The following is a 115,343-nucleotide window of genomic DNA, read 5'->3' as shown; positions in this document are numbered from 1 at the left end:
TGCACCAGCAAGCCCTCCCACTAAAAGTACAATACTAAGATAGTTATAAAATGCAGCTGTACGCACACGATTTTTTAACGTAGCAAAATACAATGGGAAAATTGAGTATATTCCTACATTGAGAATATAGGCTTCTAACGTCATTACTGTTCCTTCTAGGCTCAACACATACAGCACCTAGATGTTTTATAGATGTGCAAAATAACTGATGATATTAACATAATAACGCTTAATTGATAAAACACTCGGAATGCTTGTTTTTCTAGTCAGGAATATTAATAACACTAGATATGTATTGCCCACATCGAGCCTGTACAGCATCTCGGAGCAACCCTACCAACCACAAGTGACCATTAGCACTTAAAGATAAGGCTTTATTCTCATTTCACTTAGCTATCGGAAGCACGACTTTGTCGCAGCGCCGCCTTAATTGCACCAATTTTTTGCAACCTACCCAAGTTCGTCAATACTTAAACCAGTTCACACGCTGGAGTGTTAGATGAGACGAAGACGTTATCCGCTGAGTATCCACATCACTAGCCTTTTCCTAATTTTGACAACGTTTGTCGGTGCAGTTTTGATATCAATAAGTTATCGGCATTCTCAAGAGCTGCTATTGGGCACAGTTCGTGAGGTCAGTAATGAGCATCGTGATAAACTGGAATCAGTGTTCAAGCAAGCAGTAGCGCCTGTCATCACCACTTTGAACGTGATGGCGGTCAGTCCGTTTGTTAATCAACAAAGCTCCTCTACCGATAAGGAGTCTTGGCTAGCATCAGTCGATATCATCTTCAAACAGAATACTAATTTAGTTGCGCTCTTCTATGGCTCGGAGGATGGCAACTTTAGAATATTCCGGCCCTTGAGCACCAATAAACAAAGGGCCGAAAATAATGCCCCTGCCAAAGCGACCATGATGGTCAGTAGCACTAATTTGGATGGTGAGAACTTTATTACCTACCACGATGGTGCGCATCAGGTCATCAGCACGGTACAAAGCGAGAGTATATTTAACCCAACGACTCGTACTTGGTATCGCAATGCAAAGCCCGATGGTTCAATCCACCTATCCGAGCCCTATCTTTTTTATTTTCTTAAAACCAATGGCATTACACTGTCTAGGCGTTCAGCCGATGGCAAGCATGTGGTAGGCGCCGACTTCACGCTGAGTTCACTCTCTTCTCAGATCAGTGAGCTGGCCTACTCTCCGCAGACCAGACTGGCTCTATTTGACCAGCACTTTAATCTTCTGGGTCAGCATCAACTGGATTTAACGACCTCTAACCTCACCTTCCAAGCTAACCATGACGATACTAATAATGTAAATGGCGCTGGAAAACTCTCTGGTAGTGAGCAGGAGCAGAGCTTTTTCAACATCCCCAAACGAGAGCAAATGGAAGCGTTAAAATCTTCAGTATTGGGGCCGCTAATCTCAGATGAGGAAAAGTTTAACCTCAATCTCAAAAACGTCGAGTACAACCTGAATACATGGGCACTGACCTTAACTCCGGTTGAGCTCACCCAAAACGTGACCCTCTATTTGGCAGAGGCGACACCACACAATGAACTGCTTTCTGACCTCATTTCAATGCGTGACAAACAGGTCGCGGTCGCGATTGGGATGTTGTTTATCTGCTTTGGTATCGTGTGGCTAGTAGCTAATCGGCTGTCCCAGCCGCTTAATACTCTGATGCAGCTTACCGATAACATTGCACGATTCGATTTCCGTCGTACCCATTATCCGAAGAGCATGATCAAAGAGGTAGCTAACCTCGCCCATTCCATCGAATTAATGGAACACACGCTTCATGACCTCATCAACTTACTTCGGGACACGGCAGGGAATCAGGAGTTCTCGATACTTGCCAAGAACATCGCTCACCAAAGCTATCTGATAACCAAGGCCGAAACCATTGTGCTGTTTACTCAATCAGAGAAGAAAGATGTATTTGATACCGCCGCCAACCTAGCGATCATTCCCTTCAAAGCAGACATCAATGACTTCATCAAACACACACCTTGGTTACTGTGCAAACTCAAGTCAGGAGAGACCATCCACCTAAATCGAGAAGACAATGTACTCAACTATTATCAAGACTCTATCTTCAACTCAGACCTGTACTTGTTCCCATTATTGAACCGCGAAAAACTGTTGGTTGGTATTGTGGCGATTGGCTATGAAAGGCCGATTACCAAAGCTCAAGCAGACAAACACGCCTTTTTAAGAGAGTTATTGAGCTTTGCGGAAATAGCCAAAGACAACATTGACCAAATGCAGCAACAGAAAGACATGCTTAATGCTTTTATTGAGCTGATCGCCTCTGCGATTGATACCAAATCCCCATACACTGGAGGTCACTGCCAACGAGTACCCGAGCTGACCAAATGGTTAACCCAAGCGACTATCGATGACGACCGTTATTACCCTCAGTTCTCTCTGGACAACAAGCAGTGGGAAGAGTTGATGTTAGCCGCGTGGTTACATGACTGTGGGAAAGTCACCACCCCAGAGTATGTGGTAGACAAAGCAACCAAACTTGAGACCATTTACGACCGAATCCACGAAGTTCGTATGCGATTTGAACTACTCAAACAACAAGCCGAAACTGACTACTGGAAAGCGATGGCGAATGGTGGACTTCAAGAAGAGCAGCTACAGATCCTAGAACAAACCCTTTCCGACCTCGATGAAGAGTTTGCCTTTGTTGCTCAGTGCAACCTTGGCGGAGAATCAATGACACAAGAACAGTTGGAACGATTGGACCAAATAGCCAAGCGTCAATGGAAACGAACGTTAAATGATCAACTTGGAATATCTTGGGCTGAAAAAGAGAGGTACAACTCGTGGCAGAAATCGTCACAATCTGCCGACGCTAAACCAGATAACAGTGAACAGACATTACCAGTGATGGAACCACTCCTTGCGGACAAGCCAGAGCACAAGATCCCATGGGATAATGGCTTTAACCCAGCAGAATTGTGGCAAGAAGAGTTCGTCCTTAAGCCTGGAGAGGTCAAATACAACCAAGGCGAGCTGCACAATTTGAAAGTCAATCGTGGCACTCTCAACGAAGAAGAACGCTTCATGATCAATGACCATATCATTCAGACCTTCACCATGTTAAACAAGCTCCCTTACCCACCTTACCTGCAAAATATTCCCGAAATTGCCAGTGGGCATCATGAACGTATTGATGGTAAGGGCTACCCTCGTGGGTTGAGTGAAGATCAATTACCTTTGCCGTCCCGAGCCATGGCGATTGCTGACGTGTTTGAAGCCCTGACTTCCAGCGACCGTCCGTATAAAAAAGGAAAGCTGCTCAGTGAATCGCTCAATATCATGACCAACATGGCGACGAGCGGTCATATTGATCCCAAACTCTATTTACTGTTTTTAGAAAATAAAATCTATGACAAATACGCAGAGCGATTCCTTGAGTTAAGCCAACGATGCGATATCGATGAAACGAAACACATCGAAAAAGTAAAAGAGTATATTCGCTCACTTTTTTAAACCGTTACTGACAAGGTTTAGCGCTTAACTATTGGCTGTAAACCCAACACCGAGCTCTCTTTGGAGTTGCTCGTTGGCTTGGATGCTTGCCCGTCTTTACTACGCTTTTTAGCTAACAAGGTATTAGTGATGCTCGCAGCAACAATCAGGTTAATACCAACCAACTGCTGAGTAGAAAATACATCATCAAAGAACACACCTTGCCACAATGCGCTAAACAACATGTTAGTGAAAATTAGTGGCGCCAGTTGAGAGCCACTCTCTGCAAGCTTATACGCTTTGGAACGGAAGATTTGGGTATTGATGGTAAACAGTGCAAGGCCGAAAGCTACGAGAGCAATCCAGCGTAAATCATCAAAAGACAGTAACGCCGACAAGGTTCCTTTCTCTGCACTTTCAAGCACATCAGGCACCGCAGAAACTGAAGTAAACACCACCATTGGAATCACAATGATTGCCGCGACTAAGAAGGTCCACGCATTGAGCTCAGCTGGCGAAAGGCTGGTTTTAGACGCCCGGTACAAGCTCACTTGCGAGCCTGAATTAAACATGCCCGCCATTAAACCAAGCAGCAGTGCTGGTCTAAAGAACTCTGAGCCAAATTCAAACTGCGACCAATCCCCTGCCATCATCACTACACCAACAAAGGTGACAACTAAACACACTATCGTCGTTGTACGAATCTTGGTTCTAAATGTTAACTTTTCTAACAATGGAATAAACAGAGGACCAGTGCTGAACAACACTACCCCTTCAACAAGCGTTAAGGTTTGCAGTGAAGTAAGGAAACACCACTGACACGCCACCATAAAGATCGCCCGCATCACCAAAGGTTTCCACATTTCTCGTGTCGGCTTGCTGATTTTGTAAAAGGTCAGAAAAAGAAATAAGAACAGACTGGGTAAAAAAAACCGCACAAAACTGAGTAACGAAGTGGGCATCACTTCAGATAGATATTTGGCCATTAAGCCACTTAAAGACAAACTGAACGTCGACAACAACATGAAAGTCGTTGCCTTGGTAATATCAGACATAATTATCACCTCCTATTACACCCATTTTAGTGGCGTGACGTGATGAAAAATAGCGAGTAATATTAACCATAACTGTAAGGAAAACTTACCAATGAAAAAACTCGTTCCGCTTAAATCCGTTTACGCTTTCATTGCCGTTGCTGAAACTGGCAGCATGACTGACGCCGCGCGGGTGTTGTATGTCAGTCACTCAGCGGTAAGCCAATCCATAAAGTCGTTAGAACAACTGGTCAACAAGCCTTTGTTTCAACGAGTCGGCCGTCGTGTTGTTCTTAATGCCGCAGGTAAGCGTTATTACCGCAAAGTCGCGCCCGCACTTGAGCAAGTGATAGAGGCGACCGAAGAGCTTGCCAGAACACCTAACGACCACCGCATTACCCTCAACATGGTCAATTCACTCGCGATGCACTGGTGGATTCCCCGCGTCCCCGATTTCCAAGCTTTTTCTCCCTCACTTGATATCCGTATTTCCACCTTAACTGGCCCTTTTGATCTAGAGCAGGAAGGTGTCGATATTGCCCTTGTGCACGGCAAACCGAATGAATGGGATCAGTATTACAGCGAAAAGCTTGGCGATGATGATCTGGTCTTGGTATGCAGTCCAACTCTGCTAAAAAACCAGAGTGAGTTAAGCGTTCAACAACTCGTCAAACAAAACCCGACCATTGGTGTTTTTAACCTAAGGCGACAACACGACTGGCAGGTATGGTGCGACAATTACCAAATCCCACTGCCTACATTCCATAGCAATCTAACATTCGATGTCTCCATTCAAGCCGTGCAAGCTGCAATTCGCTCATTAGGCGTATTAGTAACGCATCGCTTGTTTGTGAAAGATGATATTAGCCACGGCATGCTGGTAGAGCTTGGCGATCCAGTAGCTAACCCGCACCAAGATTTCTACTTTGTTTGCCCGAAAAACAAATTAAAACAAGAAAGTGTGCTAAAACTGAGAACATGGTTGAGACATGAATTCACACGCTCAGAGACAATAATCAGCGGTGATATTCAGGAATAAAACTGCTCTAGCCCAACTACAGCTAGCCGTTATTCAGCTAGTTACAACGCATCTAACTTACAGAGGCCATTATGATTATTACCACTACACAATCTGTCGAAGGCAAACGCATTGTCGATTACAAAGGGGTTATTGCCGGAGAAGCTATCCTAGGGGTGAACGTGTTCAAAGATATGTTTTCGGGTATTCGTGACTTTGTGGGTGGACGTTCTGGTACCTACGAGAAAGAACTGGAAAAAGCACGTAACTACGCATTCAAAGAGTTAGAGCAGAAAGCGATTGAAGCGGGTGCCAACGCAGTGGTAGGCGTAGATATTGATTACGAAGTACTTGGCACAGGCAATGGTATGCTGATGGTTTCAGCAAGCGGCACAGCAGTGGTTGTGGCTTAGTTGAATCACTCGCTAAATCGTGTGATTACCTAGAAAAAACGCCCCTTAGCTAAATCGTTAGCTAAGGGGCGTTATTGTATTCGTTGGACAACTTAGGCTTGAATAGCTCTAACTTGCACGACCTGCTGGCTCAGAGATCATGGCATCAAAAGAGGCCATTCGAGCCAAAAATTCTTTCCTATCTTTAGGCATAATTGAGCTTGCCATCGGTAAGTTAGCCTTCATCGCATCGACTGCTCGACCACGAACCAATACCTCAAAGTGCAAATGAGGACCTGTGATACGGCCAGTTGCACCTGATAACGCGATTTTCTGACCTCGCTTAATTTGCTGACCTTTCTTTACGAGGAAGCGGCTCAAGTGAAGATAACGTGTCGTGTATACGCTGTTATGTTCAATCACCAAGTATTTCCCGGCATAAGGGTGGTCACGAAGCGCCACAACACGGCCATCACCCGTTGAGTATACGGGTGCGCCCACAGGCGTCGCAAAGTCAGTACCATTGTGTGGCGAAATACGCCCTGTCACTGGGTGTCTTCGTTTAGGGTTGAACGATGAGGTAATTCTTCGGAATTTTCTATCTACAGGGTATCTATCGAAAGCTTGCTCTAGGCTATTACCCTCTCTGTCGTAGAAAAGACCATCAGGCGCAAGAAACGCCGCCACTTCTCGGTTTCTTAATTGAATTGAGATACCTTGAACTTCTGTTTTGCCCGTTAAATGATCATTCGTGTACTGCTCTTTGACCAGTACATTAAAGCTGTCACCTGCTCTTAGTTCACGAGTGAAGTTAACTTTATCTTTCAACGTGCGAGTAATATTGGCTATCTGAGCTGTCGTAAGCCCCGCTTTGTATGCAGATGTTGAAAAGCTACCATGAACACTGCCCGCGTAGAGTTTTTCCTTCCATTCACCAGGCATTTCATGAAATTGGTAGTTAAAGCTTCCATCATCATTTTTCGTAAAGACAGCTTGTTCTACGAGACTTTCATGGAAAATGAGCTCTACGAGTTGTTTGGAGTCACTATCCAACAGCAACTCTAGATGGTCACCAGGCTTTATTGTGTCGAGTTTCAAAGATTCAAGATCCGCTTCCATGACCTTGTGAACCGTTTCATAAGGCAGATTCCACGATTCGAATATATTACTGAGGGTATCCCCAACCTTCACAAAGTAGTGAATTTTGATCATTGAGTTCGAATTGGTTTGTGGCGGCGCCTGCTCCTTACCGTCCGTGTGCAGTTCTTGATAAGGCGTGACTTTTATTGAGATTTCTTTTTCTGGTTCAGGATGAAAAGAGAGCAAAGCAGCAAGGGAAAATGCGCTGATAGCAATAACGATCAGGCCAATACGGAGGAACTTCATAAAATACTTAGCGGTTATAACGAGGAACTTAGAAAGTGTTATAACATAACAATTCATTCAAAGAAATAAATGAAATGTAAGAAACCGCAGCGCGATTGGCGTGAAAATATGGTGGGCATGCAAGGCCCACCATCTTAGTTAACACTACTCTTTATCTAGTATTATTCTTCAAGAAGTGCTTCGAAGCGTTCTAAGCCACGCAGCATCTCAAAGTCAGGTTCATCAGCCAATAACTCCCGCATTGAACCACTGGCTTCGATAGAGCGCTCTAAGTCATCGATCGCTTGGCCTTCAGCACCTAACCTTGCGTAAGCACAAGCACGTTGATACAAGGCGTGAGCATTTTGATCGTCCACTTCCAACACGCGATTACATAAGCTCATCGCCCAGTGGTATTCCTGCATGTCCATTGCGGCATCGGCTTTGTAAGTTAGTGCTTCCAAATCACCCGGGCGAACTTTTAAGATCTCATCGTAGATTTCAATTTTCTGCTCGGCGGTTTGAGCATTCTGAGCCCTCAACCATAAATTATGAATTTCATTGATGATTTCGATTTCTCGGTTGTTCTCTGAGATGATTCGAGTCTTACGCTTAAGATCCCTTTCAAGAACGTTAAACTTCTTCTCATAATCTTGGGCTATGTCGTTGAGTCGTCGGTCAGCCATCTCTTTGGTGGTGTGTTTCAACTCTTTGAGTGATTGCCAACCCACCAATGCAATTAGGGAGGCAACACCGGCAATAATGTAGAAGAAGTAGGTTACGGTTACATTGGCGTAATTCAGAGACTTGTCTGCCACAGTCAGTTCCCGGTCAGTCATCTGAATGGTCAAGCGTCTTTCAAGATCTTGCTGTTCCATTCGTAGTTGCTTCAGCTCATCCAAGATATAGCGCTCCATCAGCGGTCTATCCAAATACTCTTGTTCAGAGTACTTAACCTCTTCGCTTGCAAAACTCATCGCGCTGAACACCGAGATAACTGCAATCAATAAGATTCGAAGCATTATACATTCCTTATATATTTATCTTTAGACTAACTGTATCTCGTAATAAGCATACAAGCTAGGAAGTCGACAATTTTGCCATGTCCATATTGGAATTAACACTCTAAAACATCATTGATAATTATAAAACACCTGAAGCAACATCATTAATTTCTAAATTATAAAAATACCGCGTAATACTGTTCTATATAATTAATTCGCGATGCGAATATACCAAAAATTGATTTATTGCATCGAGATGAATCTTATATTAATAACGATCAGAGCGAGGTTAATTTGAATAATCCACGATACGATTTATTAAGCCGTGTACTGCACTGGGTAATGGCTTCTGTAATCATCTACGCAACAATAGCAGGGTATGTGATGCACTATGTCACCAGCCATCCAGAGCTGTTTTCTTTTTTGTCAGTGCTCAACATGTCATTGGCGACCGTTGCGACACCGCTGCTCGTGGTGCGTTATATCTGGAGCCACTTTCGCTCATCGCCAAACATGCCAACCTCTGTGCCTGAAGGGCAAAAATGTGTAGCTAAGCTTGCACATTCTTTGATGTACCTTGTGATGTTTATGGTTTTCAGCACCGGTTACTTAATGCTAAAGGAGCCGTACTCTTTATTTTGGCTAGTGGGCGTAAATAACCTAATTACCAACTCTGCAATCAACGGCTTCTTTTTCTATCTACATCGTGCCAGTTGTATTGTCCTCGCCTGTTTAATTGTGCTGCATATCAGTGCCGCCCTTAAACACCACTTTGTCTCTAAGAACTATGTATTGAAGATGATGCTCTAGAATCAGAGAACTCAGGACGGTTTACACAAACAAAAAAGCCATAGCATGTTCGCTATGGCTTTCTTATTTCAATTCGCTTACTTGGTTTGGGTATCAAGCATCACTTGCCAGTATTCACATTTTGCCAAGAACTCTTTTAAATAAAGTTCTGGGTTAGCAAGCTTCTCGCCGCCTTTAACATCGGCGCCAGTCACTCGCCAAAAGCCTCGAGTTACCAAGTTTCGATGATAAATAAAATCGTTAAGTTCATTTGTCTTCAAAGGAAGCTGCTCACCAAACGTCTGTTCGTATAGGCTCAACGTAGAGGCTTGTTCACTTGAGGTCTCCCTTAAAAAGGTATCCAGATCCAAACCTAATGACTGTTGCTGCTCTTTTGATAATGCTTTAGTTAATTTAGAGATCACAGTAAACAGCGCCAGTTCTACTTTTTGTGATGCTAATAACGACGCACCCAAAAGTGCATGTTCATTGGATACGTGTTGCTCTGTTGATGAAACGGTAGCTGTTGTCACTGTGTTAACCTCAAATAGTCATAATGGATGTTAGGGAGCGATTCCAATTACGCGCTTTTGCTAAACTGGATTTGTTCAGCATCAACAATCATAAAGCCAGTTGCGTCTTCGCTCTTCTCTACTTTTACTAAACCTTTAAAGCCTATTTGCGACAACTTTTTCGCAAGGTGCTCTGGCGCTGTTTCAAAAACCACCGACATGAAAGGTAAATGCTCTGCGGAAACAAAGCCATGCTCGTTAAACAGGTCCATTGCGTGAGATAAATGGTCTGAGTCGGTTAATTCAATAATTTCTACAACTTCTTCCAACAACATTTTCGATTCCATATTCGCCAGAAAGTGACTGACACAAGCACTTACGTTTTGCTCGCATACATCCCGATGCCCGAAGACACCCCTTTAGTAGTAGGGGGATCATAACATATTAATAATCGAAAAATATGTTTAATTTCCCTAACCCATTGGGAATATTAGAAAACAATAGAAACTGGTGAAGCATAGACAAGACCAATTCGTCTTATTGAAAGCAACAGCCTGATTTTGGGCAATTAGGCTAACGTAGCTTGAGAATCGCCCGTTTCTACAATCGATTCTTGTAACAAGCCAGCATAAATACCATTGTGCGCCACCAGTTGTTGATGATTACCTTGCTCAACAATTTCACCCTTTTCCAACACCAAAATGGTGTCTGAGTGACGAACAGTACTCAAACGGTGGGCAATCGCAATCACGGTTTTCTCTTTGAACAGACGCTGCATCGCTTTTTGAATGAGATCCTCGGTAATCGAATCTACCGAGCTGGTTGCCTCATCTAGCATCATCAGTTGTCCACCTTGGGCGACAGCTCTAGCGAACGAAATCAGCTGCGTCTGCCCTACCGATAAGTTTGCCCCGTTCTTATCTAGTTGGAAGCCATAGCCTTGAGGCAGTTGTTCAATAAACTTATCGGCATAAACATAACGCGCCGCCTGCTCAATCTCGGTACTTGATAAATGTTCTTTACCTAGTGCGATATTGAACGCAATCGTCTCTTCGAATAAATGCACATCTTGCATCATCATCGAGAACAAATGTGTCGAGTCTTCACTAGAGATCTGCGACAGCTCAATGCCATTCAGCAGTATGCTGCCTTCATAGTCTTGGTAGGTTTTCGAGATCAAACGCAGAATCGTTGACTTACCTGAGCCTGTAGAGCCCACCAGTGCGATTTGATGCCCTTTCTCCAATACAAACGAGACATTCTTTAGAACGTACGGAGCATCATCTTTGTAGCGGAAGCTTACGTTCTTAAACTCAAGGCTTTCAAACTGCTCTAACGGTTTAGCAACCTTCTCTGATGGCAGCAGGTTGCGCCCCTCTTCTTCGGTCGGTTCAACAAACAGCTCTTCGATATGGTCGAACGCGGCAAATGAGCTCTGAATCGAAGTAATCTGTGAGGTGAAGTCTCGAATCGGTACGAACACTTTTTCTAAGGTGTTGATGAACGCAATCAGCACACCCAAGGTGAGCACCCCTTCTATCACTTGCTCAGAACCGTACCAAATCATTACCGCGATGGTGATGGATGTAATACCAGAAATGAATGAGAACAGTATAGCGTCGTATTTATTGATCTTTTTCTGCGCTCTCAAAAACTCGTCGGTATAGCCTTGGTAACGTTGTTCGACTTGCTCTTCTGCTCGGTACATCTGTACGGTTTTCATACCAAACAGCACTTCTTGCAAGAAGCCAATACCTTGAGCCAGTGACGAACGAGTCACCTTATACAGAGCACGAAGTCGATTTCGAACATGTACAGTCAGATACATGACCGGAGGCATGATGATCAATACGATCAGCGTCAGCTTCCAATCAATTAAGAACATCATGACCAGCAGCGCAATGGTGTTAATGCTGTCTTTTACCAAACCGACAACCGACTGAACAAACGTCTCACCGATGGTTTCTAAATCACTGGTTAGACGCGAGAGCGTGACACCGATTGGTGTATTGTCAAAGTAACTGCGTGGCAATTTCAAAACACGAGCAAACAGAACTGAGCGCATGTCAGTAATCGTGTATTGACCTGTTTTACGTAGGTTATATGCGTAAGTGGTATCCACTACATAACTGACGATTAGTACAGCAACGAGGTAGAAAACGTATTCTAACAGCCCGTCCATATCACCATGACTCAACTGAACGTCGATCACTTGAATAATCAACCATGGGAACAACAAGCTTGTGATGACAGAAAGCGGAAGCATCGCAATGCCCAAAATCGCCGAGCCTTTGTATTTCTTAGCAAACTTAAAGAAATGCTTGAGGTACTTGAGGTCAACACCTTTTAACATGCTGCTGCCTCCGTTTCATTTTGCTGTAGTAGCCATGTCTCGTAGTAGTAATCGCAAGTTTTCAGTAGGGTTTTATGGTCGCCCTTAGCAATCACTTTTCCTTCATTCAACACGATAACTTCATCCATGTATTCAAGTGCATTAACACGATGTGAGACAACAAGAACCGACTGATTTTCCAATCGCTTAAATAGGCCTTCTAAGATTTTTCTCTCAGTCTCGTAGTCAACGGCAGACAGAACGTTATCCATAATGATGAGATCGGTTGGTTGTAATAGAGCACGAGCAATGCTCAAGCGCTGTTTTTGCCCCCCTGACAACATAATGCCCTTCTCACCGACTAAGGTTTGGTCACCTTGCTCAAAGCGCGTCACATCACCGGCTAATTGGCTAAGCTCTAACACTTCATCAACCTGGCTTTTTGCTAGCTCGGTATCGCCGCTACCAAAACGAATATTCGCTTCAACAGTTGCTGAAAACAAATACGGGTCTTGGGTGACGGTTTTAACGTAACGACGTAAATCGCTACGCGAGAAGCTAGTGATATCTCTATCACCAAGCAGTACTGAACCTTGTGGAGTGTCTAAGTGATGGTTCAAACAGTTCACCAACGTCGTTTTGCCCGCACCGATTCCGCCTAACACTCCGACTTTCTTCCCTGCTGGAATATCAAAACTGATGTCATCGAGAATCAGACGCTCTTCACCCGGGTAGCTAAAGCTTAGGTTACGCACGGAGAACGTTTTTCCTTTAAGCGATTTCACATCGAGCTCAGAAAGCTTCTGCTCATCCAACTCTGGGATTTGGGCATTAAGAATAGTTTGTGCGCTTTGAATACCGACCATACCGCGCTGATAAATCGTCGCGATTCGTCCTAATTGCATAAGCGGCATGGCGAGCAAAACTGAGTAAGTTAGGAATGCTGTGATTTCACCTAGGGTCAGTTCCTGTCTCATCAACATAAAACCACCTAGACCTATAATAATGATTTTCATTAGGTCATTGGCGTAATCGAGAACCGGCATAAAGAAGACTTGGATACGCGTGATTTTAAGGCGACATTCAAGTAACAGCTGATTCAGCTTCTCAGTCTCCGCTTTTACCCAAGGTGACATCTGCTGGCTTTTAATCAGATCAATCCCAGACAGATAACTCATCAGTTGTGCAGACAAGTTTTGCAGTCGCTTCATATGCTCTAGATGGAGCGTTTTCATGCGCTTAAAGCCCACTCGGAAAATCACGAAAGCGATTGAAATCGGAATGATCGAATACAGGGTTAGTTCTGGCGATATACGCCACATGTATAGCGGCGTTAGCGATAGAGCGAGCAACGCATTAAAGAATTGCAGAAAGCCAACACCAAACATCAAACGAATACCACTTAGGTCATTGTTAATGATTGAGATTAAACGGCCAGAAGCAAAGCGCTCGTGAAAGCTGTTTGGCAAGCGATTCAGTTTTTGTAGAAGAGTGGTCTTAAGTGAAGCTTCTGTAATTCGCCCGGGGTTAAGCGCGTAAATGCGAGACAGAATCCTAACAACGACCATAGCAACCGACATACCAACAACGATCCACACATAGGACTGCAACTGTTGATGTCCACTTGAAGAGGCGTCATCAATCAGATCTATTGCCAATTGAATATAACGAGGGATTTCTACTTGTAACCAGTTAACGAGAAAAATGAACACAACCGCAAGTAAGTACGAGGTGCGATTCATGCGCAAGTAATGGGCAATAAACTGTCTTTTATTCATAACGTTCTTTGTTGAGGGCAGGCATAAAGCGACATAGTGATACTCTTTAATTAGGGTTGTATCACGATGGTAAAGATACACCAAAAACACTTAGTTGACAATATCAACCACATTCCATTATTCGTCAGTCCTATTCATTTTTTGTATTGCAGAAACAACTTTGCCGCCAATATGGCGGCAAAGATATTAATGGTTCGAATATGAAGCGCTAACTAACACTCATACCATGTTAGAGAATCACATCGACTTGGTCATTTTCTATGCTATATGAGTTTCTCACCTCGCTACCCAATGCTGATGGGTACCACACTTCGACCCAAACTTTATCAACATGGTTGGGCAACAATAGCGTTGTTGAAAAGTCAGTGTCTTCATTAATAGGCATTCTTAACACTTGTGAGGTGTAGTCGACAACGTCCCCATCAAACTCAGTGTACAAGCTCATAAAGCCCCGCGAACTTTGTGAACTTGCGACATCGACCGTCACAGCGACTTCCCTCTCAGTTGAGAAATCAAAGTCTTCCGGTATGGTCAGCTCGACCGATCTCAACACTTGTGCCGCAGGCGCGACGCTAGACGTCACTGTGTTATTGCCAGCAGATGACGTGTTGCCTGATGAGGAATCATCCGCTGGTGGGACAGAGCTTGGAGCTGATGTGGTAGAGCCACCACCACCGCCGCCTCCGCCACACGCTGCAAGGAAGACAAGAGTCACACTACTTAGCATTAGTTTTGATAGTTTCATAAATCCTCCTTGATTAATCTTCAGTAGACCAAGTTTTGTCTGAGTTAGGGTTTAGATACCAAGTCGGTTTAGAAGAACCGCCAGACGTCGCCCATTCTGCAAAGTCTGGGAACGCTTCACTGATATCAATGTACTCGGATGGGTGATTCCAAGGAGATGAAATTAAGATACCCCAAGGCATGTTCTGCGTAGTTCTGTAGTATTTTCCACTATCTGGATCTGAATCATCTTGTGCCACACCGTAAAAGTCGCTTACTAACGTACCACGTGACGTTGGTGGAAGATCCGCTGTGTGAATTTCAAGATCTTTACCCGGAGAGCCAGTAAAGCTAGAGCCATGGTAATACCCTTCACCCGGACCGAAGATGAATGGGTCGAAACCACTTAATGGCAGAAGTGAACTCACCGTTGGTTGATCGTCGTCGTTAAACGGTAGTGAGATGCTAAACGTCATTTGATCTGACTCAAGAGACGGATTACAAGATGGGTTGGTACGGTGGAACATACACTCATCGTTAATAGGGATATCATTTTTTAAGTTCAACGAAGCTACAACAACAAGGTCACCTCCTGGTGATGCAACCGATTTGTCTTCGCCCGTAAACGGTGAGATATTCACACGAGTTGCGCCGTTTTTCTGCACTCTGGCGGTCTGCAAGTCGACATCCGACTCATCAAAGCCACTCAATTTCCAACCTAAGCCGTTACCGTAAGAGGCGCCGTAGGCCATGATGCTACCGCTAATATCCATACGTAACACAGCATCATCTTTACTTAGAATGGTGGTTCGGTAATAAACAACAACATCATTTAAATCGAAGTCACCAACTTCAGGCCAGTTATCTTCGAACGCTGCAGTGTAGTAGTTAGAGTGTTGAATTGTGGTTCCCGGATCAGTCACGTTGAACACGTAATCCTCGACTTCCCCGTCACCAACGTAACCATCACTTGGGATGTTAGGGCTGCTCGCTAGACGGAAACGTGTTTGTACAGTCCCCACACTCGCATCATCAGCCACTCGAATTGGAACCACTTGGCCCCCTTCAACAACCGAATGGTTTTTCAAGATTTGTTCATCATCATCGAAAGTACCACTCAAGTCCCAGTCAGCCCAAGCTTGTAGGTAACCATTACCCACAACGTTAACGTTGATGAGACTATCCAACCCAATTTCTAAGTTAGTAAGTAGCGTAATACCGTCGTCATCATTCCCGTCAACATCCAAGTCATCACCGTTTGATAAGGCGCCCGGTTGTCCGTCAGAGTCTGTATCGATACTGGCCCCTAGATAAAGCGTTGAAGAGACAGCATGTTCAGCACCATTGCTTGCTTGTAACGTTGCATAAGTGTCCGGCGCATCACCAAAATCAGACTCGTCGGAACTCTCTATCGGATTCGTAAAACCACTTAAATCCCAGTTACCATCAAACGCTGAAAAGATTGGGTTAGGGAAGCCACTGCCACTCGTTGTAACAGTTTCAAACTGAAGGGTAACAATAGAGGTATTTTTGTAGGTAAACTTAACCGCACCTGACGTATCAGTTTCAGAATAATTGGTGCCTGGTCCGGTGAAGAGAACTGAATTGCCATCAGCACTCTCTTCAGCAGTCAAACTGGCACTCGCACTACCTAGCTGGTAACTGTAAAAACCTTCACTTTTAAATACTCGAACTTGCTCTGACTGAACGGGCTCACCATCAATGTCATAGCCAATCATTTCAAATTCAGGAATGGTGTAAGGAACAGAGAACGTACCTGAAAGACCGTCAGTACCATCAAAAAATTCGAACGTATAAATCAGCCCCGCAGAACCAGCAGAATTAGTTTGGTAGAGAAAACCAATATCACCTGACGGTTGTGTTGCGCCTACTTTGTAATTGGGTGCATGAAACAAAAATGTCGCATCACCAAATACGCTACTGGATACCTTAGCATCTATGGTTTTTCCATCGTGTGTACCGACATTTAGAAAATGCATAGAGGCGCCATCGTAGGTTGGCCCCGCCCAACTGCTACTCCCGTTTGTTGACTCTATGTGATTTGAGAAGTCCAAGTCCACCACGCTTGCCTGGACTGGGACACTGACTATTGCGCCAATGAGATAGATAATTTGCTTGTATTTCATAGTTAACCTCGACTTCTTCTTCGCTTAGGCGATTTCCTTGAAAAGTACGTAAACTCTGAACGGCAAAGCTAAATAAACGTCTCCCTAAAATCTGATGCTGCGAGACAAAGGATGTACACTTTTTCTTTTAATGCCGACAAAACGAGTTGCATAAGTAGGTTAAGCAAGAGTGAAGCCAAGTTTTTTTAAACTTAGAAAACAAATCTAACACCATGAAAGTATTAGTTTATTTACCTACATTCTCCTTAGGTTCTAGACCCAATAAACACTATCTTCAAAATAGGAATCAATTTGATGAATGAAGTAACTCAATTTGACAGCTTGTCATAGATAGGAGTGAGAGAAGTAGATTCCAAGCGAATAAAGATGTCGTTCAAACAGCAGGAAGCTGCATGAAACTGGAGAAATAATGACTATTGGCTGTAAGCAAAGTTGGGGGGGGGGGCTGCAAGCGCTAACGATGAACTGCTTAAATGCGGGGTGAAATTAAACAGTTCAAAGATCAATGTCGGCTGCAGTGCAGTTACAGCTGAACAATTACTGCTGTGCTATTACTGCAATATAAGCTTGGGTGAGATTAAAGCATTTCTTTTGCGATCAAATGCAACAAAAACGTCTCGCGCTCAATGCTCATACCCTTTTTAGGACTTTCGGCCATCGTCTTTTCATTATGAGCAATCGCTTCATGGATGTTCATCCACACAGGCTTCATTCCGTTTTTAACTTCGTAATCTTCGTAAGCCGTCTCACCAAGTTCACGATCGATCTTGCAGGAATAGCAGTAGGAAATCATATGCATGATATCTGCATCATCTTTGTACCAAGGGCGAAACTCTTCAAAAATGCCAAACGGCTTAATACCATGAATGTTCTTTGCACCCGTCTCTTCTTCAAGCTCTCGGACCATGCCCGCAATCACATCTTCGCCTTCATCTAAACCACCACCAGGGATGGTGTAGTCGTGGTAACGCTCGGTATACAGCATCAGAATATCTTCACCATCTAAGACAATCGCTCTGGCGGCATTACGCTTATAAACTGTTTTGTTATCTAGGTGATCGATATCTGGGTGAATGGTGGTTTTTAGGTGTCTCATGGCTCTAACTGCTCAACTGAATTTGGCGGCATCATATCATAATCATTCATAGATTCGAGGTTCATAGCGGTTCACATCAACACGCCTTCTAACTTTGTACCTCATAGCCGATAAAGCAAGAAAACATCACATAACCTCTGAAAAGCCTTCACTCAACAATTCATGCCCTTCTCTCGCCCGGCTAGCTTAGCTTGATCTAGCCCTCAAAAAGCAGCTAAACATGGCGAAATATCAACCTATTTCAATATCTTGACCAAATTAGGACAACCTTTTCTGAAATCTAAAATATACTCATTTCATAGAGCTTCTCATTGGGTTCTGTAGAACTTAACGCATTCAATTATAGAGTTATGACGTAGGAGATAAGCATGAAGAAAATTGGTTTGATGGCTGTATGTGCCGTTGTATTAGGCGGTTGTGCAAACGACTATGCAGAATATAGCGAAGGCCAACGTGTTTCAGTCGCTAACCCAGCAGCTGTTTATTGTGTTCAACAGGACGGTGAATTAGATACGGTTACTGAAAACAATCAGCGTACAACTTACTGTGTATTCGATGACGGCGAGCGCATTGAACAGTGGGAGTACTACCGCAATAACCATGAGCAAGAAACTGAAAAGTAATCACTTCTATTACAAGTTTCCAATCTCAAAGCTGTAAAACCCTCCCCCTAAAAACTCAATTATGTTACGTAGACTGTCTGCCATAAGGCAGCGGTTTACCGTACACACACACCAATTGAACACTGTTTTATTTCTGACACAGCTCTGACATTAGCCTAACCTACACCGATAGAATGCCCGCCTGTTACAAAATTTTACACATAGAATTATTATGAAAAGCCAATCAAAAACGAAAGAACAAACTCAAATGTCATTTGAACTGCCAGAGTTCACCCTTTCTCAGTCGACATCTCAAGTGATCTACAAACGCTGCCAAACCGCTCTCATTGTTTTAGCGATTGGTATTGTCGCAAACCTTGCGCTTCGAATTGATTTCGTATTGTTGAATGGCAATGTTGGTGAGATCTCGGTGACCGAGATGCTGCAGCAGTTACTGCTTATTATCTCGTCTGGGTCCTTTGCTTATCTAGCAAGAGAGAAGCGCGAAGTTAAGCATGCAGCTATGCTCATCAGTGCATTTTTCGGTGTGATGTTTATTCGTGAAATGGACTTTTGGTTCGACAAGATTGTACATGGCGCTTGGGTTGTTCCTGCCCTATTGGTTGCTGGTAGCGCAATCTTCTATGCGATTAAAAATGGTAAACGAACCATTGATCAACTTGCGCTTATTCTTGCTTCCCCACACATGAATTTGCTAGTGACTGGCGTGATGCTTTTGTTGGTGTTCTCGCGCCTATTTGGCATGGGCAGCTTCTGGCACAATGTTATGGGCGATGATTACGTTCGAGCGGTTAAAAATATCGCTGAAGAAGGCACTGAGCTTCTAGCTTACTGTCTGATTGCCTTTGCTAGTTTAAAGACCGTTATTGGCATCACGAGAAAGAAATGATCACCTATCGCCACCAGCGATGTGTGTGATCGGATTCTGGATCTAAATAACGATTCAATAAAGTCAGGTTAGTATCTAGTAGAGCTAGGTATTCCCTGACTTTTTTTATGTCGGCATCCACTGAAGTCTGCTGGATACAGCGCCCCAATACGGGGAGTAAACCGGCCACAATGTCAAAGTGAGATGAACACCCAACGAGTTCCTTTACGGCTATCAGTGCTTCCAAAGACAGTCTTTCTGGCTCCCGCCTCACCAACTCCAAATCTCGCTTAAATACGCCCGCACAAACACCTTCAAGATAAACTCGATAGGTCGTCAGTACATCCATTAACAGAAACAATTGCCCTTGAGCACTTTGATGTGGGTATGGCACTGCAACATGAGCCTCCAACTTGCGATCTATCTGCAGTTCTACGCCAAGCGCCGAACACTTTTCAACGAGAACTTTGAGCAAACCTTGCTCGTCCATTAGCGTTTGAATCTCAAAGATTCGTTGCAAGTGATAGTCATTCGACACAAACGTTATCTTTACACCTTGCCCACGAGTAAACAGACCACTCTCTATCATCTCAGCAGCTAAATTTTGGATGTTTTCTACAGTATTGGTTGAATGCTGCTCTAATAAAATCGCTCCCAGAGTAAACGGGACTTCGCGGAGGCTTTCCAACTCTCGAAAGTATCGGTGCATCGCATCGGCTTCCGAAACACTCTGCCCTTTGGTTACCCCACCACAAAAAGCGACCGCTGTAGACGAGCGACGCTCTGCGTTCAAGGACTCCGCCAGATACTTCACCAAAGCATCAACTCGACTGATTCCTTCCTCAGTCAATTCATTCTCATTAAGCCGTTTACCCAGCACAATAAGGAGGTTATTAATGCTCATTTTATGTTCAAGTCTCGTTTTGGGGATTAGATGGAGTGAATTATGTATACAATACTTGTGAACAAAAGTATTTTGAAATTCTTATAAGTTGCTCGCAATAATGCTCACGATTGATAGCGACATCTTAGGTAATACAAGAATAGACGTGTCGCTTTACAGCAAACATAGCACGCTCTTGTATTTCATCGCTCTATGCTTATTAGCACTGGTCGATAAAAGAGCCCTTTCAATCAATGAATACGCTCAATCACATAACTGTTTCACCCAAAGAACAGGTTCACTCAAAGAAGTGAAACTAACTAAATACAAATTTTACACAGAGTTCGTTCATCGAACCGTCTTCACAGGAAGTTACTATGCTGTCTATTTTTGATATCTACAAAATTGGGGTTGGGCCGTCCAGCTCCCACACAAATGGACCAATGATCGCTGGGTTTAACTTTACCCAAAAAATTGATGCTCAGCTTAAGCAAGTGAAGCGTATTCAAATCGACTTATACGGCTCGTTATCATTAACGGGTATTGGTCACCATACAGACAGAGCGACCTTGTTAGGTTTGCTAGGTAACCGCCCCGACACCATTAAAATTACCAGTGCTAACCAAGCAATGCGTAAGGCGATTGAAGACAAATCTCTACTGGTGAGCGGTAACCATGAAATTCATTTCGATGTAGAAAGCGACCTGCTCTTCCACAAAACCAACCTTCCGCTGCATGAAAATGGCATGACTATCTCTGCGTTTGACGCAAGCGGTAACCTTCTGGATATGGAAACCTACTACTCGATTGGTGGTGGCTTTATCGCAACCGCTGATGAGCTACAAAACGGCAAACAGGAAGCAGAAACACAAGTTGAGTTTCCTTTCTCTTCTGCTGACCAGTTGCTTGAACTCTCAGAACAACAAGGACTTAGCCTTGGTGGCTTAATCCTGCGCAATGAAGTTTCATTCCAAGATATGGATGTGATTGACCAGAAAGCCGACCAAATTTGGAAGGTGATGTCATTGTGCATGCAGCGTGGTTTTGACACCGAAGGCATTCTTGATGGCGGTCTAGAAGTCACGCGTCGAGCACCTGCTCTTTTGAAAAAGCTTGAAGCAAATGCCTCAATTGAAAACGATCCAATGGAAATCATGGATTGGATTAACCTGTTTGCCTTTGCCGTGAGTGAAGAAAACGCAGCGGGCGGTCAGGTTGTCACATCACCGACCAACGGTGCTGCTGGCGTTATTCCTGCAGTTTTGATGTACTACCATCGTTTCATCAAAGAGCTAGACACTAAGCAGCTTAAGGACTTCTTGGCAGTCTCTGGTGCTATCGGCATCTTATACAAAACCAACGCTTCGATTTCTGGTGCAGAAGTAGGTTGTCAGGGTGAAGTTGGCGTATCTTCATCAATGGCTGCTGCTGGCCTAACTGCCCTGCGTGGTGGTAGCAACGAGCAAATCTGTATTGCCGCTGAGATCGCGATGGAACACTCACTGGGCATGACATGCGATCCGATCGGCGGGCTTGTTCAGGTGCCATGTATCGAACGTAACGCAATGGGTGCAATGAAAGCAATTAATGCATCGCGCATGGCATTGAAACGTACCAGCAAGTGTCTTATCTCGTTAGACAAGGTTATCGAGACCATGTACCAAACAGGTAAAGACATGAACAAGAAGTACCGTGAAACTTCTCTAGGCGGCCTGGCCGTGATTCACATGGCACCCCCGTGTGAGTAACAGACAGGAACACGAGTGGAGAAAGCCTCTATAGAGACGGCATTCGTGTAAACTTAGTTTTCAATATCTCAATAAAAAAGCCACCAAGCTGGCTTTTTTATTGGCTAAATCCCAGCAGCCAATTGAAAGTGATACTCACTCAAAAATTTTACAGAATGACCACCTCTAATTTTCCCTTTATTAGTTCATTACTTAGCCGCAAGTGATGATGGCTGCATTTCACACCGCTATGCATCCACTAGCAAAATCTAACATTGCAAATTTCATTCATAAGAAATATGAATGCACTCATAAGAAAAGATATATCGAGCAAAGTCCTGTTTGAGACAGATGTTTCAGTTTATGTATTACTAGTAATGGTATTATAATCGGGTAATTACACTACATATTAATACAAATGTGAGAATAAAATAATGTGGAATAGATTAAACAAATCAATGATGTTCTGCCAGATGATGTTTGGACTTTCGTTCTATGGCGTCATGGTGATCTTGACTCGTTTCTTCCTTGAAGATCTGAACTACAATGAAGCCGACACCATGATGGTTGTTGGTGCTTTCTCTGCAATCGGACCGCTATTTGCTATCGCAGGTGGCTTTATCGCCGACAAGTTTTTAGGCGCTTACCGATCTTTAACCATTGCCTTCCTAGGGTTCGCAAGTGGTTACGTTCTACTGGTACTTGGTGCAGCAGCAACCAATGTTCCGATGGCATTATGTGGTATTGCGTTAGCAAGTTATGCACGTGGTTTGATGTCTCCTTCTTACCCAAGTCTTTACAAACGCACGTTCAAAACTCAAGAAGATTTTGAGAACTGCTACCCAATCAACTACTCAGTAAACAACATTGGCGCTCTACTAGGTCAATACCTGTTCCCAATGCTAGTGCTTGTTGTTGGTTTCCACGGTGGTTTCCTTCTTTCTGCTGTTCTAGCAGGCGCTGCGCTTCTAATGATGATCTTTGTTCGCAAGGGCCTTGTTGAAGCAAGTGCTGAAATCGATCAACAACCAGTAAGCACTAAAAACTGGGCAGCCTTCCTTGGCCTTTCTGCAGCTATGATTGGCTTGGTATTTTTCATGTTCTCTAACATGGATATTGGCCAAAACATCGTATATGCAATTGGCGGTGCAGCGATCATCTACTTTGTCTCTTTGATGATGAAATCGAAGAAGTCAGACATGCTGAAAATGGGCACAATCTTAATAATCACATTCCTGACGACCTGTTTCTTCGTGTACTACGGCCAGATGATGACGTCGATGACTATGGTAGCAATCAACACCATGCGTGGTGACCTATTTGGCTTCATTCCTGTTGCACCAGAAGCGTCAATGGCGATGAACCCACTATGGTGTATGGTTGCGGGCCCTATCATCGCGGGTATCTTCTCTAACCTAGAAAAGAAAAACATTAACTTCTCTACGGCAACGAAAGTCGGTTTCTCATTCATTCTAACGGCTATCGCTTTCGGTATCCTAACAATGGCAGTGACCACAGTTGGTGATGACGTTCTGATTCGCCCTGAAGTATTCCTAGCGATTCACTTCTTCCTAGCATTTGGTGAAGTAATTGTTGGCTCTATGGTTGTAGCCTTCATCCTGTCAGTTGCACCTAAACACATCGAGAACTTCTCAGTAAGCTTGTTCTCTGTTGCTATCGCACTATCGGGCATTGTTGGTGCCGTATTCTCAACGTCTATTGCACTAGAGAAAGGCCAAGAGATCACACAAGAGATCGTGCAAACGGTTTACGGTGATTACTTCCAAATGCTGACTGTTCTTGCAGTCGTGATGGTAGGTATCGCAATGGCAGCATCGTTCATTATTCGTAAGATGCTAGAAGCTGCGAAAGCCGCTGATGAAACAATTGAACTAGAGCAAGCTAACAGCTGATTACTCTCACGTTCAACCGCTCTAACACATCAAGCCCTTTAGTTTTCTAAAGGGCTTTTTTTGTCAATGAGTTTGACCCACACAGATCGAGGAGTTCTGGTTAGATTGCATTTATGTAAATTATAGTAAATGATAATTATTAGTATTGAGAGTTTTCTGGTTCAGGATTATGATGTCGAAATCAAAATCCAAGAGAGCCTTATATGAGCAAGCCTAGCCCTATCACATTAACCGTTACTCAAACCTTAACCATTACTCCAAACATGCAGCGTATAACGCTTAGCGGTGAGGGATTAAGTAAATACCCGACAGAATGTGCCGGCGGCTACATCAAGCTTTTATTTTCGCCACTCGGCACCACAGATTTGAGCCAATTGAATGAAGGTGAGCGTCCTACCATGCGCACTTACACTATTCGTCAGTACAACCCAGTAGAGCAATTTATCGAAGTCGATTTCGTTCGCCACATCACTACAGATTTGCAATGTGGTTTTGCTGCAAGATGGGCAATGAACGCACAAGTGGGTGATACTATTTCCGTGGCTGGTCCGGGTTTAATCCAAGGGCTAAATCTTGAGTCGGATTGGTTCTTCTTAGTCGCAGACATGACTTCACTCCCTGCGCTTTCCGCAAAAGTAAAATCACTTCCAGAGCACGCGAAAGGTCACGCTGTGGTTCAAATCAACTCAGCAGCAGACAAGCAAACTCTTGAAGCGCCTAAAGGCATCAAAATCACTTGGTTGATTGAAGATGAAACTGAAGAAACACTATCACAAACCGTTCGCAGCATAGAATGGTTAGACGGTCAGGTTTCAGTATGGACAGCATGTGAATTTGAAAGCATGCGCGAGCTAAGACAATACTTCCGCAACGAAAAAGAAGTCGCAAAAGAGAACATCTACATCAGCAGTTACTGGAAACGTGGCGTAACTGAAGATGGCCATAAAGTGCTGAAACAACAAGATGCTCAAGCTTTAGCGAACTAAAGATCATTGCTACAAAAGCACTTAAGCTAAAAGCACAAAAACAAATTGAAAACGCCCTTAACACATCATATCGTTAAGGGCGTTTTAGTTTGAATCCGATAAAGAGCAAAACCGGACTAAAAATTAAATACTCTCGCCTACTTCAATCTCATAGCCAAGATCCAACTTCGCAATCCACTCTTTATTACCTTTTAAACGCGCCACAACTTGTTCTGCCGCAACTTTACCGATCTGCTCCCTCGGTGTTACTACAGTCGCTAAACGAGGTGTCATCGCCACTGTGATGTCGTGTCCGTGGAAACCGGCAATCGCCATCTGCTCTGGTACTTGAATACCGCGTCTCACACATTCGTAGAAAGCACCAATCGCTAAGTCATCGTTAGTACAGAAAATGCCATTCACTTGTGGGTGCTTCTCTAGTAACTCGCCAATCAGTTTTGCACCAAGAGTAAACGAGGAAGCGTCTTCCGTTTGCAGTGTCACAGGCGATTTGTCGGCTTCTTGCATCGCATGTTCGTAGCCCGCCATTTTTAAGCGAGTTCGCTCGTCCATACGTGCTGCTAAATAAGCAATATTGGTACGCCCTCGTTCGAGCATGGTTTTAGTCATAGCCCCAGCCGCTTCGAAGTTATCAAAGCCAACAGCTTGTTCAATTCTTGGCGATACCGAGTCCATAATCTCAATCACAGGAATCGATGCGGTCTGTAGCATCTTACGCGCTCTATCGGTGTGCACATTTTCAGACAGAATAATCGCATCCACATTGTATGAGAGCAGCGAAGCAATACTCTGTTCTTCCAGTTCTGCGCTATAGCCATAGTGGGCAATCATGGTTTGATAGCCTGCTGGTGCGGTGACTTGCTCGATACCACGAATAACTTCAGCAAAAACTTGGTTAGTTAGCGAGGGAACCAACACACCTATTGCATTACTCTTTGCATTGGAAAGAATGTCTGGTGCACGGTTAGGGATATAGCCCAGTTCATCGACTGCGGCATTGATCTTGTCTCGTAGCACTTCTGAGACTTGAGAAGAATCTCTCAGACAGCGACTCACGGTCATCTTGGTGACACCAACTAAGTTGGCAACATCTTGTAATGTTGGACGTTTTTTCTTATTCGACATCATTAATAATTGTTATTTTTGAGTTATGTTACTGGTAACAGTGTATCCAACTGACTTGGAATTTGAAGCCTAATTTACTAAAAGGTTGATATAGCATCACAATTACAAACGCCCTCATAGCGAGGGCGTTATACATTGTTTAAGCGTTAACTTCCGTTCTTGGAGACTGACTCCAAGTCACGTGAAACTTTTCAGCCTCATCTCTATCGACTCGCGAATAAGTGTGGGAACCAAAGTAATCCCGTTGCGCTTGCAGTAAGTTCGCTGGCAATACTTCACAGCGCAACGAATCAAAGTAACTTAATGCTGAACTGATCCCCGGCATCGGCACACCATATAAGGCCGAATTAGCCACAGCAATACGCCAAGCCAACTCACGCTCTTCCACTTGTTTGATGAAAATCTCGTCAAACAACAAGTTCGTCAACTCACTATTTTGTTGGTAAGCCGACGTGATACTTTGCAAGAAAGCAGCACGGATAATACAACCCGCTCGCCAGATCTTAGCTATTTGAGTGAAGTCTAGGTTCCAGCCTTCTTTGTCTGACGCTGTTTTCAACAAGTCAAAGCCTTGAGCATAAACAGATAGCTTGGCGCAGTAGAGAGCGTCATGAAGCTCAGAGACTACCTCCGCTTTGTCCAACTGGCTGGCATCCGCAATATTGCCTTTTAGAAGCTGACTCCCTTGAATACGTTGTGATTTTTGACCGCTCATTGCACGAGCATAGACCGCCTGTGCAATGGTTGGCGTTGGACAACCCTCTTGTAGACTATTCACCGCAGTCCACAATCCAGTGCCTTTCTGCCCAGCCTTATCCAGCACAACATCAACAAAAGGCTTCCCAGTAACAATATCGTCTTGCTGAAGAATATCGGCGCTGATTTCCATCAGGTAACTGTTTAGAACACCGTTATTCCACTGTTCGAAAACTTGGCCAATCTCTTGAGCTGGCATGTCCAGAACATCACGCATGAAATGATACACTTCGCAGATGAGCTGCATATCGGCGTATTCAATGCCGTTGTGCACCATCTTAACGTAATGACCGGTGCCAGAAGGGCCAACATACGCCGCGCACGCCTCACCCGCTTCAAATTGAGCAACAGGTAAACCGTTTACATCCACTTTAGCAGCAATCGCTTCCCACATTGGTTTTACATATTGCCAAGCAGACTGGTCACCACTCGCCATTAGCGCAGGGCCAACACGAGCCCCCTCTTCACCACCAGAAACCGCGGTACTGAAGAAACGTAGCTTGCCCTTATAGTTCAACTCACGAGTCTCGGTATCTGTCCATAAACTGTTACCTGTGTCGATAACAATGTCGTCACTCTCCAAACCTGCATCAAGCAGATTATTTACGACGATATCGACAGGTTTTCCTGCAGGAACTGATAACGCAATAACACGCGGTTTTGCTAAGCCCTGGAGCATATGTTCAAGGCTAGTGCCTTTAGTGAATTGACCTTTACCTTCAAAGGATTCATTAAGCTGTTTCGCTTCTGAATTTGCGCGATCGACGTTGTCAGCGTTTAAATCAAAACCCGCGACGTTGAATCCATTGTCGAGTAGGTTGAGCGCCAAGCTTTTGCCCATCACACCCAAACCAATCATCGCGATGTCATTTTTTATCTGAGTCATGGTTTAGCCTATCTGCTTAATTTGTTTAAGTGCACTTTCTACGACTTGCTCAACATCTTGCGAGATATCGACAAATAACGCTTCATCTAGCTCCGGTTCAACCAAGGTTTCAAACTGGCTTTTCAACATCTCTTGACCATTAAAATAATGATTTTCACGAGCTTTATGACGATTCCAAATCGTATCGAAACTGCCCTGTAGATACACAATCACCAAATCTTCATTGTTGTTGCGCAGAATATCGCGGTATTGCGGCTTTAATGCCGAGCAAGCGATCACAGCGCTTGGTTGTTCGATATATTGCTTATTCAGTGTTTCCAGCCATCCTTGACGATCTTCGTCTGTCAGTGGAATACCTTGGCGCATCTTTTCTACATTGCTTTGCGGATGGAAGTCATCTCCATCAAAAAACTGGAGCGTTAATGCTTCTGCGATACGGCTACCAATCAGGCTTTTTCCGCATCCAGATACGCCCATCACGAGTATTTTTTTGCTTTTCATAAGGCAAGCCTTCCCTAAGCCCCAACCAAAACTGGGGCTGACAATCGAATCTAATAGTTAAACTTGTGTTGTTGCGGTTCGGTTCCTGACGCTAAGTCTGGTCAGGAACCTTTGTTGTTATTGCCACCAAAGCGCGAGTTGTGGGAAGACGATAACCAAGCCTAAAACCAACACTTGAAGTGCAATGAACGGCAGTAGTGACGTGAATATCTCACCCAAGCTGATGTCTTTTGGCGCTACCGATTTCAGATAGAACGCCGCAGGGCCAAATGGCGGTGACAAGAAAGACACCTGCATGTTTAGACAGAACACAACACCAAACCAAACTGGGTCGAAGCCGAGACCAGTAATGATTGGAACGAAGATTGGCATTGTCAAAAGTGCTACACCGACCCAGTCAAGGAACATGCCGAGTACCAGCAAGATAGCCATCATGATTAACAACGTTACTGTCGCGTTGCCGCCACTTAGCGCAAGGATGGTTTCTTCAACAAAATCAATACCGCCCATCAGGTTGTAGATACCAACCAGAGCACTTGCACCGATACCAATCCACATGATCATGCCGCAAGTACGCATTGTTGCCATGGCACTCTCTTTCAGCATGTTGTAGTTCAGCTCACCACGGATTAGTGCACTGATCATAATACCAACCACACCCAAAGCAGAAGCTTCGGTTACTGAAGCGATACCTGTGTAGATACTGCCTAGAACGGTTGCTACTGAAAGCAGCGGGAAGAACAGAGCCTTGAAGTAGCTAGGTTGATTAGCGATGTCTTCTTCTGTCTCATCATCACTCGGAATCGGCGCAAGAGAAGGGTTTAGCTTACAACGAATCAATACGTAGCCGATGTAACAACCCGCGAGGATAAAGGCCGGTAAGAAAGACGCTTTAAACAAATCGCCAATTGATACACTGGCTGTCATGCCATAGATGATCAGTACGATACTTGGCGGAAGCATGGTGCCTAGCGCGCCACCCGCACAGGTTGTACCAATAGCAAGCTTACGGTCATAACCCAAGCGAAGCATTTGAGGCAGAGCAAGAATACCAAGTAGTACGGTTTCACCACCGATAACACCTGACATTGACGCCAATAACACGGCTACCAATAAAGTTTGTACCGCAACACCGCCGCGAACCTTACGGCCAACCGATTTCATGGCATCAAACAGGTCTCGTGCGATACCTGAACGGTCTAAGAGCGCTGCCATCAATACGAACATTGGGACGGCGAGGAATACATAACCAGAAGCAAAGCTGTAAGTTCGGCTCGCAATCAAAGGCAAGGCATCAGGGCCGAACCAACACAAGGTGAAGAAGATCGCCACGAAGCCTGTTACGAAGGCCAGCTGCATACCAGTGAGTAACAAGCCAATCATCATAACCAGCATGAGCAAACTGCCCCATGCGATACCAATAGAAGATAAATCAAACATCGTCATTCTTCCTTAGACCCATCAACTCTTGGATTAGGTGCAATACAAACTGGACAACAAGAACACACAAAACGACAAAGATTAGACCTTTAAGCAGCGCTGGATAAGGCGCGTTTAACACTGAGCCTGATGTCTCAAGACGAAATTCACCCCAAGGTGCAAACCACGCTTCTTCTGCAGTGAAGTAAGCCGCGTAAGCAAGCATGCCCGCAAAGGCTAAACCAACAATGTGGTGAACAAGATTAAGATACTTACGTGTTTGGTTAGACACTGAATCGTAGATAAGAACAACACGTACATGTTTATCAGCCGCGAAAGCGTAGATGCCGCCGATAATGAATAATGAACCACCGATAAATGAAGCCGTCTCGTGAACCCAAGTGGTTGGGGCGTCAAATGCATAGCGCATCACAACTTCGTAAAATGAAATCAATACAGTGAAGATAAACAACCAGCTAACTAAGTTGCTGAATTTTATGATAAGACGATCAAGCCCGTTTCTTGGCTTTTCATCGTTTTCAGCTGGTGCGTGAGGGATTTTGTCTGTCATGGCCAAATTTCCTGGGAGAAAACGGGAGAGCAATGCCCTCCCCCATCAGTAAGCTAAGTTTGAATTACAGTAAGCCGTTTTCTTCTAGGAACACGGTAACTGAGGTGTAAACTTTCTGTGCGTTATCAGAGCGCTCTGCAAATACTTTCCATTGACCTTTTGCGATCTCACGGAACTTCTTACGCTCTTCTTGAGACCAGTCATGAATAGTGATTTCTGGGTTCGCTTGCGCTTCTTTAACTGCTGCTTGGTCAGCCATTTTTAGCTGAGTCGTCATGTCGTAAGAAAAGTCACGCACAGATGTTTGTAAGATTGTTTGTAGGTCAGCAGGCATCTTGTCCCATTTCTTCTGAGAAACAGAGATATCGATAAGTGGCAACGAGTGGAAACCCGGTTGAACTGGGTGTGTCGCAATGTCGTTCATGCCCGCTTTTTGGTTTGTCGAGAATACTGTGTAGTCCGCAGCATCAATTACGCCCTTGCTTAGACCGGTAAATACTTCAGAGCCCGGAAGGTTTACTGGAGTCGCACCCGCTGCTGCGAACACTTGTTGTACTAGACCTTCAGGTGCACGTAATTTAAGACCTTTAAGATCCGCGACACCGTCAATTGGCTTTTTAGAAATGAAAGACTCAACACCTGTTGTTGAAGCACCAACGAACTGAACACCGTAAGGCTTGTAAAGCTCAGTCATTAGCTCGTTACCGCCACCGTAGTTCATGTACTGAAGCAGTTGTGTTGTGTCTGACCATGCACCAACCATGTTACCGATAAGACCAAATGCTGGATCTTTACCAGAGAAGTAACCTGTTGCTGTGATATGACCATCAAGGATGCCCATCTTGATCGCGCCTAGCGTTTCAGTGTGTTTAACCACAGCACCTACAGGCAGAAGGTCGATGTCGATACGTCCGTTAGACATCGTCTCTACACGCTCAGCCCACTTCTGCTGAACCTTGAAGTTCAAATCACCAGATGGATCTGAAGATTGAATCTTAAGTTTAAAGTCTGCAGCCATTGCTGAAGTAGCAAATAGGCCAGTGAGGGAAGCAGCAATCAGCGTTTTAGTCAGAGCTTTCATTTGGGTATCCTTATGAGTTTCACAGAGTCCGGTTTGTTGTTATATGTTACCGGTAACGTTGGGGTGGGTGTTACCGGTAACTTTACTGCCTTGTCTATGAGAAGGATCACATCTTTAACATTAGTAAAACGTTTGCTATCAATAAGGATAATGTGCCTAAAAAGTCACATTATAGGTTGGAGGTGTAAATTAATTTCTCTTTAAGTCAGTGAGATAACTAAACCAGCAATAATAAAAACGACGCCTACACCGCGAGTCATGTGCCACTTTTCCTTTAAAAAGTAGATCCCCATCACTACGCCGAAGATGATACTGACTTGCCTAAGTGCCACAACCAGGCTGACGTTCTCTGTCATGGTCATCGCAAATAACACTAAACCATAAGTCGATGCCATCATAATGCCTGCAACCGTGGCTTTCTTACGTAGTATCCATGCGTTGGTAAATTCGATTCTTTGATTGGACACCAACAACCAAATACTCAGCGGAATCACGATCGCCCAAAATTGAATGCCTAGGTAGAAAATCGCCGTGTGTTTATTAGTAATGGTAGGCGTGCTTAACGGCTCCAATAACAGGAGCGCTTCTTTATCTATAATGGAGTAGCCAGTGGTACCAATGGCGGCGATTAATGCCCACAGCACACCGAGGTTCAGGTAGGCCTTGAACCTCAGCTCAGAGAATTGTTTCAGTGGAACGAACAAACAGCCTAATGTGATCAGTGCAAAACCCATCCACTGATTCGCCGACAATTCATAGCCGATCAACACCGTGCCTAACCCCACCATCAACACCGGAAGTGCTCGTGCCATCGGATAGATCACACCAATATCAGCTTGTTTATAGGCAGCGCCTAACCCAATCAAATAGACGATTTGACAGATCCCACTCAAGAAAACCAACTGCCAGAATGGAAGTGATATATTTGACAGGCCAACACTGTAGGCATACCAAACCAGATAGGGAGTCAATATCGCTGCGGCGGCAAAGCCAGAGGCTAGGAAGAAAGACGAACCCGATCCTTGATTAGATTTACCTAGAACGTTCCAACCCGCATGCAGCAGAGCCGAGATAATCACGATGATGATGGCAGAGAATTCCATTTAATTCCTAACTTATTGACTGATAAGAGCAACCGCTTAAAAAAGGGGATAAAAAAGGCCTCCAGATAAGAGACCTTTGATCGTTTCAATTGAGCAAGCTCAGAGAATTTAAGGTGTGCCAGCGTTCTAACGTATGACTAGCGTTCTAACTGTGCGATCGACTCTATACTGATCGCGTCATGACGCCAATACTCAATATCACAGTCAATCAAATCGCCATTTTGATTGTAGTTAACACGCTCTACCACCATTGCAGGAGAGCCAGAAGTCGCACGCAATGCTTGCGCGGTTTCACCCAGCAAAGACGTTGTACTCACACGGTAACGAATCTTCTGATACACCACGCCAAAGTGCTCACGGTAGATGTCGGTCAGTGATTTAGACAGGTCATAATCGAGTAAGTTAGGAAACAACTCTGGTCGAATGTAGTTCGTCACATACACAACCGGTCTGTCTTCAAGGTAGCGAACTCTATCGACTCGATAAACATCGGAGAACGGTTGTAACTCAAGAAGCTTAGTCGCCTCCTTGGTTGCCAACATCCCTTTTGCTGCCACTAACTCAGTTTTCGGTTGACGATTTTGCGCCAGAGCCATATTAGTGAAGTTCAGTGTTTGGGTTGGATCGTAACGAAGCGGCGCTGGTGAGATAAACCAACCGCGGCGATCTTCTCGGTAAATACGCCCTTCAGCTTCAAGCGAAGACAAAGCTTCACGTAAGGTAACTCGTGTTGTATCAAACGATTCAGCCAGCTTACGTTCTGCAGGCAACTTCTGTCGTGGCGTTAACATCCCCGACTCTATCTGCTCTACAATGACATCTTTGATTTTTACGTACTGCACTTAATTTCCTTTCATTCTTGTTCTTGTCGTCAGCCACTCCTTGGCCAACTGCAATATAAAATGGTTCGCTAGCGTTTGCGCCAAGCTTGGGTGCGCTTCTCGAAAAACTTGTTGATTAGCATATGAATCAACTTCGCACTCGCTGCAGATATCATGATCATTACCGCCATGGCTGCTGCTGCACCGGTTTGCCCCGCATCGTCCATATTCAACACTGAAACTGACGCAGGTATCGTATCGGTAGAATACAAGAATACTACCGCAGATGTCGTGGTAAGTGCATTAATAAACAGGTATGTCGCAATATCTAAAATCGCAGGCAAACAAACGGGCACCGTCACCTTAAAAAACAGCTTGTATTGCGGTAGGTTAACCGAGGCCGCCGTGGCTTCAATTTCCGAAGGTAGCTGTTTCAATGCCGTTAACGCCGTCATGTGCCCTACTGTGTAGTAGTGAACCACCGTATTAATCACCAAGAACGCCATCGTGCCATACAGGAAGTTAAGTGGGTTACTCAAGTCATTGAAGTAGAAGATATACCCCAAACCCAGAACCATACCCGGAACGGCCATCGGCACAACACTGAGCATCTGCATCGCCTGACGAACGGGACCAAATGCTCTGCCCTTCTCAATACAATACGCACCTAAGAAAATCAATACGGTACCGATAATGGCAGTCCATGCACCAAGCGTCAGAGAGTTGAAGAACGGTGTCCAACCATAGGTACTCATCTCAGCAAAGTTGTAGTTATTCAGGGTGAGCGCTTTGTTCCAAGGCCAGAAGGTGACCATAGAACCGTATATCGCCATGCCCAACACGATAACGACAGCAGCCGAAATGACCGTGCAGTAAAGGAAACACAATCCATCACGCATGGTATTTGGCTCTGGTTGGTACGCGACAGAACGGGTATCAAACAAGCTCTTCTGTTTCTTTTGTACCCAGCGATCCACTGTAAACGCAAGTAGCGCAGGCAATAGCAACAAGATACTGGTTACAGCACCCATCGAAAAGTTCTGCTGACCAACCACCTGCTTAAAGATATCTGTAGATAAAACGTTGTAGCTACCGCCAATGACCTTTGGTACACCAAAGTCACACACCACCAACGTAAACACAACGATCAGAGTACTGATCAAGCCATATTTGGCTGCAGGTAAGGTCACCATGAAGAAGGTTTTAAGCGAGGAAGTATTTAGAGCACGGGCAGCCTCATAAAGACGAGCATCAGAAGTTCTGAGTGAAGTGGTTAGAATCATCAAGGCATGTGGGAAAGTCCAGAATATCAAGCCGAGTGAGATACCAATCAAGCCGTATACCGAGTTGCCGCCCAAGACTTCTTTGGCGATACCTTGATTACCAAATAGGAAGATCAAGCTGATTGCAGGAAGTAATGAAGGAGCAAGGATCGGCGCAGAACCTAATACCTGAAATAGTCCCTTAAAAGGCATGCATGAACGAGTCAAAGCATAGGCATAACCAAACGCTAAAACGCCAACCACTGTCGTTACCAACAAGCCCAACGTGAAGGTGTTACCTACCGACTGCCATAGGCTTTGAGACGCAAAATACGTTGCGAAATTCTGTAAACCTACAAATTCGCCGTCTGCGTTCTGAACACTCTTTTTCAACATTGCCCACAGTGGCATCAGGATGAATAGCGTCATGACCACTGACAAAAAAGCCAGAAGCCCGAATAGGATTACGTTGTCTTTACTTAGCCGAGCAAGAAAAGGCGTTACTCGTCGTTGAATTAGCAGCTTAGATTGCATCATTTGAGTCGATTCCATGATTGTTTACGCCGCCTCGTCTTTCATCACTTGCAAGCTTTTCGATGGGTAAGCTCTCAGGCCTTCTTGATCGAATGCAACGTAACGAATATCACTGCGACGCAGCTTCAATCGGTTGAACTCTTTGACGGGTACATCCACGATGATCTCTTTCGCCGTTGAGTCATGTTGCAACTCGCACTCCACGCGATAAAACGCCCCTAAGAATTCGCTTGATACGATTCTCACTGGCAAGGATTCACTAAAACGATCAACAAACTGGATTTGCTCAGGACGAACCGCGATATCAAACATATCACCCTGCTTTGGTGTCAGGTTGTCTAACCCAGGCAATGGCAACATAGACTCAGCAATACGCATCTTGCCTTGAGCTGCTACAGAAGCTTGAATAAAGTTCATACTGCCGACAAACTCAGCCACGAAACGACTGACGGGTTTTTGGTAGATCTCTTGTGGAGCGCCCACTTGCTCGATAATACCGTGATTCATTACCACAATGCGGTCAGCCATGGTCAAAGCTTCATCTTGATCGTGCGTCACCATAATCGTGGTGATGCCCAATTTACGCTGCAATTGACAGATCTCGTCGCGCAGGTGTGTTCTTACTTTTGCATCCAATGCAGAAAGCGGCTCATCAAGGAGTAGCAAACCTGGAGACAAAGCCAAAGCACGAGCCAAAGCCACACGCTGCTGCTGCCCACCAGACAATTGATTTGGGAATTTCTGACCAGACGTCGGTAAGCCGATGGTCTCTAACCAAGACTCAACCGTCTCAAGAGCTTCTTTGGTCGACATGCCTTGGTTTTTAAGGCCAATCGCAATGTTTTCTTCCACAGTAAGGTTCGGGAACAAAGCGTAAGACTGGAACACAATGCCAAAGTCGCGCTTTTCTGGTGGTAAGAAGGTCGTATCCTTACCGTTCTGCTCAATAGAACCTGAAGTAGGTAAATCTAAACCTGCAATCGCACGTAATAAGGTGGTTTTTCCACAGCCAGATGGGCCAAGGAAGCAGACGAACTCGCCTTTATCTATCGATAGGGAAATGTCTTTTAACGCTGTGAATTGGCCAAATTGCTTTACAACGTTTTCAATATTCAAATAAGTTTGGTTGCTCATACTACAGCACTCTCTATATGGTATATACCAAATTTAAACTGAGAACATTGCAGTTAAGTGACAAATTTATAGAAGCTAAATGACAGTTATATTGCAGATATAATAAGCATTAAAGATTGCTATTTGTTCAGCATTAACAGTTGGTTCAATGTTGAAAGCCCTCAATGACTTGCCCATAAATCACTGAGAGCCTAAATGTAAACTTCTAATTTAAACGCTAGATTAATCTATGATTCAACCTTGTCGGCTTTGCCCGCCGCACCTGCAAGTTTGGATAACTGTTTATCTAGCCACAATGGCGTGCTACCCGAATCTTCCGCGTTCTCTTTTCTTCGTACCGCATCACGAACCATCATCGCACCTACCCAACGGAATGGCTCTGGCGGGAAGTGTCCTAATGGGCCTTTAGTTAAACCGCTTCGTGTCCAAGCATTGTCGATATCGAGTACCATTGAAGACAAAATTTTGCCTCCCATGCGAGTTTGAGCAACACCATTACCTGAGTAACCAAGCCCATAATAAATATTACTTTGGCCTTTTAGATTACCGAAAAATGGCAAACCTGTGACCGAACGATCTGAGCCGCCAGACCAGTTGTAATCGAATTCACTTTGCTCCAATTTAGGGAACAGTTTTCGAAAGGATTGATTGAGAATCGGCAAGTAGTTAGTGGTTTGGTTGAACATGCTTTCGACTTGATTGGCAAACGAGAATTTGTTGCCACCTTTGCCTAACATGAGTCGTCCATCTTCAGTGTCTCGGTAGTAGTGAACAAAGATTCGAGAATCCACCACCGCTGCCCCTTTCTCTGGACCAAACTGCTTGAGCTTTTCAGGAATAGGCTTGGTCACCACCATATCTGAAGAAACAACCACTATGCTGCGTTTGAACTCTTTAAAGTGATCGAGCATCCATGCATTGACCGCTAAGATCACTTTATCGGAAGTTAACGTCCCACCCTTAGTTTGGACGCGAACTGGTGAGCCGTAATCAAGAGAAGTCATCTCTGTATTTTCGTAAATTTCGACACCCAGTTCGAGAGCGACGCGGCGTAAACCTCTCGCCAATAACGCTGGCTGCACACTACCCGCAGCTTCTGAGTAGTAACCCTCAATGTGGCGATCAGACCCCGCTTTCTCAGCCAAAGAGTTATCGCACTTCTTCCAGCTATTGATGCCCTGCTTAACCAGCTCATTAACAACAGGCTCCATTCCACCCTTTTGCGCTTCATTGGTCGCCGTGTAGTAAGTACCGCTTCGATATAGATGCGCGTCAATCTTGTGTTCGTTACAGAAGGCTTCGATCTCGTATATAACCTTTTCCGATTCCTTAACCAACCATTTCGCTTGTTCTTTTCCGTAGAGCTTTTTCAGCGTCGGATACTTAGTCGACCACGTCAGCATGCAACCGCCGTTCGCACCAGAAGCACCGCTACCACATAAACCTTTTTCAATCACGACAACATGTTTTTCGGTTTGCTGTTGTTTGATTAAAATCGCCGTCCATAAACCCGTATAGCCACCGCCAACAATGGCGATATCACAGTTGACGTCTTTTTGGAGCCGCTTAGCCGATATTAGCCCTGCGTCGATGCTGCCAAATTCTTGTTCCAATGCTTGTTTGAACCAATATGAATAGTGTTTTGTCATTTGTTGTACCTTACTTAAAACCTAAAGGCGTAAACTAAAAAAGGAAGACCGAAGCCTTCCTTTACTGATTGCTAACTTCTAATGAACTGAATAGTTCGTCAGATTAGGATTTTGGCTCTGATTTAGCGTCAAACTTCTCAGACCATGTTTTCAGAACATCTGCACGTTCGCTGCCCATACTAGCGAAGTCCATTTTTGCCATGTTCTTCTCTACGTTCGGGAAGTTTTCTGCTTTACCTGTGACATCTTGGTGGCCAACAACTGGATACATTTCGATGTAAAGTTCATTCGCTGCTTTAGAGATAGACCAATCGATAACACGTTGTGCTGCACCTGAAGGCTTAACAAGACCTACCGCTTCAGATTCCCAACCGATACCTTCCGGTGTAATCACAGAAAGTGGCGCGCCTTGAGTCTTCAGCTTCGCGCCGCGGCTCGCCATAGAAATACCGATAGCCACTTCACCCATGCCCGCTTGAACACATGGCTTAGAACCAGAGTGCGTGTAATGAGCAATGTTTTGATCTAGCTTCTGCATGTAGTTCCAACCTTGGTCTTCACCCATGTTTTGTAACCAAGCCGAAACCTGCATGTAGCCCGTACCAGAAGACGCTGGGTTTGGCATTGCAATGTGGCCTTTGTAGATAGGCTTCGTTAGGTCATCCCAAGATTTAGGTGCAGGTAGGTTCAATTGCTTAGCAACTACTTCGTTGAAACAAACCGCATTGAAGAAGGCGTCATTGCCATACCAAGCTTGAGTAGATTGCGGATCGTTGAGGTTTGAACGCAGCGCTTCTACACCTTGAGGAGTGTAAGGCTTAAGAATACCCTCCTCTTTAAGTAGAGCCATTGAAGAACCCGCAAGGCCCCATACCACTTCTGCACGAGGATTGTTTTTCTCAGCTAATAATTTTGCCGTCATGATTCCAGTTGAATCACGTACCCATTTGATGTTGATGTCTGGGTTTTCACTTTCAAATGCGTTTTTGTATTTCGCTAAAATGTCAGTTTCAAAAGCGGTGTAAACCGTCACTTCCTGTGCTGCATAAGCATTACCAGCTAATAGAGTAACTAATGCTGCAAGTGATCCTTTCATAAAACGGTTTTTCATCATTTTCTCCAGTCAGGCCAACTCTAAAGTGAGAAGTTGCCAAAATTAAAAATTGCCAAAGTTAAAGTTGTTAAAACTAGAAGCTCCATCTAGAGGCTTCTATATCCATAAATTCATTTAGGTTGTTAGAACACACCTTTGTATTGGTATGTACCAGATTTCGAATATTAACCTAATCAACTTTTGTGACGGTTAAATGAACAAAAAATGGCAGTTTAAAGATCGGGAAATTTCTCAACACAAGTGACCAATCTTAATATGAAGCTTTTGTGAAAATGATGTTTGGGCTATTTACGATCCTTCAAATTGGTTGTTAAAGTAACTGCAAATACTGGTATAGTCCAAAATGAACATCACGAGAATTGAACATGAGAAACGAATACTTACTACTGACACCGGGTCCTCTATCTACGTCTGAAACCGTTCGCCAAGCGATGCTAAAAGATTGGTGTACTTGGGATGATGAATACAACAAAGACGTTGTTGAAGTGATTCGTAGCAAGCTAGTGACTTTGGCGACTAAGCAAGCGGGATACACAAGTGTATTAATGCAAGGTAGCGGCACCGCTTCAGTTGAAGCTACGATTGGTAGTGCTATCTCTGACAGCGGTAAGCTTCTTGTTGTTGATAACGGTGCGTATGGTGCTCGTATCGCTCAAATCGCAGAATATTTGAACATTCCATGCCATGTCGTTTCCCCAGGTGAAACATCACAGCCTGACTTGAACGAAATGGAAACGGCATTGGCCATGGATTCAGATATTACTCATGTGGCAATTGTGCACTGTGAAACCACAACGGGCATGCTGAACCCGATTGAAGACATTGCCAAATTGGCAAAGCAGCACAACAAAACCGTCATTCTTGATGCTATGTCGAGTTTTGGCGGTATTCCTATGGATATTGCTGACTTAGGTATCGATTACATGATCAGCTCGGCAAACAAGTGTATTCAAGGTGTACCGGGGTTCGGCTTTGTTATTGCCAAGCAATCGGAATTGGAAAAGTGTAAAGGCCAAGCTCGCTCATTAAGCCTTGATCTGTTTGACCAATGGCACTGCATGGAAAGCAACCACGGTAAATGGCGCTTCACTTCCCCAACTCACACAGTGCGTGCTTTCTACCAAGCCCTGCTTGAACTGGAACAGGAAGGTGGCATTGAAGCTCGCCATAATCGTTACCAAACCAATCAAACCACATTGGTTGCTGGCATGCGCTCTCTAGGTTTTGAACCTCTGTTAAATGATGACCTTCATTCACCGATCATCACCTCTTTCTATTCTCCAACTCATAGCGATTACCAATTCAAGGAGTTCTATGACCGTTTGAAAGAACAAGGGTTTGTGATTTACCCGGGCAAGGTTTCAAACGCCGACTGCTTCCGAATCGGTAACATCGGTGAAGTGTATCCGTCAGACATTGAAGCTCTCATTGGCGCTATAGAAAACGCTATATACTGGGACATCAAATAATGACGACGACCAATCAAGAGCCGATTCTAAAGGCCACACACTTTCGAAGCGAAGGCGATGTGAACACTACGCCAGCACGCGAAAAATGGAACGAATCGCTAAACGATGATGCGACTCAAGCAATGTTAAAGCGTGACTCTGACGTGTTTCTTCATCAAGCCATGTCAACACCTTGCCTAGACACGCTTGAAACCGCTGAAGGAATCTACATTCAAGATGCGACGGGCAAGAAGTACATGGACTTTCACGGTAATAATGTTCACCAATTAGGTTATGGCCACCCACATATTATTAATAAAGTGACTCAGCAAATGGCGTCATTGCCGTTTTCACCACGTCGATTCACCAATGAGACTGCCGTTCAGTGCGCTGAAAAACTCACACAGATCTGCGGTGGTGATTTGAATCGCGTGTTGTTTGCGCCAGGTGGTACATCGGTTATCGGTATGGCACTGAAACTGGCTCGACATGTCACCAACAACTTCAAAGTCGTTTCATTGTGGGATTCCTTCCATGGTGCGTCGCTGGATGCAATTTCAGTGGGTGGTGAAGCCTGTTTCCGCGAAGGTATGGGGCCGTTAATGGCTGGCGTAGAACGTATCCCACCAGCAGTCTCTTATCGTGGTGCTTTCCCCCTTAATGGCTCTTTATCGCTTCACGGGCAAAGCGCAGGCGATAACAATGAGACTGCATGTGATGTGCACTATGCCGATTACCTTGAGTACGTGATTGAAAAAGAAGGTGGCATTGGTGCCTTCATTGCTGAAGCAGTGCGTAACACAGACGTTCAAGTGCCAAGCAAGGCTTATTGGAAACGAATCCGTGAGATCTGCGACAAGCACAATGTCATGTTGATCATTGATGATATCCCAAATGGCATGGGTCGTAGCGGTGAATGGTTCACACACCAAGCGTTTGATATCGAGCCTGACATCCTATGTATCGGTAAAGGCTTTGGCGGCGGCTTGGTTCCAATTGCAGCCATGGTCACTAAAGACAAATACAACACAGCAGCGCAAGTCTCACTTGGTCATTACACACATGAGAAAAGCCCTATCGGTTGCGCGGCGGCACTGGCTACGATGGAAGTGATTGAGCAAGAAAATCTACTTGAAAAAGTGCAAGCAGACAGCGTATTCGTGCGTGAACAGCTGCTTCAAATGAAAGAGAAATACCCAGTCATTGGTGACGTGCGCGGCATCGGGCTGCTATGGGGCGTTGAGTTGGTCACCGACCATATCACCAAAACCAGAGCGTTCGATGAAGCAGAAGCCGTACTTTACCAATGCCTGAACGATGGCCTGAGCTTTAAGGTGTCACAAGGTAACGTGATTCAGTTGAGCCCACCATTGATCATCAGCCGCAGCGAACTAGAAGTCGCTCTGTCTGTATTCGAAAAAGCGATAGCCAAAGTCTGCGAAGATTTTGAATACCTTTAATTCATTATTTAAATCAACACTTAAACCAATAAGCTAAAACAATCATTCGTCCTGCCAGGAGTTTGAACTGGGAGTGACACAAAAATAGGACACTATTATGAACACGACATCACCTATCCAAGCGGTTATCTTTGACTGGGCTGGCACTATCGTTGATTTTGGATCATTTGCTCCAACCAGCATTTTCGTGGAAGCATTCAGACAAGGTTTCGACTTTGACATCGACTTAGCAGAAGCTCGTGAACCTATGGGTATCGGTAAATGGGATCACATTCAAGCGGTGGGTCGAATCCCTGCTGTTGATGCTCGTTGGAATGCTCAGTTCGGGCGCTCGATGACCAGTGAAGACGTTGATGCAATCTATGCGGCGTTTATGCCTCTTCAAAAAGCGAAAGTAGCTGACCACGCAGCGCCAATTTTAAACGCGATTGAAGTGGTGAATAACCTAAAAGAGAAGAACGTAAAAATCGGTTCATGTTCTGGTTACCCGCGTGAAGTGATGGATGTTTTAATTCCTGCTGCTGCAGATTACGGTTACCGACCAGATAACGTGGTAGCGACCGATGACTTACCTCAAGGTGGTCGCCCTGCTCCATTTATGGCACTGAAAAACGTAATCGACCTAGGTGTAACTAGCGTTGCTGCGTGTGTAAAAGTAGACGATGCAGCACCGGGGATCGATGAAGGTCACAACGCAGGCATGTGGACGGTTGGACTTGTATTATCGGGGAACGAAGCAGGCTTAACGTATCAAGAATATTTAAATGCAGACGAGACAACACTTGCGGCTGCACGTGAAAAAGCGAGCGTTAAGCTAAACAAATCGAACCCACACTACCTAATCGATACCATTGCAGACCTACCAGGTGTCATTGCAGACATTGAAAAACGTTTGTTAGCCGGAGAGCGCCCATAACTCCTGTAACTTCCGCAAATCAGGGCCTATAGCCCAATAATCCGCACACATAAAAAGAAACCTCGTATCACCTAAAAATGATACGAGGTTTCTTTGTTTCCAATATTTGAGACAACAATTAATTGACAAAAACCTCTGTAAATAGCACCTTAAATATATAATTTTTAACAATTTCATTGACTGCGATACGCAATCAGATTAACAATATAATTACTGATACAAGATAGATTGAGCTGAACCAACACTTTGAATTACTTGTTATAAGCAGTGTCGTTACCCAATAAGTGATCGTTTTACTGGTAAGTTCAGATAACAATAAGAGTTAATCCAAGGATAAGATTATGAAAAAACTGTCGAAAATCATGTGTGCTGTTGTTGCCGCTTCAGGCCTAGCAGCAGCGCCTTCTATCGCTGCTACAACTTATGTTGGTGCAAAAGTGGGCGTGGGCTGGCTAGATAGCGCATGTGTAAGCGGTGAAAAATGTGATGATGATGCAATCGGTGCTGGCATCTACTCTGGCTACAATTTTAATGACAAGTTTGGTATTGAGCTAAGCTCTGACTTCCTTGGTGATTACAAGACAAGCTTTTCAAAGAACGGCACAACAGCTGCGTTCAGCGATCCGCTAATCGCAATCTCACTAACGCCGATGTACCGCCTACCAGTACAACAAGAATTTGACGTATTCTTCAAAGCAGGTCCTGCTTACATCTCTCATGGTGGCGAAGATGACGTTGTACTTTCTGCTGGTATCGGTGTAGAGAAGCAGCTTTCTTCTGATTGGGCACTACGTGTTGAATACCAATACTTTGATGACTTCGACGATAACTACGTTCAAGACCTAAACTCGAACCTACTGTCTGTTGGTGTTAGCTACAACTTCGGTACTGGTAACACAACTGCATCAGCGGCGGCAGCAGCAGCTTCTGCGGTAGCTGTGACTCAAGCTCCATCTGAGCCAATCACAGAGCCTGCAGTTGTTGTTGAAGAGAAAAGTACTGTTGTTGTGACTAAAGCGCAAACAGAGAGCTACTCTCAAGAAATGTTCGCGACAAACAGTACTGAGCTGTCTACAGACGGCAAGATTGCACTACAACCTCTAGTTGAAGTTCTTAAAGCTCACCCTCAATCGACTGTTGTTGTTGTTGGTCACACTGACTCAACAGGCGCTGCTGAATACAACATGATGATCTCTAAGAAACGTGCTGCTGCAGTTGCTGCACACATCGAAGATCAAGGTATCGAAGCTGAGCGTATCACTGCTACAGGTGAAGGTGAAGAGAACCCAGTTGCATCAAATGATACAGCTGAAGGTCGTGCTCAAAACCGTCGTGTCGACGCAACGATCCCTGGTTTCGAATACCAAGAAGAAGTACAAGTTGAAGAAGTTATCGTAGAAACGGCTGAATAACAGCACTCTACCTTAGCCGAAATAATAAGGGCGGAGCACTCAAAGTGCTCCGCCCTTTTCTTTATCTGTCTTTCTAATAAGCCTTAAGCCGTAAAGTAACGGCCCAAAGTCAAGCTGTACAATCCGAAAACTAAACGATTTCCCAGCTGTGCGTCATTTCTACGCCAGCACCTAGCATTAGACATACTGAACAGTATTTTTCTAGCGAGTCAGCACATACTTTTGCAACTAACTCAGGATCAAGGTTGTCACCCGATACTTCAAAGTGAATGTTAATCACAGTAAAGATTTTTGGTGCTGTTTCACGACGTGTCGTTTCAAGTTTGGCATTACAGCCTGTGATGTTCTGGCCTTCAGATTTCAAACCATCTACGACATCAACAGAGCTACAACCACCAGCGGCCATAAGGACCATTTCCATTGGGCTTGGCGCGGTAGCACCGCCACTGCCATCCATTACTACAGAGTGGCCAGATTGAGATTGACCTAGGAATTTAAAGCCTTCGACCCATTTAACTTCTGCTTGCATACAGTTCCTTAGATGACCGATAACCGCCATCACTGTCTATTATTTATTGTTAGTACCGACACCCTACTACTGGCGGCATTTATGAGCAAGATTTTCTCGATGACATATTTTTTTCATGAATGATGCAATTTTTTCCATCTAAAACCTGTCTCTATTCGTACATTCAAAATCGAATGAGAAGAACGTCAAGATGAGGTATCTATGAATAAATTATCTAAAATATTGGTATCACTCGTGGTTGCGCTACCACTGATTTCGCTGTTTGTAAGCCAGACTGGCACTGCCAATACAATGGATAAAACAGCTAATTCAGGTAAAAGTGAAATCGCGACACTGGCTGGTGGTTGTTTTTGGTGTACAGAATCCGACCTAGAAAAGCTGACAGGCGTCACTGACGTTATCTCTGGGTACTCTGGTGGTAAACTAGAAAACCCAACCTACAAACAAGTATCCTCAGGCAAGTCTGGTCACATCGAAGTGATCAACGTGACTTACAACCCTGATGTTGTTAGCTATGAACAGGTTCTTGACCAATTCTTCAGACACATCGACCCAACCGATGACAAAGGTTCATTTGTAGACCGAGGTCCTCAATATCGACCAGCTATTTTCTATCATAACCAAGCACAAAAAGATGTTGCTCAGAACTTCATGATGGAGATCGACAAAGCTAATATTTTTGGTGAACCACTAAAAACAGAACTGATTGAATTTGAAAAATTCTGGCCAGCGGAAGACTATCACCAAGACTATTACAAGAAGAGTAAAGTTCGTTATAACTACTACCGCTACGCATCAGGTCGTGACCAGTACTTAGATAAAATCTTCGGGGACGATAGAAAGGACAACCCACAAACACTCCGTCAGATCATCGATGGTAAGAATGCGACAGCCAATGCTAAAACCTACGTTAAGCCGTCTGACGCGGAGATCAAAGCCAAGCTAACGGCACTTCAGTACGATGTAACGCAAGATGACGCGACAGAACGCCCGTTTGATAACAAATACTGGGATAACAAACAGGAAGGTATCTACGTCGACATCGTTACTGGTGAGCCGTTGTTCTCTTCAAAAGACAAATACAAATCAGGTACAGGTTGGCCGAGCTTCACGCAACCAATCAGTGAGGCTTATGTCGTAACCACTACCGACTACAAGTTGCTTTACCCAAGAACCGAGGTCCGCAGTAAATTTGGTGATTCTCATCTAGGTCATGTATTTAAAGATGGCCCTAAACCTACAGGTTTACGTTACTGCATGAACTCAGCCGCAATGCGCTTTATCCCTGCGGATAAATTAGCGGAAGAAGGCTACGAAGAATACGTTGAGATGTTTGAGGGCTAAGCATTCATCAATTAACGGTCAGCCTACGACAACAAAGCCAGCATATCGCTGGCTTTACTTTTTCTAGTTCACAAACAAGAGCACTACTCCCTAGCCAGTTAGAACTGTATCTTCTGGATACTTGAGTAATGAAGGTTCAGGGCGAGCCAACATGTACGCCAAAGTCAAAGGACCGATACGTCCAATAACCATCACAACAATCATGATGTATTTGCCAGGCTCAGTTAGGTTCGCAGTTAACCCTGCCGTCAACCCTACCGTTGCAAAGGCTGAAATCACCTCAAACATGACTCGATCAAACGCTGCCTTTTCAGTAAGCATTAACAGAAACATCGCAGTGGTTAATAACGCCCCACTTACCACAATAATGGCCAATGACTTTGTTACTGCTTGCCAAGTTACAGTGCGCTTAAACATCACTACATGTTTTTTCTGACGTAAGAACGTCCAAGTCGCTACAAATGCAACCGCAAATGTTGATACCTTAATACCGCCACCTGTTGAGGTAGAGCCAGCACCAATCAACATCAACACGATCATCACCAATAAAGCAGGCTGTGTGTATTGAGATAAATCCACACTGTTAAAGCCAGCAGTACGAGCACTTGCCGATTGGAAAAATGCCGCTAGCCACTGACCTTGTGTCGATAGCCCTTCCATGGTCGCGGAGTTGTTTCGCTCCAACAGCCAGAACAATACCGTACCCACTAATAATAGAGTCGGTGTTGCGGTCAGCATTATCTTGGTGTGTAAATGTAGATGTCTGAAACCTTTACGCCAATTGCTTGATAGGTCACCTACTACCGTGAAGCCTAAACCACCAAAAATGAACAGAGCCGCGAGCGTAAAGATCACTAATGGGTCGTCAACAAAGCTCATCATACTGTCTGAAAACAGAGCAAAGCCTGCGTTATTGAAGGCTGATATCGCATGAAAAAGTGCGTAAAAACTTCCGGTTGACCATCCCATCTCAGGAACCCATCGGAAACAGAGTAATACAAAACCAATAAATTCAGCCACTAGCGCAAAGATAATGATCTTCTTGACCAGTTTTCGAAGATTGATCTTACGATCTTGACCCAATGCTTCCTTGGCTAATGCTTGTTGCTTCAGGCTTAAGCGAACACCAAACATGTAGAGCAGTACCGCAGATAGGGTCATCTGCCCTAACCCGCCCACTTGCATCAAGAACATCAGCAAGATTTTTCCAGCCAAAGTGAAGTGCTCACCCGTATCGACTACACCCAAACCTGTCACACTGATCGCGGAAGTCGCGGTAAACAACGCATCTGTAAAGCTAAGTCCTGTAACAGAAAAAACAGGCATCGTCAGAAGTATGGCCGAAGGGATAAGAACACCTAAGAAACTAGTCAGAATAATCTTAGGTTCAGAGCCTTTACGTGGCTTTTCATCTCTCTTAAGCGTGTAGAAAGTACCTTTTCGTTCTAACGAATTCATACTATTACCTTATAACCCATTGCCGGTTACCAATTACGTAATTTTCTAGACAAGGTCTCTTTCGGCCCTGCAATGATCACTACATCACCGATTTCTAAACTCACATCCAGTTCCGGTGCTTTGGTTAAGTTTGGGCCACGCTTGAAGCCAAGAACTTCAACGCCAATCTCTTTGCACAGCTTGAGTTCGCTAAGTTGTTTACCCAACAACTTGGCACCGATAACAATTTCGGTCATCGCTAAACCACTGCCTAGGTCGATAAACTCAAGAACGCGTCTATCTAACATCTTGCGCGCAACACGAATACCCATATCGCGCTCTGGCATGATGATATGGTCAGCACCAATCTTAGAGAGGATCTTACCGTGGAACTTATCGTTCGCCTTCACCCAGACGGCTTTTGCGCCTGACTCTTTCACCACCAAAGTGGTTAGAATGCTCGAGTTAACATCAGAGCCAATCGACACCATCACCATGTCATAATCGTCTAGCCTTAACTCTTTTACCGTTTCTTCGCTCGTACAGTTAGCAACAATCGCTTGTGAAACAAAAGCCGCGGCTTCTTTCACTCGCTCTTCATCAATATCGACGGCTAGTACCTGCGCCCCTGAACTTTGCAGCTCTTTGCATACAGATAACCCAAAACGCCCTAAACCGATAACTGCATATTGTTTGTCGCTCATTTGAAATCCTGTTGAGAAATTTTAATTACACGGGATAGCCAAACCTACATTAGTTTCTATCTCAAAAAAAGTTAGTTTTTCAATAATAAGGTTATACTAGTGTCATAATCGCTTGATTTATAAAGGTAGAGAACAACTCCAGTTTCTGCTAATTTCCAATTCATAATTTCTGCGGCAGCACACACAATGAATGAATTCTTAACCCAAGTACAAACCTACATTAACCAGAGCCATAGTGATTGGGCGAACAGTGTCTTATTCATCACTATTGCGAGTTTTCTTGCTTGGGTAGCTTGGCGAATTGTCCACAATCGCTTAGAAATTCTGGTTCAGAAAACCCCTTTCCACTGGGATGATCTGCTACTAGAAGCACTGAAAACCCCAGTCAGTACGTTACTTTGGTGTTGGCCAGCCACGGTCTCTATCGGGCTGATCCTCCAAGACCAGTTTGGTAACGAAATCAACTGGTTAAAAACGTTAAAACACATTTTGATCATATGTACCTTCGTTTGGTTTACCTTACGAATGATCACCAACACTGAAGCATATGTCTTAGAGCAAAAAACCAGAGACGAAACCACAGTACAAGCTATCGCGAAAGTCGCTCGCCTGTTCTTTATGGTCATGGGCGGCCTGACAGTCATGCAAGCGTTTGGACTCAGCCTGTCTGGCCTTCTGACCTTTGGTGGTGTGGGTGGTTTGATTGTCGGTTTGGCAGCAAAAGATCTACTCTCGAACTTCTTTGGTGGCATGATGATCTACTTCGACCGACCTTTTAAAGTCGGTGATTGGATTCGCTCTCCCGATCGTCAAATCGAAGGTACTGTCGAACGTATTGGTTGGCGCATGACCATCATCCGCACCTTCGATAAACGCCCTTTGTACGTGCCAAACTCGGTTTTCAGTAACATTGTGGTAGAGAACCCATCAAGAATGCTGAACCGCCGAATCAATGAAACCTTTGGGCTTCGTTACCAAGACGCGAGCAAGTTAGCTGCTATTGTGGATGACGTAAAAGCCATGCTTGAAACGCACCCTGATATCGATGCCAAACAGACGTTGATGGTTAACTTTGACAAGTTTGGGCCATCAACACTTAATTTCTTTATCTACACCTTCACTAAGACCGTCAACTGGGTGAGATACCATGAAGTTAAGCAGGATGTGCTACTGCAGGTGCTAGCAATTATTCACAAACATAATGCGGATATCGCCTTCCCAACGCAAACACTTAAAATCGACCCGCAAGGTTTTAGCGAAGCTCAAGACATAGTCATTTCCAATCCAGGGGGTCATCGATAAGTAAATTTTTTATCGATAAATAATAACGGTGAAGCGTGGTAACATGACGCCAGTATTTTAAGGCACCCAATTACCACGATATGATTTTACCTGTCATTCTAGCCGGCGGCTCTGGTAGCCGCCTCTGGCCACTGTCTCGCGAGCTTTACCCTAAGCAGTTCCTCAACATCGCAGATGAGCAATCTATGCTTCAGCAAACCCTTTTGCGTTTGCAAGGCCTTGAAGCGCACTTAAGTGATACCGAGTGTGCCGCTCCCTTCATCATCTGTAACGAAGAACACCGCTTTATCGCTGCAGAGCAAGCTCGATCGGCTAATAACCAACACGGTGGTATTCTGTTAGAGCCTGTAGGTCGAAACACAGCGCCCGCCATCGCACTTGCAGCCTTACAGGCCTTAAGTCACTCGAACAGCAACCAACAGAACAAGTCAGACCCAATATTATTGGTACTGGCAGCCGATCATCACATCGCCAAAACGACCGAATTTCAGCAAACGGTAGCGAGGGGTGTCGAATACGCGAAACAAGGCAAACTGGTCACATTTGGTATTACTCCCAACGCTCCAGAAACTGGCTATGGTTATATCAAACAAGGAAAGCCACTCTCCCACCATGCTTTTGCCATTGAATGTTTCGTTGAAAAACCTGACCTAGCCACCGCAGAGAAATACATTAGTTCAGGACAGCACCTCTGGAACAGCGGCATGTTCATGTTTAGAGCATCACGCTACCTTGAAGAACTTGCTGAACATCGTCCAGAGATCTTAGCGGCCTGTAAACTCGCTCTCGCGACACAAAACACCGACCTCGACTTTATCCGTATTGACGCCGAAGCATTCAAAAGCAGTCCGAGTGACTCTATCGACTATGCCGTGATGGAAAAAACGTCACACGCTGCAGTAATTCCTATGGATGTTGGTTGGAATGATATTGGTTCATGGTCTGCCATCTGGGATGTCAGTGATAAGGACGAGCACAACAACGTGATTGAAGGCGATGTGTTAACTGTCGATTCTCAGCACAACTATATTCATGCCGAAAATAAATTGGTTGCGACTGTGGGTGTCGAAAACCTGATTATTGTCGAAACCAAAGACGCTATATTGGTTGCGAATAAAGACAAAGTTCAAGGCATAAAATCGATTGTTAGTCAGCTGAACCAAGCTGGTCGCACAGAACATGTTCATCACCGTGAGGTGTTTAGACCTTGGGGTAAATACGATGTAATCGACCTAGGTAAACGCGACAAAGTAAAACGTATCACCGTAAAACCCGGTCATAAGTTATCGCTACAAATGCATCACCATAGAGCGGAACACTGGGTTGTCGTAGCGGGCATCGCGAAGGTGACTAATGATGAGAAAACTTACCTAGTCGAAGAAGACCAATCCACCTACATTCCATTGGGACATGTTCATAGCTTAGAAAACCCAGGCGAACTGCCACTCGAAATGATCGAGGTACAAACCGGCAGCCATTTGAGCGAAGGCGACATCATTCGATATCAAGACAGTTATGGGCGAGACGTGAAATGCGAACAACCTGACTCATCTCAAATCATCAAATCGAACTAAAGCAGCGACAAATCGATGAAATCGATGAAATCACCATTAGACTTGAGCTGCTTTAAGAATAACGATATCCGCGGCATCATTGGTCAACAAATCAATGAACATTTCGCCTTTCTGTTTGGAAAAGCATTTGGCGAACACGTACTTTGTGCTTCAACTGAAACGTCACTCTACGACTCAGCTCAGGTAGTGATTGGCCGTGATAACCGCGAAACGTCCCTTTCATTACAAAAAGCTATCACCAAAGGCTTAAACGAGTCTGGCATAAGCGTGATCGATCTCGGTATGACAGGCACTGAAGAGATTTACTTTGCGACTCGCCACCTACAAGCAATAGGCGGAATTCAAATTACAGCAAGCCACAATCCAATCAATTACAACGGAATGAAATTAGTCGGTGCAGATGCGAGTCCGATTAGTAAAAACAGTGGTTTAGATACAATCAAACAGCGTATTGAAGTTCTGGGTCAAGAGCTGAAAAACGGTATAACTATCAGTAGAGTGCTACCTTCTGATTCTTGCAGAAAGGCCAATATTCTTGCTCCGTACGTCGAGCACCTACTCTCGTATATAACCCCATCAAAGCTGTCACCGATGAAGATTGTGGTTAATGCTGGGAACGGTGTTGCAGGGCATGTCATTGACGCGTTAGAGGAGAGGTTTAACGAACTGAATGTTCCTATCTCTTTCATCAAGGTTCATCACACTCCTGATGGGAAATTCCCTAATGGTATTCCAAACCCCTTAATCAAAGAAAACCAGATTGCGACACGAGATGCTGTGCTAGCTCATTCCGCCGACCTTGGTATCGCATGGGATGGAGATTTTGATCGTTGTTTTTTCTTCGATGAAAAAGGCAATTACATTGAGGGTTACTACATCGTCGGCCTGCTAACCGAAGCCTTCTTGCTGAAAGACTCCAATGCGACTGTACTACACGACATGCGCATGACATGGAATACAATAGAGGTTGCAGAAAGACTAGGTGGAAACGCTGTTGGCGTAAAAGCTGGGCATGCTTTGATCAAAGAGAAAATGCGAAAGCTCAACGCAGTGTACGGTGGTGAAATGAGCGCACACCATTATTTCCGTGATTTTGGATATTGTGATTCAGGCATGATTCCTTGGCTACTGGTTATCGAACTAATTTCGAAGACTCAACAATCTCTTCACCAATTGACGTGTACCAGTATGCTTAAATTCCCCTCTTCCGGAGAGATAAATCGCAGAGTTTCAGATCCCAACCGAGTTATAGCTTCTGTTTTAGAACACTATAAAAAGGGCGCCGTTGCGGTAGACTTCATCGATGGTATCAGTGTGAATATGGGAACATGGCGCTTCAATCTGAGAAAATCGAATACAGAACCATTGATACGCCTCAATGTTGAAACCCAAAAAGATAAAGCTTTGTTGTCACATAAAGTCGAAGAGCTACTGTCTTTTCTCATTTAAGAGTACAAAGTGCTTCCAATTTGCTCCTAAGAGCAACAAAAAAGCCCTTACTAGCGATTGCTAATAAGGGCTTTGAATTTTCAGTAGCTTAGTTGCTGACTGTAATTAGTCTATTTGTTGCGACGAGCTTCAACAGCATCTGCCAGTTGACGAAGTACTGTCTCTGTGTCTTCCCAACCAATACATGCATCAGTAACAGATTGACCGTAAGTTGCAGCTTTGCCATCAACCAAGTCTTGACGACCTTCAACAAGGTGAGATTCGATCATCACACCAAAGATAGCTTTATCACCACCAGAGATCTGTGTGCTTACGTCATCAGATACGTTCATTTGACGTTTGAACTGCTTAGAGCTGTTTGCGTGGCTGAAATCGATCATCACTTTTTGTGGAAGACCTGAAGCTGCTAGCTCTTCTTTAATCTTACCAACGTGTTCTGCACTGTAGTTTGGCTCTTTACCACCGCGTAGGATGATATGACAATCAGGGTTACCTGCTGTCTCTACGATAGCTGAGTGGCCGTATTTAGTTACAGACAAGAAGTGGTGAGAAGCGCTAGCAGAACGGATTGCGTCCGTTGCGATCTTAATGTTGCCATCTGTGCCATTCTTAAAGCCAACAGGGCAAGACAGACCAGAAGCCAATTCACGGTGAACTTGAGATTCAGTAGTACGCGCGCCGATTGCACCCCAGCTGATTAGGTCAGCAACGTATTGAGGTGTGATCATATCTAAGAATTCACTTGCTGTCGGCATGCCCATGTCAGTTAGGTCAAGCAGTAGCTTGCGTCCTAGACGAAGGCCATCATTTAGTTTGAACGTATCGTTCATGTACGGGTCGTTGATTAGACCTTTCCAACCTACCGTTGTGCGTGGCTTTTCAAAGTAAACGCGCATTACGATTTCAAGCTTGTCACCGAGTTCGTCGCGTAACACTTTCAAACGCTTGCCGTACTCAAGAGCAGCTTCAGTATCATGAATAGAACATGGACCTACAATAACGAGTAAGCGATCATCGGTTTCTTCTAAAATATTATGAATCGCTTTACGGCTTTCAAAGGTTGTAGAAGAAGCAACTTCTGTCGCTGGAAACTTTTCTAAAACAGCAACAGGTGGTAATAACTCTTTTACTTTGTTAATTCTTACATCATCAGTCTGGAACATTGCTTACTTCTTCCTTTTTTCTATCCTTGAGCTGAATGTACGTTGTCTCACGTCACTTTCTTTCAGCACTAATCTTCTTGTTCCTTGTAACTTAACTAGTAAAAACTACAGTTTCAATCACTAATTGAAAATAAACGCAATTTTTTTTGTGTTTTATATTTAAAACACCCTGTAAACCATTGTTTACACACTATCGATTGCGCAATTTAAGGCCGAATAGGATTCTATGTTATTCGAATTGTCCTACGCCCCTAATCCACGACTGAAGCTGAAAACAAAAAAAGCTCACGAGATCAGCGTGAGCTTTTATTTAATTACATTTTTTTCAATGGCTTGACGACACTATCAAGTCCTTCAATTTTCAGAGCAAGGCACAGCTTTAATAGGTCACCCAGTTCACCAGACGGAAAGCCTTTTTTATCGAACCACAGTAAATATTCTTCAGGTAAGTCAATCAATGTACGACCAGCGTATTTGCCAAAAGGCATCTGCATTCTGGCAAGTTTGATCAGGTTCTCTTTCTCTAGCATTACAGGCTCTTTCTATGCGTCATCGGTTCTCTGTAGAGTATCACCTAAACGTTCAACCCAATAGTTGATCGCATCTTTGGCATCGTCTAGAGAATCGATCATGGTCGAAAAGTCTTTGTTCCCGGCTTCGCGATCGATTGCAGCGAACAATGGCGTCCCCTCTTGAGCATCACTCACTAATAGCTCAACACTGGCGCTCCCAACGTTGGTGTGTTCGCCTGTTGCCACCTTAGAAATGGTGGACATCGCCAGACCAAATGGCAGAACGCTACTCGTCACGGCTAAGATAGGGTTTGGAGTTTCAACGTTGCTCAACGCGATACTCAGGCGCAACGTCTTACCCGTGGGTGCATCGACAATTGTTTTATGAGGCGATATTTTCTCTTCCAAGCGTGAAACCATATGATCAGTAAGCTCTTGAACCTCTTCTTGATCGAGCGAGCCTTCTTCGGCAAGCACAAAGATTTGGTCAATGACGACAGAATCATAATCATCCAACTTGCTCTGCAAGCGATTGGCGTCACGGAGCCCTAATCTTGCCCAAACGAGGTCAACTCCCCCGTCAGGACCAGGCTGAAAATCTTCATAAGTGGTGAATTTGGTGGCAGTCTTGATTGGGCCGCCTGCACAACCAAACAAAAAGATGCTGGTTGCGACAAGCAAAAGTAGTTTTAGAGGATTCATAGCGCACTTAGATTGGCAGAAAAACACCCAAGTATGTTATACCCTATGTGAAAAGTTTGTAGAAAAAGGGGCTATTACTCAGAGCTAACTCTAAAATTAGTTGTGTTGAACAGTGTGAGCATACTCTACGATAACTTGATTTCCTTCGATGTAAGCATTTTGGATCTCTCCATCAACACTCATTCGACTTTTTAAGTAGACCACTTTAGGACCAGAGTCATTTCCTTCTTTAAGCGACGGGAATACGTTTCTTGGTTCCAAATGAAGTAGACGACAGAAATGGCTCACAAATGACATAGTTAGCGGTGACTCCCCTCGCAACACATTTGAGAAATCAAGCTGACTCATACCAAGCTTCTTTGAAAACTCCATCTGCGTGATTCGCATTCGCGATTTTTGTGACATCCACGTTTGGTACAACGCTTCTCTATCTTGTTCAGTGAATTCCATACTGACTCCTTTATATAATTCATACCAATTAATTGTCCGGTTTTTCATACATAACGTGTCAGGGTTTGGTTAGTGGAAACCAAAGGTTTGGTTTTGATATGCGCTCAATCGTTATCAACAACTAAAGTTAAGCCCCCAAACCATTCACAAAAGCAATTAGAGCAAATACTTTCTTAATTTATTTCAATTACTTATGAGTTAATAAACGAATCATATAGCAAGTTAATTTGTATTAAGAATTAAAAGTTCGAGATTAGCATTCCACATTTAAATCGATTGATTCGCATTTATAAAACTGGTTGGCTACATTCCGCTTGCTTAAACGCACTTCTGGCAAACTATTTGAAAGAATAGGACGCAAAGCCACCGGTCTGTCGACAAATGTTCTGTCTATGATAGCGGAGCTGCCACTTAATAGAATTTAAGTGTAAATGCATGCCGGAGTGTTCTCTTTTTGTCGGCCAAATACAGTAAGGACAAATAATGAAACAACTCCCAAAACAATCACTCATCGCACTGTCGCTGCTAAGCGTTAGCGGTGCAAGCTTCGGTCATGGTTATGTTTCGGCATACGATAATGGCGTTGCTGAGAGCCGTGTTGCCCTATGTAAGTTCCCTGCGAGTGACACAAAACAGAAAAACACCGACTGTGGTGGTATCCAATACGAACCACAAAGTGTGGAAGGCCCTGAAGGTTTCCCTGAAGTCGGCCCGGTCGATGGGAAAATCGCCAGTGCAGAATCTTCTTTAGCGGCAGCGCTAGACGAGCAAACAGCCGATCGCTGGGTTAAACGTCCTATCAAGTCAGGTTCTCAATATTTTGAGTGGACGTTTACAGCCAACCACAAAACCCGCGATTGGAAATACTACATTACGCAACCTGACTGGAATCCAAACCAACCTTTGGCACGCAGCTCTTTTGATTTAACACCATTCTGTGTTGTTGAAGGCAATATGGAACAACCACCGATGCAAGTAAGCCACTTGTGTAATGTTCCAGAACGCGAAGGTTATCAAGTGATCCTTGCAGTATGGGACGTGGGTGACACTGCTGCAGCTTTCTACAATGTTATCGATGTGAAATTTGATGGCGACGGCCCTATTATTCCGGATTGGGATCAAGGCGGTCAGATCAACCCAACTCAAGATCTGAACGTTGGTGACGCTGTCTACACTCGTGTCTTCGATCAATCTGGTGAGAACGCTTCCTACAGCACAGAGCTAGTGATTGAAAGCAACGAGCAAGGCAAAGCAAACAACTGGTCTTACGCTCTTGCCTCTAAGATCAACCAAGAGCAGGCGCAAATCAAGGCAGGTCAATTAAACGGCCAAGGCGATTTCGCTCCTGTATACGGTTCGAACCCTATTTACTTAAAGGCAGGTTCAGGCTTTAACAGCGTCGAGATCGGTTACAAGATTGATACTCCAGAACCAGACCATGAGCTAGAAATGACTGGCTTAGAGTCTGAGTACATTATCGATGAAAACCAGCCAACACAGCTTGACCTTACTCTAGCGGCAACAGGCGATATTCAAGCTGAATTGACTGTGTACAATCATCATCGTGAAGCGCTTGCCTCTCAAAAATCTGAATTAGCAGACGGACAAGTGGAAGATGTTCAACTGACTTTGTCTAAATCAGAAGCTGGCCACCACATGCTTGTGGTTGTGACGAAAGATGACCAAGGTAACTTAGTGGATCAGAACACGCTTGATTTCCATCTGATGGATGAGCAAACACCTCCACCAGCAGGCGACTACGACTTCGTGTTCCCAGAAAGCATTGAGTCTTACACTGCCGGTACTAAAGTACTAAGTAGCGATGGTGGCGTTTATCAGTGTAAAGAGTTCCCATACTCTGGCTACTGTGTTCAATGGGCTCCAACAGCAACTCAGTACGAACCAGGTGTAGGTTCACACTGGCAAGATGCTTGGAACAAAGTGGACTAATTGATCACTAGAGACTCACTATTAATAGATGAGTGTTGGTAATCAACCAAACAAAAACGGATGCCTAGCGCATCCGTTTTCTTGTTCTAAAACACCTGAAAGGTCAGTTATCAAAGTAGATAGTGGTCGGCCAACAGAGCTACGAACAAGATCATGAGGTGATAGATGGAGAACTTAAATGTCTTCATCGCCATATTAGGTTCATCACGATATTTCAGTACCCAAGCGTGATAAACAAACCCGCCGTTGAGCACCAATGAAGCACTCAGATATATCCAGCTGCTCATGCCAACCAATACAGGCAATATACACACAATGCTAAGCAACAAGGTATACAGCAAAATAGAAGTCTTAGTGTATTCGATTCCGTGGGTTACAGGCAGCATGGGGATGTTCACTTTGGCATACTCGTCACGACGATGAATTGCCAACGCCCAGAAGTGCGGAGGGGTCCAAATAAATATGATCATCACCAATAGCCAAGCGTTTGAATGCAGTTCATTGGTAACCGCCGTCCAGCCCAATAGCGGAGGCATTGCACCTGCGATCCCTGCAATTACAATATTTTGTGGCGTCGCTCGCTTCAGATACATGGTATAAATCACTGCGTAACCCAACAAGCTCGCAAAGGTTAACCAAGCGGTGAGTTGATTGACCCACACCACAAGCGTGACGAATCCAAGTAAGCCAATGCCCGTGGCAAAGCTGAATACACGCACACTACTCAGCTCACCCGATGGTAAAGGACGTCGATTAGTTCGAGTCATCTGGCCGTCGATCTTTTTGTCGATCAAATGATTAAACGCAGCGGCCGATCCCGCCATTAGCCCTATCCCAATCATCCCGAACAGAGTTTGCTGTAAAGGCAATCCATTAGGCACAGCCAAACACATCCCGACTAGTGCGGTCAGCAACATTAACGCCACCACTTTAGGCTTGGTCAGTGTTAAATAGACCTTCCAAACAGATTTGTTTTTTCCAGCCATTTCACTGTTTGAAGCTTCGTCTTGAACCACCACTTGATGCTGTGTTGACGTTCTACTGACCATGATTACCTCCTTGTAATGCACTATTTTTCACCAAGCTCTCACTTGGTTTGCGTTGCCACACGACAAAATTGGTTACAACCATGCTGAGAAGCAACATCGCTGCGACTAGGTTATGCAAAACCGCGACTGAGATTGGCAGGTGAAACCATACATTGCTGATTCCAAGGCTGATTTGAGTAAGCAAGACTATTACGACAATCACGCTCAGCTGTTGGTGAGGCGCTTGGCCAGACCTCCATAGCTGATACACAACCATCAGCACCGTTAATGTCGCCACAATAGCCCCCAATCGATGCATGACATGTATGGTAAGCCTTGCGGGATATTCCAACACACCAAACTCATAGTTATCATGGCCGTGTTGAGCAAAGTCGAAAGCGTTCTTAAAGTCTAGATAGCTTGTCCAGTTCCCCTCACAAATGGGTAGCTGTGTACACACCAATGCGGCGTAATTTGATGATGTCCACCCACCAAGCAGTATCTGCCCGACCACAATGACTAATCCAAAGAGCGACCAAACTCTAAGTTGTGGAGAATAGGAAGCCTCACCAAAACAGCTTTGGAATTGAGACAAACGACAGTAGAGCAGGCACAGCAGTGACAGCAGCGTGAAGCCCCCCATCAAATGCGCCATCACCACAACAGGCATCAATTTGAGAGTCACAGTCCACATACCCAACAAAGCCTGAAAAATGACAGTGGCGGAAATAAGCAAAGGAAGCCCAATCGAAGTAACATTCTTTTTAATACACCAAGCGACTACAACAAAGATAAGCAGCCCTAATGTCCCTGCAAAGTAGCGATGTATCATCTCAATCCAAGCTTTATCTGCTTCAAGAGCTCGCTCAGGGAATTGCAGATTGGCTTGATTCACCGCTTGGGCATCTGAGGGCACGGTGATCTTTCCGTAACAACCCGGCCAATCAGGACAGCCAAGGCCAGCATCCGACAAACGTGTATAAGCTCCGAGAACAATCACGGTAAGGGTCAATAAGATAGTTAATCTCATCATGTGGATGAGTAAATCAGGGGCTTTATTCTGCATCGTCTATCTCCCTATACTTATTCCCTTTTCGTTAACAACACTCAGCATTAACGCCATCTGCTAAAACTTATCAAGTTAAGCTTATTAACTACCCAACTCGTGACAGCTTGAGTAGCTTTCTTAAATCATGAATCATGCCTTTGGATTGCCCCACTAACTGCGACGGGTCAGAAACGCTTTTATACTCCATAACTAGCTGCCCTAGTGGGTCAATAATGACAATGGAAGCCGGCGCAAACTCGGTACTTAACTGATCGCCACCAGTTAACAAAGACAAACCGGGCTTATCGAGCGAACCCGATAACGAGTTACCTTCTGAAACAAAAACAACGGCAGTCACACGCTCTTTGTTTTTCCCTAACGCCAAGTAGCTTTGATTCAAATAATGGAGTTGTTGTTCGCACAAGCTTTCGCACTCCACCGGCGCGATATAACCCACTAACCACCCCTCTCCAGCCATGGGTACCGTTACACCGAAATCCGCTAGTGTGGTTCTTGGTTCTACCAATTCCCCCGAGTTAGTGACACCTGAGGTGTACCAATTCTGGTCCAACACGGTTTTAGCGATAATGGCAGGTAAGGCGAAGATCAGAATCAGTCCGATTAATACAAGACGACCACGAGATCGACGCTGTTTAAACGCAGCGAGATTGGCCTCGGTACTTTCCTTGTTCATTTGTACTTGAGATTTATTCATCTTTCTTCCTTGTGGCAGACACTGCCTTTAAAGTCACTATTTCAATTTCAAGTGCCTACTTCTGATTCATATGGCTATTTTTCTTCAAATATCGGAACCCAATCAACAACATCAAAAACAAAAGTACCGCAGCCATTACAAACCATTGAAACGAGTAACCAAAGTGCTTCTCAGACTTCATCGCCGTAGGTCGCCACAACATCTCATAAGGCCATGAATCTAAGCTCTGAGGTTGAAAGATAAACGGCAGCACGTCTTGCCCGGTGTACTCTGATAACGCTGCTATGTTTAAGTTTTGGATTCTATTCGGTGTCGTATTTTCCAAACCCAACTCATGACTTAAAGGATTAACTGAACGTGTATACAAGCGCCCTGACATGTTGGTTGGTAAAGTGACATGTCCAACTTGTGGAAGCTCTCTTCTGTCATTACTTGCTGCAACGAACCCAAGATCGATCAACAGTTGTTTGCTTCCATCTTGTGTTGGAACCTCGCCCAACATGTAAATTACATACCCTACCGTTCCTTGGTTTATCTGGTTGTCTAACAAAACGACCAAACCACTTGGCGTTTCCAGTTCGACATCAACCTTTAAACCATTTAAAAACGGCTGTTCAGATGAATCCTGCGCTTGTGTGCGCGAGTCCTTCCATTCAGAGATAACAATGTCTAAAGATTGCGGCGATTGCTTCGCTCTCTCTATTAATTGTTGCTCATAACGTAATTTCTCGTTACCTCGCTCTAGTTGCCATAAACCCAACTTGATTAAAGCGCCGACTGAAACCACAGTTAAAACAACCGCTATCCAAAAACCTTTACTGCGGAACTTGTGTTCATCATCAATCAATCGGTTTGGAGTTATCACTATGGCGTCATCTACCTTTGTGTTGTTATTTAAAATTGTATTGGTCGCTTTGCTGTTTTTTATCGCTTTCAATTTGATGAAAGGTCTAATCCAAATCGCCTCAGGCAAACAAAATGGCAAAAGACTGAGTCACTTCTTAGGTCGTCGTGTGGTGCTGTCTGCCATCGTTGTGCTATTGCTGTTACTTGCCCTAGCCTCAGGCACCATTACTCCAAATCCAAGGCCTTACTAAGGCTTTCAAGTTGATTAACGTTTTCAAACATATTTATTCTTCCAAGCATGGCTTAAAGCAGCTCAATATGTCGTTAAAGAACATAGACGAACACAAACAACCCTAACCAAACCACATCAACAAAGTGCCAATACCAACTGCCGGCTTGGAAAGCAAAGTGGTCTTTTGGCGTAAAGTGGTCTTTCGCAACCCTTGCCAGTAATACAATCAAAAAGATCGTCCCTAAGCAGACATGCAAACCATGGAAACCAGTCAATAAGAAGAAAGTGTTGCCGTAGATGCCTGATTGAAGGGTCAGCCCCATCTCTTGATAGGCATGGACGTACTCTTCGACTTGGAAAAACAGGAAGAAACCGGCCAGAACAATGGTTATCTCCAACCAGACGATCAAAGCCATACGCTTATTTTGTTCAAGACTGATATGTGCCATATGCAGCGTCACAGAGGAAAGCAGCAGAATTATGGTGTTTTTTAGAGGGATGCCTTGCCAAGGCATAGCTTGTGTCGTTACGCCATCAGGTGTCGTGGTCAGTGGCCACATAGATTGGAACATCGGCCACAAGACTTCATGGGTCATTTCATTGTTGCCCGAACCACCAATCCAAGGAACAGAAATCATACGAGCATAGAAAAGCGCACCAAAGAAAGCGCCGAAGAACATGATTTCAGAAAAGATGAACCAGCTCATGCCTTGCCTAAAGGAGCGAGATATCTGCTCGGAATAAACACCACTCAATGATTCCGTAATTACGTTGCTAAACCAACCCGCAAGCATATACAGAAGAACAGCAAATCCGACTAACAACACCGCTTTGCCGAACACGCCACCAGCAGCATCAGTCCCCATGTTTTGCACGGTTAACCCTGCTCCAACAGCAACAAGAAACAGCGCAACGGCACCGACTAATGGCCAGTGGCTTTGATGTGGAACGAAATAAACTTCCTTTTTAGAACTCATCGCTCAACTCCTTTTGTTGATTCTGGTTCCTAGTTACTCGCGATTACATTAGGCTCGGGACTGCTTGATTCCCCGACCACCTCACTCGTGATATTAAACAGCGTATAAGAGAGCGTCAGCGTGTGTATCGAGTCTGGAATGTCTGGCTCTATGTAAAATATCAAACCCATTTCAGCGCTCTTGAACCCGTCAAGTGGCTGCTGATTAAAGCAAAAGCATTCCATCTTGTTGAAGTAGGTCGCTCCCATTCCTGGAGAAACCGATGGTACGGCTTGGCCAACCAATGAGGCTCCAGATAGGTTTTTGGCAATGTAGTTAGTTTGAACCACCTCACCAGGGTGAACCTCTAGCACACGCTCTTCAGGAACAAACTGCCAGGGCATATCAGGTTTGATGTGCGACATAAACTCCACACGAACAGTACGAGAGTAGTCCGGTTGCATCCCCTGAGGTTGAACAGCAGAAACAGTATTAGTTTTACCGTTGATTCCCAACGCCTCACACATCACATCGTAAAGCGGAACCAAAGCGAAACCGAAGCCAAACATCGCCACGACACTCAATACCAAGTAGCCCGTCAGCTTCTTGGTAGATCGCTTAGGTTGTTTTTTATCTATCTCGCTTTGCTTATCATTCATTGTGCATCCCTCTAATCGATTTTAGGTGGATGAGTAAAGGTGTGATGAGGTGCTGGGCTTGGTACTGTCCACTCAAGTCCTTCAGCTCTATCCCAAGGCTTGCTTGATGCAGGCTCACCGCCTTTTACGCACTTGATGACTAACCATAAGAAAATCAATTGAGACAAACCAAAAGCAAAGCCACCAATCGACACTACTTGGTTAACGTCAGCGAACTGAATAGCGTAGTCTGGAATACGACGTGGCATCCCCGCCAAGCCTAAGAAATGCATCGGGAAGAAAAGGACATTCACTGAGACTACTGACGTCCAGAAATGCCACAGGCTGAGTTTGTGATCGTACATATGCCCGGTCCACTTAGGTAACCAATAATAGGCTGCGGCCATTATCGAGAACACCGCACCGGTAACCAGAACATAGTGGAAGTGAGCCACTACAAAATAGGTGTCATGGTATTGGAAATCAGCAGGAACAATAGCGAGCATCAATCCTGACAAGCCGCCTATCGTGAATAGAACAATAAAGGCGATGGTGAACAGCATTGGTGTTTCGAAGGTCAACGCGCCTCGCCACATGGTTGCTACCCAGTTAAAGACTTTCACTCCCGTCGGAACCGCAATCAACATGGTGCAATACATGAAGAACAGTTCAGCAAAAACCGGCATCCCCGTAGTGAACATATGATGTGCCCACACTAAGAAAGACAAGATCGCGATACTACAGGTCGCATACACCATTGAATGATAACCAAACAAACGCTTACCACTAAAGGCTGGGATGATGGCAGAGACAATACCAAACGACGGTAAGATCATGATGTATACTTCGGGGTGCCCAAAGAACCAGAATATATGTTGGAACATGACGGGGTCACCACCACCAGCCGCATCGAAGAAGCTCGTCCCAAAGTATTTATCGGTCAACACCATGGTCACCGCCCCAGCGAGAACGGGCATTACGGCTATCAGCAAGAAAGCGGTGATTAACCAAGTCCAAACGAACATTGGCAATTTAAACCAAGTCATACCCGGGGCTCTCATGTTCACGATGGTCACAATGACGTTGATCGCCCCCATGATCGAACTGATCCCCATAATATGAACAGAGAAGACAAACAGCGCCGTGCTATCAGGGCCGTAAGTCGTTGACAGCGGCGCGTAGAATGTCCAACCAAAACTCGGGCCACCTCCCTCTGTAAACAGAGAGCCAATTAAGATTAAGAAGGCAAAAGGCAGAATCCAGAAACTGAGGTTGTTCATTCTAGGCAACGCCATATCTGGCGCCCCGATCATCATAGGGATCATCCAGTTAGCGAGTCCCGTGAATGCAGGCATTACCGCACCAAACACCATGATCAAGCCGTGCACTGTGGTCATTTGGTTGAAGAAGTCTGGTTCAACAAGCTGCAAGCCCGGTTGAAATAGCTCAGCGCGGATCACCATTGCCATCGCGCCGCCAGTTAAGAACATCGAAAAGCTGAACCACAGGTATAATGTGCCTATGTCTTTATGATTGGTTGAATACAGCCAACGTGCCCACCCTTTTGGAGCGGCGTGAGAATCGTGATCATCCAGAGACAAGTCATTGCTGTCCAATGTGCCTTCCACAGAATGGCTTAAGGCCTGATCTTCTGCAGGCGCCGATTTCACCGGCTTATTGATTGGTGAACTCATAGCTGCTCCTTAGCATCACTTTGTGCTTCATCCGTTGAGCCCTGTTCGTCAGGTGCTTGGGCTCCGCCTTCTTGTTTAACCTTGTAAGCGTTAATATCTGAAGCCTGAACAATATCGCCCGTGTCATTACCCCATGCATTTCTTTGATAAGTGACTACCGCAGCGATCTCTTTCTCGGTTAACTGGTTATCGAAGGCTTGCATTGCCGTGCCTCCACGACCATAAACAATGGTGTCGATATGCACATCGACATCTCCTAGAGCAACTGGGCTACCTTTAATAGCGGGGAATGCACCAGGAATACCCTCACCGTTCGCTTGGTGGCAGACCGCGCATCGAGTTTTGTAAACCTCTTCACCGATGGTGTTCAGCTCTTCCAAAGAAAGTGACGCGTCTAATGCATCTTGAGCCGCCTGTTGTGCGGCTATCGCCAATTCTTTTTGTTCCGCCAGCCATGCATCAAACTCGTCTTCTTCCATGGCATGCACCACTATCGGCATAAAGCCATGTGCTCGGCCACACAGTTCAGCACACTGGCCACGATATACACCGGGTTCATCTATTTTTGTCCACGCTTCGTTAATGAACCCCGGGATAGTGTCTTTCTTAACGGCAAAGGCAGGAACCCACCACGAGTGAATCACATCGTCAGAGGTCATCAAGAAGCGAACTTTTCTATCAATAGGAAGAACTAATGGCTTATCAACCTCTAGCAGGTAATGAGCCCCTTTCACTTCAATGCCTTCGATTTCTTTGTCACTGGTCGCTAGAAGGCTGAAAAATTCGACGTCTTCACCAAAATAGCTGTAATGCCATTTCCATTGTGATCCAGTGATTTTAACGGTCAGATCTGATTGAGAGGTGTCTTCCATAGCAATCAAGGTTTTGGTCGCGGGTATCGCCATAGCAATAAGAATAATAATTGGAATGATGGTCCAGAGGATTTCAACTTTGGTGCTTTCGTGAAAGTGAGCCGCCACCGCTCCCTTCGACTTTCGGTGTCTCAAAATCGAATAGAACATCACCCCAAAAACAACGAAGGCAATTGCGCAGCAGATGTAGAAGATAAGCATATGAAGTTCATAAACCTCACTGCTGATCTCAGTCACACCTCTTGTCATGTTGTATTCACTACTTGCATGCACTAAAGGCGACACTAAAACCACAACAAAACTCTTCAAAAGCCACGCTAGCCTAACCAGTAATCTTTTCAAAAGATCTCTCCTTATCCTTCCTAATTGGATACTTGCGACCTAAATGTCGTTACGAGCTATGTTTCATCACGAACTACATGTCATTACGAGCCAGGCAACATTCATTGTTATCCCGACTACACATGAAAAGGCTGAATCTCAATCTACAACTCACATGGAGACAGCTTTAAGGCACTATCAACCTCATATCTCCACATGAGCCAATACGGCTCAGAAACGTGAGAGGTTTTCATGAAAGATTCAAAAACGGCGAATTTGTCAAATTTTGTTATATTTATGTAAAAGGCTAGTTAGTGATATCCAATAGTTCAAGGTAAGTTTACTTACTAAACAGTCAATTATTTGAAGTAACTAAGCTACATGCCCTCTTGACGTTGGAATTTATTTTATATCGAGTTTTACGATTGCTTTCATAGAAATGATAATCAATATCACTTAAGTTAAATCAACAGTAAGTCATACAGACATTAAAAGGTTTAGTGATTATGCAAGATGCAATGAATTGGTTAGCGAGAGACCCAGACCCAAGAACTCGTGAAGAGCTTCAACACCTCATCGATGAAGGAATGCATGACGAACTTGAAGACCGCTTTACTCAACGATTAGAGTTCGGAACAGCAGGTCTTCGAGGCAAAGTTGGATGTGGTCCAAATAGAATGAATCGCTTAGTGATACAAGAAACCGCGACAGGGCTTGGTCACTATTTAATAGAGCACGTTGCAAATGCCAAGATTCGTGGTGTGGTTGTGGGCTATGACGGCCGTTTAGATTCAAAGCAGTTCGCTGTTGATACTGCTTCCGTACTCACGGCTTTAGGCATTAAGGTTTACTTAACCTCGAATGTCGCTGCAACCCCTATCGTTGCTTTTGGTATTGAGCATTTCAACGCCGCAGCGGCTGTTGTGGTGACGGCCAGCCATAACCCGCCAGAATACAATGGCTTCAAAGTATACTGGGAGAATGGCGCGCAAATCATTCCTCCGCATGATGCTGGCATTGCCGCTGAAATCGATATCGCATCAACCAAGCCTATCCCTTTGATGAGCCTTAATGATGCTGAAACACAAGGTAAGTTGGTATGGTTAACTGAAGGTTATTATCAGACCTACCGAGCTGCGATCAATCAGAGCCCATACGTGAGTAAAGATATTGAATCGGCGAACACCACCATCACCTACACTGCAATGCATGGTGTGGGCGCGCAAATGGCTGAGGATCTTCTTCATGATTCTGGTTTCCATAAGGTGTTCAGCGTCGCCGAGCAAAGAGAGCCCGATGGTAACTTCCCGACCGTGAACTTCCCGAATCCGGAAGAAAAAGGCGCGATGGATCTGGTGGTTAACTTAGCAAAAAGTGTCGATGCCGACATTGCTTGTGCCAATGACCCAGATGCAGACCGATTCGCCGTTGCAGTCAGAACTGAAGATACTTCCTATAAAATGCTCACGGGTGACCAAGTGGGGGTGTTGTTCGCGCACTACTTGTTGTCAAAGCCGCACACCAAAAACCAATTAGTTGGTAATAGCATCGTTTCATCTACCCTGCTAGAGAAAGTGGCTAAATCCCATGGTGCGACTTATTTCCAAACGCTGACAGGCTTTAAATGGTTGGCGAATATTGGCATGCAATTAGAAGATGATCAGAACGAGTTCTTGTTCGCCTATGAAGAAGCGTTAGGCTACACAATTGGCACTCAGGTACGAGACAAAGATGGGCTGTCTGCTATCGTCGTGTTTGCTCAATTGGTTGAAGAGTTGAAATCTCAAGGTCGAACGGTTTGGGATCTTCTCGCTCAAATTTCATTTGAACATGGTGTTCATACCAACGCGCAGCGAAGCCTTGCTCTTGACCCAGATTCACCATCGATTGGTTCTAAACTCAGAGCAGCACAACCTAAAGCAATAAACGGTGTTGCTATCTCTGTGATTGAAGATCTTCAGTCTTCTTTACGCTTCGTCATTGGTGGCAATACTGAAGCGATTAACCTGCCTTCAAGTGATGTTCTCATCTATCACCTAGAAGATGGCACACGCATTATCGTCCGACCTTCAGGCACAGAACCAAAAGTTAAGGTTTATTATGAGACGGTAACAAAGTTCGAAGGGACAGAAACATACGAAGACACTCGCCTACGTGGTGAAGAGTACATGGACAAACTCATCGAACAACACCAGCAAGAACTGAATTCTTAACGATTGGTATGTTCAACATATAACGATTAAAAACAAAATGGACGCTCGAAGCGTCCATTTTGTCTCAGCGGCTAACCGCAAAAAGATGTCTGGTTTGATTCGTCTACGAAGTAAAGAAAGAAGACAACATCCAGATAGCCAATACGATGAAGACTCCGCCCATCACTTTCTGTTGATAGGTGCGGAACTTAGCATTTTCTACCAGTGACTTACCGATAGTACCTACCAATGCCACCAGCAAGAAATTGAACGTTAAACCTAAGACATTCAGTAGCAGACCAAGCACTAACATTTGCTCGCCCGAAGTCGCTTCAATATTCGTCGATACAAACTGAGGCAAGAACATCACAAAGAATACCAAGGCTTTAGGGTTAAGCAGATTACTGATTAGCGCTCTTTGATAATAAGCTTTCGCAGCAAAATTATCCGTTAACTCAGGCGCATTACCCTGTTCTGTTCGCAGGCAGTCCCATCCCATCTTCAACAGGTACGCGCCACCTAACAAATGTAGAGCTTTCAACGCAATAGGACTCATCGCAATCAATGTTGAAACACCCATTGCTGCCAATACTGTCAGGATAATTCCGGAAGTCGCGTTACCCAAACTTGCAAACACACCAACCTTGCGGCCATAGCTCATACTTGAGCTCGCGATGAGTAACATATCAGGACCAGGCAAAAGGAGAAGTGCGACAACGGCAGTCAGGTAAACAGGTAGAATGGCTAAGTCGATCATGGGTTTCAGTATTGATAAAAACGGAGGCGGATTTTATATCAATTACTAACACCCTTCCAGATGCAATTAGTTGTAAGATGGTAAATCGTACGAATTAAAAACCAACTTAAACCATTCAAACCAACTTATTAACTAAACATAGAGTATTAATTAACTCGCTACCCACTCGATCTCAATCAATGTCGTATCGCCACACTTTAGGCGACCAAGGAAGATATCGCCTTTGTGTACAGCACCAACACCTTTTGGAGTACCCGTCATCACAACATCACCGTCTAGCAAGGTGGTATAAGAAGACAGCTCTTCTAGGATAGTTTGTGGGGAGTAAAGCATCTGCTCAACATGTCCTTTCTGAACGCGAACACAGTTGATGAACAGCTCTAGATTCAAGTCCGTGAGCTCCAAGCCAGTAGTAGGAACAAAGCGACTGAGAACAGCAGAACCATCAAACGCTTTAGCACGCTCCCAAGGCAAGCCTTTCGCCTTTAAGCTACTTTGTAGCTCGCGCTTGGTAAGATCTAGTCCTAAGCCCACAGCTGAATATTGGCCATTTTCGACGATGAAACAGATTTCGGCTTCGTAGTGCAGTGCTTCTTGATGAAAAGAAGACAGAGATGACGTAACACTGGTACTCGGTTTATTGAAAACCACCATAGCATCAGGGATTGCATTGTTAAGTTCTTCAATGTGATCGACATAGTTACGCCCAACACACAGCACCTTGGTTGGTGTTGCGGTTCGTTTCGAATTCATCAATTGTTCCTGATCTACAACGCTGCTCATAGTTTGTCCCTGAACTATTTTTGGAACGCAGAGTTTACCGCATCATAAAGAGAGAATCTTCGACAAGATGGTTACCAATATCTAAATTCTGATCTTTAGCTCAATTAAATGATTTAAATACTTTTATCCGAAGATCGCGACATATAAGAACTGATAACAAGAGCCATAGCTACGTAGATAAAATGAATGGCTCGGTAACATGAAGGAAAAGCTCAAACAGGTGCGTATAGAACGAAAGAAGCCCTCTCAAACCCAAAAGGCTTGAGAGGGCTTAGCATGGTGTCTAGGACAGTATCCTAAAAGGTAAACTTAAGGAGTAAACACTATGCTAAATAAGTCTGCGACTTATAGGTAGTAACGAGCACCAAGTAGCCACTGGTCGTCAGCATCTTTCTTGTAAAGGCCTGAACCTTGAAGATCAAACTGGTAACCTGCAAAACCTACGAACTGAGATGTGAAGTTGTATTCAGCTTGTAGAGCAGTCGTGCTGTATACAGTTTCGCTGTTCTTGTCGTCTTCTACCGCTTCGTAGTTAACGCTTAGGTTAAGGCTGTTAGATAGAGCGTAAGAAGCTAGTAATTCAATTGCTACAGACTCTTCTAGTACACCAGTGAAGCTACCTACAGTCGCAGAGTTCATGTAGTTGTTCATTGCGTATACACCTGCAAGGTATAGACCTTCCGCGCCGTATGAACCGTAAGTTGCACTTAATACGTGAGAATCAGCAGTTTTTGAGCCAACAAAACCTGCGTAATCAACGTCACCTGTGTTGTAAGCGTAGTTTGCAGTGAAGTCAGCAATAGCGTAGTTCAAAGCGATCTGACCACGGTTTCCGTAATCGTTGCCATTGTCTTTATCTGCCTTACGGCCTTGCCATGCAACAGCTGCACTTAGAGAGCCTGCGTTTCCGAAGTCTAGTGCATTAGCGTAGCTCACCATCTCTTCACCACGGCCAGTACCTAGATTACCGTGATCATCGTAAATAAAGTCGTTTGCGAAAGCGATTGGCATATCAGCAACGCCAGCAACGTTGTAGTAAGGTGCCCATTGAGTACCTACTGCTGCACGACCTAGGTCATCATGAGTTAGACCAACGTAACCTAAACGAGTTGTGAATGCTTCATCACCGCCGTCAAGCATGTTTAGCGCCCATTCACCTTTAGCATCAGCAGTAAAGCCGTTACCTAGTTCATGAGTAGCGTTGAAGTTAATACGTGGAGAAACAGACTCTACACCGATATCATCTTCGTTGATACGGTCACCACTGTTTACGTCACCAACTGCAACTGAAACGTGGCCGCCAACTGAGAATGTTGTGCCGTCTTCGTTGTAAAGTTCTACTGCAACTGCCTGTGTACCAAATACTGCACCAGAAATTGCTAGCGCTAAAAGTTTCTTATTCATTGTCATATCCATTTGTAACTGGGTGAGTTTTTCACTAACAACCTCGTGCTTACGGAGAAGTTGTTACCTGCATTTAACAAGTAGGAAAACACTAATATACGAATGACAAAAAAGTTGCATTAAAATATATAAAATAAAACAAATCACACTATAAAAAACAAAAAATCAATATTAAACAAAAAGATAGAACACAAACCTGTCGTGACCTTTTTTATATTTTGAGACTGATGGCTCATCAATTTTTGATTTTTCAATCGCAAAAGTAGCATTAAAATTCAAAGCAACATATTACTCATTAGACCATTGAGTGACATATCTTTAACCTTGAAACATTTTGTAACACACAGAACTCAGCTGAAATATTTTTCTTTGTGAAACAATTCCCAATTTGAGCTAGGAAAAATCACTCAATTGAAAGTTCACTAAAAAAAATACAAAAAAAGGGCAACCAATCAGCGACCGGTTGCCCTTAATAACACATCATTAAACTCTTATTTGAAGCAAACTTCAGCCCAGCGAGCTAAACCTGCAGTTACCGAACCGAAATAGTTGCCACTCACAATAGGTACGTTAGGCACAGCTTGTTGTACAGCTTCACGAAGTATCGGTGAACGAGCTGAACCACCCGTCATGTAGATTACGTCTGGCAGTTTCTGACCTTGTTGAATCGCTTCTTTAACCAACTCAATCATCTTAGACTTTGGTGTTTCAATCGCTTCAACCATCTGTTCGATTGAGATGTCCACCTCGACCAATTCAGAGGCAACATTAATCGCAGCACGATATTGAGAGGATTCTGCCAGCGCGATCTTAGCTTCTTCCGCTCTGCGCACAATGCCGTAACCTAAAGTATCATGATAAACCTTCATCAAACGTTCTAGCTTTTGAGGCTCTGACGCTTCTTTACGAAGTAATTTCAATGCTGCTAGGTTTTCTCTTGAATAGAAATTCTTTTGAGCTTCAACATTATTAATCGCAATTGGATTCCAGAATTGAGTCAGTGGCATATCGATACCCGAAATGCCTTTGCTGCCCATACCAAAAGGTGACATCAGTTGTTTGAACGCAAGATAGATATCGAGGTCATTGCCCCCTACCCTTTGTCCACTGTGTGCGAGCAAACTCTGGGTACGATCCGCTTTACCAGACCAAGTTGGTCCCATTTCTAACAATGAACAATCGGTGGTACCACCGCCAATATCCACAACCAATACCGTTTGGTTTTCAGTTAAGGTGCTTTCGTAATCAAGACCTGCAGCTACTGGCTCAAATTGAAAAGCGATATCAAAGAAACCGGCACGCTTAGCTGCGCGAGACAGTATATCTTCAGCTTGTCTGTTCGCCTCTTCTCCACCTCGACCATGAAAGTTAATTGGTCGGCCGATGACGGCTTGTTTGATCTGCTCTTGAGTCGTAAGCTCAGCTTGGTGTTTAATATTTGCCATCATGGCGCACACTAAATCTTCGAAAAAGCTCACCTGAACATCATGCAGTCCACTCGCACCAAGGAAAGACTTAGGGGACTTAACATAATAAACGTCACGAGGGTCTTCTAAATAGAGATCCAACGCAGCCTGACCAAATGCCATATCTTCCGGTACTAGGTCGATACTCTCTTCTCGGTTCAATGCAATCGCACGTCGTAACACTTGCTCACCAACCGCATCACTTGGCTTGATGTTTAAATGGCGAAATAGATGCTCAGAAACACTCTCGCGAGTAGGAGCAAACACAGTTGAGGGAATATAGTGGTTGTCACCTTCTAGTGGTAACAGGCTAGGTTCTCCATTAACCATCGCCGCGACAGAACAGTTCGCTGTTCCATAATCAAATCCAATAAACATAATATCCCCCACGCAACAAAAGGGGCGAGATGCTACATGAAAAGCCTTGAAATTACGAGGTCATTTACTTCTTTCGCTTGGTCATTTTTATTTTTCTGACTCTTAATAGCCAAACAAATATGCTACATTTCAGCCCAAATGAATCACAGGTTAGATAAATGAAAACACCTTGCCGAGCGGCTTGTAAAAATAATGGCGGAATGTGTAGCGGCTGCTTTCGCACAATGGATGAAATTATAGGTTGGAAAGGCTTATCTGAAAGCGAAAGGGATTCTGTTATGGATAACGTCAGTGGCGCGAGTTCAACTCACCAATGTCCCCAATGTAATGAACCCGCTCAATGCGATATCAGCGCTGGTAAAGACACGTGTTGGTGTTTTGAATTAGAGAAGCGCGATACAAGCGGTATTCCAAAGGCTGGAGTTTGTATGTGCCGTAAGTGCTTGTCTGCCCTGCCTGTTCAGTAGTTTATAACCTATTCAGCAAGTTACGAGCAGGTTCAACATATACAAAAAAGCGAGAGATTGCTTTCTCGCTTCAAAATACTGAGATTAAATTTCGACCTAATCGTTACCTGGTTAGTGTCTACTTCGCTTTTTCAAGAAGCGCAGGCTGAGAAAACTGGATACCATTCCAGCCATAAACCATGAAGTTGCGAATATTTTGATGGTCGGTATTCTCTGGAAAACCTAACACGTCGTTACGATAAAATTGACCAAAACAAGCCAATGTTTGCTCTGCTGATAGGCCTTGCTCTAAACCAAAAGCAAAAATCTTACACGAACTGTTATTCTGACCGGCTGCATTCACAACATCACCGTTGCGAAATTCACACTCTGAAAAGTCATAGCGTGCTTCTATCACTTGCATCGTATCTTCAAATTGCACGCTTTCCGGGGTTTCAGCTAACGTGCTTAATAAGGTTTCCAGTTCCATTTACTATTTCTCCATCAAGTAAGTAATGTACAGCAGTGTATCTTTTTTTTCGACAAGAGTAAGCCGTTGTTTACTTAGGATAGCTCGTCATTTTTTTTGTTGTACACGGCTAATTACCTTAATGAAACTAATGACATAGTTTTATCAGGACGTTATATTATTTTATCAGATGGTTAACATTGTTCAGTAACGAATATGCATAAAGATAAAAACTTAGAACTGTTCAGATACCTAAAACCAGGTACAAAAACAGCAGGTGTATTGGAATTTGGCCCAGACGATTCAATCCAGATCAGTACGCTCTATATCGGACACAAACAAGATCAGTACCTTATCCTTGAACTGTCACAAAAAGCGACCGAAGCACTGACACTCAGAAAGCTCATCAATGTCGATACTATAGTTCGCGCCATTACCGATACTGAGCTTGGTCACATCGTCGCATTTAAGACCAATGTATTGGCTCATATCACCTCACCCGCGCATCTTATCTTCCTGCGCCCACCTTCAAGCTTTGCCACTAAACCAATCAGAGAACACGAAAGATACAAGGTACGCCTCAACTGTGAAGTGACCTTTGACACCTTGTCATTGGATGCAACTCTGGTTGATTTTTCAGTGTCAGGTTGCGGGATCTATCTTACTCAGCAATCAGATATCGACGTAGGCTGGAAAATAAAGGTCAACTCTCTCTTGAATGAACACTTAGATAGCGACTTGGTTTACAAAGTAGTGAGTAAGAAAAGACAGGGACAGGGTTGGCTATTCGGCATCCAATTCCCCGAGCACTTAGATATGAGTGACGAGCTAAAAACGCTGCTTTTAGAGCAAGCTTTTGTAGCAGGCTCTATTTAGGCTTTAAATTTCCGCTTCGAAACACTACCTCTTTAAAGCGCGACTTCAGTAAACCGCAGCTTGAGCAAACCAGTGTTTCAGCATGCAACTGTTTAGCTAAGCCTCATTCCAATATGAGTTTTTGAAGTGCACAAAGGCCTGATGTAGTGATTGTTCTTTAATGGGTTTTACAATCACGTAATTCGCCCCAGCGGCCATAAAACTGTCTCTTGTTGACTCTTGAGCATCTGCGGTACATGCATAAATTGGGGCTGACACACCCATCTCATCTCTTAGTTGCTGAGTGGTTTCAACACCACCGAGATTAGGAAGTTGGTTATCCATCAAGATCAGATCATAACTTATCATCTTAGCCATCTCTATTGCTTCTAAGCCATCTTTTGCCCAAGTCACGACCATGCCATATTTTTTACAAAAAGCCTGCGCAATAAACGCGTTGGTGTGATTGTCTTCCACCAACAACACATCCAAAGGTCGACTAAACAATGCCTGCGGTTCAACTTCTGCTTGTTGTTTGGCCTCAGCCAATAGCGGTTTGGCGAGCACGATCACAGGGATTTCTATAATGAACTCCGAGCCTTGATCTATCTCGCTGCGAACTTGAATGTCCCCTTCCAACATATCGACCAAACTTTTTACAATCGTTAAGCCTAACCCTGTCCCACCATACTCACGTGTCGTAGTCTCTTCTGCTTGAACAAAGGGTTCAAACACAGCATCAATCTTACTTTCATCAATACCAATACCGGTATCTTTCACTCGAACGATTAAACTGGCGTGCTCTGAGTTAAAGATACTTTCAAGTTCAAAGCTAACAGAAATACCGCCTTGATGAGTAAATTTAAGAGCGTTACTCACGAGATTAAACATAATCTGATTAAGGCGCACTTGGTCGGTGTTGATTTCAATATCATCAGCCAAGTGGTTCACAATAGTGAACGCGACCGATTTATCCTCGCAAAGCGGGCGATAGATACTTTCTAAGGTATTAACTAACTCCCCTAAGCGGAAATTTTTCTTTTGAATATTGAACTGCCCTTGCTCAATCTTTGAAAAATCCAAGATATCGTTAAGTACCGCTAGTAAATGTTCCGCACTATTACACAGTACATCCACCTGATCGCGGTTGTCTTCACTGTGCATAGAGCGTTTCAACAACTGCGACACACCGAGAATACCATTAAGTGGCGTGCGAATTTCATGACTCATCTTAGCTAAAAAGTCTGCACGTACATTGGCAAGGTGCTCTGCTTCTTCTCTTGCTCGATCGGCTTGTCGTTCAGCCTCGATAAGCTTAGTAATATCTTGTCCTTGCACTACCACACCTGTGATGCCGTGTTCTACGCGAATAGCAGACATATTCCAGCGAAACACCTTTTCACCAATGGGGACATTAATACCCGTTAGCTTAGAACCTTGAACCACCATTTGAATGTTAGGCAACATACGATGCTCAAATTCTTGAGCGATTGGGCCATAGTTATCATCGGCGTCAAATAGCGCCATACGAGCCGCGGGGTTCATCTGAATCAAGTCACCTTTATCAGACCAAACCAAGATAGGAGAATGAGCAAAGTTAAAGAGGTCTTGAAACTTTTGATTCTGTTCTGATAAGCGCTCAAAGGTGTCTTCAAGGGTACAACCAATATGATGAAATTCGAAAATATTAGAACCATCGAACTTGTTGTACTCTTCACCATCACTTGCTGAACGAGTGAAATCCATCAGCTTATCTAACTCAGCGGCAACCCTTCTTTGAATCCAAGTTCGCGCAAAGAATGACATCAATATAATCACCACAATCACCACGATGATCGCACGCTGATAATTCTCTTCTAACGCAATGAAATTATTATTTTTTTGAACAGCTCGAATGATTAAAGGAGTTTCAACAGCATTGATCTTAATGGTTGCGATGGTGACAAAATGACGAGGCAACTGCTCGTATATGTGATAATTGAGTATGTCTGTAATGGTATAGCTTTCATCACCACTGAATGTCGATGTAACAGGTGTTCCGTGCGCTTCAATCACGATATTTTCGCTATTACTGCCCTGTTGGATTGACTCAGCCAAAGAGAAGTTGTTATCAAGCACAATGGCGATATAGAGCTGACCAAGGACTTCCCCAGTAGCGTTATCAACAATAGGGGTACGGCGAGCCAACAAGTGACGCTTACCTATATTTGTCCTCAGTTTAATAAAATGCCAATTACTGCTGAACGAAACCTCATCAGAAATATGCTTTAAGCTGGACTCATCTAAACCATAAAATTGACTGTTACCATCTTCCCAAGCCAAACCATCATGGGTAGCCACAAAGCGTAAATCTGGCGCATGATCAGGCTCACGTTGGTCAACACCAAAGAAAAAGTAGCTCAGCACCTCTTCATCGCTCGTATCAAAATACTCTCTGAGAGTGTCACTGTGTGAACTACTGTCTTGGTGGATTTGCAGCACCGACAAACGATAATCAAACATGTTTTGGATCAGGCTTGAGGTTTGCTGAACCGTTCGATTCGTCTCTTGCTTTACGATGTTACTGCTGGTTTCATAATTATGAATAAGCACGCCAAGTGCCATCACGCCTATCACTAAAATAACGATACGCGTAATGAGTCTAGCTAAAGTGTTCCTAGGTGTACTGGCGTAGCTTTTCTTCATTATTGACCTGAGTACCTAAATGCTCGCTGTTTAAGTTCTGAAATACGTTCTGGGGAATCTTCCTTGGTCACAATTTCAAATTCACCAGAGTAAACGGTAGGCACTTCCAAACCGACTAGATCCCATTTGATCGCCTCTGCCATCGCAATGCCCGTATCGTCGTTCATACGCATGATAGTTACATCTAGGTCGCCCCTCGCAATGGCTTCAAGTTCAGCAGAGCCACCTCCCCAACCATTCACTAAGATGTCTCGACCAGATTCGCGAATAGCTTCCGCTGCACCTAGGGCAACATCCGTTGAGCATGCATAGATAAAGTCTAGATCCTTATCGTTCTCTATGCTGATTTTAGCCGCTTGGTAGCCACTGTCTTTGTTTGATTTGGTGTAAAACGAAGACTTAAGGGTAAAGTTAGTATCAGTATTCACTTCATGGATAAAAGTATCTCCACGCGCATCACTGATATAGCCTTGTGAGTAATACAAAACAGAATACTTACTGTCTGGTGGGCTTACTTGTTTAAAATAGTCCGCCAGTTTTAAGCTGCCTGTAGCATGGTCAAAGCCCACATACATAAATGGCTGTCTATCCGCCCAAGCTCGCACTGGCGTCGTAATATTTTGCAGAATCAACTTAGTATCTGTGGAGGTCAACACGTGCTCAATAAACTTGCGGTGACGCGTGGTATCTAGCGTGAAAATCAAATAGTCCGTTTTGTTTTCAATCGCTTCTTGCAATGAAATGCTCTGCTGTGCGAGATCAGCATTAATACGGGTAAATACTTGATTTATTTGGTAGCGAATCTTCAGCCTATCGAGACGCTTCTCAAAAGCTTGAATATTACGAACCCAGTAATCCGAGATCTGTTGACCCGGATACACCACAGAAATCGTAATTGGCTCGTCTTGAATTCTTCTCAGTGGCACAGGGTGATTTTGTACAGCCTCGACCATTTTATCGGTCAATGCTTTTTGTTCTGGAAAATTGGAAAGATAATCTTGGTATTCCCAATATCCATTGAGGACATGAGTACCGTGGGAGAGAGCGGACGCAGAAAATACGGCAAGTCCAAACAACATAAGTAAACGTTTCATATTTTTCTCGTTTTATATGAGCTACTTTGACTCATTTTTTAACCTAGCATGACACCATCTCTTTGTATGGCTAATGGATATTATGTAGGACAACGATGATAAATGATAGCGTCTAACACTAATTAGAACGACATTCTAAATGAGTAATATGTTAATTTTGAATAGAGATTAAGAGCAGCGAGTTGAATCATGATTTCAGACCATTAACAGCAAGAACAATTAACCTTTAAATTCATGCATTTAAATATAATTATTGTAGGCTTTTACATTATTAACATTTTATCAGTAATAAATATTTTGGCTATGAATTATGAGACTTCGATATATTGAATTTTGTCTTGTTGCCACTCAATAATCAGTTTGAGTGATACCAGTTTTTCTTTGCGGGATTTGGGCAATTGCTTGATCGCGTATTCGGTTTTCAACGCCTCACTTTTTGAGCCAACATCAAAACTCCAAACCAGCCTAAGTGGGCCTTTACCTTTTAAAGCTTTGGCGCCTTTACCGGTTTGATGTTGTTCAAATCGACGTTCAAGATTGTTCGTCACGCCACAATAAAGGGCATTGTGACGATTGCGGATCAAGTACACGACCCAATCCGCATTTTTATCAGCGCCTGACATTTAAAGCAGCGATTCAACCAGAGCCTTAAGCTCTGCCACTTCTGCTCGTAGGCTTGCTACTTCAGACTCAAGCTCTTCAAACTTTTCACTCGTCGCAGAGGGTGCAGCCGCGCTTACTGATGCCGTCGCAAACGCTTCAACATCCACTTCACCGCTCAATAAGTGCTGGTAGCGTGATTCACGTTTACCCGCTTCGCGTGGTAGCTTGACCACTAGCGCACCAGCTTCTCTTGCAGCTAGCTTATCTAATGTTGCTTCGACTTCTTTCACATCACTAAAGTTTGCAAGGCGCCCTGTTCGAGTACGGAGTTCACCGGGCGTTTGTGCGCCGCGAAGCAGCATGCAACAGATGATTGCACGCTCTTGCTCTGTAAATTGCAGATCACCGAACTCAGTGTTACAGAAACGGTGCTGATACTTATTAACACGGCTGTTGAAGCTACTTTCATCGCTCACCATACGACGTCCGATCAAACCATCAACCGCATCTAAAACGTCTGACTCAGAAAGAGAGAGAACAGGTTCACGGTTACTCTTTTGATTACATGCCGTGGTTAAGCTGTTCAGTGTCAGTGGGTAATGATCGGGAGTAGTGACTTCTTTCTCGATCAAGCAACCGATAATTCTCGCTTCAATTGGGGAAAGTACTGTGTTCATCGTTTTTCCTTTTTATTATTTTGATAATTCCATCTCAACACTTAACAATGCAGCCAATACTGGCTAGTGCTCAGACAAAATCGGTACTCGTTTCTTTCTGCCTTGTTCATCAATCATTATGATCTTAGAACGGTTTAGCTCTATTTCCACGACTTCCAAATAAGTACGCTCTTGTACATACGCATCACGAAGCTTGTTCTGCTCTGCCGAAGATTCAGTAACATCGTCACCCAAATCTTCTGTTTCCAATTGTTGTTGATTCATTTCACATATCGTATCAATGCAGTATCTACATAGGATACTAACTTGATCGGTAAGATAAAAACAATCGCACATCGGCGAGAGTGACGAATAATTAAACAACCTTACTTTTGCTTTGATCTAAAGACTGTTACATCATCAATTGATGTGCTTTAATCAGAACCAGACAACGTATTTGACGAATAGGAAAAGGAATCTATGAGCAGCGTATTTGAAATTGTTAACCAAGCACGACGTAAGAACAAACTTAAGCGTGAACTTCTAGACAACGAAAAGAAAGTTCGTGACAACCGCAAGCGTGTTGACCTTCTTGATAACCTACTTGATTACATCAAGCCAGAGATGACTCACGACGAGATCCTAGGCATTATCAAGAATATGAAAGCTGACTACGAAGACCGTGTTGATGACCACATCATCAAGAGCGCAGAGATTTCTAAAGCTCGCCGTGACATCAGCCGCCGCATTCGTGAACTAACAGAAGAAGACAAGCAAACGCAAGGTAAGAAGTAATCTAACCTCGCTGATTAACTTGTAATAATGTTAGTAACCCACTCTTTATAGTGGGTTTTTTTGTACATAAATTCCAGTGTCTATACTTAAGCTTACGTATTTACTGATTCAAATATTACTAGCAAAGCCAACGTAAGTAATGGAGCCACCTTATGTACTCAAGCATCCTGATTACCTTAGCGCTATCAACGACTCAACCCTACCCAGAAGAATTTGAAAGGCTGTATACCGAAGAGACTGAAATCACCTACGAGGATCTCGTGGTGGATGTTCATGGCTACAAGGTACCGACTCGCTCGGCATTTCGTGGCTGGATGCTTCTAAATCACGCAGAAGACCAAGTAAGAGAGATCGGACAACAGCTCAAAGATGCGGGAATCACACAAAGCATGCCTTTACATCTGGTGTTGTTGCAAGGAACAGACTGGGCAATGAGTAACACCACCTTGTTTACCCTCCCCAACAAAAAACATGTACCCAACATGATCAACACCTTGAAGTACATTCAAGAATACATCGAGCCTGAAATCGGTGTGGTTATTCCTGTTTCTGGTGAACGTTCAAAACTCTACAATCAACAAGCTGGCGGTGCCCTGCAAAGTAAACACTTAGAGTTCTGCGCCTTAGATCTTGTCCCAGCCAACGGTATTTCTCGAGCAGATTTGCACGTTAAACTCAAAAAAATTCACGCTGAATACGGGCAGAAGAATAACGTAGGGTTAGGCCTGTACGCCGGCGTTCGATTCCATATCGACACTTGCGGCTTCAGAAACTGGTAACTTAAAAAGACACCAAAAAGTCAAATGGACACATCAATTGACCATGTCTTTTTGACACTACCCATATCTGGATTTTTATTAAACCATTGATATTTAATTAAAGTTAAATATGGAACGCTAATTGCTATTACTAAGTATCAAAAGAAAATAATAGCAATTAGGAATTCAATATGAAGACGATGACTCAACGCTTTCAAACTCTGCTTTCTGTTTCAAACTTCAGTCTAGCTATCACAACCTTGCTTATGCTTCTCAGTATTATAGTTGCTTATCCAATGGCCAATCACTTCTCACTGCCGATTCAAATTGTCGCCCACATCAGCACCATCTTAGTCGCAGCCTTGTTGAAAATCAGTTATGTAGGTCGCTGTCTTGCACAATACAACCTTGGCTTAGAAGTCCGCTAGACGATATCAAGGCTACTGAAAAGATCGTACAACTGGTGAGATTTATAAGGTTTGGGCAAGTAGGCGTTCATGCCCGCTTCAAAACAATCTTTAATGTCTTCTTCCAGGACACTAGCGGTCAAAGCAATAATGGGTAATGGCGCAGCTTGTTGAGTGGTTTCCCACTGTCGAATCGCACGAGTCGCCGTTATACCATCCATAACAGGCATCATGCAGTCCATTAAGATGGCATCAAACTGAGCACCTTGAGTGATGACGTCCACCGCTTCTTGGCCATTACTGGCAATCAAATACTCATAACCCGCTTGCTCAAGGAAGAAGCTCGCTATTTTTTGATTCATCAGATTGTCTTCAACGATCAAAATGCGTCGATTCAGAGAGCGAACCTCTTCATCTTTTGGTTCCACCGCTGATGCTTGCTCTTCACCGACATCAAGCGATTGTAAGCTGTTTAAGAATCGTCGGCCCAAGAATGGCAAGGTATGAGTCGAGTGGACAGTTTCTGTGATTAGGTTGGTTTTGAATAGGTGATGCTGACACACGATGACGCGGGCAAGAGGATATATCGCCTTCAACGTCGCAAGATCTTTCTCCATCGAGTGATGCAAGGTATGACAATAAAGTATCAAGTCGCTTTCTTTTACACTTTCACTAAGGGCAGCAATGGATGACACCACATTGGCTCGAACATTCAAACGCTCACACTCTTTAACAAGCTGATCAAGGTAATTGAAAGAGTTCGAGATGATCGTCGCTCGGCTCAGGTTATCGAAAGTTTGAACAGGCGCTTCTACAACATCGACATACAAACAAAACGTGAATGTAGAGCCCTCTCCTTTCACTGAACGTGCGGTAATGTAGCCCCCCATCAAATCAACAAGCTGTCGACAAATCGCAAGCCCTAGCCCCGTACCACCAAATTGGCGGGTAATGCTGCCATCTTCTTGAGTGAAAGGTTCAAATATGGATTCTAACTTCTCTGGTTCAATCCCAATCCCGGTATCAGACACGCTGCATTCCAGCTTACCCCTGCCCATAGACATAGGGGTATAAGCAATGTCCGTGGTAATTGTGCCCTTGGACGTAAACTTAATGGCATTCGAAAGCAGATTGGTCAGCACCTGTCTCACGCGGTACTCATCGAAAAACAGTTGTTGCGGCGTTTGATAGTCGATATTGATGTCGAGCTCGATATCCTTACTTATCGCTTTCGACAGAATCACACTTACAGAGTCATAGACCGCCTCTCGTAAATCAGCATTGTGTGGTGACAACATCAAGTTACCCGACTCGATTTTAGATAGGTCGAGGATGTCATTAAGTAGGACTAGCAAAGAGTGAGAAGACGATTCAATATCCCCTAATACTTCTTGCTGATTTGCGCTAAGTTGGCTTTGAGATAAGATCTCAGCCATGCCAATAATACCGTTAAGTGGCGTGCGTATTTCATGTGACATATTGGCTAAAAATGCGCTTTTGGCTTTATTGGCCGAAATCGCGTCTTCTTTTGCTGTTATCAACTCTTTATTGTGAAAGTAGTTACGCTCCATCACTCGATTTAGAGTTTCAGTGAACTCGGTGAGTTCATCGTTCCCTTGAATCTGAATCACCTTGGGTTCACCGTAGCTATCTGCGCATTCAGATACCCCTCTTAGGATAATCGATAAGTTTCGATTTAAGCGAAGAGACGTTGCTACACCGAGCCACAACAACACACCTGAAATGGCAAGAATAAGCAAGGTCATGATCAGGGTTTGCTTTTTTTGTAGCGCTATATTGTTGGTCAGATCAAACTGTAATTGCTTGGTATAAGCACCCACTGCCTTTGAAATCGCCAACTTCTTTCGTTCTAAACCTTCCACATGTTCATATATTTCAGGTGAAGAGAAGTCACCTTTGAGGATTCGATCGGTAAATCGGTTTTGAAATTCATCTTTAGAAAACGTACTTAGTAGCTTTCTAATTTCAGGCGAGCGACTACCTGATCGGAAAAACGTATCTAATAACTGCTGCTGCCTTTCTAAAGCACCAACATAACTCAATAAATATTGATCAATCAGCTCTGGAGAGCGATACAAACGGTAACTCAGCCACGCTTCTCGCTGGGTCCAGAACACGTAATGAGTAAGGTTGATAAACATCGCGTTAGCTTGACTGACTTTTTCATCCACAATGTTAATACGATATTCAGATAGCTCCATTAACACGCCTTTTAACAAGTCGAAGGCACGCTCTGTCAATTGCGTTTTGTTATCAGTAACCTGTGATGCGTCCCTGTTAATACTGGAGGTTACACGGGCGAGTCTCTCTAATACACTCTTAAGCTCAACCAGCTGTGGTTCAACAGTCCAATTACTGTCGAACTGTTGAAGCTGTTTCTCGTATTGAGCTAGCCTAGTCAAATCAGTTTTCAGTTTTAAAAGCAGCAGACCTTTCTCTGAAGAGTCATTAGACAGAACCAACCATCGATAAGCATCACTTGAAATCGTATTAAAAGATTGAAGCGCTTCAACCTTAATACGGGTTGTTTCAAGGTGATTCATCTTCTTTTCGTTCTTAAGCACTTCATTCACTGTAAACCCAAACATAATGAGTACAGAAACCGTAGAAAGAAAAATAAGACGCCATCTAATTGACATATTTATCATTTTTATAACTACTCCCTTCCCGAAAGTAATTTACCTAGCCCAGATTAAGGATAGGACATTAACAGGGGTTATTGATCAAATTGGATATGAACAAACGTTACTCTGAGCCCAGAACGAAAAATTAGAACCAACTGATATCCAGAACGGAGCTTTAAAGCGAAGGAGCATACTTGGAATAAGTGAGCTTTACGCGCGGGAGATTTCTACAAATGAGCTCTAAACGAGAAAGGTTTAAGCAAGCACGATGTAAACAAAAGACACTTTCTCCAGTTGTTATCACCCACATAACAAGTGAACATCCACTTACTACGACTCAACTAAACTGTGAATGATGACTTGCCATAACAAATAATTAGATGATTCAGGTAAAATTGTGACATCCAATCGTTTGCGTGATGGACTTTTTGCACTCGAACTCCGCTTATTCAAAAGTCGAACAAGAAAGGACGTTGATTACCTTATTTATCGTTTACTCTTTACGTGTAACCTGAGTCAATGATCACACATTTAATGATCACCATGACCTTTATTACATACTACATTTTGATTTGAGTATTTTTTGACGAAAAATAAGTGCTACAGATTGTTAAAGTCAATAGTCTTTATCGACGTTGAAACCTTGATTTTTGGCTAATATAAAGTCAATTTACAGATATTTTGTCTACATTTATTTTTCCTAGCAGAATAACCCGTCGTACCTTACAATCCTGACACATAAAAATTACAAGTTACACACAAGGCATATCAAGCACATTTAAGTGGCAATATAGACCACAGCCTGATGCCTCAAATCCCCTATGCTGATTGGCTTCCCTACAACCGCCATGAATGCAGAAACTTAACGTGAAAGGTCCCGAGTAAAGATGAGTCCCGAAAAGCACCTCCTAGATTGGCAAACTAGTCAAACCATTGCTGAATCCATCGCTCCAACTTTAGGTCAGTTATACCGTCAAAAAGGCGTAGAAGTTATCCTCTTCGGTAAGACCCTAGTTAACGCGACAACTATCGACATCATCAAAGCTCACCGCATCGCAAAACGTTACACTGGCTCACCGCTAACCGCAGAACAAACTCAACCAATAATCCAGCATCTACTATCAATGCGCTTGTCTCCATGCCGCGTTGATGTTGGTCGTCTGGCAGCTCAGTACTGGGAAAACCACGAAGACCTTAGCGCGATGGATGATTTCCTTCAAACAGCTCTAATGGGTTCGCTTGAAGGCGACGCGATGACGAAACCTCGTGACGTCGTGTTGTACGGTTTCGGTCGTATCGGTCGTTTGCTAACTCGTATTCTTGTAGAGAAAAGCGGCCCAGGTTACCCACTTCGTTTACGCGCAATCGTTGTACGTGGCGGCAAAGATGGCGACCTAGAAAAACGTGCTAGCTTACTCCGTCGTGACTCTGTTCACGGCCAGTTCAACGGCAGCATCGTGGTAGACCAAGAACGTAAAGCAATCATCGTAAACGGCAACTTCATCCAAGTTATCTACGCAAACAAACCAGAAGAAGTGGATTACACGGCTTACGGTATTGAAAACGCACTTGTGGTTGATAACACAGGTGTATGGCGTGACGCGGAAGGCCTAAGCCAACACGTAGCGTGTAACGGTGCGAAGAAGGTTCTACTGACTGCGCCAGGTAAAGGCGACATCAAGAATGTTGTATTTGGTGTGAATGAAAATGTTATTCAACCAGAAGACACCATCATCTCTGCAGCAAGTTGTACCACCAACGCAATCACGCCAGTATTGAAAGCAGTTCACGACAAGTTTGGCGTACTGTCTGGTCACATCGAAACGGTTCACTCATTTACCAATGACCAAAACCTAATCGATAACTTCCACTCAGGTGATCGTCGTGGCCGTGCTGCGTCATTGAACATGGTACTGACATCGACAGGTGCTGCTAAAGCGGTATCAAAAGCAATGCCAGAAATGGAAGGCAAGCTAACAGGCAATGCGATTCGCGTACCTACGCCAAACGTATCAATGGCAGTAGCAAACCTAAACCTTGAGAAAGGCACAAACAAAGAAGAGTTGAACGAGTACCTACGTGAAATGGCGCTGTCTTCTGCTTTGTCTGCACAAATCGATTACACAGATTCAACTGAGATTGTATCTACAGACTTGGTTGGCTCTCGTCACCCAGGTGTGGTTGACGGTGTGGCGACTATCGCACAAGACAACCGTGCCGTGCTGTACATTTGGTACGATAACGAGTTTGGCTACAGCTGCCAAGTTGTTCACTGTATGGAACAGATGATGGGTGTTCGCTACAAGACATACCCTGAAGTTTAATCAACTTCGCTCTTGTAGATACGTCCATCGCAACAAGCTCCACAACATAATAACTATATCTGCGAAGTCTGTATGGGCTTCGCAACCCCTTTTGTTTTACTCCCCCGTATAAACAAGAGGGTTGCCACTTAGATCTGCTCTCTCTAACTGATCTAGGTGGCCTTTTTACATCTAGCGCCCTAACTTTTATCGCTATGACAAGACCTTGTCTTCATCACCCTGCACAGCTTCACGTCTGTTATAACTCAACCTCAACATCTGACTGAATCGAGCTTGAACATGCGAGCACGTACCCCTGCTCAATCTGTTCTGGCGTCAATGTCTCTTGGCTGCTTGATTCCACAGACCCTTTGGTCACTTTGCATTTACACGAACCACAAATACCGCTGCGACAAGCGATAATAATTGGAACGCCTGCTTTTTCTAATGAATCCGCCAATGGTGTACCAGTTTCCGCTTCAACTTCAGCTCCGAACGCTGGCACAAATACCTTAACAGCACTATTCGTATCGTCAGCAACTTCGGCTTTTGACGCTTCTGATTGAGCATTCTGAGTAGCAGGAGTGAAGCTTTCTTGATAGAAGTTATCCATGTTGAACTCAAGTTCTTTCAGATAACTTTCAATGTCTTGCATGAAGCCTACAGGCCCACACAGGTAAACCGTTCTCTCTAAGATATCTGGGCTCAGTTTCACTAACCAGTTTTTATCTAAACGACCTTGAGGAGCCGTTGTTCCTTCGTTGTCTTTTAGCAGCAGTTTTAAGTTGAAATTCGCATGTAATTCATCGAGCTGATGAAGTTCTTGAAAGTAGATAGTCTCAAGCTTGTTGCGTGCCATGTGGACGAAATCAATCTCGATGTCACAGCCTTGAGACAGCCAATACTTGACCATCGCCATTACTGGTGTGATACCACAGCCTGCACTCACTAGCGTTACTTTCTTTGTCGCCGTTGGCATACAATCAATACAGTTAAACGCGCCTGCCGGCTTCAACACAGAAACCTCATCACCTTCATCAAGCTCATCAACAATAAAGTTCGAAACCAAACCACCTTCCACACGCTTGACCGTCAACTTCAGACAGTTATCTTCCGGGCAAGAAGCCACTGAATAAGCACGGTAATCCGTTTTCGTCGGCATATCTAAACCCAGAGTAATAAATTGCCCTGGCTTAAAATTAAAATGTAAGTCTTGTGGAATGCTGCCAAGCTCAAAGCTGACCGTATCTGGCGTCTCATGCCATTTCTTTAAACACACTAAATTGATTGAATCGCTATCCGACCATGCATACATAGTTCGCGTACCTTGCTAATGACTAGATGATTAAATGACTAAGGATTTAAATCGAAAAAGCCCCGCCGTTGTCTGTTTTTGAAAAACGTCACAACAACGGGGCTTAGGAGTTGGCTTAGATTAAGCCGCTAAGATTGTTTTAAGATCTTGCTCTGGCGTTGAGATAGAACGCATATCGAACTCGTCTTGAATAATCTTTAGTAGGTTTTCTGTTAGGAACGCTGGCGCTGTTGGGCCTGTGTAGATGCCTTTAACACCAAGAGCAAACAGAGTAAGCAGGATAACGATCGCTTTTTGCTCGAACCAAGAAAGAACAAGTGTTAGAGGCAGTTCGTTGATGCCGCAGTCAAACTCTTTAGACAGTGCTAAAGCAAGCTGAATAGCAGAGTAAGCATCGTTACATTGACCAACATCTAACAGACGTGGGATACCGTTAATATCGCCAAATTGGTTCTTATTAAAACGGAATTTACCACATGCCAAGGTCAGGATTACTGAATCTTCTGGTGCTTGAGCTGTGAAATCTGTGTAGTAACTACGCTCAGATTTGTCGCCGTCACAACCACCGACTAAGAAGAAGTGCTTAATGTTGCCTTCTTTCACTTGCTCAACAACCGCAGGCGCTGCTTCCATCAATGCGTTACGACCAAAGCCAACAGTGATCATTTGCTCGATCTCGTCATGCTTGAAGCCTTCTTGTGCAAGAGCACAATCGATCACAGCGCTGAAATCGTCACCTTCAAGGTGAGCAACACCCGGCCAGCCAACGATGCTACGCGTAAATAGACGGTCAGCGTATGAGCCTACATCAGGGTTAAGCAAACAGTTAGATGTCATTACGATCGCACCAGGGAAGTTCGCAAATTCTTTTTGCTGGTTCTGCCAAGCGCTGCCGTAGTTACCCGCAAGGTGTGGGTACTTGTTCAGTTCAGGGTAACCGTGTGCAGGTAGCATCTCACCGTTGGTGTAAACGTTAATGCCCCTACCTTCTGTTTGTTGAAGGATCTTTTCTAGATCATGCAGGTCGTGACCGGAAACAAGGATACAGTGACCTTTCTTCGTCTTCACATTCACGGTTGTTGGTTGAGGGTGACCAAATGTATCTGTCTCGCCCTTATCCAGCATTTCCATTACTTTGTAGTTCATCAAGCCAATCTGCATAGACGTATCTAACAGTTGTTTTAGGTCTGATGGGTCTGTACCTAGGAACGCCATGATTTCGTGGTATTCAGCAAAAATAGCATTGTCAGTTTGACCAAGAACACGTGCGTGCTCCATGTACGCTGCCGCACCTTTTAAGCCGTATAGGCAAAGAAGGCGAAGACCAATCACATCTTCGTGTTGAGAGTCGTGACCGCGGTTTACCGCTGCTTGAGGGGCAAGCGCCAATAACTCTGACGAATCCGTTGGAAGATCGAATTGAGCAGCAGCAGAAAGCGCTGGGATCTCAAAACCGGTCAACGTAGCTGCCGCTCGAACTTGTTGTTCTAAACGCTGCTTAAACTCGTGAGATTGCTGAGCAAATTCGATGATGCGAGCAGGATCGAAGTTAACGTTCGTTAATGTTGCGAAAAATGCTTTTGGTGCCCATTCATCAATTTCAGTATCAATAACATCACAAGCACGGCCTAAATTAGCCCAGAAAGAAACACCTTGAAGAGAATGCACCAACACGTCTTGAAGGTCGGATACTTCCGAAGTTTTACCACACATACCTTGTGCGAAAGAACAGCCTTTTACGGTTGGGGTTTGAATTGTTTGCTCACATTGAATACAGAACATATAAGGGGCTCCAGTAATTTTTATTAGCTGTAAGTGCTTTGCTTACAGTGACTTATTCCAACCCCTATAGAGCACCAACCGTGCCAACTTTTAACTCATTGATTTTATTAAACTTAAATATATTCCATATTTTTAGTGCGTGATTATGACTACATATAAACTCCCCAAGAGCACACATCCGTGTCATAGTGACTCTCCGAGATTAATTAACGGCGTTCATGTTTCGTTCAGAATAGAAGCGATAAAGTAACAACATAGAAAAAGAGGAATGAATATGAAAAATATATTAGTTACGATTGTTGCATTATTTACTGGCCTTTTGGCGCTATTCACAAGCTTGATCCTTGCTATTCCTTTGGCTATTGCAGCTTTAATCACTGGCAAGCGCATTCAGAATCAAATGAAGAAACAAGGTTTCGCAGCTCATATGAACACTCGTCAGTCATCAACCCATGATGCCGGTGTTATTGAAGGTGAGTACGAAGACCTTTCAAGCCGAAAATAATCTAAACTTCAGTTTCAGACATAGTGAAAGCACAACAGAGACAAGATTACATAATGCAAAGAAAGCCCCTCCTAGCACTGCTGGCCTTAACGACTTTAAGTCTCGTTGGTTGCTCCAACGAGACATCAATACCCGCTTACGAAACTTCTCCAGATTTGCCTAGCTATCAGCAAGACAGCTTTGATGCCTACGTCAATGACACCCAAGATTGGTTATTGAAAAACCGTGTGTTCATGACGGAAGACAAACAACTCGAGATCCAACTCAATTCGCCAACCGAGTATCAACCAACCTCGCCAAACGGCAAGGCAGTGTTACTGGTTCATGGATTAGGTGACTCACCCTACTCATTTAAAGACATCGCTACCCATTTGGTTGAGCAAGGTTACTTAGTGAGAACCGTGTTACTGCCGGGTCACGGTAGTCGCGTGGGTGACTTAATGCAGCCGAGCCTAGAAGATTGGCAAGGTGTGGTAGCTCATCATACGAAGTTACTTGAGCAAGAGTATGATTCTGTTTGGCTAGGCGGCTATTCAACCGGCGCGAATCTCGTGACTTCACAGGCGATGCATGATCCAAAGATCTCTGGGTTACTGCTGTTCTCTCCTGCGTTTCAACCGAGCTCGTCAGCCGTTCAATATGCAGAGCTAGCGAGCTACTTTGTTACTTGGGCCGATCAAGATCCTGAAGATAATGTGCTGCGTTACAACTCACTGCCAATGAACGGTGCTTCAGTTTACTACGAGACATCAGAAGTCGTTCGCAATGACTTGGAAGATAAGCACTTTGATAAGCCGGTGTTTATTATGATGAGTGAAGGCGACAGCGTGATTGACACCAACTACGTTCAGCAAGCATTTACTGAATCGATGCCGAATCCAAACAATGTGTTGGTTTGGCAAGGAGAAACGACACTCGAGGATCCTCGCGCTGTTCAGTACAGCATGAAAATTCCAGATCAGCGTATCTCGAACGGCTCTCACATGGGCTTACTGTTCTCACCAAGCAACCCTTACTACGGAATCAATGGTAGCGAGAAGATCTGCTCTAATGGTCAGGCTGAAGGCTTTGAAGAACAATGTAATGCAACCAGTGAAGTTTGGTACTCAGCATGGGGCTATCGCGAAGAAGGGAAGAACCATGCGCGTTTGACCTACAACCCCTACTTCTCAGATTCTATGGCGAAGTTAGATGCCGTGCTGAATTCTGAAGGCTAACAAGCTCAAACCTGTCGAAGCCAATCCATAGAAATCAAAAAGGCTCACTAGATAACGTCTAGTGAGCCTTTTTTAATGAGTATCGTTTCTCGTAACTTACTCTTATCGCTTACTGCTATATCGTCCACACCACACGAACAGCAAGCAGGATCAACACCAAACCTGATAGTCGGTCAATCAGCTGCGCCTTTGAGCGAATACGTTCAACAATCAACGGGCTAGACAGCACCAAGGTGATAAAAGTGTACCAAAGGCCGTCGACAATCAACGGCGTTGAGACAATGATCACTTGATTGCTCAGTTCATTACCTAATGCAACAAATTGGCTGAACAGAGCGATGAAGAACAGCGCAATCTTTGGGCTTAAGATAGAGATCAAGAAAGCCTCGCGAGCAGACTGCATGTAACTCATCTTTTCCCCCGCTTCCAATTTCGCGGCAACACCACCTTTCGAACGCAACGCATTCACGCCGAGATAAAGCAGATACGCAGCACCCGCTAAACTAATACCTTTGAACAACATGGGTGATTGCTCAAGCACAACGGCTAAACCAACAATGGTTGCGAACGCATAAATACCGATACCAGCAGCATGCGACCAAGCTGCGATAAGTCCGTTCATGCGGCCACCAGCCAAGCTGTGCTTAGCGATCATCGCCAAACTCGGGCCCGGAGACATTGCACCCAACAAGCAAATCGCTAATAAAGAAAACCAAATTGTTACTGTCATCATTCCATTCCTAGTAAAATAAAGCGTTCCAGCTGAACACTCTACGCTTAATACTCAATACTTGGCACTTACCATAATCCGCAGAACGTATCATTTGAAATCAAAGGTTATCATTACACTTATGATTTCAAATCATACTGATATTGTAACTCGACTTTTTCATGGCTTGGAATGCCTTTTCTCTCGCCCATTTGTGGGCAGAGTCGTTGTCATATTTAGGGTGCCACATTAACCAATAGGTATGCATTTCCGTATCAAACGGCAAAGAAAAGTAGGTAGTATCGAGGTGTCGACCTAGGTTATAGGCGATATGTTCCGGCACAATCATCAGGTAATCGTCTTGCATCAATACAGTGCCAGCCGATGAAAAGAACGGAACCTGCAAAGCCACTCTTCGCTTCAGGCCTTGCTTCTTCAATGCTATGTCCGCGTAGCTGTCTTTATCTCCGCCCCCCGTCACCTTGATGTGAGAGTAGTTAACAATGTCTTCTGCACTCAAAACCACTTGTTGAGCTAATGGGTGAGACTTGCGCATCAAACACACCGACTTGTCTTCACCAAGTTTGATGCTTGAAACATGCTCTGGCTTTGTGGGAAACATACTAGAAGCTAAGTGGATCCCCGACTCGTTCAGTGCTTCAAGGTAGTTTGGCTGCCACAGGCGATAAGCCAAATTGATATTCGGCGCTTCAGCGGACACCTCTGCAACAATCACAGGAAGAATATACTGAGCCACATAATCACTCGAAGACAACACCAACTCACCTTGCCAGTCTCGTGGCTCAAAGGGTTTATCGTCTAACAGGTGATCAAACTCTCCAAGCAAGTCATCGAGCTTATCTTTAAGCTGAAGAGCACGATTAGTAGGAACCAGTTTGTTACCATCACGAACCAACAAAGGATCGCCACACAAATCTCTTAGCTGGCTAAGTTGGCGGCTAACCGCTGACTGTGTAATATGCAAGCGTTGAGCTGCGCGGCTTACATGACACTCTTCTAGAAGTACATGCAGCGAACGCAGTAGGTTTAAGTTGATATTGCCTAACATGGATGTACCGTCGGATTCAGTTTGTTAAAAAACTCGGTAAGCACAGTATGAGTCATTAGGTGACGCAGATCTGGATAGCTTTGCAGTTGGTCGCGAACTTGATTTAAACGCTCCATGCTTTCCACTTCAACGTACAGCATCATGTCCGTCTCACCGCTGATCGAATGACACCACTGCACACCATCAATACTCTGGATTCGTTGCGCGTAGGACTCACAACTATGGTCGCTGCTCGACATGTCGAACTTCAACAAAATATAAGCACACACATTCTTCGTTTGATTGGGTTCTGTCACTTGAGCGCAGTAGCCCGTAATCACTTTATCGCTTTCCAGTTTCTTGATTCTGGCGTTCACAGCTGAGCGCGAGAGACTGACATCTCGTGCGATATCACTCACTGAGCAGCGAGCGTTGGTTTTGAGAATATCCAAAATCTGGCGATCAAATTTATCCATGCTTCTGATTCTTTCCACTTATTGTTCTATTTATAACGCCTAATTTGACACAACTTTCCTACTTATAACAGCCATTATGACAGCCGACACTTTCACGCTTAATCGGATTAATACCGTTAAAATGACGGTGTCTTACGACGTTTCGCTAGCTGTATTATTGATGGCGACAATGTATGCTCTCATTCATAGCATCACCCAAACATCAGAAGACAGGCAAAAGAAGGCCGATATAATAAGCCAATAGCTAGGAGAGCGAATGACACAACTCAAACAAGAGATCACGCTGATCTCAGGAATAGGACAACTCTCTACGACCTTGCTAGGCACTGGATTATTTATGATTCCCGCTATCGCTGCAGGTATCGCAGGTCAGTTGTCGCTACTGGCATGGTTAATCTTGTTTATCGCCATTTGCCCGATCGCCCTCACCTTTGCTGCCTTAGGAAAACACTACCCGAATGCAGGTGGTACAGCTTACTTTGTACGTCAGGCGTTTAGCGAGCGATTAGAAACAAGCGTGGCGTGGTTGTTTGTGAGTGTTATTCCTGTCGGTATTCCAGCGGCCATTGCACTGGCAGGAGGTTTTGCTCAACAGTTATTACCCTCACCTCTCGACACACCACTTGGGGCTCAATCCTTTACCGTCGCTCTGCTGATTGCCGTCAATTTGATGGGCAGTAAGTCTTCAGGCCGCTTGCAAACGGTGATTGCCTTATCGATTTTTGCCTTGGTTAGCGCTTTTGTTTGGAAAGCCGACATCACGGTAACCGATGTGGCTCTCCCTACCATCTCGTCCGATTCTATGTGGTCCATCGGCGCTGCTTTAGCCGTCATGTTTTGGTGCTTTGTCGGAATAGAAGCTTTTGCTCACATGGGAGAGGAGTTCAAAAATCCACAACGTGACTTCCCAATCGCCATCATTGCAGGCTGTTTTGTTGCGGGGTTAGTGTACTGGGCTTGTTCAGTGGTGATTCTTAAACTGGGGGCTTACGGTTCACCTGAATTCGATGCCGCATCCATCCCTTGGGTAACAGAACAATTGTTTGGTAATGGCTTCAAAACCGTCATCAGTGTACTTGGCTTCTTTGCTTGTTTTGCCAGCCTAAACCTTTATACCCAAAGCTTGTCTCGCATGATCTGGGCTCAAGCTCGCCAACACACTCCTACAAGTAGAATGGCTCAACTGAACAGCCGTGGCGTACCACTTTACCCAACATTAGCAATTGGATTTATCGCGCTTATCTCGTGTGTGATTGGTGAACTGTCTAATTTGGACCTTGAATTCTTTCTTAAACTCGCCAATGGTATTTTTGTTTTGGTTTATTTGCTCGCTATGTTAGCGGCTTGCCGATTACTGACAGGTGCATCTAGATACACAGCCATGCTCTCATTGGTCATATGTACCTTAGTGTTTATCTGTTTAAGTTGGTCGATGCTCTATGCCGTGACTATTTTTGTGACATTGTCACTCCCTTGGCGAAAATGGTTGGGTAAGCCCACTGTTTCTATCGACAAGTTGTAACTCGATTAGTGATGAATCAGAAAATTGTAAACAAGCCCTACCAATATTACTGATAAAAAAGCCGAGCGATCTGTTTGATCTTCGGCTTTATCTCAGCCAAACGTATATTTCCAAAACCCAGCACCGCCCCACTCCAATCACGAGCATCACTCGAACCGTATTCATAAAAATCAAACGGACGAATGATGATATTTTCAAGCTCTGCTCTGCGGCTCCACTCATGTTCAGATATTCCGTTGTACCACTTCACCGTTACATGTAGTCCTGCCGCCTGACTGATCACTTCAAGATCACCGTTAAACTCACTTTTAATCGCTTCTATCATCGCTTCATGTTTGAGTTTGTAGGAACGACGCATCTTTCTGATATGACGCAATAAATCACCTTCTCGAACAAAATCCGACAAAGCTTCTTGTGTATGAGACGCCGTGTCTCCAGTGAGTGCATCTTTAATCTCAAGACACTTCGCCACCAGACTTTCTGGCACCACTAAGTAGCCTAAGCGGAGTCCGTTGAACATGACTTTACTCAGCGAACCAACATAAATGATTCGGTCATCAAACCCGAGTTTACCCGCTAAGCCTTGCATACTGGTGTAAGGGCGATGTGCAAACTGAAACTCACTGTCGTAGTCATCTTCAATGATCCATGACTGATGTTTGTTGGCCCAATCGATGAGCTTGAGGCGTTGCTCAGTATTTAAAGTCGTGCCCATTGGGTATTGGTTACTCGGCGTGACATACAGAGCCTTAGCATTACTGAACAACACTTTTTCAATATCTAATCCAACCTTTTCACGGACACTTACGCCATCTAACTCTAACCTCAACAGATCGATAATTTTATGCACTTGTCGATAACCGGGCTCTTCCACCAGGATTTTGTCGCCCATCGCCAACGTCGCCATCAAACCAATTGAGATAGCTTGCTGAGCACCTGCGGTTATGATGATTCTGTCAGCACTACAATGAACTGAACGGCTGCTTGCAAGATACCCGGTCAACGCTTCCCTCAAGGCCAAGCTTCCCTGAACCTCTTGATTGCCCGCAATGTTCTGACGTGCAGAGTGGCGTTGCAACAGCCTCTGCCACTTAGCATAAGGGAACGCATCTAAGTCAGGGACTCCTGGGGCAAAGCTGCGGTTAATGTCGTTAGGTGTCGCTATATTTGCACTCGGCTTACTTATTACGTGCCTAACCTGTACATCCTGAACACTGTTTGGCTGAGACAAACTGAGAAAATGCTCCGGCTGTTCAACCGACACGTAAAAACCCGAGCCTTGCTTACTCTCGATATAGCCTTCAGTGACCAGTTGTTCGTACGCGTAAATCACTGTATTTCGACTCACCGATAACTCGACGGCCAACTTACGTGTTGAAGGTAACTTACTGCCCTTGCTCCATAAATCTTGAACGATCTTCTCTCTTATCGCGTGGAACAAGGCGGTTTGACGCGTGTCGTGTTGTTCGTCTAACTGTAGATCACCGACATCGATAGGCTGCATAACTGGATCCAAATAGTGTTTAAAAGTGGCTCTATTTAATAGACCAGTTAATCGCTACATTAATCAAAAGGCAATGATTAAGGAGCGATTATGTTATCTAACACGAAAAGAACCACGATTAAAAAAGGGGCTCACAAAGCCGTATTTGAACAAGAGAAACTGCACCAAATCATTGATGAGAGCTTAATCGCACACATTGCATTGCAAGGCGAACAAGGCCCAATGGTTATCCCGATGCTCGCGTGGCGAGTGGATGACATGGTCTACATTCATGGGGCTAAAAACAGTCGCTTACTGAAAGGGCTAAAGAAAGGAGAACCAACCTGCTTAACGTTCACTCTGTTCGATGGTTGGGTATTGGCTCGTTCGGCATTTCATCACAGTGCGCACTATCGTTCTGCAGTGGTACTGGGGTCTTTTTCAGTTATTGATGACAACCAAGAAAAGGATCGCTTGCTGAATATCTTTATTGAGCAAATCGCACCGGGAAGAACCGATGAAGTCAGGCTAAGTAATGATAAAGAGCTCACCGCAACCGAGCTATTGGCGATTCCTTTAACAGAAGCCTCCGTAAAAATTGGTAAACATGGCGTGAATGATGATAAGACTGATATGGATATCCCAGTCTGGGCTGGCGTATTACCTTATCGAACGGTAGTAGGGCCACTAGAAACAGTGCCAGAGCAAGAAGGTATTATTGAAACACCTGATTACCAACAAGCCTATGGTGAACGTTGGTATCAGAATTAACACACGAAGATGGTCAACCAAGAATAATTGTATACAATCTGGCGTATCAAAAATTTAGCATAATGAAATTCTGTCGCCAGATGATGAACACGAATAAGGACACTCTTCCACTTCAAGGCTTGCTCAATGGTATTGGGCAAGTCTATTTCACACCATCTGCTGTAACATCCCTTTTGTTATTGCTAGCTATCTCTATTGAATCAATTCCACTGGCTTGTTTAACTATACTCGGTGTCAGCTGCAGCTACATATTAGCTCGCTATACCCATAACAGCATTAACACCAACAACAAACCAACTCATGATCTTAACAGTGGTATGTATGCGTTAAATGGCGCACTGATCGGTTTGTTCATTGGTAACTTCTTTGGGGTCACCCCAATACTAGCGGCTGTGACAGTCTTCGGTGCCCTACTCACCGTACCAATCGCTAAAATAGTGTTTAGCTTTAAAAAGTACCGCGGTTACACCAGCGCCTTTGTTATCACCTCTTGGGGAATTTATGTTGTCCAATCAACCTTCGAGCTTTCTGCATTTTCAACATCAAGCATTGCGTTGATGCCACTCATTGATATCGGTACAGATGTGAAAAACTACTTACCAACGTTTGTGGTGACCATGCTAAAAGGGATCAGCCAAGTCAGTTTTATCAATAATGAGTTTTCCGGATTGGTTATCTTGGTCGCAATCGCACTGAACAGCTTCATGCACGCTGTTTGGATACTGCTTGCGGTGTTTATTAGTACCCTATTTAGCTCTTTGGTTGGTGCTGACAACGAACTGATCAAGCAAGGTCTTTATGGCTACAACGCCATTCTTGCAACTCTAGCACTTGTGCTCTATCCACGAATTCCTTGGCCGCTAATCCTATTAGGCATGCTGTTGAGTTGCCTTATTACCCTAGGCTTTCACACCTTGGCACTGCTGCCATTAACAGCGCCTTTCATTTTGAGTACTTGGGCTGTGGTTTACTTATCAGGCTTGTTACAGAAACGAAGTCTAGCCTAAAAACATAAACTATAGATCCGTCCAAAACCTCTCGACATATTGCTTTGGCGTTAAACCTCGATGTTTCTTAAACATTCGATTGAAGCTGGCAGTATTGGTATAGCCTAAGCGTTTAGCGACATCTTCAATGGGCAATTTATAACTCAACAATTCCACCGCAACATTACTCAATGCATAACCCATTATGGTAGAAAAATTGACACCCCGTTTGTGTAAACGTCGCTGAAACTGCTGCTCAGATAACCCCAGAAGGCTAGAAACTTTATGCAGAGTCGGCAAACCGAAATGGCGGCTGTAGTTGATCATCTCATAAGTCACCTTATGTTCATCACCGGCATCTGGCATATTGAGGTAGTTGTCTAGGTCGTGAAAATTCATCGCCAGCCCCATTTTACCTACACTTGGCGATTGATTAATAGACAACCTCAACTCACTCCGTATCCAAACCTCTGTACGAGGTTGCCCCCATTGAATCGTACAACCGAAATACTCATGGTAGAGATCAACGTTATCTCGATGGCCGGCAATTGATACCGCCATGGGTTTAAAACCATCCCCTAAATAACGGCGCAAAATCTTCATAATGAAAATGGCCACTCTTATCGAGTCATGTACTTTGCCCGTTTCCGTGTAAGCGGGATTGTCGTAGCACCATTTAATCATGGTTCCGACTTGAGCACCGTATAAGAAAGCACCCGACTGTAAACAATGCAGTCCGATGTTGACTCTGCGGATCGTCGACGCAAGATCGTGACCAGAAAAAAACCAATTGGTTAACGGGCCTAATCTTTCAATATCTACACGATCAGCCAATTTCAATATGATATCCGGATCATTAGTTTGCTCTTCAAGTAGACCATACCATTTGTCCACTTCACTAACGGGAATAAGGTTCATCGGGTTATTAAACACCGATTTAGGAATACCTAATTGCTCGGTATTCACGGCCTTATTGGTCATTGCGTATTGGTAAATACCCAAAATACCCAATGCTCTTAAGAAGTTACAGTTGTTCATTAGCCCCCTACCTAGAAGTCACTATTACAGATCAAATCATATTGACACCATTATTAAAGTAATTGGTAAATTTTCAACCTCTAAATCTGATATCAATCACACTCGGCGCTCAATTTAACCTAGGGTTTATCAATGAGTTTACTTAGTGTCCCATTTGTCGGAACAGGTGCAGATACTGCACTACACGTCGTGGCTGGCGTAGTGTTGGTCGCAACCATCGCGGCAGCATGTTACGGGTTCTGGCGTGTTCATGAATTACCAATCAATAAAGCTCACAGTAAAGATCATCATCAGCTGGGTTTGATTACCGCATTAACATGGATTGGTTTCGTATGGCACTGGGTATGGGTACTCGCTGTAATCTTGGCATTTGTTGATATGGAAAAAGCCATCATCAACCTAAGAGATACATGGAAATCTCCGGCAGCACCGAAGGAACAGGCAACGACCGACAAGCAAGATGAGGAGAGCCAAGTATGTTAGAAGGCTTAGCAATTTGGGCACTGTTCATTTATTTACTCAGACTTATTGGTATGCCTTGGAACAAAGGCACCAAAGCATTCGCGTACCTAGGTGGTACATCTTGGCTATTGTTTGTGTGGGTCGGCCTACTCAACTTTACTCCGATGGATTTATCGGGCGGTTCGGTTGTTCAGTCTCCGCACATTCAATTGCGTCCAGACTCAACCAATGTGTCGGGTAAAACAACGAAAGTCCATATCCATCCCAACCAAGATGTGACAGAAGGACAACTGATCTATGAGATTGACGACACCAAATATGTGATTGCAAGAGACAAAGCAAGTGTTCAACTTGAGTCAGCAAAGGTCGCTTTAGACACGGCTCGCCAAGAAGTGAGCATTGCTAAAGTTAGCTATCGCTCAGCACTAGAAGACATCAAAGCTTCAATTGCACAAATTGAGTCAGCGAAAACAGATTTAGTACTGCAATCAAAAACGCTTGATCGTTACCAGAAGCAAAACAGTGTCGTACAACACACAATCACTGAAACTGACATCGACCAACAAACGGCAAAGGTAGATTTGGCGACTCACAATGTGACTACGTTAGAATCTCAACTGAGCAAGAAAGAAGTCGATGCAGAAAACGCGAAACTCGACATTCACAAAGCCGAAACTAACGTTAGCAAACAACAAACAGAAGTGGATTCAGCGAAAGCAACCTTGGCTCAAGCACAATGGGATCTTAACAGCACCAAAGTCACGGCACCGACTGACGGCTTTGTAACGAACTTTATTCTTCGTGAAGGTCAGCGCGTTTCAATGATGCCTCGTATTCAAATGTACACCGAAGAGAAGTACGTGCTAATGCGAGTTAACCACCAAGCGATTCGTAATATTAAGGTCGGCCAACCAGCAGAATTTGCGACGGCGGTTTACCCTGGCAAGATATTCTCGGCAACCGTAGAAGGTATTGTTGAGGCGACGGGTGAAGCACAGGCGAGCTTGCTCGGTATCGATGAACAGGTGCGTGTCACCACAGGTCGGAACCTTCAGAACAAGCACCACTTTGTACGTTTAAAGATCGATGAAACAGAAGGCTACGATATTCCTGTTGGTTCTGTCGGGTTAGCGTGGGTAAGTGGTGAGAAACCGATTAGCTTCATGGCGTTCCTAGATGTAATACGCGGGATCATCATTAGAATGAAGTCTCAGCTGTACTTCTTCTACTCTATCTAATATGCCTGATAAGCAAAACAAGACAAAGCCCGTGCGATCTCAAATCGCACGGGCTTTTTTGGTTGCTTGCTTGCACAAAATTCCATATTTTTAGGCATAGGAAGAGTCCATAGAAGGCAAAGAACTCAGAGACACGCTGTGCTCGCCTTTCTTCTTATCTCATCTCATCTCATCTCATCTCATCTCATCTCATCGCGACACTAGATCATCAACACCTAGATCACCCAACACTATCATTAAATTGCAAATCGCAATTGCATAATGCGACAGGATAATTCTAAAACGCGAATAAAACACCCAAATACGCACCAAATTGCTATTAAACAGCCTATATTCGAGGTTTTAAAAGTTGGCACGCTACCTGCAATGTATAAATCGACCCTTCTTAAGCCGAGGGTCACCTAGCCAACTGACGTTGTTAGTGAACCTTATTCTTGTTCACAAAATATATAAGCCAATTGCGGTTATTGCGATTGGCTATTTTTTTGCCTGCCGTTTGACTAACCGCCCACCTCTCGATACAGACACCCATTCAATCGCATAACAATCAACATTCATAGCCAACTATCGATAGCAGATACCCAACACGCTATGGAAAACGTTTTCTATTTATTTTCATGAAATAAATGGAGAAAATAACCCTATGTTTTACAAGGCATTTAAGATGATAACTGATTCTCAAGCGCCTTTATTGACAAAATTAGCATTGACTATGTGATTTATATCACCATAATGCGCACGTTTGCCTGCAATACGGCGACCGTTAATTTTAATTTTGATCATTTGCGGAGGTAAAAAATGGCTGCTGATAATAACTACAGTCTAGGGCCGGTTCCTACATCGGCTAGGAAAGGAGTCGCTTCACTCACCATGGTAATGCTTGGACTCACTTTCTTCTCTGCAAGTATGTGGACAGGTGGTTCACTCGGGACAGGCCTCTCATTCAATGATTTCTTCCTCGCCGTTCTCATCGGTAACCTAATTCTTGGTATTTACACTTCTTTTCTTGGCTACATCGGCTCATCTACTGGCCTCTCCACTCACCTCCTAGCTCGTTTCTCTTTCGGTACAAAAGGCTCATGGCTTCCTTCTGCTCTACTTGGTGGTACACAAGTAGGTTGGTTTGGCGTCGGCGTAGCAATGTTCGCAATTCCGGTACAGAAAGCCACAGGCATTGATACCAACACTTTGATTATTGTGTCAGGTCTTTTGATGACGGGTACGGTGTACTTCGGTATTAAAGCGCTAATGGTGCTTTCAGCGATTGCTGTTCCAGCGATTGCTATTCTAGGTGGTTACTCAGTGTTGACTGCGGTAGACAGCGTTGGCGGACTAGAACAGCTACAACTGATTGAGCCAGAAACTCCAATGGACTTTTCAATGGCCTTAGCAATGGTTGTAGGTTCATTTGTTAGTGCGGGTACGCTAACGGCCGATTTTGTTCGCTTTGGTAAAAAGCCAGCAAGCGCAGTATTGATTACTATGGTTGCATTCTTCATCGGTAACTCGCTGATGTTTATCTTCGGCGCAGCCGGCGCAGCAGCAACAGGCCAATCAGACATTTCAGATGTGATGATTGCACAAGGACTACTGCTTCCAGCGATCATCGTGCTTGGCTTGAACATCTGGACAACCAATGAAAACGCACTTTATGCATCTGGCCTTGGTTTATCTAACATTACTGGTCGCTCAAGTACTACAATGTCTATCATTAACGGCATCATCGGTACGATTTTCGCGCTTTGGTTGTACAACCACTTCGTAGGTTGGTTAACCTTCCTATCGTTGGCGATTCCACCAATTGGTGGCGTAATCATCGCTGACTTCTTCGCAAACCGTAAACGTTACAAAGATTTTGCAAATGCAGAGTTCCAAACCGTTAATTGGGCTGGCATTATCGCGGTAGCAACAGGCGTAGCCGCTGGTCACTTCCTTCCTGGCGTTGTTCCTTTGAACGCAGTGTTAGGTGGTGCAATCAGTTACCTCGTGCTTAATCCTCTATTGAACAAAAAAGCTCTGAAATCTCAGGCCGCTTAAGGACACACTATGACAACCTTATTAATCAAGAACGCGAAACTTCAAGACCAAGAGGGCTTGAAACAGATTCTGATTGAAAATGGTCAATTTTCTCGCATTCTCGATAATGACGCACAAATCAATCATCAAGGTGACATCCTTGATGCTGAAGGTGGCATTGCCGTTTCTCCTTTCTGTGAACCGCATATCCACCTAGATACGACTCAAACAGCTGGAGAACCTAACTGGAACATCTCTGGCACTTTGTTTGAAGGTATTGAGCGTTGGGCTGAGCGTAAAGAACTGCTATCAATTGAAGACGTAAAATCGCGTGCGAAGCAAACACTGAAATGGCAGATCGCTAACGGTGTTCAACACGTGCGTACTCACGTGGATGTATCTGATCCAACGTTAGTTGCGTTAAGAGCGATGGTTGAAGTTCGTGAAGAGATGAAAGAGTGGGTCGACATTCAGATCGTCGCATTCCCTCAAGAAGGCATTCTTTCATACCCGAACGGCAAAAAGTTGCTTGAAGAAGCAGTGAAGATCGGCGCTGACGTTATCGGTGCTATCCCACACTTTGAGTTCACCCGTGAATACGGTGTTGAATCTCTGCATTACGTGTTCGAACTTGCACGCAAGTACGACTGCCTAATCGACGTTCACTGTGATGAAATCGACGACGAACAGTCTCGCTTTGTTGAAACACTGGCAGCCCTTGCTCATAAATTTGAGATGGGTGAAAAGGTAACAGCAAGCCACACGACTGCGATGGGTTCTTACAACGGTGCTTACGCTTCTCGCTTGTTCCGTCTATTGAAGATGTCTGGTATCAACTTCGTAGCAAACCCGTTAGTGAACATTCACTTACAAGGCCGTTTTGACGATTACCCGAAACGTCGTGGCGTGACTCGTGTGAAAGAGATGCTAGCAGCAAACATCAACGTTTGTTTTGGCCACGATGATGTGTTTGACCCGTGGTACCCACTGGGTACAGCGAACATGCTTCAAGTTCTGCACATGGGACTGCACGTAACACAGGTTATGGGCTACGACCAAATCAACAACTCGCTTGATCTGATCAGCAAAAACTCTGCTCGCACATTGAACATCCAAGACAACTTCGGTATCGAAGAAGGTAAGCCAGGTAGCCTACTGATTCTTCCTGCTGACAATGGCTTTGATGCAGTGCGTCGCCAAGTACCCGTGCAGTATTCAGTGCGCCACGGTAAGGTGATTGCAGAGACTCAGCCAGCGAAAACAAAAATTAACTTAGATCAGACTGAAGATATCAACTTCAAGCGTTAATATCGTCTATACTAATCATGAAAAGGAAGCTTAGGCTTCCTTTTCATTTTGTCACAGCGTGTAATTTTATAAAACTATCAGCTGTTCTAGGTGATTTTTGTTAACAAGCACAACATGACAAAAAAACTCGCTGATTTCTCAATCAATGAGTGTACAACCGGAAAGACTGTGTTAACATGCACTCGCTCTGTTAGCCGGAGTTATTTAAGTTAGATGAATAGTAAAAAATGACATGTAAAATCGTTACCCGTTTTTGTAAGTAGTTTTTCCTTATTTCTTAGCAATATTAAATAATTCAATTATCAGCGCATTGCAGTAATGCAATCAACAATTTAGAAAATTTATGAATAAGGGACAAATTATGTCTAACACAAATACTGGCACTGTAAAATGGTTTAACGAAGAGAAAGGTTTCGGTTTCATTTCTCAAGACAACGGCGGTGCTGACGTATTCGTACACTTCCGTGCAATCGCTTCTGAAGGCTTCAAAACTCTGAAAGAAGGCCAAAAGGTTTCTTTCGAAGTTGAAAACGGTCAAAAAGGCCTACAAGCAGCAAACGTTGTTGCTCAATAATTAGCTTTTAGCTAAAAAGAATTTTAAAGCGCTGATTTTTATCGGCGCTTTTTTGTATCTGCTTATAAATATTTCCACCTCCCTTCTGTATACAAAGCTTCACTCGTTTTACTCTTATCAGCGCAAGTCCTCTAAATCAAAGTTCTCCCAATTCAAGCTATGCCGTCAATTTACTTCGCTACATAAAAAACCACTTTAAGGTCACTGAGTCCACCTTTTGCCAAAAGCTTTGATACAAAATTCAGCCTATGTTCTACGGTGAATAACTAAAAATATGATTAAAGAACAATCTATTAGATTCAATTTATGATTGCGCAATCGATATTCATAATAAAAACGAGTTATTTATCCAATCCTCATCCATTAATCATATAATTTTTAAAGCAAAGACCTGCGAAATCCGCTAACCTTGTCGACAAGTGGCTTGAGTTAGTTTGGTATCTGCAGTAACAATAATGAAAAAAGACGAATTCCAGAAATCCACCGCTAATCTAAAAAAAGCGGTACCTCTTATGATGAAGAACAGGGTGTCCACCACACCTGCAAATTACGCACTTTGGTACACCTATGTCGATAATGCTATCCCGCAGCTAACTAAAGACATGGATGGTGTTTTAGAACACTACGGCATTTGCCCTCCAGCTGTTGGTGAACAGCTTTACAACAATTATGTTGCGAGTAAATCCGAAACCAATATCAACGACCTTCGCGCTAATTTGGAGTTGTTAGTTTCTGAAGTTTCTAACTCGATGAACGACACACTGACCGACACCTCTGCTTTTTCAGAAATGATAGATAAAAGCTTCGAAGATTTAGCTCGTGTTGATAATGAAAGTTTATCGATCGACGAAGTCATGTCTTTGGTTCGTCAGCTAGTTTCTGAGTCTCGTCATATTCGTCACTCTACTCAGTTTCTAAACTCTCAGCTGAACTCTGCTACATCAGAAATTACCAAGCTTAAAACCCAGTTGGTGGAAGTTCAGAAAGATGCGCTCTTTGACAGCACAACGACACTCTATAACCGTCGCTCTTTTGACCGTGATATAGAAACCTTGTGTGAAGCGAAACAATCTCTATGTTTGATCCTTCTTGATATCGATCACTTTAAAAACTTCAACGACACCTATGGCCACTTGTTTGGCGATATGGTTCTTAAAGGGATTGCTCGCAAGCTGAAGCTAAGTTGTCGAGAAGGTATTTCTGCCTATCGATTTGGCGGTGAAGAGTTCGCACTCATTGTACCTAATAAGTCTTTACGTATTGCTCGCCAACTCGCGGATACTAATAGACGCTCTCTAGAGAAGCTGTCGATTAAAGACCGTCGCAGTGGTGAACAAGTCGGTAGTATCACCGCATCGTTTGGTGTCGCTGAACTTGAACCCGGAGAGTCAGCGCAATCGCTGATCGAAAGAGCCGATAAGCTGCTTTACGAAGCAAAATCACTGGGGCGTAACCGAGTAATGCCTTTGTAAGACACACCATCACTGCTCGTATCGACATATTAGTCGGCTCGTATTGAAACTAGAAAGCCCCAAAGACATTATCTTCGGGGCTTTTTCTTTAGCTGTATAAATTGATTTAGCTACCTAGGGTTCACCGTTAGATCTGGAAGCAGTAATTCAGGCAGTAATCTTCACCACTCTTTGCTCTGAACTCTTTATCTTCGCTGCATGCCTTTGGTTTGCCCTTTGCATCACCTTGAATCAAACTGATCCAGTGGCGCATCGCTGCAATGGTCTCTTCTCGCATTGTGGTTGTTGCTTCCATTGGTGATTGGCCAAACGTGGTGCATGACTCCAACTGAATATCATCGATTTCTACCAGTTCAATACAACCTGTCCCTTTATGGCAACCAAACATCACCTCTAGGTGGCTTCCACTACCATCTCTGAACAAGATAGAGTCTGGGTCATTCTTCTCACCCATGTACGCTACAAACTGTTTAGGATGCTTTAGACCGCTGTGCTGACCATCTTTAAAGTAAGCCATGATATGACGGTAATCTACTACATAGCTGGTTACGTCTTGATGTGAGCCATTCTCTAGTGGGAATAGTCGATCAAGCAGCTGCTTTGCTTTCACTTGCTTTTCAGTTTGCTGGTTTGCACTGATTGTCTCCACGGCAAAGACAGCTTCAGCGATAAATGGCTTTGATTGTTTTTGGATTTCTGTTTTATCGAATGTAAGCATATTCATAGTCTTTCCCTCTTGACCAGTCCGGTGATAACCACCGATTTCTACAGCAAAAATGTGTCCTAGAGCAATTATTCCAAACTAACGTTTAATTTATTTGTCATTTTGTGAATTGCTTAGTTTGTAGATTAGCGCTTTTTTACATACAATTTCACAACAAAAATTTTACAATGTGAATTTTACAAATATGGCCTTGTCAAAAAGTTTAGTTCGTCAGTCACACTTCCTAGGTACTAAAATACGTAACCTAAGAAAACGTAACCATTTAACGATGGAAGATCTGTCTGCGCGTTGTATTAGAATCAACCCAGAATACGCACCTTCCGTTTCTTACCTTTCAATGATTGAACGCGGAAAGCGGGTTCCAAGCATCGATATGCTGGAAGTGATTGCGCAGGTCTTTCAGAAGAACCCAACCTGGTTCCTCGACGATGAATCTGAACAACAAGCCATTGCCCCTGATAAAGGGAATCGTGGTGGGATAAGTGGCATGGCACTCGAGCCTAGCTTTCTTTTCTCCAACGACATCCTGCAAATTGCGATTCCTGAGATGCTGTCACAAACGGGGATTTCAGGCCGTCAGTTTGCACACCTCTTGATTAGGGCACACCAAGAGAGCAACCAGAACCACTTCCCTGACCTTGAACGCGCTGCAGAGGAAGTTGGCCTAAAACGTCTCAACCTCAGCGTAGAAGACCTTATAGACATCGCTAGAACCCTTGGAATCAACATCCGTTGGGTAACGCGAACGCCGCAAGACGTAGTTGATGAGCTCGGTATTAATGCCAAGCAACTGGTTACATCATTCTTTGAGCCTCCGGGTACAATCTTCTTAAACGAGATTCTTAAAGAATACCCAACTCGCCTGAAATACGACCTCTCGGTTTATATTGGCCATTGCATTTTGCATAGCAAAGAAGGATTAAAGAGTGTGTTGTCGGTCGGTAACAACAATACATGGGATGACAATCAAGTCTCAGGCTCTTCCCAGCTCAACTCTCAAGACATTCTTCAAGCATGGCGTGACTTTGAATCCAGCTTCTTTGCTGGCGCTCTGTTATGCCCGAAAGTCCCGTTCAGACAGCTGCTCGACCGTACTGGTTACGAAATCGACGTTCACCAAAGAGCAGGGGTTTCCCCCTCTGTTGCGATGCGTCGAATGACGGTAGTATCGCCCTACCCTCACTGGCACTATTTTGATGCTTATGGGCCGGGGAAACTCAAGGCGGTGTACCGCGGGAACGGGATTCCATTGCCTTGGGGAAATATGAGAACAGTCGCTGACCCATGTCAACATTGGGCTGTGTTCCGTCGATTATCTGAACCCCGAGCGGGTAGCTCTGCTCAAATCTCCATTTTAAATGTGGGTGATGAGCCAAGAATCTACTGTTGTGAATCCATCAATATGACGGATCCTGCGGGTAACAATCGCGTTTTGTGTGCTGGTATAGATCTCAATCCAGCGATTGATGCTCAAGGTGGTAATTCGAGAGAAATAGCAGAGCAACTTAAGGCGTCATGCGTCAACAATGGCGGCTCTGTAGCAATACCGCGTAACATCAAGAAAGATCTCACGACAATAGCCAAGATTCTAAATATAAATTGGATTGAACGTGGGATAGAGACAGAGGCGAGGCTTATCTGCTCCAGAGGTGGAGAATGCCCACGCCAACCAAGCTGTTATTCTAAGTGTGGTGGGTAAAAAGTAATAACAAAAATAGAACCTAAAATTCAGGCAAAAAAAAACCAATCACAAAAGGGTGATTGGTCATATATTTTGTGTGAACAATAAAGGTTCACTAACAACGTCAGTTGGCTAGGTGACCCTCGGCTTAAGAAGGGTCACCGTTACTAATGCAGCATGCGTGCCAACTTTTAAAATACGTATTTACTACGCATCTGGACACGTATTAGCCTTAAATTCTTGTTTGTTTTGCAAACTGGAATTGCAAATTGCAAGAATCCACAAAAATGCTAGTGATTATGTTGTTATTAATAAATTATTAAAGATTCATTACCCTTCCCAAAATTGCCGTATTTCCCATAGGTTCAATCACTTTAAACAGCGATTAACCTCTCCTAGGTTATTCAACATAAACGGTTACTAAACATAAACAACGCCCATAAAAAAACGCGAACATTGAAATTCAATATTCGCGCTTATTTGAGTTAGATAGTCACTAATTAACGAGAACTCTCCTAAAAAACATTCTCGTCATTGGACCTCTATAGTCTATCTAGAGACTCTATTTCTGAGGAGCTGGCTTAGAGCGGCTTCTCGATGGTGAAGGTTTGTTGCCCGCCGGCTTATTTGACGACTTGCTTGGACCATAGCTACCGCCGTAGCCGGACTTCTTAGGCTTGCCTGCAGGTTTACCCGCGTTGTTTGACTTACCAGTACCGTTAGATTTACCCGCACCGCTTGGTTTGCTCAGCGTGTTCTGAGAACCCGCGTTATTTGCAGCAGGTTTATTGCCCGCATTGCCGCGTTTAAAGTTACTGCCATTGTTTCTTACTGATTTATCTTCACCAGTCGCGGTTGAATTGTTTTCAGTTGGCTTCTTTCCAGACGTTGGCTTACGCTTTGGCGCAGACCCTGTACCCGGTACGTGACGCTTATTCTTACCTGCTGGCTTGTGACCACGAGCGTTGTCACCAGAACGTTGACCGTCTGCGTGTTCACGTGGTTGTTTCGCTTTCTTCGGCTTCTTAGGCTTGATTGGACGTGTATCCAAACGAGACTCAGGCAGCTTGTTTACTGGCGAGAAGCCTTCAAGCTCACGACGCTCTAGCACTTGTTGAATAAGACGTTCAATACCGAACAGCTCACCCACTTCATCAGCACAAACCAATGAAATCGCTTTGCCTACTTCACCAGCACGGCCAGTACGACCAATACGGTGTACATAGTCTTCTGATACATGTGGAAGATCGAAGTTAACCACTTGAGGCAGTTGTGGGATATCGATACCACGTGCTGCGATGTCTGTCGCTACAAGTACTCGAACCTTACCCGTTTTGAAATTCTCTAGGGCTTTGGTACGTGCGCCTTGGCTCTTATTACCGTGAATAGGCGCCGCTGTGATGTCTTGCTCTTCAAGGAAACGAGCAAGCTTATTTGCACCGTGTTTTGTTTTACTGAACACCAGCACTTGTCGCCAATCATTATCTTTGATCAGCTTCGCTAGCATTGCGCTCTTTTTCTTTTTATCTACTGGGTAGATGCTTTGCTCAACGGTTTTAGCCGTAGAGTTTGCAGGACTTACCGAGATCTCTACTGGGTTATTCACCAAGCCTTTTGCCAAGCTACGGATATCGTCAGAGAAGGTTGCAGAGAACAATAGGTTCTGACGCTTCTTAGGTAAGAAAGCCAAGATCTTACGGATGTCACGGATGAAACCCATGTCTAGCATGCGGTCCGCTTCATCTAACACTAGGATTTCTAGTTGGTCAAAACGCACGGCATTTTGGTTATATAGGTCAAGTAGACGACCCGGCGTCGCCACCAACACATCACTACCTTTACGCAGTTTTTGCATCTGAGGGTTAATCTTCACACCACCAAACACAACCGTAGAAGTAAGTGGTAAGTTAATACCGTACTTCACTACGCTGCCATTTACTTGCGCAGCAAGCTCACGAGTTGGCGTTAACACGAGCGCACGAACTTGGTTCTGACGTACGCGAGAGCCTTTTGATAACATTTCAAGAATAGGTAGCGTGAAGCCTGCAGTTTTACCTGTACCTGTTTGAGCAGCGGCCATAACATCTTTGCCCGTTAGGACAGCTGGTACGGCTTTCTCTTGTATTGGTGATGGCTTATCGTAACCTTGTGCTTCAATAGCTTTAAGGATAGGTTCAGAAAGGCCAAGGGAGGTAAAACTCATAGATTATTTTCTCAGTTGAATAACATTTAGTATGAGCAACGCGTTAAAAAGTGCGTTGCTTCAGCTTTTGCTCGCTAAATACATTGATATGGAGCAAAGCGCGGTATTCTGAGGCTTTTCCCCACATTCAGCAACTAAATTCTAATCGCAGCTCAAATTCAACCTAGATAACTTGTCGCTTCTGTTCGTACATTTTTTCATCCGCCGCTTTCAAGAGCGCATCGACATCATTGTAGTTGTTATTATGAATAACCCAACCAACACTAATTCGAAGATAAATAGAGTGCGCCTCGTAAACAACTGGTGCCGCGCATATCGTCTTTCGTAGTTTAGTGACGATCGAAGATACGTGTTGATCATCGATTATGCGTGGCAATAAAACTAAGAACTCATCACCGCCTATCCTTGCGACGATATCTGAAACTCGTAGTTCACTCCTAATTCGGTTTGCACACTCGATCAATACCTGATCGCCAGCTGCATGACCATAAGTGTCATTGATCGCTTTAAACCCATCGAGGTCGATATTTACAACGGCAAACGTTCTCGCTCGCTGTTTTTGAGTAGTTTTAAAGGCCTGCTTGAGGCTATACATAAAGTATCGACGATTCGGTAACATCGTTAGCTCATCATGCATTGAGCGGCTATCTGCAATGCGGTACAGACGATAGATAGTAAAGAAGGCAAACGCCAGCACTAACATTATTGAGTAGCCCACCAGCCTTACCGCTTGGATTCGGTACCAAGGCTCATCCATCAATACATGTTCGTTTCCGGAGAGAGCAAGATACCAACCACCGTATGGGAAGCTTACCTGTTCGGTGGCAAACGCATTATCGAACACATTCTGAGTGCCATAAAAGATAGCGCCATCTTTACCTGAACTGTTTGCGCCGCGAATCGCGAGTTGGTACTTGTTCTCGATCTTCCCGATTCCGACATCTTCAAACAGTTCATCTAAGCCAATAGCAGCACTGGATACACCCCAGTAATCTTGATTGAAAGGCGGGTCTCGAAAGATCGGGGTGCGCGTAATGAGGGCTTGCCCACCTTGAAACAATTCAAAAGGACCAGCAATAAAGGTGTTGCCAAGGTTACGGGCTATCTCAACGGACTCCCATTGGTCTGGATAATCACGATAATTAATACCGAGAATCTGCTCATTGCCTTCCATAGGGTAAACGAAGTTTAGAATGTCGTCTTTGGCGAGCCCAATAAGTCGAATATGGAAACCATCTTTAATAATATTTTCAGCAATCTTATCCCAATTTTTTACCTCACCATCAGGATTGATGGTCACTAAGGTAGAGAAATTATTGAGGATATACATATCTGACACGATCGCGGCTTCGATCCGAGAACGAATGATGGATAATCGTTTTTTTCCCTCAGAATACGATTCATTCTTAAGAAAAGTTAATTGCTTGGCGTGAAAGAACTCAATCGCGCTTACTATCGCAAGGAAAAAAAGAAAAGATACTACTTTGGCAGACCACTGCTTGCTAGAACCACTTGGCATTTACGAACCTCTAACACTATTGTTCTATATACTGCCTTATAACGGCTCATTTCTGGCTTATAGGTCCAGTATGCCGCTAAGTCATTAAAAATCCATACTAACGTCGACTATGTATCAAATATTGTGCCATTCATCACTTCAGGCTTGTGAGCTAAACTCATTGTTTAATCAAAAAGGGTTAGTGAACCTTATAAAGCTTACATTGTATTGACTCAAGGCTTACATTAAAGGATTCATCAATGTTATTTTACATAGACTAACAATCAGCTTGGTACCTCACAACATGAAGCTAAAAACTCTCACACTGTGCACATTGCTATCTGCCTCAGTTGCGGTTGCCGTTCACGCACAAGATACGCTCAACATACAAGAGAATAAGCAAGCAACAAGCGTACCGAATGGTCAATCCCAAGCCGATTCGCTCAATTCTCAAGAACAATCTTTCAAGCAATCTGCTGACCTCATTCGCACCACCTACGAAAACCAGCTTTACACTCTGCCAGCATTCAAAGAAGGCCACTACGGGCTGCGCATGTATCGCCAGACATTAGATGATAAGTATTCGGCTGCAGTGTGGAGTGACATGGCGCGAGTGGCAAGCAAGCTCAGCACCCTGTCGAATGACGTTCAAACCATGGAACAAATCGTACTCTACTCAGAAAAGCGCGTTGCATCTTATGTTGGCGATAACGATGAGCGCAGTGTTCGACGCTACAACATCACCAAGCACATGCCTGAATACCTGTACCTTGGCGTTGACCTTCTTGGCTCTATGGCGCGCGCCAATGAGTACGGTTTAGAGCACAAAAACGATGCCAAGCTGCGTGAAATCATTCGTCGCTATGACTTCTCACGATACGTGACCAATCAAGACATGGTGAAAGCATGGGCGGCTCAATTAGCGAATCAGGTTTACTGGCTGCGCCAGCTGGGTGAACAGGATGTCGTTGATGAGTTCGTCGCTACCTTCAAGAAAGCATATCCAGACGACAAAGACAAAAAGCTTTCGAGCCAGCAATTTGGCAACAAGATCTATGGTATGACACACGTGATCTTTGGCGATTCCGAATACTATCAGCATCAAGTAAGCGAACAAGATCATCAATGGATCTACGATTACTTCAGAGAAAATATCGATACGATTCTGCTTCGAGCGAAAGAGGATGTGATTGCCGAGGTTGGATTAACCTTCTTATTGGCAGGTTTAGAAGATGATCCAGTAGTAGAGAAAACTCGACTCGCGATTCAAGCTTCAATCGATGAGAAACAGGGCATGATCCCTTCAATTACTGGCGATTTTGACCTGGAGTATGGTGAGCACCGCAACGTGTTAGCCATCATGCTACTCGATTGGCAGCAAGTAAATGAAGCGCCGACTTATGAAGGCAACCCTAAGGTGTTTACTAATGTCCCTTACGGACTCATTAAAAACCAACCGAAGAAGAACTAGCAGCGATACCTAGCCGAGGTTGGTCTTAGAACCCAAAAAGCCGCATACCTTTCGAGGCCTGCGGCTTTTTTAATTCTTACCATACCATCATTTCGCTCTGGCTTAAGTTTGAGTTCAGAGGCAGACTTTGTTCATCACTATAGTAAAATCCCCTTCTGCGTAGCCTTCTACTAAAGAGACATCCTCACAAAGTGATTTACAGAAGCGATATACGCCCTGAGGGTGATAACTCATCAAGGTATTACGTGAAGGATATTGGCTTGAGTTGAGAAGATTAAAAATCACCGTCTGATTCGCCAATTCATACATGCGAGTAATCATGTTTGTCAGGTAGTCGGAATCACGAGAGGTATAATTCAGTGAACCACTAGCGATAACAATATCGTGGGCCTCAAGGTTCATTTTGCTCATATCACCAGACAAAAACCGACAACGATCTTCTGTGTAGTTTTGCTTCGCCTTCTTTAGAAAGCCTGCGTGTTGGTCAACACCGGTGTAAGATTGAATGCGGTAGATGCAGTCGAGCAATTCAAACAACTCGCCATAACCACAGCCCAAATCTAAAACGCTCTTCTTATTAAAGTCAGCCGCACGAGCGATCACTTCAAAGCGACACAATTGGCTCTCTTCGCTAGTCCAACCTAAAGCTTTAGCCTTGTCGCCATTCGAGCGGTTAGTCTGTTTCCGATGATAGCGATACACCTTCCAACGATCGAGCCAGTGCATTCAAATCTGCCCCACTTCAATGAACATCAGCACACCTTAATGAGATTAAGCTTTAGAACTTGAAGAAAAGAGTCCACCGATTTTATAACCAATCGCATAACAAACCACGGCAATAGTCACAAACACCAATGCTGAGAAGAAGTATGCCACCGATGCCGCTACGCCTGTGCCCCACACGACGCTGAACACCAAACCGAGATAAGCCTCTTGCGGCCACTGAGAAATAGGAAACTGAGTACCACCAGCAATAAGATAAACCATCGCAAACAAGCCGATAAAGGCGGTGATAAGACCAATGAGAACGCGCATGTTCATGGGAAGACCTTTGAATAATTGGACTTGGTTGCTTTTGTTCTGGTCAAAACCGAATGTTCTCAGCTGAAACCGAACGTTATTAATCGCAACCTAATGATATTCAAGTATATCGGATAAAACAGGCTTGCTCTATTACTCTTCCGAGTGAGCGTAAAACGATATAGAAGTAATAAGATAAGTCGTTAAGTCCGAATGAACTTAACGAGCAGGCATAAAAAACGGACACCCTTCTTACATAAACTTCGTAAGTAAGGTGCCCGCTTTTAGTGAATCTAGCTGTTTTTGCTAAACCTAGCTTAAAGAAGGATGAAGATACCCGCTAAACATGCACTCATTAGGTTTGCTAGCGTACCAGCAGCTACAGCTTTCAAACCTAGGTTAGCAACTTCAGCGCGACGCTCTGGCGCCATGACACCGATTGAACCTAACTGAATCGCGATAGAACCAATGTTAGCAAAGCCACACAGAGCAAAAGTCACGATTACTTGGCTGTGTTCAGATAGCAGAGCTTTGTTCTCAACGAAGTCAATGAAAGCAACAAATTCGTTCATAACGATCTTCTGACCGATGTAAGAACCCGCCATCAACACTTCATCACTTGGGATACCGATTAGCCATGCAAGAGGCGAGAACAGGTAACCGAAGATAGCTTGCAGTGTAATACCCGCAAAACCGAACGTTTCACCTAGGCTTTCTAGGCCAGTGTTGACCATCGCAATCACACTCACGAAGGCAATCAACATAGTACCAACCGCTACCGCAACCT

At 44.2% G+C, this 115,343-nt stretch carries 102 protein-coding genes and 1 riboswitch (2 of these 103 cut by a window edge); of the genes, 39 read left to right on the top strand and 63 right to left on the bottom strand.

Annotated elements, in window-relative coordinates; translation table 11 throughout:
- Positions 1-144, bottom strand: partial view of a GGDEF domain-containing protein gene (locus CWO27_RS14105; RefSeq protein ID WP_055319405.1) — the 5' portion only. It extends 1,179 nt beyond the left edge of the window; the window shows 144 of its 1,323 coding nt (coding positions 1-144); the start codon lies at positions 142-144; the stop codon falls past the left edge of the window.
- A 355-nt stretch (positions 145-499) separates the two neighbouring features.
- Between CWO27_RS14105 and CWO27_RS14100 the strand changes: the two genes are divergently transcribed.
- Entirely contained in the window at positions 500-3,514 is a 3,015-nt protein-coding gene (locus CWO27_RS14100; protein ID WP_107899100.1) for an HD domain-containing phosphohydrolase, read from the top strand.
- 17 nt (positions 3,515-3,531) lie between these two features.
- On the opposite strand, the gene CWO27_RS14095 is transcribed toward CWO27_RS14100, so the two are convergent.
- A complete protein-coding gene (locus tag CWO27_RS14095; RefSeq protein WP_107899099.1) occupies positions 3,532-4,548 on the bottom strand; it encodes a DMT family transporter in 1,017 nt (338 codons plus the stop codon).
- Positions 4,549-4,639: 91 nt separating this feature from the next.
- Between CWO27_RS14095 and CWO27_RS14090 the strand changes: the two genes are divergently transcribed.
- Together CWO27_RS14090 and CWO27_RS14085 are read left to right on the top strand one after the other, a co-directional pair.
- Entirely contained in the window at positions 4,640-5,566 is a 927-nt protein-coding gene (locus CWO27_RS14090) for a LysR substrate-binding domain-containing protein (protein ID WP_102479184.1), read from the top strand.
- 71 nt (positions 5,567-5,637) lie between these two features.
- Positions 5,638-5,958 (top strand): heavy metal-binding domain-containing protein, encoded by a 321-nt coding sequence (locus CWO27_RS14085; RefSeq protein WP_004730185.1) that lies wholly within the window; start codon positions 5,638-5,640, stop codon positions 5,956-5,958.
- A 108-nt stretch (positions 5,959-6,066) separates the two neighbouring features.
- Here the strand turns inward: CWO27_RS14085 and CWO27_RS14080 are convergent, their stop codons facing one another.
- On the bottom strand, positions 6,067-7,323 hold the full coding sequence (locus CWO27_RS14080) for a peptidoglycan DD-metalloendopeptidase family protein (protein ID WP_107899098.1): 1,257 nt from the start codon (positions 7,321-7,323) through the stop codon (positions 6,067-6,069).
- Between the two features lie 161 nt (positions 7,324-7,484).
- A complete protein-coding gene (locus CWO27_RS14075; RefSeq protein ID WP_102431489.1) occupies positions 7,485-8,324 on the bottom strand; it encodes a tetratricopeptide repeat protein in 840 nt (279 codons plus the stop codon).
- A gap of 276 nt (positions 8,325-8,600) precedes the next feature.
- Here CWO27_RS14075 and CWO27_RS14070 point away from each other — a divergent pair, with 276 nt between their 5' ends.
- Positions 8,601-9,116 (top strand): cytochrome b, encoded by a 516-nt coding sequence (locus tag CWO27_RS14070; RefSeq protein ID WP_080967654.1) that lies wholly within the window; start codon positions 8,601-8,603, stop codon positions 9,114-9,116.
- Positions 9,117-9,193: 77 nt separating this feature from the next.
- On the opposite strand, the gene CWO27_RS14065 is transcribed toward CWO27_RS14070, so the two are convergent.
- The 7 genes from CWO27_RS14065 to CWO27_RS14030 all read right to left on the bottom strand — a co-directional run bounded on the left by CWO27_RS14065 (position 9,194) and on the right by CWO27_RS14030 (position 17,683).
- Entirely contained in the window at positions 9,194-9,628 is a 435-nt protein-coding gene (locus tag CWO27_RS14065) for a hypothetical protein (protein WP_048659122.1), read from the bottom strand.
- Positions 9,629-9,675: 47 nt separating this feature from the next.
- Entirely contained in the window at positions 9,676-9,942 is a 267-nt protein-coding gene (locus CWO27_RS14060) for a hypothetical protein (protein ID WP_107899097.1), read from the bottom strand.
- A 233-nt stretch (positions 9,943-10,175) separates the two neighbouring features.
- Positions 10,176-11,960 carry an ABC transporter ATP-binding protein gene (locus CWO27_RS14055; protein WP_107899096.1) on the bottom strand — a complete coding sequence of 595 codons (1,785 nt, stop codon included), beginning with the start codon at positions 11,958-11,960 and terminating at the stop codon, positions 10,176-10,178.
- A complete protein-coding gene (locus CWO27_RS14050; protein ID WP_102431486.1) occupies positions 11,954-13,717 on the bottom strand; it encodes an ABC transporter ATP-binding protein in 1,764 nt (587 codons plus the stop codon). The genes CWO27_RS14055 and CWO27_RS14050 overlap by 7 nt, the downstream gene beginning before the upstream one ends.
- A gap of 229 nt (positions 13,718-13,946) precedes the next feature.
- On the bottom strand, positions 13,947-14,462 hold the full coding sequence (locus tag CWO27_RS14045) for a hypothetical protein (protein ID WP_102431485.1): 516 nt from the start codon (positions 14,460-14,462) through the stop codon (positions 13,947-13,949).
- A gap of 13 nt (positions 14,463-14,475) precedes the next feature.
- Entirely contained in the window at positions 14,476-16,587 is a 2,112-nt protein-coding gene (locus CWO27_RS14040; protein ID WP_102431484.1) for an LruC domain-containing protein, read from the bottom strand.
- A 577-nt stretch (positions 16,588-17,164) separates the two neighbouring features.
- The gene (locus CWO27_RS14030; protein ID WP_004742421.1) at positions 17,165-17,683 is read right to left on the bottom strand and encodes an NUDIX hydrolase; all 519 of its coding nucleotides are present in this window, start codon (positions 17,681-17,683) and stop codon (positions 17,165-17,167) included.
- Between the two features lie 368 nt (positions 17,684-18,051).
- On the opposite strand from CWO27_RS14030, the gene CWO27_RS14025 reads away from it, so the two are divergent.
- Positions 18,052-18,306 (top strand): putative hemolysin, encoded by a 255-nt coding sequence (locus CWO27_RS14025; RefSeq protein ID WP_017079683.1) that lies wholly within the window; start codon positions 18,052-18,054, stop codon positions 18,304-18,306.
- 211 nt (positions 18,307-18,517) lie between these two features.
- Positions 18,518-19,195, top strand: a complete 678-nt coding sequence (locus CWO27_RS14020) for a hypothetical protein (protein ID WP_048663358.1) — start codon at positions 18,518-18,520, stop codon at positions 19,193-19,195.
- A 4-nt stretch (positions 19,196-19,199) separates the two neighbouring features.
- Here CWO27_RS14020 and CWO27_RS14015 read toward each other — a convergent pair whose 3' ends face one another.
- Complete coding sequence (locus tag CWO27_RS14015; RefSeq protein WP_107899095.1) at positions 19,200-20,078, bottom strand: YdcF family protein; 879 nt, start codon at positions 20,076-20,078, stop codon at positions 19,200-19,202.
- A gap of 356 nt (positions 20,079-20,434) precedes the next feature.
- Between CWO27_RS14015 and CWO27_RS14010 the strand changes: the two genes are divergently transcribed.
- From CWO27_RS14010 to CWO27_RS14000, 3 genes are all read left to right on the top strand, one after another.
- Positions 20,435-21,805, top strand: coding sequence for an L-serine ammonia-lyase (locus tag CWO27_RS14010; protein WP_107899094.1), 1,371 nt, complete (start codon positions 20,435-20,437; stop codon positions 21,803-21,805).
- A 413-nt stretch (positions 21,806-22,218) separates the two neighbouring features.
- Positions 22,219-23,697, top strand: coding sequence for a peptide MFS transporter (locus CWO27_RS14005; RefSeq protein ID WP_048669525.1), 1,479 nt, complete (start codon positions 22,219-22,221; stop codon positions 23,695-23,697).
- 203 nt (positions 23,698-23,900) lie between these two features.
- Positions 23,901-24,683, top strand: coding sequence for a siderophore-interacting protein (locus CWO27_RS14000; RefSeq protein WP_107899093.1), 783 nt, complete (start codon positions 23,901-23,903; stop codon positions 24,681-24,683).
- A 123-nt stretch (positions 24,684-24,806) separates the two neighbouring features.
- Here the strand turns inward: CWO27_RS14000 and gntR are convergent, their stop codons facing one another.
- From gntR to CWO27_RS13940, 12 genes are all read right to left on the bottom strand, one after another.
- A complete protein-coding gene (gene gntR / locus CWO27_RS13995; protein ID WP_107899104.1) occupies positions 24,807-25,808 on the bottom strand; it encodes a gluconate operon transcriptional repressor GntR in 1,002 nt (333 codons plus the stop codon).
- 139 nt (positions 25,809-25,947) lie between these two features.
- A complete protein-coding gene (gene gndA, locus CWO27_RS13990) occupies positions 25,948-27,450 on the bottom strand; it encodes an NADP-dependent phosphogluconate dehydrogenase (protein WP_102431479.1) in 1,503 nt (500 codons plus the stop codon).
- A 3-nt stretch (positions 27,451-27,453) separates the two neighbouring features.
- On the bottom strand, positions 27,454-27,951 hold the full coding sequence (locus CWO27_RS13985; RefSeq protein ID WP_019820437.1) for a gluconokinase: 498 nt from the start codon (positions 27,949-27,951) through the stop codon (positions 27,454-27,456).
- A gap of 117 nt (positions 27,952-28,068) precedes the next feature.
- Positions 28,069-29,391, bottom strand: a complete 1,323-nt coding sequence (locus CWO27_RS13980) for a TRAP transporter large permease (RefSeq protein WP_048659109.1) — start codon at positions 29,389-29,391, stop codon at positions 28,069-28,071.
- Positions 29,384-29,941, bottom strand: a complete 558-nt coding sequence (locus tag CWO27_RS13975; RefSeq protein ID WP_017058622.1) for a TRAP transporter small permease subunit — start codon at positions 29,939-29,941, stop codon at positions 29,384-29,386. Before CWO27_RS13975 ends, CWO27_RS13980 begins: the two co-directional genes overlap by 8 nt.
- A 64-nt stretch (positions 29,942-30,005) precedes the next feature.
- Positions 30,006-31,022: a TRAP transporter substrate-binding protein gene (locus CWO27_RS13970; RefSeq protein ID WP_019820432.1), complete on the bottom strand. Its 1,017-nt coding sequence runs from the start codon at positions 31,020-31,022 to the stop codon at positions 30,006-30,008.
- A gap of 200 nt (positions 31,023-31,222) precedes the next feature.
- Positions 31,223-32,125: a multidrug transporter gene (locus CWO27_RS13965; RefSeq protein ID WP_061017475.1), complete on the bottom strand. Its 903-nt coding sequence runs from the start codon at positions 32,123-32,125 to the stop codon at positions 31,223-31,225.
- 137 nt (positions 32,126-32,262) lie between these two features.
- Positions 32,263-32,967: a phosphonate utilization transcriptional regulator PhnR gene (phnR, locus tag CWO27_RS13960; RefSeq protein WP_048669555.1), complete on the bottom strand. Its 705-nt coding sequence runs from the start codon at positions 32,965-32,967 to the stop codon at positions 32,263-32,265.
- A 68-nt stretch (positions 32,968-33,035) separates the two neighbouring features.
- A complete protein-coding gene (locus CWO27_RS13955; protein ID WP_170960785.1) occupies positions 33,036-34,745 on the bottom strand; it encodes a putative 2-aminoethylphosphonate ABC transporter permease subunit in 1,710 nt (569 codons plus the stop codon).
- A 21-nt stretch (positions 34,746-34,766) separates the two neighbouring features.
- Positions 34,767-35,876: a putative 2-aminoethylphosphonate ABC transporter ATP-binding protein gene (locus tag CWO27_RS13950; RefSeq protein ID WP_019820426.1), complete on the bottom strand. Its 1,110-nt coding sequence runs from the start codon at positions 35,874-35,876 to the stop codon at positions 34,767-34,769.
- 227 nt (positions 35,877-36,103) lie between these two features.
- Positions 36,104-37,525: an FAD-dependent oxidoreductase gene (locus tag CWO27_RS13945; RefSeq protein WP_102431476.1), complete on the bottom strand. Its 1,422-nt coding sequence runs from the start codon at positions 37,523-37,525 to the stop codon at positions 36,104-36,106.
- A 103-nt stretch (positions 37,526-37,628) separates the two neighbouring features.
- Positions 37,629-38,639, bottom strand: coding sequence for a putative 2-aminoethylphosphonate ABC transporter substrate-binding protein (locus tag CWO27_RS13940; protein ID WP_102431475.1), 1,011 nt, complete (start codon positions 38,637-38,639; stop codon positions 37,629-37,631).
- Between the two features lie 365 nt (positions 38,640-39,004).
- On the opposite strand from CWO27_RS13940, the gene phnW reads away from it, so the two are divergent.
- The 4 genes from phnW (at position 39,005) to CWO27_RS13920 (ending at position 43,875) form a co-directional block, all read left to right on the top strand.
- Entirely contained in the window at positions 39,005-40,108 is a 1,104-nt protein-coding gene (phnW, locus tag CWO27_RS13935) for a 2-aminoethylphosphonate--pyruvate transaminase (RefSeq protein ID WP_102431474.1), read from the top strand.
- Entirely contained in the window at positions 40,108-41,547 is a 1,440-nt protein-coding gene (locus CWO27_RS13930; protein ID WP_102431473.1) for an aspartate aminotransferase family protein, read from the top strand. The genes phnW and CWO27_RS13930 overlap by 1 nt, the downstream gene beginning before the upstream one ends.
- A 97-nt stretch (positions 41,548-41,644) precedes the next feature.
- Positions 41,645-42,463, top strand: coding sequence for a phosphonoacetaldehyde hydrolase (phnX, locus tag CWO27_RS13925; protein ID WP_102431472.1), 819 nt, complete (start codon positions 41,645-41,647; stop codon positions 42,461-42,463).
- Positions 42,464-42,804: 341 nt separating this feature from the next.
- Positions 42,805-43,875, top strand: a complete 1,071-nt coding sequence (locus tag CWO27_RS13920; RefSeq protein WP_102431471.1) for an OmpA family protein — start codon at positions 42,805-42,807, stop codon at positions 43,873-43,875.
- 130 nt (positions 43,876-44,005) lie between these two features.
- Here the strand turns inward: CWO27_RS13920 and CWO27_RS13915 are convergent, their stop codons facing one another.
- A complete protein-coding gene (locus CWO27_RS13915) occupies positions 44,006-44,404 on the bottom strand; it encodes an OsmC family protein (RefSeq protein ID WP_102431470.1) in 399 nt (132 codons plus the stop codon).
- Between the two features lie 201 nt (positions 44,405-44,605).
- Here CWO27_RS13915 and msrB point away from each other — a divergent pair, with 201 nt between their 5' ends.
- Positions 44,606-45,748: a peptide-methionine (R)-S-oxide reductase MsrB gene (gene msrB / locus CWO27_RS13910; protein WP_102431469.1), complete on the top strand. Its 1,143-nt coding sequence runs from the start codon at positions 44,606-44,608 to the stop codon at positions 45,746-45,748.
- 90 nt (positions 45,749-45,838) lie between these two features.
- Here the strand turns inward: msrB and CWO27_RS13905 are convergent, their stop codons facing one another.
- Both CWO27_RS13905 and CWO27_RS13900 read right to left on the bottom strand, forming a co-directional pair.
- Positions 45,839-47,206 (bottom strand): TrkH family potassium uptake protein, encoded by a 1,368-nt coding sequence (locus CWO27_RS13905; RefSeq protein WP_102478778.1) that lies wholly within the window; start codon positions 47,204-47,206, stop codon positions 45,839-45,841.
- Between the two features lie 26 nt (positions 47,207-47,232).
- Positions 47,233-47,889, bottom strand: a complete 657-nt coding sequence (locus CWO27_RS13900) for a potassium channel family protein (RefSeq protein ID WP_102431467.1) — start codon at positions 47,887-47,889, stop codon at positions 47,233-47,235.
- Between the two features lie 186 nt (positions 47,890-48,075).
- Here CWO27_RS13900 and CWO27_RS13895 point away from each other — a divergent pair, with 186 nt between their 5' ends.
- The 3 genes from CWO27_RS13895 (at position 48,076) to CWO27_RS13885 (ending at position 52,214) form a co-directional block, all read left to right on the top strand.
- Positions 48,076-49,191 carry a mechanosensitive ion channel family protein gene (locus tag CWO27_RS13895; RefSeq protein WP_102431466.1) on the top strand — a complete coding sequence of 372 codons (1,116 nt, stop codon included), beginning with the start codon at positions 48,076-48,078 and terminating at the stop codon, positions 49,189-49,191.
- A gap of 80 nt (positions 49,192-49,271) precedes the next feature.
- The gene (locus CWO27_RS13890) at positions 49,272-50,765 is read left to right on the top strand and encodes a mannose-1-phosphate guanylyltransferase/mannose-6-phosphate isomerase (RefSeq protein ID WP_102431465.1); all 1,494 of its coding nucleotides are present in this window, start codon (positions 49,272-49,274) and stop codon (positions 50,763-50,765) included.
- A 24-nt stretch (positions 50,766-50,789) separates the two neighbouring features.
- Positions 50,790-52,214 carry a phosphomannomutase CpsG gene (locus CWO27_RS13885; RefSeq protein WP_102530218.1) on the top strand — a complete coding sequence of 475 codons (1,425 nt, stop codon included), beginning with the start codon at positions 50,790-50,792 and terminating at the stop codon, positions 52,212-52,214.
- A gap of 110 nt (positions 52,215-52,324) precedes the next feature.
- Here the strand turns inward: CWO27_RS13885 and aroG are convergent, their stop codons facing one another.
- The 4 genes from aroG to CWO27_RS13865 form a co-directional block, all read right to left on the bottom strand.
- Entirely contained in the window at positions 52,325-53,377 is a 1,053-nt protein-coding gene (gene aroG / locus CWO27_RS13880) for a 3-deoxy-7-phosphoheptulonate synthase AroG (protein ID WP_048663341.1), read from the bottom strand.
- 314 nt (positions 53,378-53,691) lie between these two features.
- The gene (locus CWO27_RS13875; RefSeq protein ID WP_102431463.1) at positions 53,692-53,907 is read right to left on the bottom strand and encodes a DUF3820 family protein; all 216 of its coding nucleotides are present in this window, start codon (positions 53,905-53,907) and stop codon (positions 53,692-53,694) included.
- Between the two features lie 12 nt (positions 53,908-53,919).
- Positions 53,920-54,591 carry a DUF3313 domain-containing protein gene (locus tag CWO27_RS13870; RefSeq protein ID WP_107899092.1) on the bottom strand — a complete coding sequence of 224 codons (672 nt, stop codon included), beginning with the start codon at positions 54,589-54,591 and terminating at the stop codon, positions 53,920-53,922.
- A gap of 96 nt (positions 54,592-54,687) precedes the next feature.
- Positions 54,688-55,041, bottom strand: coding sequence for a transcriptional regulator (locus CWO27_RS13865; protein ID WP_008217214.1), 354 nt, complete (start codon positions 55,039-55,041; stop codon positions 54,688-54,690).
- Between the two features lie 322 nt (positions 55,042-55,363).
- Positions 55,364-55,453, top strand: a riboswitch (cyclic di-GMP riboswitch).
- Between the two features lie 71 nt (positions 55,454-55,524).
- Between CWO27_RS13865 and gbpA the strand changes: the two genes are divergently transcribed.
- Positions 55,525-56,991, top strand: coding sequence for an N-acetylglucosamine-binding protein GbpA (gene gbpA / locus CWO27_RS13860; protein ID WP_107899091.1), 1,467 nt, complete (start codon positions 55,525-55,527; stop codon positions 56,989-56,991).
- 110 nt (positions 56,992-57,101) lie between these two features.
- Here gbpA and cyoE read toward each other — a convergent pair whose 3' ends face one another.
- The 4 genes from cyoE to CWO27_RS13840 all read right to left on the bottom strand — a co-directional run bounded on the left by cyoE (position 57,102) and on the right by CWO27_RS13840 (position 60,755).
- On the bottom strand, positions 57,102-58,040 hold the full coding sequence (cyoE, locus tag CWO27_RS13855; protein WP_107899090.1) for a heme o synthase: 939 nt from the start codon (positions 58,038-58,040) through the stop codon (positions 57,102-57,104).
- Positions 58,030-59,085 carry a COX15/CtaA family protein gene (locus CWO27_RS13850; RefSeq protein ID WP_102431459.1) on the bottom strand — a complete coding sequence of 352 codons (1,056 nt, stop codon included), beginning with the start codon at positions 59,083-59,085 and terminating at the stop codon, positions 58,030-58,032. Before CWO27_RS13850 ends, cyoE begins: the two co-directional genes overlap by 11 nt.
- A gap of 88 nt (positions 59,086-59,173) precedes the next feature.
- Positions 59,174-59,782 carry a hypothetical protein gene (locus CWO27_RS13845; protein ID WP_102431458.1) on the bottom strand — a complete coding sequence of 203 codons (609 nt, stop codon included), beginning with the start codon at positions 59,780-59,782 and terminating at the stop codon, positions 59,174-59,176.
- A gap of 55 nt (positions 59,783-59,837) precedes the next feature.
- Positions 59,838-60,755, bottom strand: coding sequence for an SURF1 family protein (locus tag CWO27_RS13840; RefSeq protein ID WP_102431457.1), 918 nt, complete (start codon positions 60,753-60,755; stop codon positions 59,838-59,840).
- Here CWO27_RS13840 and CWO27_RS13835 point away from each other — a divergent pair.
- Positions 60,649-60,879, top strand: a complete 231-nt coding sequence (locus tag CWO27_RS13835) for a DUF2909 family protein (protein ID WP_048659084.1) — start codon at positions 60,649-60,651, stop codon at positions 60,877-60,879. The genes CWO27_RS13840 and CWO27_RS13835 overlap by 107 nt on opposite strands.
- Before the next feature lie 73 nt (positions 60,880-60,952).
- Here CWO27_RS13835 and CWO27_RS13830 read toward each other — a convergent pair whose 3' ends face one another.
- The 4 genes from CWO27_RS13830 to coxB are packed head-to-tail and all read right to left on the bottom strand — an operon-like array spanning position 60,953 to position 65,362.
- Positions 60,953-61,837 carry a cytochrome c oxidase subunit 3 gene (locus tag CWO27_RS13830; RefSeq protein ID WP_102321408.1) on the bottom strand — a complete coding sequence of 295 codons (885 nt, stop codon included), beginning with the start codon at positions 61,835-61,837 and terminating at the stop codon, positions 60,953-60,955.
- Positions 61,838-61,866: 29 nt separating this feature from the next.
- Positions 61,867-62,475, bottom strand: coding sequence for a cytochrome c oxidase assembly protein (locus CWO27_RS13825; protein ID WP_102321409.1), 609 nt, complete (start codon positions 62,473-62,475; stop codon positions 61,867-61,869).
- An 11-nt stretch (positions 62,476-62,486) separates the two neighbouring features.
- Positions 62,487-64,148 carry a cytochrome c oxidase subunit I gene (gene ctaD, locus CWO27_RS13820; RefSeq protein ID WP_102479028.1) on the bottom strand — a complete coding sequence of 554 codons (1,662 nt, stop codon included), beginning with the start codon at positions 64,146-64,148 and terminating at the stop codon, positions 62,487-62,489.
- Complete coding sequence (coxB, locus tag CWO27_RS13815; protein ID WP_102321411.1) at positions 64,145-65,362, bottom strand: cytochrome c oxidase subunit II; 1,218 nt, start codon at positions 65,360-65,362, stop codon at positions 64,145-64,147. Before coxB ends, ctaD begins: the two co-directional genes overlap by 4 nt.
- A 485-nt stretch (positions 65,363-65,847) precedes the next feature.
- Here coxB and CWO27_RS13810 point away from each other — a divergent pair, with 485 nt between their 5' ends.
- On the top strand, positions 65,848-67,554 hold the full coding sequence (locus CWO27_RS13810; protein WP_107899089.1) for a phospho-sugar mutase: 1,707 nt from the start codon (positions 65,848-65,850) through the stop codon (positions 67,552-67,554).
- A 103-nt stretch (positions 67,555-67,657) separates the two neighbouring features.
- Here the strand turns inward: CWO27_RS13810 and CWO27_RS13805 are convergent, their stop codons facing one another.
- The 4 genes from CWO27_RS13805 to yegD form a co-directional block, all read right to left on the bottom strand.
- Positions 67,658-68,290: a LysE family translocator gene (locus CWO27_RS13805; protein ID WP_107899088.1), complete on the bottom strand. Its 633-nt coding sequence runs from the start codon at positions 68,288-68,290 to the stop codon at positions 67,658-67,660.
- A gap of 150 nt (positions 68,291-68,440) precedes the next feature.
- Positions 68,441-69,073 carry a fumarylacetoacetate hydrolase family protein gene (locus CWO27_RS13800; RefSeq protein WP_102431453.1) on the bottom strand — a complete coding sequence of 211 codons (633 nt, stop codon included), beginning with the start codon at positions 69,071-69,073 and terminating at the stop codon, positions 68,441-68,443.
- A 345-nt stretch (positions 69,074-69,418) separates the two neighbouring features.
- Positions 69,419-70,477, bottom strand: coding sequence for a porin (locus tag CWO27_RS13795; RefSeq protein ID WP_102479721.1), 1,059 nt, complete (start codon positions 70,475-70,477; stop codon positions 69,419-69,421).
- 491 nt (positions 70,478-70,968) lie between these two features.
- Positions 70,969-72,321: a molecular chaperone gene (yegD, locus tag CWO27_RS13790; RefSeq protein ID WP_102530212.1), complete on the bottom strand. Its 1,353-nt coding sequence runs from the start codon at positions 72,319-72,321 to the stop codon at positions 70,969-70,971.
- A gap of 158 nt (positions 72,322-72,479) precedes the next feature.
- Here yegD and CWO27_RS13785 point away from each other — a divergent pair, with 158 nt between their 5' ends.
- A complete protein-coding gene (locus tag CWO27_RS13785) occupies positions 72,480-72,788 on the top strand; it encodes a DUF1289 domain-containing protein (RefSeq protein ID WP_102480769.1) in 309 nt (102 codons plus the stop codon).
- A gap of 118 nt (positions 72,789-72,906) precedes the next feature.
- Here the strand turns inward: CWO27_RS13785 and CWO27_RS13780 are convergent, their stop codons facing one another.
- Entirely contained in the window at positions 72,907-73,257 is a 351-nt protein-coding gene (locus tag CWO27_RS13780) for a HopJ type III effector protein (RefSeq protein ID WP_107899087.1), read from the bottom strand.
- A 195-nt stretch (positions 73,258-73,452) separates the two neighbouring features.
- Between CWO27_RS13780 and CWO27_RS13775 the strand changes: the two genes are divergently transcribed.
- On the top strand, positions 73,453-74,112 hold the full coding sequence (locus CWO27_RS13775) for a PilZ domain-containing protein (RefSeq protein WP_102480768.1): 660 nt from the start codon (positions 73,453-73,455) through the stop codon (positions 74,110-74,112).
- Between the two features lie 96 nt (positions 74,113-74,208).
- On the opposite strand, the gene luxQ is transcribed toward CWO27_RS13775, so the two are convergent.
- From luxQ to CWO27_RS13750, 5 genes are all read right to left on the bottom strand, one after another.
- Positions 74,209-76,776: a quorum-sensing autoinducer 2 sensor kinase/phosphatase LuxQ gene (gene luxQ / locus CWO27_RS13770; RefSeq protein ID WP_102480767.1), complete on the bottom strand. Its 2,568-nt coding sequence runs from the start codon at positions 76,774-76,776 to the stop codon at positions 74,209-74,211.
- Positions 76,776-77,870: an autoinducer 2-binding periplasmic protein LuxP gene (locus CWO27_RS13765; protein ID WP_048659069.1), complete on the bottom strand. Its 1,095-nt coding sequence runs from the start codon at positions 77,868-77,870 to the stop codon at positions 76,776-76,778. Before CWO27_RS13765 ends, luxQ begins: the two co-directional genes overlap by 1 nt.
- 308 nt (positions 77,871-78,178) lie before the next feature.
- Entirely contained in the window at positions 78,179-78,493 is a 315-nt protein-coding gene (locus CWO27_RS13760; RefSeq protein ID WP_102480519.1) for a GIY-YIG nuclease family protein, read from the bottom strand.
- Positions 78,494-79,150, bottom strand: a complete 657-nt coding sequence (locus CWO27_RS13755) for a YceH family protein (RefSeq protein ID WP_019823422.1) — start codon at positions 79,148-79,150, stop codon at positions 78,494-78,496. It lies immediately after the preceding gene.
- A gap of 63 nt (positions 79,151-79,213) precedes the next feature.
- Positions 79,214-79,414 carry a hypothetical protein gene (locus CWO27_RS13750; RefSeq protein WP_048659067.1) on the bottom strand — a complete coding sequence of 67 codons (201 nt, stop codon included), beginning with the start codon at positions 79,412-79,414 and terminating at the stop codon, positions 79,214-79,216.
- A gap of 195 nt (positions 79,415-79,609) precedes the next feature.
- Here CWO27_RS13750 and CWO27_RS13745 point away from each other — a divergent pair, with 195 nt between their 5' ends.
- The 3 genes from CWO27_RS13745 (at position 79,610) to CWO27_RS13735 (ending at position 81,110) form a co-directional block, all read left to right on the top strand.
- Complete coding sequence (locus CWO27_RS13745) at positions 79,610-79,924, top strand: DUF496 family protein (RefSeq protein ID WP_004730049.1); 315 nt, start codon at positions 79,610-79,612, stop codon at positions 79,922-79,924.
- A gap of 152 nt (positions 79,925-80,076) precedes the next feature.
- A complete protein-coding gene (locus tag CWO27_RS13740) occupies positions 80,077-80,703 on the top strand; it encodes a D-Ala-D-Ala carboxypeptidase family metallohydrolase (RefSeq protein ID WP_048659066.1) in 627 nt (208 codons plus the stop codon).
- 170 nt (positions 80,704-80,873) lie between these two features.
- Entirely contained in the window at positions 80,874-81,110 is a 237-nt protein-coding gene (locus CWO27_RS13735; RefSeq protein WP_048659065.1) for a hypothetical protein, read from the top strand.
- On the opposite strand, the gene CWO27_RS13730 is transcribed toward CWO27_RS13735, so the two are convergent.
- Positions 81,107-83,698 (bottom strand): ATP-binding protein, encoded by a 2,592-nt coding sequence (locus tag CWO27_RS13730; RefSeq protein WP_107899086.1) that lies wholly within the window; start codon positions 83,696-83,698, stop codon positions 81,107-81,109. The two genes, CWO27_RS13735 and CWO27_RS13730, sit on opposite strands and share 4 nt — an antisense overlap.
- A gap of 923 nt (positions 83,699-84,621) precedes the next feature.
- Here CWO27_RS13730 and CWO27_RS13725 point away from each other — a divergent pair.
- Complete coding sequence (locus CWO27_RS13725; protein WP_048608907.1) at positions 84,622-86,058, top strand: glyceraldehyde-3-phosphate dehydrogenase; 1,437 nt, start codon at positions 84,622-84,624, stop codon at positions 86,056-86,058.
- A gap of 238 nt (positions 86,059-86,296) precedes the next feature.
- On the opposite strand, the gene CWO27_RS13720 is transcribed toward CWO27_RS13725, so the two are convergent.
- Together CWO27_RS13720 and hcp are read right to left on the bottom strand one after the other, a co-directional pair.
- Complete coding sequence (locus CWO27_RS13720; RefSeq protein ID WP_102480517.1) at positions 86,297-87,352, bottom strand: hybrid-cluster NAD(P)-dependent oxidoreductase; 1,056 nt, start codon at positions 87,350-87,352, stop codon at positions 86,297-86,299.
- A 120-nt stretch (positions 87,353-87,472) separates the two neighbouring features.
- Complete coding sequence (hcp, locus tag CWO27_RS13715; RefSeq protein WP_102432682.1) at positions 87,473-89,134, bottom strand: hydroxylamine reductase; 1,662 nt, start codon at positions 89,132-89,134, stop codon at positions 87,473-87,475.
- 274 nt (positions 89,135-89,408) lie between these two features.
- Between hcp and CWO27_RS13710 the strand changes: the two genes are divergently transcribed.
- Positions 89,409-89,639: a hypothetical protein gene (locus CWO27_RS13710; RefSeq protein ID WP_048659061.1), complete on the top strand. Its 231-nt coding sequence runs from the start codon at positions 89,409-89,411 to the stop codon at positions 89,637-89,639.
- A 53-nt stretch (positions 89,640-89,692) separates the two neighbouring features.
- A complete protein-coding gene (locus CWO27_RS13705) occupies positions 89,693-90,856 on the top strand; it encodes an alpha/beta hydrolase (RefSeq protein WP_102432681.1) in 1,164 nt (387 codons plus the stop codon).
- A 115-nt stretch (positions 90,857-90,971) separates the two neighbouring features.
- Here the strand turns inward: CWO27_RS13705 and CWO27_RS13700 are convergent, their stop codons facing one another.
- From CWO27_RS13700 to CWO27_RS13690, 3 genes are all read right to left on the bottom strand, one after another.
- Complete coding sequence (locus tag CWO27_RS13700) at positions 90,972-91,586, bottom strand: LysE family translocator (RefSeq protein ID WP_102432680.1); 615 nt, start codon at positions 91,584-91,586, stop codon at positions 90,972-90,974.
- 127 nt (positions 91,587-91,713) lie between these two features.
- On the bottom strand, positions 91,714-92,634 hold the full coding sequence (locus CWO27_RS13695) for a LysR family transcriptional regulator (RefSeq protein ID WP_102432679.1): 921 nt from the start codon (positions 92,632-92,634) through the stop codon (positions 91,714-91,716).
- Positions 92,628-93,089 carry an Lrp/AsnC family transcriptional regulator gene (locus tag CWO27_RS13690; protein ID WP_065675842.1) on the bottom strand — a complete coding sequence of 154 codons (462 nt, stop codon included), beginning with the start codon at positions 93,087-93,089 and terminating at the stop codon, positions 92,628-92,630. The genes CWO27_RS13695 and CWO27_RS13690 overlap by 7 nt, the downstream gene beginning before the upstream one ends.
- 256 nt (positions 93,090-93,345) lie before the next feature.
- On the opposite strand from CWO27_RS13690, the gene yjeH reads away from it, so the two are divergent.
- Positions 93,346-94,611: an L-methionine/branched-chain amino acid transporter gene (yjeH, locus tag CWO27_RS13685; RefSeq protein ID WP_102432678.1), complete on the top strand. Its 1,266-nt coding sequence runs from the start codon at positions 93,346-93,348 to the stop codon at positions 94,609-94,611.
- Between the two features lie 46 nt (positions 94,612-94,657).
- On the opposite strand, the gene pdxR is transcribed toward yjeH, so the two are convergent.
- Positions 94,658-96,115: a MocR-like pyridoxine biosynthesis transcription factor PdxR gene (gene pdxR, locus CWO27_RS13680; RefSeq protein ID WP_102432677.1), complete on the bottom strand. Its 1,458-nt coding sequence runs from the start codon at positions 96,113-96,115 to the stop codon at positions 94,658-94,660.
- Between the two features lie 90 nt (positions 96,116-96,205).
- Here pdxR and CWO27_RS13675 point away from each other — a divergent pair, with 90 nt between their 5' ends.
- Both CWO27_RS13675 and CWO27_RS13670 read left to right on the top strand, forming a co-directional pair.
- On the top strand, positions 96,206-96,865 hold the full coding sequence (locus tag CWO27_RS13675) for a pyridoxamine 5'-phosphate oxidase family protein (protein WP_048659053.1): 660 nt from the start codon (positions 96,206-96,208) through the stop codon (positions 96,863-96,865).
- Between the two features lie 80 nt (positions 96,866-96,945).
- The gene (locus tag CWO27_RS13670) at positions 96,946-97,872 is read left to right on the top strand and encodes an urea transporter (RefSeq protein WP_102432676.1); all 927 of its coding nucleotides are present in this window, start codon (positions 96,946-96,948) and stop codon (positions 97,870-97,872) included.
- A gap of 9 nt (positions 97,873-97,881) precedes the next feature.
- Here CWO27_RS13670 and CWO27_RS13665 read toward each other — a convergent pair whose 3' ends face one another.
- Positions 97,882-98,889, bottom strand: coding sequence for an AraC family transcriptional regulator (locus CWO27_RS13665; RefSeq protein ID WP_048659051.1), 1,008 nt, complete (start codon positions 98,887-98,889; stop codon positions 97,882-97,884).
- 132 nt (positions 98,890-99,021) lie between these two features.
- On the opposite strand from CWO27_RS13665, the gene CWO27_RS13660 reads away from it, so the two are divergent.
- The 6 genes from CWO27_RS13660 (at position 99,022) to CWO27_RS13630 (ending at position 105,959) form a co-directional block, all read left to right on the top strand.
- A complete protein-coding gene (locus CWO27_RS13660; protein ID WP_048659050.1) occupies positions 99,022-99,372 on the top strand; it encodes a hypothetical protein in 351 nt (116 codons plus the stop codon).
- Positions 99,366-100,589, top strand: a complete 1,224-nt coding sequence (locus CWO27_RS13655; RefSeq protein ID WP_102432675.1) for an HlyD family secretion protein — start codon at positions 99,366-99,368, stop codon at positions 100,587-100,589. The genes CWO27_RS13660 and CWO27_RS13655 overlap by 7 nt, the downstream gene beginning before the upstream one ends.
- Before the next feature lie 798 nt (positions 100,590-101,387).
- Positions 101,388-102,626 (top strand): cytosine permease, encoded by a 1,239-nt coding sequence (gene codB, locus CWO27_RS13645; protein ID WP_102432673.1) that lies wholly within the window; start codon positions 101,388-101,390, stop codon positions 102,624-102,626.
- A gap of 9 nt (positions 102,627-102,635) precedes the next feature.
- Entirely contained in the window at positions 102,636-103,913 is a 1,278-nt protein-coding gene (locus tag CWO27_RS13640) for a cytosine deaminase (RefSeq protein ID WP_102432672.1), read from the top strand.
- Positions 103,914-104,274: 361 nt separating this feature from the next.
- Positions 104,275-104,487 carry a transcription antiterminator/RNA stability regulator CspE gene (cspE, locus tag CWO27_RS13635; RefSeq protein ID WP_004730009.1) on the top strand — a complete coding sequence of 71 codons (213 nt, stop codon included), beginning with the start codon at positions 104,275-104,277 and terminating at the stop codon, positions 104,485-104,487.
- Between the two features lie 455 nt (positions 104,488-104,942).
- Complete coding sequence (locus CWO27_RS13630; protein WP_048659046.1) at positions 104,943-105,959, top strand: GGDEF domain-containing protein; 1,017 nt, start codon at positions 104,943-104,945, stop codon at positions 105,957-105,959.
- Positions 105,960-106,086: 127 nt separating this feature from the next.
- Here the strand turns inward: CWO27_RS13630 and CWO27_RS13625 are convergent, their stop codons facing one another.
- The gene (locus tag CWO27_RS13625) at positions 106,087-106,683 is read right to left on the bottom strand and encodes a malate synthase (RefSeq protein WP_048608941.1); all 597 of its coding nucleotides are present in this window, start codon (positions 106,681-106,683) and stop codon (positions 106,087-106,089) included.
- Positions 106,684-106,852: 169 nt separating this feature from the next.
- Here CWO27_RS13625 and CWO27_RS13620 point away from each other — a divergent pair, with 169 nt between their 5' ends.
- Positions 106,853-108,382, top strand: coding sequence for a DUF3612 domain-containing protein (locus tag CWO27_RS13620; RefSeq protein ID WP_080967367.1), 1,530 nt, complete (start codon positions 106,853-106,855; stop codon positions 108,380-108,382).
- Positions 108,383-108,926: 544 nt separating this feature from the next.
- Here CWO27_RS13620 and CWO27_RS13615 read toward each other — a convergent pair.
- Together CWO27_RS13615 and CWO27_RS13610 are read right to left on the bottom strand one after the other, a co-directional pair.
- Positions 108,927-110,567 (bottom strand): DEAD/DEAH box helicase, encoded by a 1,641-nt coding sequence (locus tag CWO27_RS13615; RefSeq protein WP_048659043.1) that lies wholly within the window; start codon positions 110,565-110,567, stop codon positions 108,927-108,929.
- 163 nt (positions 110,568-110,730) lie between these two features.
- A complete protein-coding gene (locus CWO27_RS13610) occupies positions 110,731-112,086 on the bottom strand; it encodes a diguanylate cyclase domain-containing protein (RefSeq protein ID WP_102432670.1) in 1,356 nt (451 codons plus the stop codon).
- Between the two features lie 283 nt (positions 112,087-112,369).
- Between CWO27_RS13610 and CWO27_RS13605 the strand changes: the two genes are divergently transcribed.
- Positions 112,370-113,536 (top strand): DUF3541 domain-containing protein, encoded by a 1,167-nt coding sequence (locus CWO27_RS13605; RefSeq protein ID WP_102479374.1) that lies wholly within the window; start codon positions 112,370-112,372, stop codon positions 113,534-113,536.
- 114 nt (positions 113,537-113,650) lie between these two features.
- Here the strand turns inward: CWO27_RS13605 and CWO27_RS13600 are convergent, their stop codons facing one another.
- The 3 genes from CWO27_RS13600 to CWO27_RS13590 all read right to left on the bottom strand — a co-directional run.
- Positions 113,651-114,262: a class I SAM-dependent methyltransferase gene (locus tag CWO27_RS13600; RefSeq protein ID WP_102479375.1), complete on the bottom strand. Its 612-nt coding sequence runs from the start codon at positions 114,260-114,262 to the stop codon at positions 113,651-113,653.
- Positions 114,263-114,307: 45 nt separating this feature from the next.
- Positions 114,308-114,577, bottom strand: a complete 270-nt coding sequence (locus CWO27_RS13595) for a hypothetical protein (protein ID WP_102432667.1) — start codon at positions 114,575-114,577, stop codon at positions 114,308-114,310.
- 296 nt (positions 114,578-114,873) lie between these two features.
- Positions 114,874-115,343: the end of a NupC/NupG family nucleoside CNT transporter gene (locus CWO27_RS13590; RefSeq protein WP_102432666.1), read on the bottom strand. 739 nt of this gene lie beyond the right edge of the window; the window shows 470 of its 1,209 coding nt (coding positions 740-1,209); its start codon lies beyond the right edge, outside the window — the gene reads right to left on this strand; its stop codon occupies positions 114,874-114,876.

Origin of the sequence: Vibrio sp. 10N.286.51.C3, assembly GCF_003050065.1 — a bacterium.
GTDB lineage: Bacteria > Pseudomonadota > Gammaproteobacteria > Enterobacterales > Vibrionaceae > Vibrio > Vibrio crassostreae.
This window is presented reverse-complemented; position numbering and strand designations above follow the sequence as displayed.

What these genes read in the sequence shown, in the direction of transcription:
- yjeH (WP_102432678.1), top strand. Translation starts at nt 93,346, where the DNA reads ATGACACAACTCAAACAAGAGATCACGCTGATCTCAGGAATAGGACAA.
- CWO27_RS13610 (WP_102432670.1), bottom strand. Translation starts at nt 112,086, where the DNA reads ATGCCAAGTGGTTCTAGCAAGCAGTGGTCTGCCAAAGTAGTATCTTTT.
- CWO27_RS14005 (WP_048669525.1), top strand. Translation starts at nt 22,219, where the DNA reads ATGTGGAATAGATTAAACAAATCAATGATGTTCTGCCAGATGATGTTT.
- CWO27_RS13710 (WP_048659061.1), top strand. Translation starts at nt 89,409, where the DNA reads ATGAAAAATATATTAGTTACGATTGTTGCATTATTTACTGGCCTTTTG.
- CWO27_RS13785 (WP_102480769.1), top strand. Translation starts at nt 72,480, where the DNA reads ATGAAAACACCTTGCCGAGCGGCTTGTAAAAATAATGGCGGAATGTGT.
- CWO27_RS13930 (WP_102431473.1), top strand. Translation starts at nt 40,108, where the DNA reads ATGACGACGACCAATCAAGAGCCGATTCTAAAGGCCACACACTTTCGA.
- CWO27_RS13870 (WP_107899092.1), bottom strand. Translation starts at nt 54,591, where the DNA reads ATGAATCCTCTAAAACTACTTTTGCTTGTCGCAACCAGCATCTTTTTG.
- CWO27_RS13755 (WP_019823422.1), bottom strand. Translation starts at nt 79,150, where the DNA reads ATGAACACAGTACTTTCCCCAATTGAAGCGAGAATTATCGGTTGCTTG.
- CWO27_RS13975 (WP_017058622.1), bottom strand. Translation starts at nt 29,941, where the DNA reads ATGACAGACAAAATCCCTCACGCACCAGCTGAAAACGATGAAAAGCCA.
- CWO27_RS13665 (WP_048659051.1), bottom strand. Translation starts at nt 98,889, where the DNA reads ATGAACAACTGTAACTTCTTAAGAGCATTGGGTATTTTGGGTATTTAC.
- yegD (WP_102530212.1), bottom strand. Translation starts at nt 72,321, where the DNA reads ATGTTTATTGGATTTGATTATGGAACAGCGAACTGTTCTGTCGCGGCG.
- CWO27_RS13805 (WP_107899088.1), bottom strand. Translation starts at nt 68,290, where the DNA reads ATGATCGACTTAGCCATTCTACCTGTTTACCTGACTGCCGTTGTCGCA.
- CWO27_RS13775 (WP_102480768.1), top strand. Translation starts at nt 73,453, where the DNA reads ATGCATAAAGATAAAAACTTAGAACTGTTCAGATACCTAAAACCAGGT.
- CWO27_RS13980 (WP_048659109.1), bottom strand. Translation starts at nt 29,391, where the DNA reads ATGTTTGATTTATCTTCTATTGGTATCGCATGGGGCAGTTTGCTCATG.
- aroG (WP_048663341.1), bottom strand. Translation starts at nt 53,377, where the DNA reads ATGTTCCAGACTGATGATGTAAGAATTAACAAAGTAAAAGAGTTATTA.
- gndA (WP_102431479.1), bottom strand. Translation starts at nt 27,450, where the DNA reads ATGACTCAGATAAAAAATGACATCGCGATGATTGGTTTGGGTGTGATG.
- CWO27_RS13615 (WP_048659043.1), bottom strand. Translation starts at nt 110,567, where the DNA reads ATGAGTTTTACCTCCCTTGGCCTTTCTGAACCTATCCTTAAAGCTATT.
- CWO27_RS13730 (WP_107899086.1), bottom strand. Translation starts at nt 83,698, where the DNA reads ATGTTTGGGTTTACAGTGAATGAAGTGCTTAAGAACGAAAAGAAGATG.
- CWO27_RS14100 (WP_107899100.1), top strand. Translation starts at nt 500, where the DNA reads ATGAGACGAAGACGTTATCCGCTGAGTATCCACATCACTAGCCTTTTC.
- CWO27_RS13750 (WP_048659067.1), bottom strand. Translation starts at nt 79,414, where the DNA reads ATGAATCAACAACAATTGGAAACAGAAGATTTGGGTGACGATGTTACT.
- CWO27_RS14030 (WP_004742421.1), bottom strand. Translation starts at nt 17,683, where the DNA reads ATGAGACACCTAAAAACCACCATTCACCCAGATATCGATCACCTAGAT.
- CWO27_RS13835 (WP_048659084.1), top strand. Translation starts at nt 60,649, where the DNA reads ATGGCGTCATCTACCTTTGTGTTGTTATTTAAAATTGTATTGGTCGCT.
- CWO27_RS13660 (WP_048659050.1), top strand. Translation starts at nt 99,022, where the DNA reads ATGAGTTTACTTAGTGTCCCATTTGTCGGAACAGGTGCAGATACTGCA.
- CWO27_RS13670 (WP_102432676.1), top strand. Translation starts at nt 96,946, where the DNA reads ATGATGAACACGAATAAGGACACTCTTCCACTTCAAGGCTTGCTCAAT.
- luxQ (WP_102480767.1), bottom strand. Translation starts at nt 76,776, where the DNA reads ATGAAGAAAAGCTACGCCAGTACACCTAGGAACACTTTAGCTAGACTC.
- CWO27_RS13885 (WP_102530218.1), top strand. Translation starts at nt 50,790, where the DNA reads ATGAAATCACCATTAGACTTGAGCTGCTTTAAGAATAACGATATCCGC.
- CWO27_RS14075 (WP_102431489.1), bottom strand. Translation starts at nt 8,324, where the DNA reads ATGCTTCGAATCTTATTGATTGCAGTTATCTCGGTGTTCAGCGCGATG.
- CWO27_RS13705 (WP_102432681.1), top strand. Translation starts at nt 89,693, where the DNA reads ATGCAAAGAAAGCCCCTCCTAGCACTGCTGGCCTTAACGACTTTAAGT.
- CWO27_RS14010 (WP_107899094.1), top strand. Translation starts at nt 20,435, where the DNA reads ATGCTGTCTATTTTTGATATCTACAAAATTGGGGTTGGGCCGTCCAGC.
- CWO27_RS13745 (WP_004730049.1), top strand. Translation starts at nt 79,610, where the DNA reads ATGAGCAGCGTATTTGAAATTGTTAACCAAGCACGACGTAAGAACAAA.
- CWO27_RS13875 (WP_102431463.1), bottom strand. Translation starts at nt 53,907, where the DNA reads ATGCTAGAGAAAGAGAACCTGATCAAACTTGCCAGAATGCAGATGCCT.
- CWO27_RS13795 (WP_102479721.1), bottom strand. Translation starts at nt 70,477, where the DNA reads ATGAATAAGAAACTTTTAGCGCTAGCAATTTCTGGTGCAGTATTTGGT.
- CWO27_RS13725 (WP_048608907.1), top strand. Translation starts at nt 84,622, where the DNA reads ATGAGTCCCGAAAAGCACCTCCTAGATTGGCAAACTAGTCAAACCATT.
- CWO27_RS13965 (WP_061017475.1), bottom strand. Translation starts at nt 32,125, where the DNA reads ATGGAATTCTCTGCCATCATCATCGTGATTATCTCGGCTCTGCTGCAT.
- CWO27_RS14060 (WP_107899097.1), bottom strand. Translation starts at nt 9,942, where the DNA reads ATGTTGTTGGAAGAAGTTGTAGAAATTATTGAATTAACCGACTCAGAC.
- phnW (WP_102431474.1), top strand. Translation starts at nt 39,005, where the DNA reads ATGAGAAACGAATACTTACTACTGACACCGGGTCCTCTATCTACGTCT.
- CWO27_RS14085 (WP_004730185.1), top strand. Translation starts at nt 5,638, where the DNA reads ATGATTATTACCACTACACAATCTGTCGAAGGCAAACGCATTGTCGAT.
- CWO27_RS13810 (WP_107899089.1), top strand. Translation starts at nt 65,848, where the DNA reads ATGCAAGATGCAATGAATTGGTTAGCGAGAGACCCAGACCCAAGAACT.
- CWO27_RS13655 (WP_102432675.1), top strand. Translation starts at nt 99,366, where the DNA reads ATGTTAGAAGGCTTAGCAATTTGGGCACTGTTCATTTATTTACTCAGA.
- CWO27_RS13800 (WP_102431453.1), bottom strand. Translation starts at nt 69,073, where the DNA reads ATGAGCAGCGTTGTAGATCAGGAACAATTGATGAATTCGAAACGAACC.
- CWO27_RS13915 (WP_102431470.1), bottom strand. Translation starts at nt 44,404, where the DNA reads ATGCAAGCAGAAGTTAAATGGGTCGAAGGCTTTAAATTCCTAGGTCAA.
- CWO27_RS13825 (WP_102321409.1), bottom strand. Translation starts at nt 62,475, where the DNA reads ATGAATGATAAGCAAAGCGAGATAGATAAAAAACAACCTAAGCGATCT.
- CWO27_RS13720 (WP_102480517.1), bottom strand. Translation starts at nt 87,352, where the DNA reads ATGTATGCATGGTCGGATAGCGATTCAATCAATTTAGTGTGTTTAAAG.
- msrB (WP_102431469.1), top strand. Translation starts at nt 44,606, where the DNA reads ATGAATAAATTATCTAAAATATTGGTATCACTCGTGGTTGCGCTACCA.
- CWO27_RS14050 (WP_102431486.1), bottom strand. Translation starts at nt 13,717, where the DNA reads ATGAATAAAAGACAGTTTATTGCCCATTACTTGCGCATGAATCGCACC.
- CWO27_RS14000 (WP_107899093.1), top strand. Translation starts at nt 23,901, where the DNA reads ATGAGCAAGCCTAGCCCTATCACATTAACCGTTACTCAAACCTTAACC.
- CWO27_RS13940 (WP_102431475.1), bottom strand. Translation starts at nt 38,639, where the DNA reads ATGATGAAAAACCGTTTTATGAAAGGATCACTTGCAGCATTAGTTACT.
- CWO27_RS13920 (WP_102431471.1), top strand. Translation starts at nt 42,805, where the DNA reads ATGAAAAAACTGTCGAAAATCATGTGTGCTGTTGTTGCCGCTTCAGGC.
- CWO27_RS14095 (WP_107899099.1), bottom strand. Translation starts at nt 4,548, where the DNA reads ATGTCTGATATTACCAAGGCAACGACTTTCATGTTGTTGTCGACGTTC.
- CWO27_RS14055 (WP_107899096.1), bottom strand. Translation starts at nt 11,960, where the DNA reads ATGTTAAAAGGTGTTGACCTCAAGTACCTCAAGCATTTCTTTAAGTTT.
- CWO27_RS13845 (WP_102431458.1), bottom strand. Translation starts at nt 59,782, where the DNA reads ATGAATAAATCTCAAGTACAAATGAACAAGGAAAGTACCGAGGCCAAT.
- CWO27_RS13600 (WP_102479375.1), bottom strand. Translation starts at nt 114,262, where the DNA reads ATGCACTGGCTCGATCGTTGGAAGGTGTATCGCTATCATCGGAAACAG.
- CWO27_RS14020 (WP_048663358.1), top strand. Translation starts at nt 18,518, where the DNA reads ATGAAAAGCCAATCAAAAACGAAAGAACAAACTCAAATGTCATTTGAA.
- cyoE (WP_107899090.1), bottom strand. Translation starts at nt 58,040, where the DNA reads ATGGTCAGTAGAACGTCAACACAGCATCAAGTGGTGGTTCAAGACGAA.
- CWO27_RS14090 (WP_102479184.1), top strand. Translation starts at nt 4,640, where the DNA reads ATGAAAAAACTCGTTCCGCTTAAATCCGTTTACGCTTTCATTGCCGTT.
- CWO27_RS13595 (WP_102432667.1), bottom strand. Translation starts at nt 114,577, where the DNA reads ATGAACATGCGCGTTCTCATTGGTCTTATCACCGCCTTTATCGGCTTG.
- CWO27_RS13735 (WP_048659065.1), top strand. Translation starts at nt 80,874, where the DNA reads ATGAAGACGATGACTCAACGCTTTCAAACTCTGCTTTCTGTTTCAAAC.
- CWO27_RS13950 (WP_019820426.1), bottom strand. Translation starts at nt 35,876, where the DNA reads ATGAGCAACCAAACTTATTTGAATATTGAAAACGTTGTAAAGCAATTT.
- hcp (WP_102432682.1), bottom strand. Translation starts at nt 89,134, where the DNA reads ATGTTCTGTATTCAATGTGAGCAAACAATTCAAACCCCAACCGTAAAA.
- CWO27_RS14045 (WP_102431485.1), bottom strand. Translation starts at nt 14,462, where the DNA reads ATGAAACTATCAAAACTAATGCTAAGTAGTGTGACTCTTGTCTTCCTT.
- CWO27_RS13690 (WP_065675842.1), bottom strand. Translation starts at nt 93,089, where the DNA reads ATGGATAAATTTGATCGCCAGATTTTGGATATTCTCAAAACCAACGCT.
- CWO27_RS13850 (WP_102431459.1), bottom strand. Translation starts at nt 59,085, where the DNA reads ATGCAGAATAAAGCCCCTGATTTACTCATCCACATGATGAGATTAACT.
- CWO27_RS14015 (WP_107899095.1), bottom strand. Translation starts at nt 20,078, where the DNA reads ATGAGCATTAATAACCTCCTTATTGTGCTGGGTAAACGGCTTAATGAG.
- CWO27_RS13640 (WP_102432672.1), top strand. Translation starts at nt 102,636, where the DNA reads ATGACAACCTTATTAATCAAGAACGCGAAACTTCAAGACCAAGAGGGC.
- CWO27_RS13865 (WP_008217214.1), bottom strand. Translation starts at nt 55,041, where the DNA reads ATGGAATTCACTGAACAAGATAGAGAAGCGTTGTACCAAACGTGGATG.
- CWO27_RS13945 (WP_102431476.1), bottom strand. Translation starts at nt 37,525, where the DNA reads ATGACAAAACACTATTCATATTGGTTCAAACAAGCATTGGAACAAGAA.
- CWO27_RS13895 (WP_102431466.1), top strand. Translation starts at nt 48,076, where the DNA reads ATGAATGAATTCTTAACCCAAGTACAAACCTACATTAACCAGAGCCAT.
- gbpA (WP_107899091.1), top strand. Translation starts at nt 55,525, where the DNA reads ATGAAACAACTCCCAAAACAATCACTCATCGCACTGTCGCTGCTAAGC.
- CWO27_RS13695 (WP_102432679.1), bottom strand. Translation starts at nt 92,634, where the DNA reads ATGTTAGGCAATATCAACTTAAACCTACTGCGTTCGCTGCATGTACTT.
- CWO27_RS13905 (WP_102478778.1), bottom strand. Translation starts at nt 47,206, where the DNA reads ATGAATTCGTTAGAACGAAAAGGTACTTTCTACACGCTTAAGAGAGAT.
- CWO27_RS13675 (WP_048659053.1), top strand. Translation starts at nt 96,206, where the DNA reads ATGTTATCTAACACGAAAAGAACCACGATTAAAAAAGGGGCTCACAAA.
- codB (WP_102432673.1), top strand. Translation starts at nt 101,388, where the DNA reads ATGGCTGCTGATAATAACTACAGTCTAGGGCCGGTTCCTACATCGGCT.
- CWO27_RS13955 (WP_170960785.1), bottom strand. Translation starts at nt 34,745, where the DNA reads ATGATGCAATCTAAGCTGCTAATTCAACGACGAGTAACGCCTTTTCTT.
- CWO27_RS13765 (WP_048659069.1), bottom strand. Translation starts at nt 77,870, where the DNA reads ATGAAACGTTTACTTATGTTGTTTGGACTTGCCGTATTTTCTGCGTCC.
- pdxR (WP_102432677.1), bottom strand. Translation starts at nt 96,115, where the DNA reads ATGCAGCCTATCGATGTCGGTGATCTACAGTTAGACGAACAACACGAC.
- CWO27_RS13985 (WP_019820437.1), bottom strand. Translation starts at nt 27,951, where the DNA reads ATGAAAAGCAAAAAAATACTCGTGATGGGCGTATCTGGATGCGGAAAA.
- CWO27_RS13630 (WP_048659046.1), top strand. Translation starts at nt 104,943, where the DNA reads ATGAAAAAAGACGAATTCCAGAAATCCACCGCTAATCTAAAAAAAGCG.
- phnX (WP_102431472.1), top strand. Translation starts at nt 41,645, where the DNA reads ATGAACACGACATCACCTATCCAAGCGGTTATCTTTGACTGGGCTGGC.
- ctaD (WP_102479028.1), bottom strand. Translation starts at nt 64,148, where the DNA reads ATGAGTTCACCAATCAATAAGCCGGTGAAATCGGCGCCTGCAGAAGAT.
- CWO27_RS13830 (WP_102321408.1), bottom strand. Translation starts at nt 61,837, where the DNA reads ATGAGTTCTAAAAAGGAAGTTTATTTCGTTCCACATCAAAGCCACTGG.
- CWO27_RS13760 (WP_102480519.1), bottom strand. Translation starts at nt 78,493, where the DNA reads ATGTCAGGCGCTGATAAAAATGCGGATTGGGTCGTGTACTTGATCCGC.
- gntR (WP_107899104.1), bottom strand. Translation starts at nt 25,808, where the DNA reads ATGTCGAATAAGAAAAAACGTCCAACATTACAAGATGTTGCCAACTTA.
- CWO27_RS13970 (WP_019820432.1), bottom strand. Translation starts at nt 31,022, where the DNA reads ATGAAAGCTCTGACTAAAACGCTGATTGCTGCTTCCCTCACTGGCCTA.
- CWO27_RS13890 (WP_102431465.1), top strand. Translation starts at nt 49,272, where the DNA reads ATGATTTTACCTGTCATTCTAGCCGGCGGCTCTGGTAGCCGCCTCTGG.
- CWO27_RS13700 (WP_102432680.1), bottom strand. Translation starts at nt 91,586, where the DNA reads ATGACAGTAACAATTTGGTTTTCTTTATTAGCGATTTGCTTGTTGGGT.
- CWO27_RS13625 (WP_048608941.1), bottom strand. Translation starts at nt 106,683, where the DNA reads ATGAATATGCTTACATTCGATAAAACAGAAATCCAAAAACAATCAAAG.
- CWO27_RS13740 (WP_048659066.1), top strand. Translation starts at nt 80,077, where the DNA reads ATGTACTCAAGCATCCTGATTACCTTAGCGCTATCAACGACTCAACCC.
- CWO27_RS13605 (WP_102479374.1), top strand. Translation starts at nt 112,370, where the DNA reads ATGAAGCTAAAAACTCTCACACTGTGCACATTGCTATCTGCCTCAGTT.
- CWO27_RS14025 (WP_017079683.1), top strand. Translation starts at nt 18,052, where the DNA reads ATGAAGAAAATTGGTTTGATGGCTGTATGTGCCGTTGTATTAGGCGGT.
- cspE (WP_004730009.1), top strand. Translation starts at nt 104,275, where the DNA reads ATGTCTAACACAAATACTGGCACTGTAAAATGGTTTAACGAAGAGAAA.
- CWO27_RS13780 (WP_107899087.1), bottom strand. Translation starts at nt 73,257, where the DNA reads ATGGAACTGGAAACCTTATTAAGCACGTTAGCTGAAACCCCGGAAAGC.
- CWO27_RS14080 (WP_107899098.1), bottom strand. Translation starts at nt 7,323, where the DNA reads ATGAAGTTCCTCCGTATTGGCCTGATCGTTATTGCTATCAGCGCATTT.
- CWO27_RS13900 (WP_102431467.1), bottom strand. Translation starts at nt 47,889, where the DNA reads ATGAGCGACAAACAATATGCAGTTATCGGTTTAGGGCGTTTTGGGTTA.
- CWO27_RS14040 (WP_102431484.1), bottom strand. Translation starts at nt 16,587, where the DNA reads ATGAAATACAAGCAAATTATCTATCTCATTGGCGCAATAGTCAGTGTC.